The following is a 115,343-nucleotide window of genomic DNA, read 5'->3' on the forward strand; positions in this document are numbered from 1 at the left end:
TCCGTGCTTGCGATGTCGGCTGCACTGGGAACCACCGTGTTCTTTGCTGCGAACGCATCCGCACAGCAATACTCCCCCGTCTCGGTTGACAATAGCGTCCAGGTGAACTGGGACGTCGCAGACGGTTTTGGTGATCAGCCAACCGTCCCGCAATATCTTTCACCGTCCGTATCACGCGAACATATCGTTATGCCCGGTGGTGATCTGATCTTTCCGGAAACCAAACCGAAATCCGAATTTCTTGCCAGCAACCAGTTTGCCGAAACCGGCAGTGCAGGCACCTATGACAGCGACTTTGAGACAGTTGTCATTGATGGTTCGGCTGGCGGCAGCGCATTTCCGACCCAATCAGAATTTTATGGTGTCCCGGGTGTAAACCCGTCAGCGGCAATGGATGATGGTGCCAATCAGGTCATCGCCCTTGAACAGCCTGCGCCGACGTCTGCGCCGCGCAGCAAGCCTGCCGCGCCGGTCGCGGTTGCCAGCAGCACATCAAATGCAAATGCGCCCACACCACTGACCAAACCGGCATCTGCCCCGGCACCGACATCGGCACCAGCCGCACCGGTCATGGCCGAAGCACCTGCTTCGAGCCCGGCACAGGCAACACCGGCCGCAACGACGTCCACATCTGCACCTGTATCAGCACCGGCACCTGCCCCGGCGACAGAAACGGCCGAGATGGTCGAACCGCCAAAGGCCCCGCCGCTTTTGTCTGATGACAGTGGCGCATCGTCGGCACCAAGTGCACCGGTCGTCGAACCGATTGCCAAGGGCAACGAGGTTCCCCCGCCGCCGGCACCGTCACCCGACACCACACAATCTGCCGCCACCATGGCGGAAACAGCCCCGGCAGCGAAAGCAGAACCGGCACCGGCACCGAAACCGGCCGCCGAGGAAGCCTCCATTCCCCCGGCAAACCAGGCCGCACCGGCCCCGATGCCGACCGCTGGCAGTGACGAATACAGCCTTGGCTTTGCCGCAGACAGCTTTGAGCTGACCGGTCAGGCCAAAAGCGCGCTTGATCAGGTGATTTCAGCAATGAACAAGGATGACAGTCTTCGCATCCAGCTTCAGGCCTATGCCCAGGGCGATGGTGCCAATGCATCCAAGGCGCGCCGCCTGTCGCTGTCGCGTGCGCTTCAGGTTCGTTCCTATCTGATTGATCAGGGCGTGCGTTCAACGCGCATTGATGTTCGTGCCCTGGGTGCGAATGTTCCGTCCGGCCCTGCCGATCGCGTCGATATCAAAACCGTTCAACGCTAGGATTAATCCATCATGAGCAGTCAATCGGCCAATGGTGCAGGTACGCTCCTGCCCATTACCAAACCCGGAAGTTATCTGACACGTATGGCGATCTTTGTTGCCATCATCGTCGGGGTCGGCGCCCTGCTGTTCCCTGCATTGTCTGATGCCTTTATGGCCAATGCTGTTCTTAATGGCTTGATCCTTGGCGTATTTGTCGTCGGGGTGATTTACACCTTCCGCATGGCTGCCAGCCTGTCACCGGAAGTCACCTGGATCGAGGATTTCCGTCGGTCCCGCCCCGGTCTGACATCACAGGTTCCGCCGAAACTTCTGGCCCCGATGGCCAGCATGATGGCCGAACAGCGCCGCGATCGCCCGCAACTTTCGACCACTTCGACCCGTACCATCCTTGATTCCATCCGGTCGCGCCTTGATGAAAGCCGCGAATTGTCGCGCTATATCGTTGGTCTTCTGGTGTTTCTTGGTCTGCTGGGCACCTTCTGGGGCCTGCTTCAGACCGTGAACTCGGTTGCCGACGTCATTGGCAATGTCAATGTCGGCAGCGGATCGAACATGGATCTGTGGTTCTCTGATCTTAAGGAAGGCCTGTCAGAGCCGCTGAGCGGCATGGGGACGGCGTTCTCGTCCTCGCTGTTTGGTCTTGCCGGTTCGCTGGCACTTGGTCTTCTGGATATGCAGGCCGGTCAGGCCCAGAACCGGTTCTTCAATGACCTTGAAGAATGGCTTTCAAGCTTCACCCGTCTGGGTTCGGGAAGCGCGCTTTCGGATGGCGAACAGTCGGTTCCGGCCTATCTTTCGGCACTGATCGAACAGATGGCCGACAATATGGAAGGACTGCAAAATTCCATCCAGCGTTCGGAAAGCTCGCAGATCAAATCGCACAATACCCTGATTGATCTTGCTGACAAGCTCTCCACTCTGACCGATCAGATGAAGGCCGAACAGCAATTGATGGTCAAGCTGGCAGAAAACCAGATGCACCTGAAACCGGTGCTTGATCAGCTGGCGGACTCCATGAAAATGGGCAGCTTCGGGATTGACGACAACACGCGCGCCCATATCCGTTCGCTTGATAACCAGCTTGGCCGTGTTGCCGAAGAACTGACCGTCGGCCGCCAGCAGTCCACACAGGAAATCAGAAGCGAGATCAAGCTTCTGGCCCGTACCATCGCCGCCATCGCCGAGGAGGGCTGATCGCATGATCGGGCTTTCGCGCCGTCGTAACCGCGATGTGAATACCTGGCCTGGCTTCGTTGATGCGCTGGCAACGCTTTTGATGGTGATCATCTTTCTTCTGATGATCTTTGTCATTGCGCAGGTTTATCTGGGTGCCGCCCTTTCGGGACGTGACGAGGCACTGAGCGATTTGACCGCCCAGGTCAACGAGCTGACCAATCTTTTGTCGCTTGAACGTGGAAACAATCAGCGGATGGAACTGGAACTGACCCAGTTGACCACCGAGCTTTCCAATACCAGCGACCAGCGTGACGACTTGAAGTCCCGCGCAGCCGCCCTTGCGACCCAGCTTGCCGATGCCAAACTTTCGGCTGACGAGATCGAGAAGAAGCTTCTTGCTGCTTTGGCGACCCTTGAAACCAAGGAAACCGAGCTTTCGGAACTGCGCAGCAACAGCGAAGAAAAGATCGCGGATCAGGAAACCCGCATCGAAGAACTTTCTGCACTGCTCGCCTCGCGGGCGTCGGAACTTGAAACCCAGAAAAATCTGAGCGCAGAAGCACAGGCACAGGTCGCTGCCCTTAATCAGCAGATGCTTGCCCTGCGCCAGCAATTGCAAAAGATCGAAGCCGCACTTGAGGCGTCCGAGCGCGAAAATGCCGACAAGGAAGCCCAGATCGTCAATCTTGGACAGCGCCTGAATGCGGCACTTGCCACCAAGGTTGCCGAGTTGCAGCGTTATCGTTCGGAGTTCTTTGGCCGCCTGCGCGAAGTTCTTGGCGACCGTCAGGATATCCGCGTTGTTGGTGACCGCTTTGTGTTCCAGTCCGAAGTTCTGTTTGGATCGGGATCGGCCGATCTTGGCGAAGAAGGTCAGGAACAGCTGGCAAAACTGGGGCAGACCCTGACGACCATTGCATCGGAAATTCCCGACGATATCGATTGGGTCATGCGTGTTGACGGTCATACGGACAAGGTTCCGATCCGTAACCTCAAATTCGCATCGAACTGGGAATTGTCATCGGCACGTGCCATATCGGTGGTCAAATTCCTGATTGATCAGGGCGTCCCGCCCAACCGGCTGGTGGCAGCGGGATTTGGTGAATATCAGCCCCTTGATAACCGCGACGATGAAATCGCCTATCGCCGCAACCGGCGCATCGAGTTCAAGATTACCGAACGCTGATATCAACCACACAGAAATCTTTGACAAGGCCCCGCGGCATATGCTTCGGGGCCTTAATTTTTCTGGTCGGATCAAGGACTTCCCGCTAGGGTCGAAAACCGCGTCACCTTGATATCAAAACATCCATATTCCGGAGCCACCATGCTGCGCGATATTTCGCCCCAGAGTATTTTCATGGGCCTGTTGGCAGGCTTTGTCGGGTCTGCCAGTTCGTTTGCTGTTGTCCTGCAGGGGCTGAGTGCGGTTGGTGCAACACCGCAACAAGCCGCATCGGGCCTGATGGCGCTTTCGATTTCCATGGGTCTGTGTGCGATTGTGCTGTCGCTCAAGACCCGTCTTCCGATCAGCATTGCCTGGTCAACGCCCGGTGCAGCTTTGCTTGCCACATCCGGTGCGATCGAAGGCGGCTTTGCGGTTGCGGTCGGTGCGTTTATCGTCTGTGCAATCCTGATCATCATAAGCGGCGTGTGGAAACCGTTGGGCCGGGCCGTTGCCGGCATTCCTGCCCCGCTTGCCAATGCGATGCTGGCCGGGGTCTTGCTGGGGCTGTGTCTGGCCCCGGTCAAGGCGGTTGCGTTTGATCCGTTGCTTGGCCTGCCGATTGCGATTGCCTGGCTGGTGGTCGGGCGATTTAACCGTCTTCTGGCGGTGCCTGCGGCGTTGCTGGCTTTTATCGCTGTCATGATTTTCGGGGTCGATTTCCCGGAAAATGCGCTGTCGGATTTAAGCGGGTCCATCGCCCCGCCGGTCGAATTTGTGATGCCGGTTTTCACGCTTGGTGGTCTGGTCGGCATTGCGCTTCCATTGTTTATCGTCACCATGGCATCGCAAAACATTCCGGGCACGGCGGTTTTGCGTGCCAATGACTATGACACCCCGCCCGGCCCGCTTTTTACCGTGACGGGTATTTTTTCACTGCTTTCGGCCCCGTTCGGTGGTCATGCGGTCAATCTGGCGGCCATTACCGCGGCCCTGTGCGCGGGCAAGGATGCCCATCCCGATCCGGCCAAACGGTATTGGGCGGCGGTATCGGGCGGTGTTTTCTATATCGTGTTCGGATTGCTTGCCGGTCTTGTTACGGCCTTTATCAGCCTTGCACCGGGCATCCTGATCGAAGCGGTTGCCGGACTGGCCCTGATTGGCGCCTTTGCCGGATCAGCCGTTGCCGCCTTTCGCGAGGAAGACGCCCGCGAGGCCGCCGCCGTAACCTTTATCGTTACGGCCGCCGGACTGACATTCTATGGAATTTCCGGGGCATTCTGGGGATTGCTTGCCGGTGGTCTGATTTATCTTCTGACCCATCTCAGAAACCGCTAGATATTCTGAATTACGAAAAGCCCGGCAAATCGAATGCCGGGCTTTTTTTTTACGTTTTCAGCCGGTTTTGGCAGATGAATTGTCATTCGTGTCAATCGCATCAGACACCGATAATTTGCCAAGGAGCTCGCGCATGGCGTCATATTGCGACAGAAAAACCCTTCCAGTCAGATCATCAAGAAAATGGGCGCATTTCAGACGGTCCATCACCGGGCCTTTGACTTCTGACAGATGCAGGGCAATACCCATTTCATCAAGCCGGTGATTGATGGCTTCAAGCGATTCCAGTGCGCTCAGATCAATCTCGTTGATGGCCGAACACATCAGAATGACATGCCTGAGCCGGTCATCCCCGACCACACGATCAAAGATGTAATCTTCAAGAAAACGGGCATTGGCAAAATACAGGCTTTCGTCAATGCGGATCGTCAGGATCGATGGATCGGTAATCACCTTGTGACGTTTGATGTTGCGGAAATGCTGGGTGCTTGGCACCAGTCCGACTTCCGCAATATGGGGCCGTGACGTTTTATACAGGAACAACCCGATCGACAGCACAACCCCCGACGTCACCCCGACTTCAACACCGAAGCCCAGCGTCAAAAGGATCGTTGCCAGCACCGCGACGAAATCGGCCTTTGAATATTGCCAACTGGTTTTAAGAATCGAAAAATCGACCAGCGACAGCACGGCCACAATGATCGTAGCGGCAAGCGTTGCCTTGGGCAGGAAATAGACAAGCGGCGTAAGAGCAATGGCCGCGATCGCCAGACCAATTGCGGTAAAGGCACCGGCCGCCGGGGTTTGCGCACCGGCATCGAAATTGACAACCGAACGGGCAAAGCCACCGGTCACCGGATAGCCACCGGTAAAGGCCGCCCCGATATTTGCCGCACCAAGGCCGATAAGTTCCTGATCCGGGTTGATGCGCTGACGGCGCTTGGCGGCCAAGGTTTGCGCAACCGAGATCGATTCAACAAATCCGATTACAGAAATCAGAATGGCCGGCACCAGCAAATCCGACACCAGTCCGAGCGAAAAATCGGGCATGGTCAGCGGCGGCAGACTTTGGGGCACGTCGCCGACAATTTTGACGCCACCATCGGCCAGATGAAACTGCCAAACCGCAAATGTCGTCACCATGACCGCGGCAACCGGTCCGGCCTTTGTCACAACGTCGGCAAGTCGTGGCCCTATGCCGATCTTGCGCAAGGCGGGTTTAAGCCCCTTGCGCACCCAGAACAGAAACAGCGTTGCAAGCCCGCCAATCAACAAGGTCATCGGATTGGTTTGCGGAAGATGCGCAACGAGGGATGTCACCATTTCCCAAAGATTATGCCCGCCGGCATCCACGCCCAGAATGTGCCTGATCTGGCTTGTCGCAATCAGAATGCCCGATGCGGTGATAAATCCGGCAATCACCGGATGGGACAGAAAGTTGGCCAGGAAACCAAGCTTGAACACCCCCATCGCAAGCAGGATCGCCCCGGAAAGCGCCGCAAGTGTAAGGGCCGCCACCGCATAGCCCATCGTACCTGTCTCGGCCACATTGCCGATCGCAGCGGCCGTCATCAGCGAAACCACGGCCACCGGCCCAACGGCCAATGCGCGGCTTGTGCCGAAAATGGCATAAAGAATGATCGGGACAATCGATGCATAAAGCCCGGCTTCTGGCGGCAATCCCGCCAGAAGCGCATAGGCCAGCGATTGCGGGATCAGCATGATCGTCACAATGATGGCGGCAACCATATCATTGCCGAACGCAGTCCGGTCATAGCTGCGGCCCCAGTCAAGGACGGGGATATATTTCCCAAGACGCGGCAAGGTCATGTTTGGCAACTTTCGATCATATTGCACAGGTTCAAGGCGCAGCCTTACAACCCGTTCAGGGGAACCTTGAGCATCAGGCGACCGCTTTGATCCTTGGGCAGCTGGCCCGCACGCATATTGACCTGCAGCGATGGCAGGATCAGACGCGGCATATCAAGCTGTGCGTCACGTTCAGTGCGGAATTTGATGAATTCTTCGCGCGTCTTGCCCGCGCCAACATGAATGTTGAACCGGCGTTCGTCGCCAACCGTGGTTTCCCAACGAATGTCACGGCCATTGGGGCCATAGTCATGGCACATGAAAAGACGCATCTCGTCGGGCAGTGACAGCACCTTTTGAATGCTGTCATACAAAACACCGGCATCCCCGCCCGGGAAATCGGCGCGTGCCGAACCGCCATCAGGCATGAACAACGTATCCCCGACAAAGGCGGCATCCCCCATGACATGCACCATGCAGGCCGGCGTATGGCCCGGGGTAAAGATCGCAAAGCAGGTCATGGACCCAACCTGATAGGTATCGCCATCTTCAAACAGCTTGTCGAACTGGCTGCCATCACGCTGGAATTCGGTCCCTTCGTTGAAGATCTTGCCAAAGGTTTCCTGTACAACCCGGATATTGGCCCCGATGCCCAACTTTCCGCCCAGCTGTTGCTGGATATAGGGGGCCGCAGACAGGTGATCGGCATGAACGTGGGTTTCAATGATCCATTGCAGATCAAGTTCGCGTTCGCGAATATCCTTGATGATGGCGTCTGCGTGATCAAAACTGATGCGGCCCGCAGCATAGTCGATATCCATGACGGAATCGACCACGGCACAGGCGTTGCTTTCCGGGTCCTTGACCACATAGCTGATGGTGTTGGTTGCGTCGTCAAAGAATGCGCGCACGTCTGGCTTTACAGACATATTTACCGGATACGGGGACATGGTATCTCCTTCGGTCAGGCGCACAGATCCGGCGCCGTTAAACACTATTGAGATCATCCTACCCAGTCATGGTGAAGCGCGTCTGTGACCAAGTCACCAAACACATTCAAATATTATAATTTTTTGATTTTATTGATGAAACAGAAGCCTGAAAGCAGGTGCTTTTACTGTTTTGCTAACGCCTTGATCTGATCGCGGTCAAGAATATGGATGACTCCGCGCGCCTGTTCGATCCAGCCCCGACGCTGGAATTCGGCGAGTTGGCGGGAAATGACTTCGCGCGCGGTGCCAAGCTCGCCTGCAAGTTTTTGGTGGGTTGTCTGGATGGTTTGCTGTTCGGATGACAATTCGATCAGCTTTTGCGCCAGTCGGATATCAAGCCTGCGAAACGCGATTTCTTCGACCACTGCAAACAGGTCGGTCATACGGCGCGAATAGGCCATAAAGACGAACTGGCGAAATTCCGGTGAATCCGCAACCATGCGATCAAACACATCACGGGGAATGGCCACCGCCTGCAACCCGGTTTCTGCGATGCCTTCGGCGGAATAATCTTCATATGCCATCAGACAGGCTGTGGTTAACACACAGCTTTCACCGGCATGCACACGATACAGAACAATTTCACGCCCGGTTTCAGATGTTTTCTGAACCCGCACCGTGCCACTAAGCAGCAACAATAGCTGTTCGGGTGGTTTTCCCGGGCCAAAGATCACGGTATCAACCGGAATATCAATAACCCGGCTGCTATCGGTCAGATACTGGCGAAGCTCCGTCGACAAACGCGACAATCCGGGAAACTGCATGATCCAGTCTGCGTGCGACATATTTTATCCTGTCTGTTTCCCGCGCCATTAAAAACAACAAAAACCTTTTGTGTTTTGTCTTTTTGGCCCCGCAAATGCAAGCCCAAAGCACCGATCTGAAATCCGGGGAATAGTGAACTGCCCTAGAACCCGCAGCCAGTTTCCTCCTTTACGGCAACCGGATACGGGGGCGCCCGCAAAATCGGATCATTCCTTGTTGGTCGGGATGATCAGATTGCCACGATCATCGATTTCCCAGAACGGGTTAAAGGCAACCTCCCAGGCATGACCATCCGGGTCGCGGAAATATCCGGAATACCCGCCCCAGAAAACCTTTTCGGCCGGCTTCTGGATTTTGGCCCCGGCCTTCTCGGCTTCGGCCATGACCTGATCGACTTCTTCTTCGCTGCGCGCGTTAAAGGCTAGGGTCAGACCGGCAAAGCCGGCGCCCGTATCATCATCGAACTTGCCGTCTTCCTTAAGCGCATCACGCCCGAACAGGCCAAGGGCAAGACCATTGGACAGCTGGTAAAACACCACCTGCCCTTCGACCATTTCGGTCATTTTCCAGCCAAGGCCGTTTTCATAGAACCGGCGCGAACGATCGAGATCGGCAACGCCCAAGGTAATCAGCGAAACACGCTGTTCCATCTTATGCCCCCACTGATTGCTGCATTAAAATCTGTCTGACCATAACACATTGTTTTTCCCGGCCAGAAGGCAGACTCGATCATCGCTCGAATATCGCATCGCAACAGAGACGCAATTATATTGCGCGTAAATCGGTACCGGAATAAGTAAATAATAAGTTGACCCAACGTCAACCGATGCAATCGGGCGTTTTACGCATTGCGATGCGAGTTCATTTTGAAAAAAGGTCAGTATTCATTACCATTCTTGTATTCGGTGATGGTCCCGCAAACCGACCCGAATGAATGAGAGAACAGGTCATACCGAAACACTGCACCACATCCCATATAATAAAATGCAGTGCGTAAGACCCGAATGACCCGAATATCAGAGAGATCCCAAGGGAGACCGGTCATGGCACAATTGGCGGCAATCAGTCTGGACGACAAATATACCCTGGAAGAAGGTCGGGTTTACCTGACAGGTATTCAGGCCCTGGTACGCCTGCCCCTGATGCAGCGCCAGCTTGACGCGCGCGCCGGGTTGAATACGGCAGGCTGTATTTCGGGATATCGCGGATCGCCGCTGGGCGGACTGGATCAGCAGCTTTGGCGGGCCAAGAAGTTCTTGACCAAACAACAGATCGAATTTCAGGCCGGAGTAAACGAAGACCTTGCCGCAACCGTCGTCTGGGGCAGCCAGCAGGTCAATATGTACAAGGACGCTAAATATGATGGCGTCTTTGGCATGTGGTACGGCAAGGGCCCGGGTGTTGACCGGTCCGGTGACGTGTTCAAACATGCCAACCATGCCGGCACATCCAAACATGGCGGTGTTCTGGTTCTGGCCGGGGATGACCATTCGTGCAAATCATCCACCCTGCCCCATCAGACCGAATATGCGTTTATTGACGCACAGATCCCGGTGCTGAACCCGTCAGGTGTGCAGGATATTCTTGATTTCGGTATTCATGGCTGGGCCATGAGCCGCTATTCCGGGTGCTGGGTCGCGATGAAAACCATCGCCGAAACCGTTGAAAGCTCGGCCGCGGTTGATGTTGCCCCGGACCGCATCACGCCCGTTATCCCGACCGATTTTGCCATGCCCGAAGGCGGGCTTCATATCCGTTGGCCCGATACGCCAAAGGAGCAGGAACACCGCCTGATGAAGTATAAGCTGTATGCCGCACTGGCATATGCGCGCGCCAACAAGCTCAATAAAACCGTGATCGACAGCCCGAATGCGCGGCTTGGCATCATTACCACCGGCAAGGCATATCTTGATGTCATGCAGGCGTTTGACGACCTTGGCATTTCCGAGGAAGACGCCGCAAAGATCGGCATCAAGGTTCTAAAGGTCGGGATGAGCTGGCCGCTCAACCGTGACGATGTACGTGAATTCGCCATGGGTCTGGAAGAAATCATCGTTGTCGAGGAAAAGCGCGCGGTGATGGAAAACCAGGTCAAGGAACAGCTTTATAACTGGCGCGAAGATGTCCGCCCGACCGTGATCGGCAAATTCGATGAAAAAGGCGAATGGATCCTGCCATCGATGGATGAACTGACCCCGGCACGTATTGCCGTGGTTCTGGCCGAACGCATCAAGCGGTTCTATGACAGTCCGGCCATTCATGAACGCATCGACTGGCTTGCCGAAAAGGAAAAGGAAATCGCCGAACCGCGCCCGGATGTGGCCCGCATTCCGTGGTTCTGCCCGGGGTGTCCGCATAACAGTTCAACCAAGGTCCCCGAAGGAAGCCGCGCGATGGCCGGTATCGGGTGCCATTACATGGTGAACTGGATGGACCGTTCGACCGAAACCTTTACCCATATGGGCGGCGAAGGTGTGACCTGGATCGGTCAGGCACCCTTTACCAATGAAAAGCACGTATTCCAGAATTTGGGCGATGGGACCTATTACCATTCCGGGTCTTTGGCCGTGCGTGCCGCCGTCGCGTCGGGTGTGAATATTACCTATAAAATCCTGTTTAACGATGCGGTCGCCATGACAGGCGGACAGCCGGTTGACGGTCCGTTGACCGTACCGCAAATCACCCGGCAAATGTATGACGAGGGTGCAAAACGCATCATCGTCCTGTCGGACGAACCTGACAAATATCCAATGGGATCGGACTTTGCGCCGGGTGTTGATATTCGCCACCGCGATGAGCTTGATAGCACCCAAAAAGAACTCCGTGAAATCGAAGGTGTTTCGATCCTGATCTTTGATCAGACCTGTGCTGCGGAAAAACGCCGTCGTCGCAAACGCAAACTGATGGTCGATCCGCCCAAGCGCGTTTTCATCAATGATCTGGTTTGCGAAGGCTGTGGCGATTGCGGTGAAAAGTCCAACTGCCTTGCAGTTGTGCCGGTCGAAACCGAATTTGGCCGCAAACGTGCGATTGACCAGTCGGCTTGTAACAAGGATTTCTCCTGTCTGAATGGTTTCTGCCCAAGCTTTGTCACCATCGAAGGCGGCTCCTTGCGCAAACCCGAAGCCGCGGCCAAGGGCGATAAATCAGGTGATGCGGTATTTGCCAGCCTGCCACGTCCGACCCTGCCCGATATCGATGATCCGTGGTCGGTCCTGATCACCGGGGTTGGTGGTACGGGTGTTGTGACTATTGGCGCGTTGCTTGGCATGGCAGCCCATATCGAAGGCAAAGGCATTGTCGGCCTTGATATGGCAGGTCTGGCGCAAAAAGGCGGTGCGGTTGTCAGTCATATCCGCTTTGCCAATGACCAGAACAAACTGCATGCCGCCCGCATTCCGGCCGGTGAAGCCAATGTGGTTCTGGGCTGTGATCTTCTGGTTGCGGCAAGTTACGAAGGCCTTGCCAAGATGCGCCGCAACTTTACACAGGCGGTGATCAACACCCATGAAACCGTCACCGGTGCCTTTACCCGCAATCCGGACTTCCAGCTCAAGACCAACGAGCATATGAAAGTCATCAATGATGCGTGTGGGGCGGATGCGGTGCATTTTGTCGAAGGCAGTGACATTGCAACCCGCCTGATGGGCAATTCGATTGCGACCAACCTGTTCATGCTGGGTGTCGCCTGGCAGCGCGGTCTGATCCCGATCAGTGAAGAAGCCCTGATGCAGGCGATCGAGCTTAACGGTGTTGGTGTGGACATGAACAAGCAGTCCTTCCACTGGGGCCGCCTTTATGCCCACGATCCCAAACGGGTAATTGATGTGGTCGGCCCGAACGAAGCCGAAGCCCATCCGATCGCAACCGAACTTTCCGACATCGTTGCCAAACGTCGGGCCTTCCTGACCGACTATCAGAATGCTGCTTATGCGGATCGGTTTGTTGCCCTGGTTGACAAGGTTGCTGCTGCTGAAAAGCGGCTTGGTGGTGGTGATGAATTGTCACGCACGGTTGCCAAATATTACTTCAAACTGATGGCTTATAAGGACGAATACGAAGTCGCGCGTCTTTACACCGATCCAAGGTTCCTTGCCAAACTGGCGAAAAACTTTACCGGTGATTACAAGATCAACTTCCACCTTGCCCCGCCGGCCATTGCAACCCAGGACCCGGAAAGCGGTCAGCTGAAAAAATCGACATATGGCCCCTGGATGATGAGTGTTTTCCGCATACTTGCGAAATTCAAATTCCTGCGCGGATCATCGCTTGATCCGTTTGGTCGCACACATGAACGCAAGATGGAACGCCAGTTGATTGCCGATTACGAGAAGCTTGTTACAGAAGTTATCGACGGCCTGACTGCGGATAACTTCCGCATTGCCAATGCGTTGCTGGCGCTTCCGGAACAAATTCGCGGTTATGGACATGTCAAGGACGCCAATATCGCCAAGGTCAAGAAACGCGAAGCCGAACTGATCGAACAGTTCCGCAACCCGCCAGAGCACCTCAAGGCAGCGGAGTAAATCCCTGCAATCGACAAAAGGCCCCGGGTATTCTCCGGGGCCTTTTGTTTATGCCGCTCAGGTCACAAACACCGCGTCACTGCCCCCGCCCTGAAGACGGGCCGCCGCCGTTTGACCAAACGAAATCAAAAGCTTTTTACGTCGCGCCGCCGAAAGTGAGGATTCCTCACATTGTCGAATAATCGCGGCTTCAAATCGATCTGCGACAATCAACCCGACATCATCAGGGATCAGATCGCGCGGAAAATCCATCGGCACGGCAAAGAAAAAGCGGTCACAATAATCAAGATAGCTTTGCCATTTCTGGTCAGCCCGGAAATCCTCGACCGAGGATTTGACTTCGACTGCCCACAATTCCCCCTTGGCCCCCAATGCCAAAACATCCAGGCGACGACCATTCCCCAACCGAAGCTCGGTCAGACAGGACATCTGATGATGATACAAAAGCCGACAGACGCCATTGGTGACTTCGGCAGTGATTTGGGGACGGGAAATCATCGGGCACATTCAGACATCAATAAAACAGATCCGATCAACACTAAAAAATTTACCTACAAATTCAATGCCATTATGTTACCCGCAATATTAATGGGGGGAGCGAGTTTTATGATCGGCAGTCTGATTGCAACACTGAAACCTTTGGGAAGATCGCAGGTGTTCTGGTGCACGCTGGGTGCCATTGTTTGCCTAGTTTGGATGGGCACATTAAAACAGGCACAGCAACCGGACTATGCCGATGCCCGGCAATATATCGGCATTGCTGTCAATCTCGCCAAATTTGGTACTGTCAGTGAAAATATCAACGCGACCGAAGAAACGATAACGCCTGCAATCTCTCGAGAGCCAGGCTATCCGCTGTTACTATCGCAAATATTGAAAATCGATGGCAGCATTGACAGTATTACCGGAGCATGCCTACCAGCCAAAGGATGCGGGACGGAGCCATACATACTGGCAAAGTGGACAAATCGGCTTCTGATTGTTGCGGCAGGCTTTGCGATGTTCTTTGCCGTTCGTGGCATTACCGGAAACCCCTTTGCCGCAATTATGGGCGGCATGCATATCTGGCTGAACCATCAGGCGCATAAAAATCATGATTATGTGATTTCTGATCCGCTGGCTCTTTTTCTCGCCAGTTTGCTTGTTTTCGCCCTCATGTGGGCTTGGAAACAAAGAAATCCGCTTTGCTGGATATTCCCCGGGGCTACATTTGTATGGCTGGCATTTACCAAAGCCATATATGTCTATTTCATCCCTGTGGCGCTGTTAGCGGGCCTTTGCTTTGTCATTTTAAGCAAAAATGCGCGGCGCTCATCTCTTGCAAAAGTTTTGGTGTTTGCAACCGTGGTGATTACACCAATTGCATTTTGGATGGACCGCAATCACGATATTTCTGGCCGATATCAGTTTACTGATGACCGCGGTGGAATTGCATTAAGTACCCGTGTTGTATTCAACGAAATGGACCTCGTTGACTACCTGGCTGCTTTCACCTACTGGACACGGGGAGCCGGAGACGGTTGGGCTGAAAGCCTCTTTCCCGAAGAGGTTGTCAAACCGTTTGAATGGTATGCTCCTGAGGGCTATTACCTGAGAGGACAACTTGGATTTGGCAAACGGGTGCAGGAAATCATAGAGACTACAAATCTGACCGCTCGAGAAGCCTACGATCAGGCCGAAGGCGAAATGAAATCCTCCATTCTGTCCCATCCCATAAAACATATGGTGACCACGCTGCCGCTGATCTATCGCGGAATTTGGATAGACGAATTTGCAGTACTTACGTTTCCTGCGTTTATCGTACTGTTGATCTGCGCGATCAAAAACCGGAATGCTCTGTTGGTTGCCGTATTATTACCATCTCTGTTTTCGTTGGTGTTTTATGCTGCATTCAGCTTGAACCTCGCCCGATACCAAATGACCGCCCTTCCCGGATTTGCCATTGCTTTCGCATTTTTCTCGACGTGGTTGGTCGCCCGGATCAAAGAACGGCGCCAGTACAAAAATGCAACCAAAACAGAAGGAAGCTGAAATGACAGCCACTAACCCGCTGAACAGTTCATCGATATACGAACATGCACGTATCGCTGTTCTGTTGCCATGCTTTAACGAAGGAAAGGCAATCACACATGTTGTTAAGTCCTTTCGCGATGTTATTCCTTCTGCTGAAATTGTTGTCATCGACAATGCCTCCAAAGATGATACCGCTGAAAAAGCCCGTGCAGCGGGTGCGACGGTCATTTCAGAGTTCCTACCAGGAAAAGGAAACGCAGTTCGTCGTGGTTTTTCCGAAGTCGAGGCCGACATCTACGTTATGGCCGATGGAGACGGAACATATGATGCAAAGGCACTTCCCGACCTTATCAATCGTCTGGTCAGTGAGCGGTTGGATATGGTAGTGGGGACACGTGCAGAGAAAGAAGAGGCAGCCTACCGTAGTGGCCATCGTATGGGAAACCGATTATTCAACTCTGTATTTGCCCGACTTTTCGGCGCTCGCTTCACTGATATTTTTTCCGGTTATCGCGTATTTTCCCGGAGGTTTGTTAAGACATTCCCCGCCATCTCGACCGGGTTTGAGATTGAAACCGAAATCTCGGTCCACGCAATCATGCTGCGTGCACCCGTTGCAGAAATCCCGACATCATATGGTGCCCGTCACGAAGGTACCGAGAGCAAACTACGTACATATCGTGATGGCACAAGAATCCTTAGTCGAATCCTTCTATTCACTGCGACGCATAAACCGTTTGTATTCTACGGTTTGATTGCCGCTGCCCTCGCTACCTTGTCGGTGCTACTGGGGCTCCCCTTGGTATTTGAATATCTAGAAACCGGCTTTGTCAGCCGCTTGCCAACGGCAGTCCTCACGGTTGGAATTATGATCTCTGCCGTTTTGAGTTTTGTTACCGGGGCCATACTGTCCAACATCGGAATTGGCCAATGGGAAGTAAAAAGGCTTTCCTATTTACTACATACAGATCGTCTCGAAGCTTTACGTACGGCTCTTGAAAATAGCGCATCAAAATGATCAGCCGCTCGACGATCAAGAAAGGAATCAAGTTCGGTATTGTCGGATCGCTAGGCTTTTTAACCGATGCAGGATTACTCTGGGTGATGACCAACATGCTAGGTCTCGATCCATACAGCGGACGACTTGTATCATTCTCCACTGCTTTACTCACAACTTGGTTGATGAACAGCAGATTTACGTTTCAAAGCACCGAACGACGTGGAAAGCGGCAGTTCACAGGCTACATTGTCGTCCAAGTCACTTCGTTTTTCATGAACTATTTTGTGTACAGTTTTCTTGTGTGGCACAACGTTGCTACACCGATCATTTCGCTGTTGTTTGCTGCAATTATTTCAATGTTCTACAGCTTCACAGCCATGAACCTCTGGGTCTTCAGAGACCGGAGGCAATAAAAAAGGGCCCTTCTGCGGGCCCTTTTCACATTGCATCTGCTGAACTCAACTCATTCCCAGTGCGCGTTTGTAAACTTCGAGGATTTCTTCCTGTTCGGTGCGCTCGTGGTCTTCCATTTTGCGCAGACGGATGATCTGGCGCAGGATTTTCACGTCATAGCCAAGGGCCTTGGCTTCGCCATAGACTTCCTTGATGTCGGCCATCAGGTTGGCCTTTTCTTCTTCGAGACGTTCGATACGCTCAACATAGCTCGCAAGCTGATCGGCTGCGATACCACCGACTTCGGTCATCAATTCTTCTCCGATGATGGATTGCACAGCGGATATCCGGTGCGCGAAATTTTCAATGCGGCGCGACGATACTCAATGCACTGGCCGCTGACAAGTGCCATCAGGACAGATTGCCTGATCCCGGCACGGTTCGTTCGATCAGACAATCTGCCACCGCCAGCAAGGCATCATTGACACTGGCCCCGCGTTCGATGGCGGCATTATAGATCTCGCGCTGACGGCGTGCACTGGTGCCGCGATGGATGATTTCGCGGGCATGTTCGACCTCGGCAACACAGCCGAAATACTCGGCATCAGGGCGGATCAGCTCAAGGATTTCCTCGACCAGATCGGCATAGGGCACGATTTCCCCGCGCCCGAAATCAATCAGTCCCGCCTTGTCCCCGGCATCACTGCCATATCGGCAGGCCCGCCAGCGGTTCTCACGCACCAGCATGTTCGAATAAATGCGCCAGCGCTGATTATTGCGCCGCAAACGATACAGCATGCGCATCACACAACGGGTAATCGATGCCACGCAAATCGCATCTTCCAGATCGGTACAAACATCGGCAATGCGCATTTCAAGCGTCGGCCAGCGATCAGAGGGCCGCAAATCCCACCAAAGCTTGGTGCCGTCTTCGATCACGCCTGCCTCGATCAGCATATCGACATGGCGACGATATTCCGCCCAAGACCCGAAAACTTCCGGAAGCCCCGTCCGTGGCAGGTTGTCAAACACCGAAAGCCGGAACGTCTGAAGACCGGTATCCCTGCCCCGCCAGAACGGGGAACTTGTCGTCAGGGCCAAAAGATGTGGCAGGAAGTAACTTACCTGCGCCATCAGTTCGATCCGAAGATCATCATCCTCGATCCCGATATGGACATGCATCCCGCAAATCAGCAACCGATCAACCACGGTACGCAGGTCACGCGCAATCGTGTTGTATCGTTCACCGTCAGTATGTTTCTGACTGTCCCATTGCGCAAACGGATGGGTCGAGGCCGCAAGCAGCGCCATGTCATATTTCGCAGCCACCCCGGACAGGGTGGAACGCATATGGACAAGTTGCGCACGGGCCTCGGCCGCACTGTTACAGACCGTACTTCCGGTTTCGATCTGACAACGCATGAATTCGCTGGAAACCTGATCGCCAAGTTCTGCCTTGGCGTCTTTCAGGAAATCGGCGGGCGGGTCCTTGGCAAGATCGCGGCTTTGGCGATCAACAAGCCAGAATTCTTCTTCGATCCCGATGGAAAATCCCGGTTCGAGCGCACTGGACCCAACCAAATCAGTCTCTCCGAATCTTGTAAAGGTTCGGGTCGGCAAGAATATCGACAAAGGCATCGCCAAGGATCTTTGCCCATTTCTCGCAACCTTCGTCAGTATCAATCAGATCCTGACGGATTTCAATCGACACACAGGGAAGCCCGCCGGCTTCGCCATGATGGTCAATGGTGTAATCGGCCATGTGCTGCCCGGAATAGGGTTCGTTATCGCCAATGGTCAGATCCGGGTTCTGTTCACGCAACTTGGCCAGAAGCGGTACCGGAATACGATCATCCTGATCCCACAAAACACCGATTTCCCACGGACGTTCAAAGCCCTGGAACACCGGGGTGAAGCTGTGGATCGCAATCAAGGCCGGAACGATTTTATGCGCGTGGAAATTGGCAATGCGTTCTTCGATCGCACCGTGATAGGGCAGGAAAATCTCGCGGATGCGTTTCATATGTTCGGTCGGCGAGACATTCTTGTTACCCGGAACAACCGTCTGATCGGCGATTTCCGGCATGCCGGTCGGATCCCAAAGTTGACGGTTGCAATCGATCACCAAACGGGAATACCCGCCAAGAACAGCCGGGCAATCGAACCGTTCAACCAGAATTTCGGTCACTTTGCGCGCACCGATATCCCAACCGATATGACGTTTGCGTTCCTCTTCGGGCAAACCAAGGGTGCCGAGACTTTTGGGAATAGCGCGCGATGCATGGTCGCAAACAAAAAGCGAATGCCCTTTGCCATTTTCGTTGAGAACTTCGAACGGGGCCGGATCATCTTGGCCCAACAGGGCCCCTGCATGGTGAGACACGCGTATTCTCCTGAAAGTCAGTATTTTGGGTAAAGGTGGCAGGTCGGGCTGAACGGTTCCAGACAGTGTGAAAACGGTGCTGGCAATCGTTCAGGCACTTGTTGAACTATCAATTTATCGCCCAAGAGACAAGATAGCCCTGCAATATCGCATCACTTCACACATCGACGCTTTGCGTCGGCCCTCAACATCCCGTAAAGTGGTATGACCATTATGGTCAGAACCCGACTTTCACCTGCGTTGGCGCCGAAGAACACGATTGGAGTAAACCCAACATGCCGTCTGCCAAATCAAGCCCGGCATCCGATAACCAGGACGCCAAACGTCCCAAACGGATTGCCGATCAGGTTGCTGATCAAATTCTTGAAAAGATTGCCGATGGTATCTTCCTGCCCGGGGACCGCCTGCCCGGTGAACGTCAGCTTGCCGAAAGCATGAAAGTCAGCCGGGTCTCGGTACGTGCGGCCCTGCAAAAACTTAAGACCCGCGGCTATTTGCGCGCGGTTCAGGGGGGCGGCACCGAAATCCTGTCATCGACCGGGATCGATATGGATACGGCGATGACCGATCTTGTGCGCGATTCGATCAATAACCTGCGCGATTTGCAGGAAATCCGCTGCACGCTTGAAACATGGGCGGCACGGCGTGCGGCCATCAATGCCAGTGACGAGGATATCAAACTGTTGCGTTTGGCCTTCCGTCAGGCCCATGACCCACGACGTGCGGCCAAATATCGCGCCGATGATGACCATCGTCTGCATATGATGATCGGACGTGCCACCGGGTCGATCATTTATTATCACGTGATGAAGATGCTTCATGACGTGTTGCAGGCTGCCCTTACTGAAATCCGTTTCAATTCAATGAGCGGCCCGTCCTTTGACCGCATGGTTCAGGACCACCATCGCGACATCATCGAAGCAATCGCCGCCCGTGACCCGGATGCCGCCGAAAAGGCGATGTCCAATCACCTTCAGGCAGTGCTTGATTTCTTTAAAACGGCTTCGGACAAACAGGCGACCTGATCGCCCCCCCGAAACAAGGCCGAAAACATCATAAAATACATTCAGGGAACCCCGATATGACGACGTCTCGCGAGAAACTTCTGGCTTTGATGGATGCGGCCCTTAAGGCGGCTGATCCCGGTGTTCAGATCCCCCGCAACATGCCATCCCCGCCCAAAGGAAAAACCATTGTCATTGGTGCTGGCAAGGCATCGGCCAACATGGCGCGCGCCTTTGAGCAGGAATGGAAAGGCGATCTTGAAGGACTTGTTGTCACGCGTTATGGCCACGCGGTTCCCTGTGAGAAGATTGAAATCGTCGAGGCATCGCACCCTGTGCCGGATGCTGCGGGCGAAGAAGCCGCGAAACGCATTCTTGAAATCGTTCAGTCGGCGGGCCCAGATGATCTGGTGGTCTGCATGATTTCGGGCGGCGGGTCGGCCCTGCTTGCCCTGCCCGGTCCGGGATTGACCCTTGATGACAAGCAATCGATCAACAAGGCATTGCTGCGCAGTGGCGCGACCATTTCGGAAATGAATTGCGTGCGCAAACATCTTTCGGCGATCAAGGGCGGACGCCTTGCCAAGGCCGCCGCACCGGCCCGCATGATAACCTATCTGGTTTCGGATGTGCCCGGCGACGATCCGGCGATCATCGCATCGGGACCGACCGTTGCCGACCCGACATCGGGTCAAGACGCGCTTGATATCATCCGCCATTACCAGATCGACATCCCCGAGGCCGCCGAAAAACTTTTGCGCAGTGCCGATGATGAAACGGTCAAACCCGATGATCCCTGCTTTGACGGGCATGAGACCGTGATGCTGTCACGCCCGCAAGACAGCCTTGAAGCCGCCGCAGAAGTGGCCCGCAAAATGGGTCTGACCCCGGTGATCCTTGGCGATGCAATCGAAGGGGAATCGCGCGAAATCGCCATCATGCATGCCGGCATCGCCCATCAGGTCGCCAATCACGGGCAACCGGTCGCCAAACCCTGTGTCCTGCTTTCGGGCGGGGAAACAACGGTAACAGTACGAAGCAAAGGCGGACGCGGCGGACGCAACAGCGAATTTTTGCTGTCGCTTCTGATCCAGTTGCGCGATCAGCCGGGGTTCAGCGCCATCGCCATTGACACCGACGGCATTGATGGCAGTGAAGACAATGCCGGTGCGATCATGGATGGCACAAGCTGGCAAAAGGCACAGAAAGCCGGTGTTGATTTGCGGCAATATCTTGCCAACAACGATGCCTATAGCGCCTTTGCACGGATTGATGATCTGATCATTACCGGCCCGACATTAACCAATGTCAACGACTTCCGGGCCATTCTGATCGAATAGCCAGCCTGACAAGACGGGCTCAGGCACCGGGTTTTGGCATCCATGGCCGAACCCAGCCAAGCCCGTCTTCGGTTTTGCCATGCGGCTTGTATTCGCAACCGATCCAGCCGTCATAGCCAATGCGATCAAGCATATAGAACAGGAACGGATAGTTCAGTTCCCCGCTATCAGGTTCATGACGGCCCGGCGCGCCGGCAACCTGCACATGGGCAATGCGATCAAGATGCTTGTCCAGGCGGGCTGCGATATTCCCGCCGACAATTTGTGCGTGATAGATATCAAATTGCAGCTTCAGGCGCGGATGACCCAGCTGTTCAAGGATCACGGCGGCCTGTTCGACGGAATTCAAAAGATATCCCGGCATATCAACCGGATTGATCGGTTCGATCAGGATATCGACCCCGGCCTGATCGGCAAGGTCGGCGGCATAAAGCAGGTTGTCGCAATAAAGACGCGCCAGTTCGCCGGAATTTTCGTTTTCCCCCATCACACCGGCCATGCAATGAAGCATCTTGCAGCCGGTTGCCGCCGCGTAATCAAGCGCCTTGACCACGGAATCGCGAAATTCGTCTTCGCGTCCCGGACGACAGGCAAGGCCGCGGTCACCGGCTTCCCAGTTGCCGGCGGGAAGATTGAACAAGACCTGTTCAAGGCCGTTATCGGTCAGCAGTGATTTGACCGTCGATAACGGCATGTCATAGGCACCGATATATTCAACCCCGACAAACCCCGCATCGGCCGCCGCCGCAAATCGTTTTTCAAACGGAAGATCGGCAAACAGAAACGAAAGATTGGCGGCAAAACGTGGCATATCGCACCTGACGGGTGAATGGAAACGGGCACGTATGGTTTCCCAACTGCCTGATCAGGTCAATGATCAATCAGCGGATTTTCAGGATGCGGTTGGCAATTGGGCGACCTGGTTTGAAATCCAGCCGGCGAATGCATCGACCTCGGCCCGGTTGGTGCCGCGTCCGGTATGCAGGAAATGATAGGGATGACCGTCCAGATGCTGATCAAAGGGCATGGTCAGAAGACCGGCATCAAGTTCATCGCGTGCCATCGCCGGACTGGCAAGAACCACACCCTGCGCGGCAATTGCGGCCTGAATGGCGTGGGTATCATCGGAAAAACTGATGCCCCCCGATGTTTTAAGCCCCTTGATCCCGTTTGCCGCAGCCCAGCGTTCCCAAGTCGGCGTCACGTCATCGGGACTAAGCCAATCAAGATGCAGCAAGGTCGCATTGCAAAGATCATCACCGCTTTGAATGCCCAACATCGGGCTGCAAAGCGGGGCAAAGGTTTCACGAAACATCGTTTGGGCAACGAGCCCCGGATATGGACCACGCCCGTATCTGATCGCGGCATCCACCGCCCCGCTGGCAAGATCAACCGCCGCAGCCGAGGTATGAAGACGCAGATGAATATCAGGATGGCGTTTCTGAAAATCAGGCAAACGGGGCAACAGCCATTTGGCCGCAAAAGACGGAAGAACCGAAACCGTCAAACCACGCGCTGTTTTGCGGCGACGAATAGCATCCACCGTATTGGCAAAGGATACAAAGCCATCACGAAGCACGGGATAAAGTTCCTGCCCGGCCTGGGTTAACACGACCTGGCGTGGTTTGCGATCAAACAGACGCACGCCCAGCGTTTCTTCCAGAAGGCGTATCTGATGGCTGATTGCCGTTGGTGTTACGGCAATCTCGCCTGCAGCTTTTTTAAAGCTTTGATGACGCGCAGCGGCTTCGAACGCGCGCAAGGCAGCAAGGGGTGGCAGAGACATATGGATGAATTCAACTCATCTATAACATGATGAATTCGATTTTGCCCGAGGCATCAAAACAAGGCAAGTCTTGGTCATCACATGATCACAGATGAAGTGATTTCATCAAGAACGGAGATACGCCATGACCAGAATTCTTCATATCGACAGCAGCGCCCGCCCCGGCCGATCCGACCAGAAACCGCACGGTTCCCACAGCCGCCGTCTGAGCGCCAAATTCATCGAACATTGGCGTTCCGCGCGACCCACTGACGAGATCATTTATCGTGATGTCGGTGCAAATCCGCCCGCACCGGTCACAGGCGACTGGGTCCATGCAGCATTTACCAAACCCGATGATCGCGAAGACTGGATGCATGACGTTCTTCGTGAAAGTGACCTTTTGGTCGATGAACTTTTGGGTGCCGACATTATTGTCGCGGGCGTTCCGATGTATAATTTCGGCATGCCCGCCCAGATGAAGGCATGGGTCGACAACATTGTGCGTGTCGGCAAAACATTCGGCTTTGACCGGTCCCGCGACGGGGTTCCCTATTGGCCGATGGTGACGGACGGCAAATCGATTGTCGTTTTGTCATCGCGTGGCGATTACGGTTATGACGCGGGTGGTCGGGTCGCGCATCTGAACTTTGTCGAAGGCGGGATTTTTACCCCGCTTGAATATATCGGCATCACGGATCAATACGGAACCGCGATTGAATATGACGAGTTCGGTGATGACCGCACCCAAAAGTCGATAGCACTGGCCGAGGCCGAGACAATCGCAATTGCCGAAAAACTGATCCGAAAACACGCGACCAAAAATGCCGCCTGAAACCCGCGACCGGGCACGGTTGATCGCCCTTGCCCGGTCCGTTCACAAGCAGCGCTGTACCAGATCATCCGGCTTTCTGTTTGGCGAGTGGCACGACCGCACGGGCATTGTCCTTGTCCAACCCGGTAATCAGACGCGCACCCTTTTTGCGGAAAAGGTAGCTCCAGACCCACTGCACCATGACCAGTGCCGGGGCCCGAATACCGATCAGGAAGTAAATATGCGCAAGCCCCCAGAACCACCAGGCAAGCCAGCCTTTCAGCTTGAATCCGTTAAGGTCAATCACCGCACGGTGGCGTCCGATCGTCGCCAGATTACCGGCATGGCTGTATTTGAATGCCGGTGTTGATCGCCCGTCCATCAGATCGAGAATACGACGCGCAACATATTTGCCCTGTTGCTTGGCCGCCGGGGCAATTCCCGGAACTGTCAAACCATCCCGCCAGGGCACATGGGCCGCATCACCGATGACAAAAACATTCTGATGGCCCGGCACGGAAAGATCGGGTTCAACAATAATTCGCCCGCCACGATCAGCGGGTTTCTGTACCCAGTCCTTAAGATCGGGCACCTGAACCCCCGCACCCCAGATCACATTGGCTGCCGGGATAAATTCGTCACCGATCTTAACCCCCTGTTCGGTGATGTCGGAAACCGGACTGCCAAGACGGACTTCAACGCCAAGACTTTCAAGGGATTGATGGGTATATTCCGACAGGCTGCGCGGAAATGCGCCAAGAAGCCGGTCGCTGCCTTCGACCAGAATGATACGGGCATCACGCGGATCAATCCGGCGGAAATCGTCGGTCAGGGCCTTTTTCGCCAGTTCGGCGATTGCACCGGCCATTTCGACCCCGGTCGGGCCACCGCCCACGACAACGAAATTGAGAAGACGGCGTTTCTGTTCTTCATCCTCGCTGTTTTCGGCACGCTCAAAAGCCAAAAGCAGGTTTTTACGGATGTCGGTGGCCTCGGTAATGTTTTTGAGCCCCGGCGCCAAAGACGCCCAATGGTCATTGCCGAAATAGGATGTGACCGCACCGGTCGCCAGGACCAGATAATCATATTCAAGATGATGATCCCCGGACAAAACACGTTGCCCGGCCAAATCGATGCCGGTGACCTCGCCCATGAAAACCGAAACATTCGGTGCGTGGCTGAAGATGCTTCGGGTTGGCCAGGCGATTTCAGCGGGCGAAAGGTCGGCTGTGGCGACCTGATATAACAGGGGCTGAAACAGGTGATGATTGCGCTTGTCAATCAGAACGACTTCGACATTCTTGCCCGCCAGTTTTTTGGCGGCACTCATTCCGCCAAATCCGGCCCCGACAATGACCACACGTTTCTGATCGGACATGCTGGCATACTCCGTTTTGTCCATAACCGGCCGGGCATGGCCCGGTCCCAGGCGAAAGCCTGGATCAGGACCTAGTGACAATATCGGGAAAGCGCAAGAAATCCAATGTGATCAACGGCACACGCAACCCAAGACAAGCAGGCACCTTGCCGCTATAAGAACGGTCTGTTGTCATCAAGATAGAGGCCCACATGAACAACGCCTTTTCGCTTCATCCCCAACTTGCCGCCGATACAACGCTGGTTACCGACGGCCCGCTTTCGCATGTGTTGTTGATGAATGATGCGCGTTATCCCTGGTTGATCCTTGTGCCCAAGCGCCCTGATCTTGTTGATTACGATGATCTGAGCCCAGAGGACCGCATCACGCTGGGCAATGAAGCCGCCGCCGTTTCACAGGTGATCAAACGCCGGTTTGATGCGCATAAGACAAATGTCGCGATGCTGGGCAACATGGTGCCGCAGCTTCATTGCCACGTTGTCGGACGGTTCAAGGATGACCCCGCATGGCCCGGCCCGATCTGGGGCGTTGGCACGGCCGAACCCTATGACGAGGAAGCCGGGCGTGACCGGCTTGCAGCATTGCGCGCCGATCTGATTTCGGCGTTCAAGCATCTTTGATCATCGATGCTCTTTGCTTGACGCACATCAAGGCAGCGCAGATTGGAATAATGCAAAAGACGGATAGAACGAATTAATCGGGATATCCGTCATGCAGCTGGCTCTTTACGAAAAATACGATCTGCGACTGCCGCGTTACACCAGCTATCCGACAGCCCCCCATTTCCATGCCGGGATCAACGGCACCGTGTTTGAAGGCTGGCTTGGGGAACTTGATCCCGCACAGCCGCTGTCGCTGTATCTGCATGTTCCCTATTGCGAAGAAATGTGCTGGTTCTGCGGATGCAATACCAAGATCACCAAACATTACAAGCCGGTCACCAGCTATGTCGGGGCCCTGCTTGGTGAAATTGAAAGCACGCTTGGCAAGCTGCCAAAGGGTAGCCGATTTGTCGTTTCCCATATCCATTTCGGCGGCGGCAGCCCGACCATCCTAAAGGCCGACGACCTGCGCACGATCATGGCTGCGATCAGCAGTCGTCTGGATCTGTTGCCTGATGCCGAAATTGCCATTGAAATGGATCCGCGCACCGCAACGACCGACTTCATGGATGCCATGGTCGAATGCGGCTTTAACCGTGCAAGCATCGGTATTCAGGATTTTCATGACGACGTCCAACGGGCAGTCAACCGCATTCAAAGCATTGATCTGGTCCGTGATGTGATTGACGGGCTTCGGGGTCGCGGGATTACGGGCATCAATGTCGATCTGATGTATGGCCTGCCCCATCAGACGATTGATACATTGCGTGACACGGTTGATCAAACCGTTTCGCTGCGCCCTGACCGGCTGTCGGTTTTCGGATATGCCCATGTGCCATGGATGAAAAAGCACCAGCAACTGATCCCGACCGAAGTTCTGCCCGACACACAGGAACGCTGGGCGCAGTATGAAGAAATCCAGAACCGGCTATCGGCCCATGGATATATCGCCATCGGGCTTGATCATTTCGCCCATGAAGCCGACAGCATGGCTGTTGCACTTCGCAATGGTGAATTGCATCGCAATTTTCAGGGTTACACAACTGATCGGGCCGAAGCCCTGATCGGGTTTGGTCCATCGGCGATTTCGTCGCTGCCGCAAGGATATGCCCAAAACGACCCGGCACTGGCGCGCTGGCAACGCAGTGTCGAGGCCGGAATGTGTGCGATTGAAAAAGGCGTGGCATTAAGCGGCGAAGACAAGCTGCGCCGCGAAATCATCAACGAATTGATGTGCAATCTTTCGGTCGATCTCGATGATATATGCGCCCGCTTTCAGACATCAGCCGATCGGTTCCGCCCGGAACTTGATCGCATCGACGCAATGAGTGCGGACAACATCGTCAAAGTTAACGGCCATAACATTACTTTGACCGAAACCGGGCGCCCGTTGGTGCGTGCAATCTGTGCGGCCTTTGATACCTATCTTGACCCTGCGCATGGGCGCCATTCACAGGCTGTCTGACCGAACATTCGCGTAAAAAAGGGGCCATTTGGCCCCTTTTTCGTTGAATGGTGCCTTGTGATCAATCCCAGTCCGGGGCCAGCCCGTCCGGGCTTACGATCCGGCCGTTTTCATCGGCAAGGTCATGGATGGCCTGCATCTGTTCACCGGTCAGTTCGAAATCAAAGATATCGAAATTCTCAACCAGGCGCTTTTCCCCGACGGTTTTTGACAGGGCGATGACGTTGTTTTGTTCAATCACCCAGCGCAACACGATCTGGGCCACGGATTTGCCCTGGTCTGCGGCAATCGCCTTAAGGGTATCGTTTTCAAACACCTTGCCATCGGCCATCGCAAAATAGCTTGTCAAAGACATGCCAAGCTTGTTCGCGGTTTCCATGACCACTGACTGATCGATAAAGGGATGATATTCGATCTGGTTGGTGACGATCGGCGCATCGGACAAGGCCACTGCTTCGGTCATCAGGGCGGTGTTAAAGTTGCTGACACCGATATGACGTACCTTGCCGGCTTTGCGTACTTCGTTCAGTGCACCAATCTGTTCGGCAAGCGGCACGTCCTTGTTTGGCCAATGCAGCAACAACAGATCGACATAGTCGGTGCGCAGCTTTTTCAGGCTTTCATCAACCGATGCGATGAAATCATCATGGCGGTAATTCGACACCCAGACCTTGGTCGTCAGGAAAATATCCTGACGCGGGACGGATGACAGTTCGATGGCTTCGCCAACGGCTGCTTCGTTCTCATAGATCTGGGCGGTATCGATATGGCGAAAACCGGTTTCCAGTGCCTTGGGCACAATCCGTTTCACGTCATCTTCGGAAATGCGAAATGTCCCAAATCCCAGTGCCGGGATGGTGGCGCCATTTGTCGTTACATGAAACATGTTTTCAAACCTCGTTGATTATGGGTCTGTCTGCGAAACATCCCGCGGATGGTTTCGTTCCGGACCCGATGAAAATTCTTTGGGAAAGGCCGGTTATTCGGCCGGTTGCAAACGGGCAATGTCACGACGGTCAAGCGACCCGCTCAGCACGGTCAGGCCAAGGGCAAGAACCACAAGAATCGCCCCGATCCACGGCGTTGCCGCCAGTCCGAGTCCGGACGCAACAACATGCCCGCCAATCCATGCGCCCAGCGCAATGCCAAGATTGAAGGCCGCAATATTGAGCGCGGATGCAACATCAACCCCACCCGGCCGGTGTTGTTTGGCAAGTTTCACTACATAAAGCTGCAAGCCCGGAACATTGGCAAATTGCAGGAAGCCAAGCGCACCAAGGGTCACAATGGTCGCAACCGGTGAAATCGCGGTAAAGCTGAACAGCACCAGCACGGCAGCCTGAAGCACGAACAGAACGGTCAGGGCGCGCACCGGATTTCGATTGGCAAGTTTGCCCCCGGCAATATTACCGATCGCAATCGCCACACCGTAAAAGATCAGGATCAGACTGACCGAAGATTCGGTAAAACCGGTAATTTCCTGCAAGATCGCCGACAGATAGGTAAAGGCCACGAACGTGCCCCCATAGCCCAGGGCTGTCATGCCATACACAATCAGCAACCGCGAACTGCCAAGCACCCGCACCTGATCACCAAGCCCGGCCGTTTCACCGCGTTTGAGGTTGCCCGGCAACAGCAACGCAATCCCGGCAAAGGAAATCACACCAAGCAGCGCAACACCCCAGAAGGTCGCGCGCCAGCCAAACATCTGCCCGATAAAGGTGCCAAGCGGCACACCGGTCACAATGGCAACGGTCAGCCCCATGAACATCATGGCAATCGCCGATGCCCGACGGTCTTCCGGAACCAGGTCGGCCGCAATGGTCGCCCCGACCGAGAAGAATACACCATGGGCAAAGGCCGAAATCACCCGCGCAACCAGAAGCAATTCATAACTCGGGCTTAGCGCGGCAACACCGTTGCCAATGATGAACAGACCCATAAGCCCCAACATCAGGGATTTACGGTTCATGCGCCCGGTCAATGCCGTCAGGACCGGGGCACCAAAAGTCACCCCAAGGGCATAAACACTGACAATCAGCCCCGCCATCGGCAGGGTTACATCAAGATCGCTTGCAACTGTCGGCAACAGGCCGACAACCACAAACTCCGTTGTTCCGATCGCATAGGCCGCGATGGTCAACGCAAACAAGGCAAGTGGCATTCAAATTCTCCTTCCGCACTTAGCGCGGATAAACAGGTTTCATCGGGGTTTCCCCGGAATTTGGTGTGACTATGCCAATCAAAACCTTGCGCGATAATCCGGATTGCGCGACAACCATATTTGAATTCAATTCAAAGACGAGGATGTATTGGACAACCGTGCGGGCGAAATGGAGACCTTTATCAAGGTCATCGAACATGGCAGCTTTTCACAAGCCGGGCGGGATTTGCACATGTCGCCATCCGCTGTCAGCAAGCTGGTCACACGGATCGAAGACCGGCTTGGCACCAGACTTCTTGTCCGTTCGACACGGCAACTGCAACTTACCCCCGAAGGCGAGATGTATTTGCGCCGCGCCCGTACCATCCTTGATCAGATTGATGAAACCGAACGCCTGATTGGTGGCGGCGGTCAGGTAGCCCCGCGCGGCAAACTGAGCATCAATGCATCCGTGGCCTTTGCCCAAGTCTTTATCATCCCCTACCTGCCCGGTTTTTTGCGGCAATATCCCGATATCGAATTGGAACTGACCCAGACAGACGGCATTGTTGATCTGCTTGAAGAGCGGGCCGATATCGCCATTCGTTCCGGCGGGCTTCCGGATTCCAGTTTGATGGCGCGCAAGCTTCTTGAAACCAAACGCAAGATCGTCGCATCCCCGGCCTATCTCGAACAGTTCGGGGTCCCGCAAACGCCTGCCGACCTTGTCGATCACAATTGCCTGCGTTTCAATTTTATCAAGGGACGCAATTTCTGGCCATTTACCGATCCGCAAACCGGACGCCAGTTCGATCAGACGATCACAGGTGACTTTCTTGGCAATAATGGCCCATTGGTCAAATCAATGTGTTTGGCCGGTATCGGCATTGCACGCATTGGCAATTTCCACGTCCATCATGCGCTTGAAAAAGGGGATCTGGTGGAAATCCTGGCCGACTGGACCAAAGACGATATTGAAGCCGTTCATGCCGTTTGGGCCGGTCACGACCATCTGGCCACACGCATCCGGGCCTTTATCGACTTTGTTGTCGATTGTGTGCGCACAAGCCCGTCACGATGATTTGCGCAGGGTCAGGATCACAATCCCGCTGACCACGATCAACCCGCCCACCATCTGGATCGGGCTGATCATCTGATCAAGGATCACCCAGCCAAACAACAATGTGGCAATCGGTTCAACATTCATCACCGACGCATTGCGCGCCATATCCAGACGCGGCACAGTGATGAACAGAACCGAAAAGGCACTGCCATAAAGGGCCACCAGAACGGCAAGCCCGATCCAGCCTGGCCCTGCCTGTGGCAAGGCCATTCCGCCCGGCAACACATCGCCCAATCCGGCAAAGATCATGGCGACAAACACCACAAGCATGGTGAACATTGAACGCACTGAACCGTTCAGTGCCGCCAGCTTGTGATCGGTCACCCAAAACGCAACCGACAGCGCCGTTGCCGCCGTCAGTGCAAAGGCAATGCCAAGCCACCATTCATCGGTGACTGTCACCCCGCCGCCGAGAATTCCCGGAAGATCAAGCGCCAGAACAAGACCGGAAAGTATGAAAAGCATCAATGCTGCCGACTTCAAGGTCGGGCGTGCCCCGCCCAATCCCCAGGTCAAAAGAGCCAGAATGATCGGAAATGTGTTGGCCGTCAGCAACGCCAGCGCCACCGGCACGCGGGCAACCGCGGAATAAAGACACAGGCTTTGCACCGTGATCATCACCCCCAGCAACACTTGCCAACGCCCAAGCCGCTTGGGCAGACGAATGGAATGATGCTGGAAAGTCACGATCGAAATCAGGATCAGCAAGGCAACGCCGGACCGGCACAAAACCGCCAGCAAAAGCCCCGTGCCGTTTTCAAATGCCAGTCGGGCGGCAACATGATTTCCGGCAAAGCTGCATGCCACAAGCGCAAGCACCATCACCGCAATTTGGCGGGGAAAAAGTGCGGGCGCACCATTCTGGCGTGTCGGGGACGAATTGGCGTTGGCGGCGGGCATTCGTAGACATCCTGACTGTTCGGGGCACCACGAATAGACCTTATGGTCATAGAAGAATCAAGGCGTTATATCGAATCCTGATGTTCTGTTGCGCGAAGAAGTTCCAGGCATCTTTGCGCAACCAGACGGGCTGGCTGCAAGGACGGATGACGGAACGGCACAAGCTCGGTTCCGGTTTGCATCGGCCGGGCATAATCGCCGTCATAAAGTGACTGGTGCAATCGTTGATGGCGCTCGGATGCCAGTCCATCAGGGGCATAGATATACACACCACCCGGCGCGGCCGCGGCCTCGCAACACATGGAAACGGAATCCCCGGTAACAATCAGCACATCGGCAAGGGCCTGATACCCGAAATAGGGATTTTCATCCTGCGACGTCCAGTCATGGAGATGATAGCCAAGCCCCGACGCAGCGAGACGTTCGGCGATCAGTTCTTCGTTCTCCGGCCCGGTGCGCCGACTGGTCGTCACCAGCAAACTGCCATCCACCGCGCGGGCAGCCTCAATCGCACGCGAAATCAGTTCATCGGCCATATCACGGGTAAAGGTGGTTTTCTTTGTGCTGCCCCCCACGATCACGGCAAAACGCGGCGCCGGCAATCCTTTGAAATGAGGACGCCAGGTATCAGCTTCGATCAGAAGACGCGTTTCGGTAACACGGTGCGGCGCGCCCGGAATTTCAAGGATGTTTTCACGAAGCGCCATCCGGTCGTGGGCCGGAACAGCAATCAGATCAAATGCACTTTCACCACTATCGGGGCGCATGATCTGACAAATGCGGGTGTGGCCACGGCTTTGTTTTTTGATCCATCTTGCCACCGGCGCGGTTCGACGTCCGGCCGAAATCACCAGATCAGGCCAGGGTGCCACCAGACGCATGCGCGAGGGTACATCAACCCCGATCAAACTCGCCCCGCGAATGATATTGGGCAGGCGCGCCAGTTTTGTATATCCGATATCAACACGTTTGAAGGGTTGCGCCAGTGCTTCGGCCACACCGATTGCCTGATTGATGTTTCCCGCACGGTCATCGGCCAGAACCCAGATCAGATGCGTATCTTGTTCGGACATTCAGGGAGACTTTCCTGATTTGATTATTGTTATTGGATTGCGGCCCCGAAGATCATAGTCGCTAATCCTGCATGCGTCGATGGTCTGGCATGATTGGTAGCGTCAGATCACGGCTTTATCAAGCACCGACGCCGGGTTATGAAATTGGCGCTGGGCTTCGAAACAGTTTTGTAATTTAATCTGCGCCCACCCACCTATTCTTTAGGGTGGGTTTCAACCGTCAGTGAAGTGTGGACAGAATGCTTGGGACATCCGTTTCCGTCAAAAGAACATCGCGCATTGTCCTTTGCGTCTTGCTTGCCTTGTTGCCTATTACGGTCTGGATGGTCACGGAATTCTGGCGCGAGACCAAACTTGTCGACATCACCGAAGACGGCCGCAACAAACTGGAACTGTATCGGTCGAACCTTCAGGGTGCGATCAAGGAACACGAATATCTGCCGATCACGTTGGCATCTGACAAACGCATTCTTGATCTTGCTTTGTTTGCCGACCCGGCCAATGCGGAGGCGGTCAATGTCTATCTTGAAAAGCTGGCGGCCGACAGCGGCGCGTCCGACATCTATTTCATGGATCAGAACGGCACGACCATTGCCGCCAGCAACTGGAACAGTCAGGCATCCTTTATCGGGCGCAACTTTTCATTCCGTCCCTATTTCCAACAAGCCCAGGCCGGGCTGACCGGCCATTATTTCGCATTTGGCATCACATCAAACGTGCCGGGCTATTACATTTCGCATCCTGTGCGTCCGGACGGCACCACGTTTGAAGGTGCCGTGGTGGTCAAAACCCACCTTGAAACACTTGTCCAGCGCTGGGCACGCGGCAGTGAAAGCGTGCTGGTCACCGATGAAAACGGCATCGTGATCATTGCATCCCATCCCGAATGGCGTTTTCGCGATCTTGGTGGTCTGGCGGCCAAGGACCGCCCGCGAATTATCGCGTCGCGCAAATATGGGGATTACCCGCTTGCGCCGATGCCGTTGCTTTCGGGGCATTGGCCGTCCGATGATGATCTTGGCGTGTTGTCACTGGGGGGAACACCACGTAGTGCCGGGGACCGCAATACCGACCGTGGTGCCGACTGGAATGCAGACCAGAATGCCCCTGCCCCGCGTGCACGCGGGGCCGCAAACACGCCATCAGGTGAAAGCGCATCGGGAAAACCCGAACCGGCCAGGACAACCTATCTGGTGACAGGAAGCACGCTTCCTGTTCAGGGATGGCGGATGTATCTGTTGACCGACAAGTCATCGCTTGATCGTTCCGTGATCAGTGCCGGGTTGATGGGCGGGGCTGCGCATATCATTTTCACCGGTCTTGTCTTTATCATTTTGCAGCGCCGGCGCGCGATGTTGGAACAGCTTGAAATACGGGACTGGTCGCAACGCGAACTGGAACGGCAAGTTCGCCTGCGCACCGCCGACCTGATGAGCACCAATTTGCGCCTGGCCCAGGAAATTACCGAACGTTCGCGCACCGAAGATGCCCTGCGATCAGCACAGGCCGAACTGGTCCAGACCAGTAAACTTGCCGCCCTTGGCCAGATGTCGGCCGGGATCGCGCATGAAATAAACCAGCCGCTGACCGCCATTCGCAGCTATGCGGAAAACGCCCTTAAATTCATTGCACGCGGCAACGAGGAAACAGCGACCCGCAACCTGCAACGCATTTCCGAACTGACCGACCGCATGGGGCGGATTACCAACAACCTTAAAACGTTTTCCAGACGCCCGGAACAGGACAACCACCCGGTTGACGTTCCCAAACAGGTGCAGACGGCGATTGACCTGGTGCTTGAAACCGGTCGGGCCGGTGTTACCGACATTGCCCTGAGCCATGATGAAAATGTGCGCCCGGTCATCGCCGAGGCCAATCAACTGACACAGGTTTTCATCAACCTGATCAACAATGCCGCCGATGCCTGCCAGAATATCAGTGACCCGAAAATCGAAATTTCAATCACCGAGCGCGAAGACCGCGTTCTGGTAAAGGTCAATGATAATGGCCACGGCATTCTGCCCGAAAACCTGCCAAAACTGTTTGACCCGTTCTTTACCACCAAGCCGTTTGGTGACGGCCTGGGGCTGGGACTTTCGATCTGTTATGGCATCATCCGAAGCTTTGGCGGGACCATCCGTGCGGAAAACCGCCCAAATGGTGGATCTTCCTTTATCATCGAGTTGCGCCACGAAGGCATTGGCGAGGATACAGCGGAAAACAGCCTCTCGACGGCAATCGCCGGGCCTGATAGAAACTTCGGCCAAACCACGACCGTGCTTAATATGCATAGCGATCAGGCCGACCTTTGACCGGGTTTCCTGATCCCTGATCCGGGCCGAAGGATACGCCAGTGCCAACCACCGCCGATTGCGTTCTGTTTGTTGACGATGATGCCGATGTGCGTGAAGCCGCACAGCAAACGCTTGAACTTGCCGACATTCATGTCGAAGTCTTTGCCGATGCCGGATCCGCACTTGCCCGATTGCGCAAAGGCTGGCCCGGGGTGGTTGTTTCCGACATCCGCATGCCCAAGATGGATGGTCTGGAATTTCTGGGCGAAATCAAAAAGATCGATAATGACATGCCCGTCATCATGATCACCGGTCATGGCGATGTCGCGACCGCGGTCAAGGCGATGCAAAACGGCGCGTTCGATTTTATCGAAAAGCCCTATTCCCCGGATCTGTTCATCGACATTACCAAACGTGCGATGGCCCATCGCAAGCTGATCCTGGAAAACAGGACGCTGCGTATCGAATTGGCCCGCCATACCAAAAATGCATCCGACTTTATCGGGCGCAATCCGGCGATGGAAAAGCTCCGCACCCTGATCGGCAATGTCGCCAGTACCAATGCCCATGTCCTGATCAATGGTGAAACCGGATCAGGCAAGGAAGTGATTGCGCGCAATCTGCATGAAATGTCGGGGCGTCCCGGACCGTTTGTTGCGGTCAATTGCGGGGGCATGCCCGAAAACCTGATTGAATCGGAACTGTTTGGCCATGAAGCCGGGGCCTTTACCGGGGCGGACCACAAACGCATCGGCAAATTCGAATTTGCCGACAAGGGCACGATCTTCCTTGATGAAATCGAAAGCATGCCGCTTGCCCTTCAGATCAAGCTTCTGCGTGTCTTGCAGGAACGCGCCCTTGAACGGCTTGGCTCAAACCGGGTACAGCCGATTGACCTGCGCGTTGTCGCCGCAACCAAAACCGACCTCAGAGAAGCATCATCACGCGGCGAATTCCGCGAAGATCTTTATTACCGGCTTAATGTCGTGCAGCTCCATATTCCGCCACTGCGCGAACGCAAAGACGACATTCCGCTGTTGTTCGAACATTTCACCCGCGATGCCGCCAAACGGTTCGACCGTCCGGTCAAGCTGGTTACCCCGGCTGAAATGGCACAATTCACCGCCTATGACTGGCCGGGCAATGTACGTGAATTGCGCAACGCCGCAGAACGGCGCGTTCTTGGCCTTGATCCGCTGGCGACCGGCAATGACATGGCCAGCCAGAACGGCATGACCCTGCCCCAACAGGTCGAAGCCTTTGAACGAAGCCTGATTACCGAGGCCCTTCGCGAACATGGCGGCAATGTCACCGCCACCGTCAGCGCCCTTGGCGTACCGCGCAAAACCTTTTACGACAAGCTGACCAAATATGACATAACCCCCGCCGAATTCAGGCGCGCACGCAGCGCATCGGAATAATCCAAAGCCCGCCCTTCCGGCGGGCTTTTTCTTTGCCCTTTTGCCCGCAAGACCAGCGCAACTGCAATGTGTGGACATCCACACACCAGACAAGATTTCATGTGTGAAATCGACAACAAAACAGCCGATTATGCTGCAACGCAACAGCCCCGAATACCGCACAAGTATATGATTTTACGTTGTTATCCAGCATCCCTGAAAACTGGCCCGTACCTTGCTGATTACGGCACAGCGCCAAACGGCGTTTTAAAACGACGCCACAAAAGGCGCGCTTACGGGAAAACGCATAAGTTAGTAAAGGGAGACACTTTAATGCGTCCTATTACCAAGCATATCCTCGCAGCAGGCGTTGCCGCCGCAGCCCTGATGGGTGTTAATGCCGCTTCTGCACAGGAAGTCATCAAGTTCGCACACGTTGTCGCACCGAACACCCCGAAAGGTCAGGGTGCGGAATATTTCAAAAAACGTGCGGAAGAAATCCTTGGCGACAAGGTGAAAATCGAAATTTACCCGAACTCCCAGCTGTTTGATGACGACAAGGTTCTGCCGGCCATCCTGCGTGGTGATGTTCAGTTCGGCGCACCGTCGCTTGCCAAATTCGGCAAATGGACCAAGAAACTTCAGGTCTTCGATCTGCCGTTCCTGTTCAAGGACATGGATGCTGTTTCGTGCTTCCAGGATGGCGAAAAAGGCCAGGAACTGCTGAATGCCATGTCTGGCAAAGGTCTGACCGGTGTCGGTTACTGGCACAATGGCCTGAAACAGCTTTCGGCGAACAAGCCGCTGCGCGTTCCCGAAGATGCCGCTGGCCAGAAATTCCGTATCCAGTCGTCGGACGTGATCGCAGCCCAGTTCGAAGCTGTTGATGCCGTCCCGCAGAAAATGGCGTTCTCGGAAACCTATTCCGCACTTCAGACTGGCGTTGTTGATGGTCAGGAAAACACCTGGTCGAACATCTATTCGAAGAAATTCTTCGAAGTTCAGGATTACATCACTGAATCCAACCACGGTCTTCTCGACTATATGGTCGTGACCTCGACCAAATGGTGGGAAGGTCTGGATCCGGAAATTCGTGACGGCCTGACCCAGGCAATGAACGAAGCATCCGATTACGCAAACGGCCTGTCGGCTGAACTGACCGCAGAACAGCGTCAAGCAGTGATTGATTCGGGTGAAACCGAAATCCTTCAGCTGTCGGCAGACGATTTCGCAAAGTGGCAGACCGCAATGAAGCCGGTCTGGGATGAGTTCTCTGGCGATATCGGTCAGGACATCATCGACGCCGCTGCTGCGTGTAACTGATCCTTACTTTTTCCCAACATTATCGGAAAAGGGCCGTTTACGATGATCTCAACGGTCGTTAACCGGCTGGAGGAGGGCATTATTGCCCTCCTGCTTGCCTCCATGACTTCGCTGACCTTTGTTAACGTTGTCATGCGTTACGTCTTCAATTCCGGCCTGACCTGGGCCCTGGAAATTACCGAATTCCTGTTTGCCTGGCTGATCCTGTTTGGCATGTCATACGGGGTCAAGGTCGGCTCGCACATTGGTGTCGACGCGCTTGTGCGCCTGTTCCCGGACCGGGTTCAGCGCGTGATTGGCCTGATCGTTGTTGCCACGGGCATCCTGTATTCAAGCTGGTTGATCATTGGTGGCTGGGAACTGGTCAGCTTCAACCACATGCTTGAAATGGAAGCCGAAGACAGCCCGATCATGCTGTGGTTCGTCTATCTGATCATGCCGGTTGGCGCTGCTTTGCTGGCGTTCCGTCTGGCACAGGTGGGCTGGCGCATCATTACCGGCAAACAGGTCGGCTTTAACCTGGCAGACGAAGCACGCGAAGCCATTGACCAGCTTAATCATGCTGGCAATGCCGCGGATGGCGACAAAACCGCCACACCGTCAAAGCCAAACGCATAAGCCGCGCGGGGGACATTTTTCATGACTATCGCATTTCTGTTTATCCTGCTGTTCGGCTTGATGGCACTGGGCGCACCGATCGCCATTTCGCTTGGTGTTTCTTCGCTTGCGACCATTCTGATGTTTGGCGATGACAGCCTTGCCACGCTGGCCGAAAAGCTGTTTGGCGGGATGGAACATTACACCCTTCTTGCCATCCCCTACTTCATTCTGGCATCGGCATTCCTTTCGACCGGCGGGGTTGCCCGCCGTCTGATCCGGTTTGCCATTGATACCGTGGGCTGGTTCCCCGGTGGTCTGGCCATGGCATCGGTTCTGGCCTGCATGCTGTTTGCTGCTGTGTCGGGGTCAAGCCCGGCAACCGTGGTTGCCATCGGCTCGATCGTGATTGCTGGTATGGTGCGCGCAGGTTATCCGCAAAGTTTCGCCGCCGGTGTGATCTGTAACGCCGGGACGCTTGGCATCCTGATCCCGCCATCGATCGTTATGGTGGTCTATGCGGCGGCGACCGAAGTTTCGGTCGGGCGCATGTTCCTGGGCGGGGTCATTCCGGGCATCATGGTCGGCCTGATGTTGATGATTGCGATTTACATCGTTGCACGCATCAAGAAACTGCCAAGCCAGCCGCGTCCGTCACTTGCCGAATGGGGTGGTGCCCTGTTCTCGGCGTCTGGTGGGCTGTTGCTGGTGCTGCTGATCATGGGCGGCATTTATGGCGGGGTCTTCACCCCGACCGAGGCCGCGGCAGTTGCCGCCTTTTATGCCATGTTTGTCGCCGTGCTGTTTTACCGTGACATGGGCCCGATCAAGGAAATGTCCTGGGTTCCGGAAAACGGTAATAAAAGCATCGGCAGCCTGATCGCCCACAACGTTCCGCAAATGGGCAAAGCACTGGCGTTGCTGCCATTTGACAAGGATGTGCGTCACGTTCTTCTGGATGCTGGCAAAGTCACCATCATGCTGATGTTCATCATCGCCAATGCGATGTTGTTTGCCCATGTCCTGACGTCTGAACGGATCCCGCACACCATTGCCGAAACCATCATCGGATGGGGACTTCCGGCATGGGGCTTCCTGATTGTGGTGAACATTGTCCTGTTGCTGGCCGGTAACTTCATGGAACCGAGCGCCATTCTTCTGATCATGGCACCGATCCTGTTCCCGATTGCCATGCAGCTGGGCATTGATCCGATCCATCTGGGCATCATCATGGTGGTCAATATGGAAATCGGCATGATCACGCCGCCGGTGGGTCTGAACCTGTTTGTGACATCCGGGATCACGGGCATGCCGTTGCTCAAGGTTGTCAAGGCAGCCCTGCCCTGGCTGATGATCCTGCTGGGCTTCCTTATCTTGATTACCTATGTCCCGGCCATATCGACCTGGCTTCCGACAACCCTTATGGGGCCGGAACGGATCATGACCCACTAGTCATTCCCGTTTCACGGAAACCGATCTTCCAAAGGGCGTCACCGAAAACCGGTGTCGCCCTTTTTGCATGCGCATGCATGGCTGCCATTCCACGCCTGACAAACTGTCGCGCTTGGAAAAAACAGCGATCTTGTGGATAATGATCTTTCTTCAATCGTTTCAGGTTGCTGTCCCTGATGGCGTGATCGACAATCGCGCAAGCCCGGACGCAAAGTTGCGCCGTTTATTTGCCTTTTCCTGTCCTGGTTCCGACCGTGACCCGCGTTCACATTTGTGCGCGGCCTTTTGCGCCCCACGCATTGGCAAATCAATGGCGACTTGCGCCGGCAATCAGGGATATGCGCCCTAAGCGCCCCTAATGAAACGGAATGCAGACATATGGCAAAGTCCATGCCCGATACCCGGCCCGATCCCAAACGTCTGGCCCTGCTTCTTGCAGCCCTGATTGCAACCGCGCCGTTTGCAATCGACACCTATTTGCCTGCGATCCCGGCCATGGCAGCCGATTTCGGCACTGCCACCCATGCGGTTGAAGTTTCAATCAGCACCTTTTTGATCGGCTTTGCACTGGGTCAGTTGATTGGCGGGCCGCTTTCCGATCGTGTCGGACGCAGACCGGTCGCCCTTGGCGGTCTTGTGATCTATATCGTGACCAGTGCGATCATTACCGGTGTCGACAGTGCGGCAACGCTGAATGTCATGCGGTTTGTTCAGGCGATTGGGGGTGGCTTTGCACTTGTCGTGGTCGGGGCATCTGTCCGTGATCTTTACGACGGCAAGGAAGCGGCCAAGATGTTTGCCCTGATTGCAGTGATCATGATGATCGCCCCGCTTGCCGCCCCGACGGTCGGTTCGGTGCTGCTGGTCTGGTTTAACTGGCAGGCGATCTTTGTTCTGTTGATTGTATATGGCAGCCTGATGCTGGGGGTTGTCTGGTTCAGAATGCCTGAAACCACCCGGTTCCGCCCGCATTATGCCGGCCCGACCCGGCGCGTCTGGTGGACCTATCTGGAAGTCTTGCGCACCCGGCGTGCCGTAGGTTTCATGCTGACCCATACCGGGGCAAGTGCGGTGATGTTCAGCTTTCTGACCGACAGCCCGTTCATGTATATCGATTTCTTTGGCGTCAGCCCGGCCCAGTTTCCCTATCTGTTTGGTGCCAATGTTCTGGTGATCGTGGTGTGCAACCGCTTGAACACGCCGTTGCTCAAACGCCTGGGACTCCATCAGATCCTTAAGATCGCAACCGCCATTCAGCTGGCAGCCGTCATCGGACTGTTTCTGGCGATCAATGTCTTTGAGCCAAGCCTTTATAGCGTCGTGCCGATGGTGATGATTTCGGTCGGGATGATCGGCCTGACCGCGCCCAGTGCAACCGCATCCTTCATGCAGTTTTTCCCCCATATTGGCGGAACCGCGACCGCATTGATGGGCACCATCCAGTTCGCAACCGGTGCCGTGGCGGGCATGGTGATCGGCCATTTCCACGACGGAACCCTGTTGCCGGTGACCTTGTCCATGCTGGGCTTCGGGATTTTTGCCAATGTGATGGTCCATTTCATCGCAGAGGCCCGACCATCGGAAATCACGGCGAATTTACATGAAACGCGCTCGACCGAAGCAGCGGGTTAAGACCTTTCCAAGGAGCACCATCAACCATGGCAAAGATGAATTTCAACGATTACGGGCGCTGCATGGCGACCTATAACAGTTGGCAGAATGCGGTTCTGTTTGATCTGTGTGAACAGATTGGCGACGAGGAACGCCGCCGTGATCGCAACATGTTTTTCACATCAATCCACAATACGCTGAACCATATTCTTTATATCGATCTGCGTATTCTCGACATCCTCAAGACCGGTCAGGCCGGCCCGTATGATGCACGCACCATTGTTGCCGATGATTTTGACGATCTGAAAGAACAGCGCATCCGGATTGATCGTGAAATCGGCGCCTTTGTCGATGCCAATGACCATGCCTGGCAGGACGGTATTCGCGAATTGCAGGGGCTGGACGGGATCAAGCGCAAACTGCCCCGTCAGCTTTTCCTCATGCAGCTGTTTAACCATCAAACCCATCACAGATCGCAAATCACCAGTGAATTGCACAAGATGGGCATTGATTACGGCATCACGGACGTTCCGTTAACGCCCGATCTGCCGCTGTAAAGCCGGGCCTATTTGCCGGTAAAGACAGCTTTGCGCTTTTCGAGGAAGGCGGTGTAGCCTTCCTTGAAATCCGCACTGTCAAAGGCGCGATAGCCTTCGTCAAACTCGCGCGCGTCAATTGCCCCGCCCTGACGCAGGCGATTGATCATTTTTTTGTGCAGGCGCTGGGTGATTGGTGCTCCACCAGCGATGCGATGGACGGTTTTGTCGATCTCGGCATCAAAATCGGCAATCGGCACGTGACGGGCAACAAAGCCGATCTCGCGGGCGCGTTCGGCACCAAACACCTGTCCTTCAAGAAGAATTTCAAACAAGGCGGCCTCACCCAGAAGATCAAGCATGATCTCAAGCTCCGGATAGCCAAGTGTCGCGCCAAGCTTCATCGGCGGCACAGCGAATTTGGCGTTATCCGCTGCAATACGCAGATCACAGGCCGATGCCAGGACAAACGATGCCCCCATGCACGGACCATCGATTGCCGCAATGACCGGGTGGGTGCAATTCTGGATTGCTTGCAGGGCCTCGGCATGAAGCAACCCGTAATCGCGGGCTTTTTCGAAACCTGCCCTTTCGCGGACAAATTCATGAATATCGGCCCCTGCCCCGAACCCGACCCCGTCGCCGCCGCGAATAACAATACAGCGCAGATCAAGATCGTCGGAAAGTTCCTGTGTAATATTGGCAAGCGTGCCCCACATCGGCTTTGTCAGCGCATTCTTGCGTTCAGGCTGGCAAATGGTGACAGTTGCGATGCCATCTGCAATGGCAACATTCAATCCGGTCTGGTCGGTCATGACATTTCCTTTGGGGCTTGCTGTTTTGGCACAGCTTAAATCGGTATAACTATACCGAATAAACCGAAACAACCAATTTGCCAATATAAGACAACAACTTCATCGCAGTCGGGCATCAGGCGTGATGCTTGCCGGTCAGTTCGGTTTTTGCCGTGACCACGGGATCAAGCCGTTTGTTCAGCCAGGCGACCGCCTGATCAATATCGGCTTCATAATGTACCATTGGCGGCTTCATCCCGTGGACAAAAAGGTCACGCCGGATATCGTGTTTTGTCCCGCAAAAGACGATATTCCCGCCGCGCCCGCGCACCTTCTGTACCAGCCCGGCCAGCGTATTGGCCGCTGTTGAATCCAGAAATGGAACAGCGGAAAAATCGATCACAAGTGCCCGGCGCGTATCACCAATACGGTCCAGGACCGATCCGAACGCCGCCGTCGCACCAAAGAAAAACACCCCCGAAATACGAAAGACAACAATATCGGGATCGCCTGCCAAGGCGGGTCCCTCCTGGGGTACTGAAACCTGACTGTCTGCGCGGTCTTCGGCAACAAATGGTGTGTCGCTTTCGACATCGGCGATATTGGACATCCGGCGGATAAACAAAACCGATCCCAGGGCAAATCCGACCACAATCGCCTCAAGCAGGTCGCGAAACACCGTCAGCAACAATGTCGTCAGCAAAACAGCCGCATCACCACGCGAAGACCGCAACAATGTGATGATCGCATGTCTTTCAATCATGTTCCAGGCAACCACCGCCAACACACCGGCAAGACATGCAAGCGGAATGAAGCTGGCCAGGGGTGCGGCAATCAGGATGAACAGCAACAGGAAAACCCCGTGCAAAATCCCGGCAACCGGCCCATGTGCCTTGGAACGCACATTGGTTGCAGTCCGCGCAATCGTTCCGGTCACGCAGATGCCACCAAACAGACCCGACGCAACATTGGCGACACCTTGTGCCACCAGTTCACAATTCGAACGATGCCGCCGCCCTGTCATCCCGTCTGCGACCACGGCCGAAAGCAAAGATTCAATCGCGCCCAGCAGCGCAAATGCAATGGCGTTGGGCAAAACGGCCTGTATTTTGGCCACCGTGATTTCCGGAAGCGACGGCACAGGCAATGAACCGGGAATGCCCCCAAAGACACTGCCGATCGTTGAAACCGGCAAATCAAGCATGGCGGTCGCCGTTGCCGCACAGGCCACCGCAATCAGCATCCCGGGCCAATGTGGCCGCAGATGTTTGAGACCGACAATTATCAGGATTGTAAGTCCCGACAGGACCACGGTGGTCAAATCCGTTCGGGGCAAGGCATTCCAGATGACCGGCAATTTTTCAAGAAGCGGTCCGGGCTCCGCCCCCGACAACTTCAATCCCAAAAGATCCTTGATCTGGCTTGCAAAGATAATGACAGCAATACCGGCGGTAAAACCGACCGTAACCGGATATGGAATGAACTTGATATAGGTGCCCAGACGCAGAAAACCGATCAGAACCAGCATCCCGCCAGCAAGGATTGTTGCCAGCAACAATCCATCCATTCCGTGTTGCTGAACCGTTGCCGCGACAAGCACGATGAAGGCCCCCGCAGGTCCGCCAATCTGAAAACGGCTTCCACCAAGAAGTGACACCAGAATACCGCCAATGATCGCGGTATAAAGCCCCTGGGCCGGGCTTGCCCCCGATGCGATGGCAATGGCCATCGACAAGGGCAAGGCCACGATTGCCACCGTCAATCCGGCAATCGCGTCGGCGCGCAACTGCGCAAGACCATAGCCTTCCCGTAAAACCGTGATGAGTTTCGGGGTGAAAAGCTCCACAAATCCCGGGCCGGTTGCTCGGCCCTTGTTTGGTGTTGCTGTCTTCATGGTGTCTGGCAACCTCGTGACAGTGATTGCACAAAACGGTTCCCCGTTCAGAAAACCGGGCAACCGCACTATTCGTCAATGGACTTTGGCCCTGAACAAGGGCGTCTTTCTTAAACCGCGTTATTGTCGCGGGCAGGCTGTGACACGGGGTCCTTTAACCGAACGCCGCGCCCCGTGGCTGTGCTGGGTGCCTGTTCACCGATAAGTTCGATACCGGCACGATCAAGGGCCGTGACCACCTTTGACAATGTGTCGACCACACCGCGAACATTGCCCTGACTGGCTTCCATGCGCTGAATGGTCGGCACCGATACCCCCGCCATTTCGGCAAGTGTTTTTTGATCAATCCCCAAAAGGGCACGCGCAGCCCGCATTTGTCCGGCTGTAATCATATCGGCACCTTTGTCTTCGTCGTCCTTGCACACGCCCCAAAGGACCCAATGCGCATAATTCCGATACTAAACCATAATATTGATGTTTGAAATATCAATATTGCTGCTTGTGATACCAGATTACGCACGGCATGCAGAAATCAGCACCGGCATAGACACCCGATCGGCCGGTAACACCGGCAAACCTGACCAAATGGTCAGCGGCTTTTCTTTGCGCTTTTTGGCAGAAAGCGTTAAGAGGTCGGCAAATATACGATCCGAGAAGGGTAAATTCGTCATGACCAACGCCAATCCGACCGCGCATTGCACTTATGCCGCGAAAACCGTTGCCAAGATTTTGCTTGATATCGGAGCGGTGAATTTCCGCCCGGAAGAAGCCTATATCCTCACATCCGGCTGGGCCAGCCCGGTCTATATCGATTGCCGCAAACTGATTTCATTCCCGCGTGCGCGCCGCAAGGTCATCGAACTTGCTGCCCGTCAGGTTTCTGGTGCCGCCGGTTACGAGGCATTCGACGCGGTCGCCGGTGGTGAAACGGCTGGCATCCCCTATTCGGCGTGGCTGGCAGATGCCCTTGATCTTCCGATGCAGTATGTCCGCAAAAAACCCAAAGGTTTCGGGCGCAAGGCCCGCATCGAAGGGGATATTCACGAAGGTCAGCGTGTTCTTCTGGTCGAAGATCTGGCAACCGATGGCGCATCGAAAGTCAATTTCGTCAATGCGATCCGCGAAGCCGGTGCCGAGTGCAAACATGCCTTTGTCGTTTTCTTCTATGACATTTTCGAAGGCGCACTTGATGAACTGCGCAAAGACGACATCGAAATGCATTATCTGGCAACCTGGGCCGATGTTCTGGCCGTTGCCGAAGAAGGCGAATATTTCAGCAAGGAAGCCATCGAAGGTGTTCGTTCCTTCCTGAACGACCCGATCGGCTGGTCCAAGGCCAATGGCGGCAAGCACGACTAGGTCGTCCGAGCTTCCCGAATTCTTCAAAACGCCTGTCGGTTACCCGGCGGGCGTTTTGCTTTTTGCTTGATTGTCATCCCGCCTTTTCTGGACAGCGACATCAAGTCGGTTCAATATGTTCACAAGCAAAAGCAAAGTCATAGCACCAACTGTGACGGCCCCGGGACAACAGATGACGCGATGCGGGCGATCGCCCGACGGTCAAAGGAGCAACGCATGTCGACGCACAAGACGGCCAAATGCCTGACCATGATTGCAATGGGTCTTGCCTTGTCCGGGTGTTTGCTTGAGGCCAAGGAACCGGTCACTGTCACCAACGATTCCCAAACCCTTGTCACGCCATGGGGCGCACCATCCGGTGTATCCCGTGCCCCGGTGACGCCTTCGGGCATGGCGGCAAAACCGCAGGGCCAGGACAATCTGGTGATGATGGAAGACGCCAATCGCAAGGCACTTGACCAGATTCAGCAAAAACAGATCGACGAGGCACGCATAGCACTTGGCATCCTTGACCGCATGGCGCAACGCTGCGTTCAGGAAGGCGATAGTGCAGCCTGTGCCACGCTTCAGACCAATTGGGGAACACTGTCCCAGCAGTTGCATAAAACTTTGTCGATGATGTCGGGCAATACCATGCAGATGCCCTCAACCGGCCCGTCCGGATCATCTGCCATGCCTGCGATCGAGGATAGCGAACCGATGAAACCGGTTATGGACACCCCGCCCGCCAACAACACCGCCCCTTCGATGGAAACGATCATCCCTATGACCCAGCCCGGCGTTGATGGTTGAAGATCTTTTATCCTCAATGACCTGCAATTTGAGATAGAACAAAGAAAACTTCCGATTACCCCGATATCTTGGTTGGCATGACGTTATGGCCTGTCGGGCTTGGCACCGTTCTGGTCTGCGCCACGTCTTTCACCCAACGGAGATCGCCCAATGTATCGGGATATTCTTGTTCATATCGACACCTCGCCAGCGTGCAAGGAACGTCTTTCGGTCGCATTGAAAATTGCAAAGGCACAGAACGCCCACCTTACGGGTCTGTTTCTTTTGCCCTATGCCGAAATTCCGCGCTTCATGGAAGTTCAGATCACCGAGGAAATTATCTCCCAGCAGCGCGCAGCCATGGCCGAAACCGCCAATGATGCGCGCAAGGAATTCGAAAACACCTGCAAGGAAGCCGGTATTGCCTTTAGCTGGCAGCAGACAGCCTGTGCGGCATCTGAAATTGCCGATACTGCTGCCATGTATGCCCGTCACCATGATTTGACGATCATGGGTCAGCATGATCCTGAAAGTTCCGATCCGTGTTCGGCATCGGACATGCCCGACAAGGTCATTCTGACATCGGGCGCACCGGTTCTGGTCGTGCCCTATGTCGGGCGTTTCGATACGATCGGCGAACGTGTGATGGTGGCCTGGAAACCCTATCGCGAGGCCGTCCGTGCCGTGAATGACAGCATGCCCATCCTCGAAGGTGCGAAATCCGCGCTTATCCTGTGTGCCGACCCGAACAAGGGTGCACGCGATACCATGCCGGTACCCGGTGTGAATGTGACCGCGCGCCTTGAACGCCACGGCATCAAGGTGCGCCATGAAACCATGAATGCATCGGGTATCAGTGTTGGCGATCTGGTGCTGTCACGTGCGGCAGATGAAAGCATCGATCTGCTGATTTGCGGGGCCTATGGCCGCCCACGCCTGCGTGAACTGATGATGGGCGGTGTGACCCAGCATCTTCTGCGCCACATGACGGTTCCGGTTCTGATGTCGCATTGATCCTCCATCATCACGTTTGACACAGAAACCACACAAAACCGGTCAGTCGATCTGACCGGTTTTGTTGTTTTGTGACCCGAACCGAACACGAACATACCGGTCTGATCAGGAAAGAGTTGCGCCGCACACCGGTAAGCTTAAAGTGCGATGAACAGCTTTCGGGTTTCAGGGTCCCACATCAAGAATTAAGAGGTTCGAAATGACCATCGACGCCACCAACGTCAATCCGACCGTCCCGGGGAATTCGGATGCAAGCCGCGATGTCGCAAGCTATCTGCATCCCTATACCAATCTGGTCACGCATGAAAAAACCGGCCCGCATATCATTACCGGCGGCGACGGCATTTATGTCATCGATGACAGCGGCCGCAAGATCATCGAAGGCATGGCTGGCCTTTGGTGTGCGTCGCTCGGTTTTAGCGAAAAGCGCCTGGTCGAAGCCGCCACCAAGCAGCTGAACACCCTGCCCTATTATCACACCTTTGCGTCCAAAAGCACCAACCCGGCGATTGATCTGGCCGAGAAGCTTCTGGAAATCGTCCCGGTGCCGATGTCCAAGGTCTTCTTTGCCAATAGCGGCTCGGAGGCAACGGATTCTGCGGTCAAGATGGTCTGGTACTATCACAACGCCATCGGCCAGCCCGAAAAGAAAAAGATCATCTCGCGCAAGAAAGGTTACCACGGTGTCACGGTTGCCGCGGCGTCGATGACCGGTCTTCCGGGCAACCACAAGCTGTTTGATCTTCCGATTGACCGGATTCTTCACACCGAAACACCGCATTACTGGCGCGAAGCACAGCCCGGCGAAGAGGAAGAAGATTTCGCAACCCGCCTTGCCGAACAACTCGAAGACCTTATCCAGGCCGAAGGCCCCGAAACCGTTGGTGCCTTTATCGCCGAACCGATCATGGGGGCCGGTGGTGTCATCGTGCCGCCGCGCACCTATTTCGAAAAGATCCAGGACGTCCTGAAAAAATACGACATCCTGTTCATTGCCGATGAAGTGATCTGCGGCTTTGGCCGTACCGGTCGCATGTTCGCGACTGAAACCTTCAACCTCAAACCCGACATGATCACGGTCGCCAAACAGCTGTCATCGGCCTATCAGCCGATTTCGGCCCTGTTCATCAATGACAAGATTTATCAGGCGGTCAAAAAGGGTTCGAACGAGGTCGGCACATTCGGCCACGGATTTACCTATTCCGGTCATCCGGTGGCGGCAGCGGTCGCGCTTGAAACGCTCAGGATCTATGAAGAAGACGGCATCATCGAACATGTGCGCACGGTCATGTCACCGTTCCAGAAACGGCTTAAAGACCTGAACAAGTTCGAACATGTTGGTGAAACCCGTGGGCGCGGCCTGATCGGCGCGTTTGAGCTGGTTGCGGACAAATGCGCGAAAACGCCGTTCGAGCCCTATGGCGCGGCGGGCAAGGCGGTGGCCGAGGCCTGCCTTGCACAGGGTGTGATCCTGCGTGCCTTGGGCGATACCGTTGCCTTCTGCCCGCCACTGATCATCACCGAACAGCAGATCCACGAAATGTTTGACGCGGTCGAGGCCGGCCTGACTGCCTGGCACGCGACCCGTTAAGCGGACTGATCCCGCCAGAATGACATTCAAATCCCGCGCGACACGTATGGTTGCGCGGGATTTTTTGTTCCACGACTGCAAGTGACAATTTGGCATCACGGCGATAAATAGAAACCCATCAAGCACACTCGGGTAATTGATCGATTTTATCTATATCTAAAATCAATATAATTGTGCGGCCAAATACGTTCAAATCCTTGCCAAATGAAGACAATAGGCCCAAATTGGGAACTGTATTGAGACGGGGCGCGTCCGCATTTGACGATACGGGACGCCTCTTGGGCAAGATCGACAAACGAGAGACGAAACACCTTCTCTGCTCGGACGGTTCCAAACAAAACTGGAATCGCTTTAATTTTTGACAAGGGTCAATGCCCGATCGGTTGCCATGTCCGATAAGGGAACAATCAAGCCCCGGTCAAAAGACGGATCGTCCGGATCCATGATCAGGTCGGGGCGCTGACAGAGCTTTGTGACCAGCCACCTTGGTCACACAGAGACAGGCGAAAGAACCAAAGATGAATTATAACAACTTCTTCAAAGACGCGTTGTCAGGCCTGAAAGCAGAAGGCCGCTATCGCGTGTTCGCCAACCTTGAACGTATTGTCGGCAAATTCCCCAAGGCCCTGTACCATCCGGGCAATGGTGACGCCCCGCGTGAAATTACTGTTTGGTGTTCCAACGATTACCTCGGCATGGGACAGCACCCAAAGGTGCTTGCCGCCATGCAGGATGCCATCACCGGCCAGGGCGGCGGTGCGGGCGGTACCCGAAACATTTCCGGCTCCAACCATCTTCATGTCGCGCTTGAGCAGGAGCTTGCCGATTTGCATGGCAAGGAAGCCGCACTTTTGATGACGTCGGGCTATGTTGCGAACTGGACGACGCTGTCGACACTTGGCTCCAAGCTGCCTGATTGCGTGATCATTTCGGATTCGCAAAACCACAATTCGATGATCGAAGGCATGCGTCATTCCAAGGCCGAACGCCGGATCTGGGAACATAACAATGTCGAAAATCTTGAAGCGATCCTGAAGGATATCGGCCCCGAACGTGCCAAGATCGTTGCATTTGAATCGGTCTATTCGATGGATGGCGATATTGCCCCGATCGGCCAGATCCTTGATCTTTGTGAAAAATACAACGCCATTTCATATCTGGACGAAGTCCACGCGGTTGGCATGTATGGCCCGCGCGGCGGCGGTGTTGCCGAACGCGATGGCGTCATGGACCGTGTCGACATCATCCAGGGCACACTTGCCAAGGCCTTTGGCGTGATTGGGGGCTATATCGCGGCCAAACCCGAAATCGTTGATTTCGTGCGAAGCTTTGGCAACGGCTTTATCTTTACCAGTTCCCAGCCGCCAAGCATTGCGGCAGGTGCGCTTGCTTCTGTCCGTCATCTTAAGGAAAGCGATGCGGAACGCCAGGCGCAGAAAGAACGTGCAGAAACCCTGCGTCAGCGGATGCGCGCAGCAGGCCTTCCGGTCATGGACGCGCCAAGCCACATCGTGCCGCTGATGGTTGGCGATGCCGCCATGTGCAAGGAAGCCAGCGACCGCCTGTTGTTTGAACATGACATCTATGTTCAGCCGATCAATTACCCGACCGTGCCGCGCGGCACCGAACGCCTGCGCTTTACCCCCGGCCCGCTTCATGATGACGAGCTGATTGATCATTTGATCGACTCGCTTCTGACCGTCTGGGGACAGCTCGGTATTTCCAAGGCTGCCTGAGACACCAGACAGACCAGATGACAAAGGCCGGTGGCATTTGCCCCGGCCTTTTTCGTGATCCGGTCAAAATGACAGCCCGTACCGCTATGTGATTGATGTCCGACATTTGCTTTCGCACGCGTGCGTTCTATATTGAGGTCTGCATACGGGTTGCCCGTTTCGATACGGAAAATCCAACTTGCAATTAAGAACCGTTCGCGCTAACGTCGGGCCCGTTATCACACAGGGACCGCATCATGTATTCGGATAGAACCTTGCTTCCCAAAGAATGTCTGCGACTTTGCGCGCTTGGCACCCTTGCCCTTTCGGACAAACCGATCAGCTATGCCGATCTGGCCAATTCCGTGCGCCATTTCATGTCCCATATCATGGGGCCGTCGCTTGATATGATGGGAAGCTCGCTTCAGCTTCTGAAACTTGAAGGTCTGGTCAAGGAAGACACCGCGAACGGATCATTTTCCGACGTGCAGCTCAGTCTGACGACAGCGGGCCATGAAAAATTCGTCGAACTGATGCAGGGCAACCTGCGTGATACATCAGGCGAACTTTCCCGTCTGATCATGGCGCTCAAGATGCGTTTTCTGCATCTTCTGGATGACGATATCCGCGCCGAACAGATCGAGATTCTTCAGGATGTCTGCGAGCTTGATCTTGACCGTGTTCTTGCCCTTCGCGAAGAGCATTCCAACGAGGTCGGAAATTTCACCGGCTGGCTTGAAATGGAAGTAAAACGACTTGAACAAAAGCGCGACTGGCTGAAAAGCCTGTTGGCCTGAGACATTTTCCCGTTATAGTCGTGACTGAAGACCAGCAGGAAGCCGGTCAAACGTCACAGGCAGGGACGGAAAATGTTGATACGTGAAGAAACCGAAAAAGACTTCGCGGCAATTAATGCGCTTTTGGCCAGTGCTTTTGAAACGGCCCCTCATAGCCAACAAACCGAACATCTGATTGTTGATGCACTCAGAAAAAGCGGCAATCTGACACTTTCACTGATTGCCGAAGAAGACGACGAACTGGTCGGCTGCATTGCCTTTTCGCCTGTTCGCATCAACGGGGTGCATTGCGATTGGTACGGTTTGGGACCGGTGGCCGTTACCCCGGACCGGCAAGGCATGGGAATCGGCTCCGAACTTGTCCAAAGCGGCATTCGTCATCTGCGTGCCAATGATGCACGCGGCTGTGTGGTATTGGGGGAACCTAATTATTACAGCCGGTTTGGCTTTGCCCCCCTGCCCGGATTGAAGCTTGACGGGGTGCCCGACGAATATTTCATGGCCCGGCCACTGATCAAGGACGTCCCGACGGGCAATGTCGATTACGATCCGGCATTCGATATCAAACCGTCTGCCTAGACACCGACGACAAGCACCACGTCTTACCCGCGCTGTTTGACACAGCCAACGCAAATGGGTCGCACTCCGCCCCGTTCAGACATTATGACATGATCTGAATGACTTGACCGTCTTCGCGTACCGTCATGTCAGCACCTAATAAAGGTGCTGACCGCCAGTGACAAAGATTTCAGTTCCCGTGACATAACTGCTGTCATCGCCGACCAGATAATGTACTGCTGCGGCCACGTCTTCGGGGGTTCCCATGCGGTTCATCGGGATACGCGGCACCAGTGCCTCATATTCCGGGGAAATCATGTCGGTCTTGATCTCGCCCGGTGCCACCGCATTGACCCGCACGCCCAGTTCGGCAAATTCCACCGCCATTTCACGGGTCAGCCCGGACAGGGCCGCCTTTGACGTCGAATAGGCCGATCCGGCAAACGGATGCACATAATGCCCGGCGATCGAGGTGATGTTGCAAATCGCCCCCTTGCCACGGTGCAAAGCAGCGGCAAAACCGCGCGCCAGTGTCAGCGGCGTAAAGAAATTAAGTTCGAACACATCGCGCCAGGCACCGATATCCCCGTTCAGGCAGCCTAATCGTTCCTTATAGGGGGTCTTTGGTGACACCCCGGCATTATTGACCAGCGCATGCAGCGGATCATCGCCCAGAACTTCGTTAGCCTGTGCGATAAAGGATTCGACATCTTCGGGTTTGGAAAGGTCGGCACGAATGTGGATCCCCTGTGCCGGATCGCGCGGACAGCTTGGCGGCGGCGCTTCACGTGAACAGCAAATCACGCGCCAGCCACGCCGGGCAAAATATCCAACCGTGACATGACCGATGCCTCGGCTGGCACCTGTCAGGACAACTGTTTTCGGGGCGCTACTGGTCATTTATTCTGCTCACTTCGCGACTGGGGCATCTTCACCGGACCGGCCCTGATCGGGCCTGACGGGTGATTGCCTTCTTATAGCATTGCCACAGCAAACCATTGAAGCAAAAGCCCGGAAAAGATCAATTTTTTAACAGCACATCGCACATTTCGCCGCGTCACGCTGTTTGGCATGACATGCAATAGCCGTTATGATCGGGCCACGGCATCGGTGAAAAGATATGTGCAGTCGATTTGATCTTAATAGCGACATTCGGGCTTTTCAGGTTCAGCTTGGGCTGAATATGGAAGATATCCGGCGTATGGCAATGCAGGATGAAAACCGCACAGCCAATGCCAATGATGAGGTCGGAGATGACGTTTCAGATGATCTTGATGCCGCGTTTGAAGGGCTGACGGGCACACGCCGCCCGACAGACCCGATTGCCGTCATCCTGCCCGGTCAAAAAGTTGCAATACGATCCTGGGGATTGACCGTGCCCGGCCTGAACAGTCCGATGATCAATGCGCGGGCCGAAACCCTTCGGGAAAAGCCGACCTTTCGCCCGCTGCTTGAACGGCGCTGTCTGATCCCGGCAACGGGCTGGTATGAATGGCGCAAGGATGGCACGGCCAAACACAAAAACCGGATCACCCTGCCCGATCATCTGCCGTTTCTGTTCGCAGGACTCGAAAATGGACGCGAAGCCACCATCATTACCTGCGCACCGTCACCCGCCATTTCCCATATTCATAACCGAATGCCCGCTATTATCGGCCCCAATCATGTCGCACCGTGGCTGGACCCGATGATCGGTTTTGAAGATCTTGGTCACATGCTGGGCCCGTTGCCCGACCACATACTGGCCTGGCACGAAGAAACACCGGGCCCCCAACATCCGGCCCGGATTGCAATCAGATTGATTTGTTTTCGAAATAGGATCACCCGCAAAGGGGTTCGATCAACGCTTACATCCCGGCAGGACTAGTCGAGATCAACATCATTTGCCGCACAGGGCGCTGCACCGCATCCACACATATCCGAAGCCAGACCGGCCTTGCCCGCAACAACGGCGGCAAGATCGGGAAGACCGACCTTCGGGTTGTTGAGTTCATGTGCCAGATCCTCGGACATGGCTGCGAAATCAATGACATCGCGCAATGATAACATGGGAATTCCCCTGCCAGACGTTTCTCTTCCTCAATGCGAAACGCCTCGTTTATCGGGGTTTCGTCTTTGTAAGATTTCCGTAACCCTGTCGCGAATTGTTCGCGAGTGCAACAAAAAAAGGCGCATCAAGATGCGCCTTTCTTCCTTCTCGAACGCGAAACTGCCGGTTAGCGCCGCGAAATCATATGGTTAAGATGACCGTTGCGTCAGTGCATAATCCAAAGCGGCAACGTGCATTTCGCCAGCATATCCTGGGTCACACCGCCAAGGATCATCTCCTTGAAGCGCGAATGGCTGTAAGCGCCCAGAACAATCGTATCCGCACCGCATTTTTCCGCCTCGGAAATCAAGGCATTAGCCACATTTGACGTTTCGGTATTGTCAACGACCCTGGCTTCGACTCCGTGCCAGCGGAACTGCTCGGCCAATGCTTTGCCACAGGCCCGGCCATACGGGACGTCGCCGATACTGACGATTGTCACTTCCTTGGCACTGCGCAAAAGCGGCATGGCCGAAGTCACGGCACGTGCGGCTTCGACCCCGCCATTCCAGGCGATCATGACTTTTTCGCCAACCGTTGCCGGGGCTGTTTCCGGCGCGACCAAGATCGGACGCCCGGTTTCCATCAGCGCGGCATCGAAGGTCAGCGACGCCGATGCTTCCTTGGGATCCCGACCGATCACCACAAGATCAAACAGCCGCCCGCGGCGGGCAACGGTTTCATCTTCGCGACCGCTATCCTTGCGCCAGGCGCAGGTCGGCTTGGTTTCCCGGGATGGTGTATCGGATGTTTCGACACCCGATGCCTTAACAGCGGCCTCAAACGATACCTTGCCGCTGACTTCGCGTTTTTCGGTTTCGTTTTCAGCAGCACGGATCATTTCTTCGATGATCAGACCCGACATGCCTTCGCCAACGATCGGGATGGCGTCCTGCGGTTCGGCGGCAACGAACAGCGCCTCAAGATGGGCGTCAAATCGCTTGGCCATCCGAAAGGCCGTTGCCATCACCCGTTCATCAATGGCAGTCCCTGCCACCGGTGCCAGAATTGTTCGTATTGCCATAGTACACACTCCCGCCAGTCAGTTTGATAACCGAGCGACCCGAAAGCCGAGCCCGGCCTTTTTCAGGTCTGTGTCAAGTTTGCAGCTTTTGGCCGCGCATTTCTTTGTTCAAGATCAAACTTCGGTCTATGTGATTGCCATTGTTACACATATCAAACGCCCGATCCCGTTTTTCATTAAGTCTAACACATAAAATGATTGTATCATCTATGGTTGTGATTACGATGGCGGTTTCAATATCGAACCAAAAATTTCGTCCTTTAAAAATCGCAAAAGCACAACATCGGACGAACACACACACAGAACTTTGAATGGGTCATCTGGCGAATGGATTATGAAGCACTCCAGGAGAATGTCCGCGAAGCAGCGGAATTTCTCAAAACCCTTGGCAATGAGTGGCGCCTGATGATCCTGTGCTCACTCGGGGATCAGGAAAAGTCGGTCGGCACGCTGGAAAACGAACTGGGCATCAAACAATCGGCCCTGTCACAGCATCTGGCACGTTTGCGCCGCGAAGGACTGGTGAAAACCCGTCGCGAAGCCCAAACGATCTATTATTCGCTGGCCAATCCCGACATCATGAAAGTAATCGTGATTTTACAGGAAATCTTCTGCCCGCCCGAAGACAAAGCCTGACCAGACGGGACGCACAAGCTTGCCAAAGAAAAACGCACAACGTCATCTGACCTTGTGCGTTTTGTTTTATCCGTTACAGACAGCTTGGCTTATGGGAACAGCTTGTCGATGTCCCAGCCCGCATCGTTGGCATCACGGGTATAAAGTTTGCGGTCATGCAGACGGAATTTTCCTTCGGACCAGAATTCAATACGATCCGGGACAAGACGGAAACCGCCCCAGTGATCCGGGCGCGGCACTTTGCCAAGGCCGAATTTGGCGGTGAATTCCGCCACCCGTTTTTCCAGATCAAAGCGGCCACTCATCGGGCGCGACTGGATCGATGCCCAGGCGCCAAGCTGACTGCCGCGGGGGCGGGATGCGAAATATTCATCCGATTCAGCGCCATCAACCTTCGATACCTTGCCCTCGATGCGGACGCATTTTTCAAGTGTCTTCCAGTGGAAACACAGCGCGGCATAGCTGTTTTCGGCAAGCTGACTGCCCTTGCGGCTTTCATAGTTGGTATAGAAAACGAACCCGCGCGGATCAAATCCCTTAAGCAGGACAATCCGTGCTGATGGCCGCCCCTGCGCATCGGCAGTCGCCAGCGTCATGGCATCCGGATAGGCTTTTTCCGCAGATTTGGCCTCGTCAAACCATGACTGAAACTGTTCAAAGGGCGCTTCATGGGGTTCGTGCCCAAATTTTGGCGTATTTTTTTCGTCCATTGGGAAAAGAATTCCTTCGGCTGAGTGAGTTAGTTGCCTTTCTGCGCAACTTATTCGGAACATCGGTGGCAGACGCATCGTTTGATTAACATATATACGCAAAGCATATCGGTTGGGACCGTAAAGACAAGATGGGCAAAACAAACATGAAATTCCGTCATATCGTAATTCCGGTCGTCATGACCGCCTTTATCGCTGGCTGTGCCCAAGACCAGGGCCAGAAGCAGACGGCTGGCACCCTTCTTGGGGCTGTTGGCGGTGCGGTTGCCGGATCGCAGTTTGGTAAAGGCAAAGGCCAGCTGGTCGGTGTCGCACTTGGTACGCTTGCCGGTGCCTTCATCGGTAGCGAGGTCGGCCGTTCGCTTGATAACGCGGACCGGGCCATCATGGCGCAAAGCACGCAGCGGACGCTTGAAGCGACCCCGACAGGTCAGACTTCCACCTGGCAGAACCCCGATACCGGTGTTCAGGGCACGGTCACCCCGACCCGCACCTATCAGGAACCCAAGACCCAGGAATATTGCCGCGAATATCAACAGACTGTCATAATCGGCGGCCAGGAAGAAACCGCCTATGGCACCGCTTGCCGCAAACCGGATGGCAGCTGGCAGGTTGTGAACTGATCAATATCTGGCCGTCTGGCCAAAACACCGAACAAGGCGGCGCAATCAGTCTGATTGGCGTCGCCTTTTCGCATTCCGACATCTGAAAAGACATATGCAAACAGGACTTGCTGATCGCGAATAAGGTTCATATTTCACCGATCATGATCTAATAATGAACCAACGTGCTTTTTGTTTTTACAACCGGTCTGGACATGCAAGATCCCTACAAGACGCTTGGCGTTTCAAAAAACGCCAGTCAGGAAGAAATCAAGAAAGCCTATCGCAAGCTGGCGCGCGAACTCCATCCCGATGTAAATCCCGGCGACGCTAAAATCGAGGAACGCTTCAAAAAGGTATCAAGCGCTTATCACCTTTTGGGTGACGCCGAACGCCGCAAGAAGTTCGACAATGGCGAAATCGATGCCGACGGCCGCGAAACAAGCCCGTTCGCACGTGGCGGCGGACGTTCCGGCGGTTTTGGTGGCGGCAATGGTGATCCGTTCGGCTTTTCCGGTGCCAATGCCGAGGATATCTTTGACGAGATATTCGGCAAGGGACGCGGTCGCGGTGGTGGCGGTTTCGGCGGCTTTGGCGGGGAACGCAAACCCCAGAAAGTTAAAGGCCCTAATATTTCCTATGAGCTGAGCCTTGATTTTGCCGAAGCCATTCTGGGAACGACCAAACGCATCAATCTTGCCAGTGGCAAAAGTCTTGAAGTCCGCATCCCGCCGGGAAGCGAGGATGAGCAGACCTTGCGCCTCAAGGGTCAGGGCATGGCCGGCATGAATGGCGGCGAACCGGGTGATGCATTGATCAAACTGCATGTCCATCCGGACAAGACATTCCGTCGCGAAGGCAATGACATTCATTGTGATCTGGCAATCAGCCTGTCCGAAGCCATTCTTGGCGGCTCGATCGAAGTGCCGATCATTGACGGCAAGGTCAATATGAAGCTTCCCGCCAATGCCAATAGCGGCACCAAATTGCGGTTGCGCGGCAAGGGTGCACCCTATGACCGCGGCAACAAGCGCGGTGATCAATATGTGCATCTGACGGTGAAACTTCCCGATGAACGCGACGATGAACTGATCGATTTCATCCGGGAATGGTCAGAAAAGCATCCCTACAAGACACGCTGAACATCATTTCAAAAGCCGGCATTTGCCGGCTTTTTTCTTGTTCCTGACCAACCGCCGGCCCTGGACCGCAATCATCTGACTGTAAATATGGTTTCGTGTTACCATATGGAATCAAAGGATTTTGGATCCCAATTCAGTTGGCAAAAGACCAAACAGCAATCAGGGCATGATGGAACAATTCACTAATCCGGACCAATACGCAAAGTGGCTTGAACAGGCTATCAACTGGCTTTCGGCCAATGTGTTGCTGATTCCGATCCTGATACAGATTGTCGCGTGTGTCGCGGTGATCATTCCGGCATTGCTGTTGCGTTCGCGTCTGGAAAAGCTGTTGGCGCGGCTGCAAAAATGGAAACCGTTTTTGCAATATGCCGGCTTTCGGCGGTTCGCCAATGTTCTGCCCGATCTGGCCTTTCCCTTGTTGCTGGTGGTGTTTGTCTGGCTGCTTGATGCCATCGCGGTTCAGGCCGGATATCGTCACAATGTCATTCGACTGATTGCAAGTCTTCTGAATGCCTGGATCGTCATTCGACTGGCTGCTGCCATTGTCAATGATCCGGTATGGTCGCGCACCATTGCCGCGGTTGCCTGGGGGCTGGCGGCATTGAACATTGTCGGATGGCTGGATCCGACGATTGAAATCCTTGACGGGCTGGCCATGCAGGTCGGCGAATTCCGGGTATCGGTTTACGGAATTATCAAGGCTGTGCTGTCACTTGCGGTATTGCTTTGGGTTGCATCATTTGCATCACGCCTGTTTGAACAGCGCATTCAGAAAGTCCACCGCCTGACCCCGTCGGTTCAGGTCCTGATGGCAAAGCTTCTGAAACTTGTTTTGCTTTCGGTTGCGGTCTTGTTTGCGTTGTCGACCATCGGGGTCGATTTAACCGCACTTGCCGTGTTTGGCGGTGCGGTTGGTGTCGGGATCGGGCTTGGCCTGCAACGGATTGTTGCCAACCTGATCAGTGGTGTGATCCTGCTTCTGGACCGGTCGATAAAACCCGGTGATGTCATTGCGATTGGCGAAACTTTTGGCTGGATCCAGTCGCTGGGTGCCAGATACACCGCCGTTCGCACCCGTGACGGCACCGAATTCCTGATCCCGAACGAAGACCTGATCACCACCCAGGTGGAAAACTGGAGCCATTCCGACGTCAAACTGCGTCTGAAAATTCCGGTTGGCATTTCCTATAACTGCGATCCGCATTTCGCAATCAAGCTGTGCAACGAAGCCGCCGCGAAGTGCCAGCGCGTTCTGGAAAACCCGGGGCCCAACACCCTTTTGCGCGGGTTTGGCGATAATTCGGTTGATCTGGAAATCCGGTTCTGGATCGATGATCCGCAAAATGGCCGGGGCAACATCATCAGTGAAATCCTGCTGAATGTCTGGGATGCCTTCAAGGAACACGATATCGAAATCCCGTTCCCGCAACGCGACCTGCATTTGCGCAGCGGCGACGCCCCGATCAAGATCGAAATGAGTTCCCCGCAAACGCCGCCGCAAACGCCAAAACCCGACGGCGCGTCGCAGGACGCATAACCATAATCGTCACGGTTGGCTTGCCTTCAGGTTGCTGTCAGCTCGATCGGACAAAATGTGTCCGTACGCTGAACCACCCAACGCAAAAGCATCCAACGCAACCTGTGCGGAGCCACCGTGAACGATTTTGCCCATCTGTTTATTCCCTTGTCTATGACTCTGGCGCGACCGATCGGGCATCGCCATGCGGGTTGATGGTAAACGCGTCTTTCTGACCGGGGCAACTGGCGGTATTGGTCGTCCGCTTTCTGCGGTTCTGCGATCACGTGGGGCAATTGTTACGACCCATGACCATGCCGAACAGGGTGATCTGATGGAACAGATCGATACGGTTTGTAAGTCACTGCGCGAAAACACCCCGGATATTCTTGTCAATCTTGCGGCGATCAACGCGTTTGATCTTGCCGAACATCAGAATTACGACGCGTTGCTGACACTCGATCTGCTGGTGCCGATGCGCTTGTGTCAGGCGGTCTTGCCCGCCATGCGCAATCGCGGCCATGGTCAGATCGTCAATATCGGATCAATGGCCGGCCTTATCGCCCCGGCACATCAAAGCGGATATGTCGCAGCCAAGGCCGGGCTTAAGGGATTTAGTGATGCCTTGCGCCGCGAAGTTGCCGCCAATGGCATCAAGGTATGCCACATCGCACCGCGCGCTACTCACACAGGCATGAATAGTGCGAAACTCGGACTGCTTCATCGGCAAACCGCAACATCCGAAGATCGCCCGCGTGATGTCGCAATCCGGATCGCCAACGCCATTGAACGCAACCGGATCGACCTGCGCATCGGTTGGCCCGAACGGCTGTTGGCACAGATCAATGCCCTGTGCCCCGCCATCATGGATAAAATCCTGCACAACCATACCCGAACCGGTTTGGATATTCTGCGTTCCGATCAACAAAATTCCAGGATTGCGGATATCGCGGACATCCCGAATGCGGGCCCAACACCCTCAGGCACAGTTACCCGCAAAACCATTGTCTAAGGCCAACGCCCAAATCCGGGCGATCCCCAGATCAGCCGATGGTATCGGTCATGTCCTTTTGGTCGATTTCGCGGGACTTTTGTTGATGCGGGTCGGCTTCGACCGGTTCGGGAACCTTGTCTTCGGGTCGCGGAGTATCAAGCAACTCACCAACACTGATATCAAGAACAGACTGGCGTTTCTTTTCCAACTCGACCAGCCGTTCGCGCATCACCACCGGCCAGCCACCATCGGTCTGCACCAGCAACAACCGGTCATAATCAAGAAACAGCCCAAGCCGTGTCATCAATTGCATCAGGCTGATCCGCGACAAATCCCCGGATAACAGCCAGCGATGGCTTTCTGATCGGTCAATCAGCTTTTCACGTCGCAGGGCGGCCAGCGCCCAGTTAAGGTCACGCCCGCCAAGCTTCAATTCCCGCATCATGCGACGATAGGTCGGCGGTTTACCGGCTTCGTGGAAACGGTGTTGCAGATATTCCAGCACACGCAAGACCGCAATAATCCGTTCCATATGTCCCGGCACCGCCCCGCGCGGATCGGGGATCAGTCCGGCTGCGCGTGCTGCACGCCATTCCGATTGTGCGGCGGCCACCTGTGCGCCGAGCAAAATGACGATCCAGGTCAGATACATCCACAACAGGAAAATCGGCACCACCGCCACCGCCCCGTAAATCGTCTGATAGGTCGGAAAGTTGGTGACGTAAAATCCGAACCCCTTTTTAAGGGCCTCGAACAGCAAGGCGGCAACCATGCCCCCGACAGCCCCGTCGCGGATTTCCACAGAACGGTTTGGCATGCCGATAAACAGCAGTGAAAAGGCCGCTGCCGACAAAAAGAACGGCGCAATAAAGGTCAGTTGGCCGATCTGCTGGCCCAGTGCCTCGCCACCGACCAGATGGCGCATGGCAAAGATATAGGACGCCAGTGACAGGCTAAGCCCCAACAGCATCGGCCCGACCGTCAGCAAGGTCCAGAAAACCACAAGCCGCGACAGCAATTTGCGCGGGCTGGTCACGCGGAAGACGTCATTCATCGCCCCTTCGATCGCGCCCAGCAACATCACTGCCGTCAGGCCAAGCACAATGGTACCAACAGCGGTCATCTGACCGGTATTCTGAAGGAAGCTTCCCAGATACCCGCTGACCTGTTCGCCGGTTTCAGGCAGAAAGTTATTCAGAACAACGTCCATGATCTGATCTTTGAACTGATCAAAAACCGGAAATGCCGAAAGAACCGTCAGCGCCACGGCAAGAAACGGAACCATTGCCAGAAGCGTCGTGTAAGACAGGCCCGCTGCGCGCTGCACCGATTTGTCATGGACAAAACGCATGGCGGCGTAGCGCCAGAATGCGGTCCGATCCGCGATCATTTTCTGAATTTCGACCATTAAACGCTTATCCCTACGCATTTTCCGGTTATACTGCACGTGATCAACAAGATAGCGTGCCCGCACACGTTAGGACAGGCCAGATTGACCTTGAGCCAGCTTTGTGTAGGATGCGCCGAATGTCTAATGCCTCCTGTGCCGGTCGCGGCTTTGATTGAATGCCTCCACCTGCCAGAGAGAGATCGTGGGAACGAGAGGAAAAATGAGCCTGTCCACCGAAAACATTTCGGGCCTGATGGCCGGTAAGCGTGGCCTGATTATGGGCGTCGCCAACGATAAATCCATCGCTTGGGGCATTGCACGTGCCGCCGCCGCCGCCGGTGCCGAAATTGCTTTTACCTTCCAGGGTGAGGCCCTCGAAAAACGTGTTCGTCCGCTTGCTGAATCTGTCGGCAGCGACATTGTCTTGCCATGTGACGTGTCGGACGCGGCCAGCATTGACGCTGTTTTTGACACGCTCAAGGAAAAATGGGGCAAGCTGGACTTCGTCGTCCACGCCATCGGCTATTCCGACAAGAACGAATTGCGTGGTCGCTATGTCGACACCTCGCCTGAAAACTTCGCCATGTCGATGAATATCTCGGTTTATTCGTTCACTGCTGTTGCCCAGCGTGCCGAAAAACTGATGTCTGCGGGTGGGTCGCTTCTGACCCTGTCCTATTACGGGGCAGAAAAAGTCATGCCGCATTACAACGTCATGGGCGTTGCCAAGGCGGCCCTTGAAGCCAGCGTAAAATATCTTGCCAATGACCTGGGTCCGGATGGCATTCGTGTGAATGCGATTTCGGCCGGCCCGATGAAGACCCTTGCGGCTTCGGGTATTGGCGATTTCCGCTATATCCTGAAATGGAATGAATACAATTCGCCGATGCGTCGCAACGTCACCCTTGATGATGTTGGCGGGTCCGGCCTGTACTTCCTGTCTGATCTGTCGACCGGTGTTACCGGCGAAACCCACCATGTCGATTGTGGTTATCACACGGTCGGCATGAAACAGGTTGATGCGCCTGACATCTCGGTTGTTAAAGGCTGATCAGCAAAAACGCTTATTTCCGGGCCGCCCAAAATCCTTTAAAGATCGGGCGGCCCGATTTGTCTCTGACCCTTGCATTCTGGAATTCGGATATGGCTGGCAACAGTTTTGGAACTCTTTTTCGGTTCACCACCTTTGGCGAAAGCCACGGCCCGGCAATTGGCTGTGTCGTTGATGGTGTGCCCCCCCTTCTGGAACTTTCCGAAGCCGACATTCAGGAATTCCTTGAAAAACGCAAACCCGGTCAGTCGCGCTTTACCACACAGCGTCGCGAACCTGATCAGGTCAAAATCCTTTCGGGTGTGTTCGAAGGCAAAACCACCGGAACCCCGATCGGGCTTCTGATTGAGAACGTTGATCAGCGCTCCAAGGATTACGGCGAAATCAAAAACCAGTTCCGCCCGGGCCATGCCGATTACACCTATTGGGAAAAATACGGCACGCGTGATTATCGTGGCGGCGGCCGTTCTTCGGCTCGCGAAACGGCGATGCGTGTTGCTGCCGGTGCGATTGCACGCAAGGTACTTGGCGATGATATCCAGATCCGCGCTGCATTGGTCAAAATGGGTACCAAGGAAATCAATCGCGACAACTGGAACTGGAACGAAGTTGATAACAACCCGTTCTTCTGTCCCGATCCCGAAGCCGTTCCGGTATTCGAAGAATATCTTGATGGCCTGCGCAAGGACGGATCATCGGTCGGCGCGGTGATCGAAGTCGTTTGTTCCGGCGTTCCGGTCGGACTTGGTGATCCGGTTTATGACAAGCTTGATGCCGATCTGGCCAAGGCGATGATGACGATCAACGCGGTCAAGGGTGTTGAAATCGGCAACGGTTTCGAAGCTGCCGAACTGACCGGCATTGAAAATGCCGATGAAATGCGCCTTGGCAATGATGGCAAACCGGTTTTCGGCTCCAACCACGCAGGCGGAATTCTGGGCGGGATCTCATCCGGGCAGGACATCGTCGTGCGTTTTGCGGTCAAACCGACCAGTTCGATCCTGACCCCGCGCAAAAGCATCGACATCTATGGCAAGGAAGTTGATGTCGTCACCAAGGGTCGCCATGACCCGTGTGTTGGCATTCGCGGCGTTCCGGTTGGCGAAGCCATGGCGGCCATCGTACTTGCCGATCACCTTCTGCGCCACCGCGCGCAATGCGAAGGCTGGAACACCAACAAACATTTCCCCAGCTGACAATTAGGGTCTTTGCCCAAGGTTTCCTGTCACAACCGGGTTGATGCCACGTCTTGATGGCATGAACCCAGTATTGCTCAAAACCCTGATCTCACTTGCTGCATCCAACAACAAGCCCGCCAAGAGCGGATCCCTTGGTGATGATGCACAACTGCGTGGCCGCACGATCCTCTATCCGGACGAGGCATTGGACCTGCCCGAATGGGGAATTGCCGGAATGCCCGGCATGGTCCTTGGTGCGGCACCGCAGACCTGTCTGTTTGTCAGTGATCTGCACATATCAGGCGCCAGTGACGATGCCCATAGCAGCGACACGGCATCTGGCGACAATGCATCAACGACAAACGACAGCAGCGATGATCAGGACAAGGACGCCGGCGAAATCGTTTCTTTCAGCCTGACGCTCAAATGCAATCCTGCACCTGAAAGCAATCTGAAATCCTGTACCATTGTCTGGAAGCTTGCCCTTCCGGTTGCCGGATATCGCGACATCCAGACCAGCAGCAACAGCGCAAGTGTACGCGCCCCGGTCATTCACACCCGGATGAAAATTGGCGGCATCATGCGCGATGTTGAAATCGGCCTGTTGGAAATGGGCGGCCTTGAACAGCCATTGCTGATCGGACAGGACACCCTGGCTGACAAATTCCTGATCCGTCCGGACAGAACCGAAAAAGACAGGAAAGTCGCAACCCCGTCAGTCGATCTCAATCCGCAAAAACCGGTCGAAAGCCCCGCACCTGCGGCCAAGGACAGTGCCGCGCCGACCACACCGGCGACACCAGCAACGCCTGCCGTACCTGCCCCATCAAGCGACAGCACCGACAGCACGCCAACGCCTCAACCAGCCCCCGACGCCACACAGCAACCGGCAACGCCAGGCGCAACAGCGGATGCAACCCCGACCTCGACTACGGCAGCGTCCCCGACTACGGAGACGCCCACGCCCGATACTCAGCCAGCATCCGTAACGCCAACACCGGATACGGCAGCGACACCAGAAGCACAGCAGTCACCGGCAGCACAGCAGGACAGTATACCTGATGCATCCGGTGCACCCGCTACACCCGGCACCAACAAACAAAGCCAGGAACCCCGGTCGGCCGACACAGCAACCAGCGCCGACGACAACAACACACAAACCGGCACGGATACACCAGCAACACCGGACACAACGAGCACCCCGGAAGTCCCCCCGCAACCTGCAACAGATACCCCCGATACATCACAAGATGGATCCACCAATCCCGATGTATCCCCCGATACCAAAACCGCCCCAACGGCGGACAGCACGGAACAAACGCCCAACCCCGTCTGACGTTCCTGCGACATATCCCTGTATAAACTGCACCGTCCCGATTTGGACGGTGCTTTTGTTTTGGCAGCGATCTGGGAAACCCGGAAATCCGCCACCTTTTTCACCGATCAAAGGTCGATTTTCCCTTGAAATGCGGGTCTTCACCCGTTAATGTTAACTTAGTTAACATAAGAAAATCGAGATACGAGCTAATGGGGAAATACCATCACGGTGACGTCCGTAATGTTCTTTTGCAAAAAGCCGAAACCATCCTGACAGAAGAAGGCCCGACCGGGCTGTCATTGCGCCGTCTGGCCCGCATGACCGGTGTATCAGAAGCCGCACCCTATCGTCATTTTGACGGAAAGGATGGCATTTTGGCGGCAGTTGCAATTGCCGCGTTTGAACGCTTTGCCGAACAGCTTGAATCTGTGGCGGCAAGTGTTGCGCATCACGAAGAACGCATCATGAAGCTTGGTGCGGCATATGTCGGCTTTGCCGTGGAAAATCCGCAACATTTCCGACTGATCTTTGGCCGCGAACGTCCGCCACTTGATCAATATCCCGAATTGCGTGATGCCGCGGATAATGCCTTTGATGTGTTGCAACGCGCGGTGACCTCGGTCGATCGCAAGGCCGAAATGACCCTGACCGAGGCCGCAACGGCTTATAACCGTGCGCTTGCCGCTTGGAGCCGTGCGCATGGCATTGCCATGCTGGTGATTGACGGCATGATCGTGCCACCCGCCGATCAGGAACTTGGCGATTTTGTTCTTGGCCTTCTTGCAGAAGACCTGACCGCCCCGACCGATCTGTAACGCTGCCTTTTTCAACCGCCATCAAACCGGATCAACCGATGGAATATTTCACCGTTAAATTCATTCATGTTCTTGGCGTTGTGCTGTTTCTTGGCAACATCATTGTATCGGCACTGTGGAAGACACAGGCCGACAAAACCGGCAATCCTGTGATCATTGCCTTTGCCTGTCGGCTGGTGAATATGACGGATCTGGCCTTTACCGCATTGGGCGGTGCCTTGATCACCATTGGCGGGATCGGGCTTTTTCATGCGACCGGAATTGCGATTTCGGACGCGCCCCATCTAACAATCGGCATCAGCCTGTTTGGCATGGCCGCAATGCTGTGGGTGACGGGGTTGGTCCCCTTGCAAATCTACATGTCAAAGATCGCCAGCCGGACCGTACAGGCGGGCGATCAAAACATGCCACCGGCCTATGAAAAATGCCGCAAACTTTGGAATATCATCGGGCTGATTGCCGTTATCTTGCCACTGGCAACCCTGTATTTCATGATTTACCGCTAGGCAGAGCCAAGATGCTGGCATTTTAAGGGTATTGCCCATCGCATCCGTCAGAGCGGTGACGCCAGCACCATGATTGTTACCGTCATCACCGACGGCCACGCCATTTGCGCCATGCCGCGCCGTATGGCGCCACATGCCGGGCTTCATCACCCGCCCGACACGGCATTACCGCCCCGCCATCGGTTGACATCTGCCTGATGGGGCGTGACCGTGCCAATCCTGCGCGGCACGAATTGGACCTTGGCGCGATTGCGGCTTTGTTGCCTGATGACATTGCCATTGAAACGGTTCCGGGCTGATTAGCCGGGCAATCTTCCACCATGTGAAAAGACGTTTTATGTGATTGATCGGCTTTTGCACCACCACATAAGATGCGCCAGCTTATTTCAAATCCCCGGAGACGTTCCATGCTGACCATCAAACGCCTGTCAATCGAAGACGCCTATATCCTGATTGAAGGTGCACGCAACCGCGCCAACGAAATCGGCGTTCCGATGTGCATTGCCATCACCGATGAATCCGGCGTCCTTATTGCTTTTGAACGCATGGATGGCGGCAAGGTCACCAGCACCACCATCGCACAGGACAAATCATTCACAGCATCGGGCGCACGCAAAGGCACGCATGAATATGCCGCCGCCGCACAGCCGGGCAAACCGGCCTATGGCATTGACAGTGAAATTGGCGGTCGCCTGTCGATTGTTGCCGGTGGTCTTCCGGTATTTGTCGATGGTGAATGCGTTGGCGGCATCGGCGTCAGTTCCGGCACCCCGCCCCAGGATCAGGATTGCGCACAGGCCGGCATTGATTTCTTCATGAAGAAAATCGGCAAATAACGACACGGTCACAGGTTGGAAATTGGCCTGACTTCAGGCCGATTTCCGCCCGCAAATCAAAAACTCGACATTGCCTTCCGGCCCGGTGATCGGGCTTTTGGTGATGCCCAGCACTTCCCAGCCCGGCAAGTTTGCCAGCCAGTCGGAAATGGTGTCACAGACTTCCTGATGCAGTTCTGGTTCGCGGACGACGCCTTTTTTGCCGACGCGTTCCTTGCCGACTTCAAATTGCGGTTTGATCAGCGCAATCAGATGACCGCCGGGTTTCAGGCGTTCCATACTTGCCGGAAGCACGGTACGCAACCCGATGAAGCTGGCATCGCACACCACGATATCAACAAGATCGGGAATTTGTTCATCGGTAAGATGACGGGCATTGGTCTTTTCCATGACCACGACACGATCGTCATTGCGCAGTTTCCAGTCAAGCTGCCCCTGCCCGACATCGACAGCATAAACCTTTGCCGCACCGTTTTGCAGCAAGACATCGGTAAAGCCACCGGTTGATGCCCCAACATCAATGCCGATAAAACCGGTCACATCAATCCCGAATTCGTCCAAGCCTTTTTCAAGCTTGAGCCCGCCGCGTGAAACCCACGGATGAGGTTGCCCGCGCAGCGTGATCGCCATGTCTTCCTTGCACTGCATGCCCGGCTTATCAAGCCGCTGCTCGCCGCTAAAGACATTGCCTGCCATGATAAATGCCTGCGCCTTGGACCGGCTTTCCACCAATCCGCGTTCCACAAGCAACTGATCTAAACGTTTCTTTGCCATGGCTGCGTTTTAGCGCAACCGGACAAAAAGGTCACGCCCAATCACAGGCAAGTTTGCCCGCCGGACCAACAGTTTTTGAAAGTCGTGAATAAGACGTCAGCTCGCCAGCGGTTCGAGATATCCGCGCGGGACGATCGCCAGAAGATCGTTCAGGGCCTCGCCCTGAACCGCAACATGCTGTTGCATCAGCTTGCCGGCAATATCGGCCTCGCCATTTGAAATGGCGCTCAGGATATCGGCATGTTCGTTGTTGGATTTTTTAACGCGCCCCGGGCGATGAAGCTGCAAACGGCGATACGGCGCCAGCCGGTTGCGGACATTCTTGGTCTGGCGTTCAAGGAAACTGTTGCGGCACCCGGCATAAATCGCTTCGTGGAAACGCACATTGGCCTCGTAATAGGCATCAGCATCGGCATGTTCCTGAAGCGCACTGCATTCATCGGCCAGTGCGATCAGGTTATCGATATCGACACGTGGCATACGACGCGCGGCAAGGCGGGCACACATGGCTTCGAGTTCTGCCATGACTTCGAACATTTCAATCAGTTCGGCAACCGTGATCGAGGCAACAATGGTTCCGCGACGGGGCATGGTGGCAACAAGCCCGGATCCGGCCAAAGTCTGGAGCGCTTCGCGAACCGGGGTGCGTGAAACACCGAACCGTTCGCTCAGGGAACGTTCGTCAAGCTTGTCACCGGGCTTAAGAACACCGGTCACAATATCGCGTTCAAGTTTCTGCACCAGATCGGTGGCAAGCTTACCGTTTTGCGCCATAAAACGCCCTTTTCTACAATCGGCCACTGGTATACCAGAACACATAAAATGGTACTAATCAAAGCCTTTTCTGTGCTGCTGCGCAGGGTTTTCATATTGCATTGCAAAAGTTGAATGGGAAATTTCCGCGATTTTCAAGCAAACACTCACAGGCGGGTTTGTGGCACTGCAAAACGCATCTCTGGTATACAAAATTGCATAGACAGGATGCCAGAAATCTGTAACGCTTTCCTCCAATGCGAAAACCGCATCAATAAAAAGACGCGCAAAAGCCGTCACAATGCATCCAAAAACGCATGCTTCATCCGGGAGGAAAAGATGAAGATTTTTAAAAAGACCCTTTCGGCGTCTGTCGCCGCCATCACCATGTCTGTTGCCGCTTTTGGCATGTCCGCATCTGCTGATGCGGAAACCCTGAAACTGTCGCACCAGTGGTCGACCAGCGACATCCGTCACAAGGTTGCACAGATTGTTGCCGACGAAGTCAAAGCGGCCAATGTCGATCTGGAAATCCAGATCTTCCCGTCCGGCTCCCTGTTCAAGGCGAAGGAACAGTGGACCCCTATGACCCGCGGGCAGCTTGACATGATTGTTTACCCGCTGGCGTATGCCGGTGGTCGTGTTCCGGCAACCAACCTTACCCTGATGCCGGCACTGGTCAAAAACCATGACCATGCAAACCGCATCAACGAATCCCCGTTCATGGCTAAAATCGAAGAGCTCCTGAACGAGGACGGTGTTGTCACCGTTGCCAAGGGCTGGCTTGCTGGCGGCTTTGCATCGACCAAAGGCTGCATTCACAAGCCTGAAGACGTAAAAGGCCTTCAGATCCGCGCTGCCGGTAAATCGTTCGAGCAGATGCTTGAAGGTGCCGGTGCCTCGATCGCTGCAATGCCGAGCTCGGAAATCTATCCGGCCATGCAGACCGGCGTTCTTGACGCAACCAACACCAGCTCGTCGAGCTTCGTTTCCTATCGTATCTACGAACAGGTCAAATGCTACACCCCGGCTGCCGGCAATGCGCTGTGGTTCATGTATCAGCCGGTTCTGATGTCGAAGAAAAGCTATGACAAGCTGAATGACGCGCAGAAAGCAGCCCTGGCTGCTGCTGCGAAGAAAGCAGAAGAATACTACACCACCGAAGGCCGCAAGCAGGATTCGGACAGCATCCAGGTCTTCAAGGATGCCGGTGTTGAAATCGCCGAACTCAGCGATGAAGATTTCGCAGCATGGCAGAAACTGGCCATGGAAACTTCCTACAAGAAGTTCGTCGAAGAGACCCCGAATGGTCAGGAACTTCTGGATATGGCACTTGCTGTAAAGTGATCCATACCTGATGTGCTGGTGGTGCCGACAAGTTCGGCACCACCCCATTTCCCAAAGAATACAAATAAACAGAACAATACGGTTCCGTCAGAGGAGTACGCGCGTGTCCAACGCCATGTCCCCGCACCCACTTCCGATTGATCTGCCCGATGATTTCGCGCAGACCCAAAGTGCGTCGCATTCCGTTAAGTCCGATATGCCGCCCCCGCCTGATGTCGAGCCGATCGACGACCACCACGCAAAGGCAGCCCGCCACCCGATGCCGCCCAAGGGGCCGCTTGATGCCTTTGTTGCCGTGATTCACACCGCATCTCGGATCTGCGGCATCGCATCGGCAACCATGTTCGGCGTTGCCATGCTGATCATTTGCCAGCTGGTGTTCATTCGTTATGCGCTTAATGACTCCACTGTCTGGCAGACCGAGGCGGTCATTTTCCTGATGATTGGCGCAACCCTGATCGGCCTGCCTTATGTGCAGTTGCTGCGCGGGCACGTGAATGTGGATTTGCTGCCGCTCTATCTTAAAAGCGGCGCGCGCATGACGCTTGCAGTTTTGACCTTGTTGTGTGGCATGGCGATCAGTGCGCTGTTTGGCTTCTATGGCCTTGAGCTCGTGCTTGAAGCCTATGACGGCGGCTGGCTGTCTGAAACCATCTGGGCGGTTCCGCTGTGGAAACCCTATTCGGCATTGCCGATCGGTTTCGGTCTTCTGTTCCTGCAGTTCCTGGCCGACTTCCTGACCCTTATCACCCGCCGGTCGACGCCGTTCGACCTGCGTGACGACGCCCTTTAAGGAGGCCGCATCATGGATCCGTTGCTTCTTGCGGCCATCGTTGGCATCGCAACCACAGTTGTTCTTTTCTCCGGTATTCCGGTTGGTATCGGCCTGCTTCTGGTCAGTGTCGGCTTCATCATCATCTTTGATGGCACCGGTTCGCTGCCGCTTTTGCCGGAAATCCTGTTTGGCAAACTTGAAAGCTTTGAAGTTCTTGCCATCCCGATGTTCATCCTGATGGGGGCGGTTGTTGCGTCCTCACGCGCCGGGGGTGACCTTTATTCCGTTCTTGATCGCTGGTTGACGCGTGTGCCGGGGGGTTTGGTTATTTCCAACCTGGGGGCATGTGCGATTTTCTCTGCACTGTCGGGGTCTTCCCCGGCAACCTGTGCTGCGATCGGCAAAATGGGCATTCCGGCAATGCGCGAACGCGGCTTTCCTGACACGGTTGCCGCCGGATCGATTGCTGCGGGTGGTACGCTTGGCATTCTGATCCCGCCAAGTGTCACCATGATCGTGTATGGTATTTCGACCGAAACCTCGATTGGTCGTCTTTTCCTTGCCGGTCTTTTGCCGGGTCTTCTGGTCACTGCCTTGTTCATGGCTTGGTCGCTTTATTCGACCTGGCGTCAGGGCAATGCCCAGGCTGCACTTGGTGTCGTCAAATACAGCTGGAAAGAAAAGTTTGAAATCCTTCCGCGTGTTCTGCCCTTCCTTGTGATCATCGGTGCGGTTCTGTTTGCGCTGTATGGCGGTGTTGCGACCCCGTCCGAAACGGCTGGTGTCGGGGCATTGTTCTGCCTGATCACCGCGATGATCATTTACAAGATGTGGAAACCCGGCCAGCTTTGGAATGTCTTCCGCGACACCACCAAAGAATCGGTGATGATCCTTCTGATCATCGGGGCGGCGGGTCTGTTCAGCTATATGCTGTCATCCCTGTTCATTACCCAGTCGATTGCACAGTGGATTTCCGCACTTGAGGTCAACCGCTGGGTTCTGATGGGCTTCATCAACCTGTTCCTGCTGATCAGCGGTTTCTTCCTGCCGCCGGTTGCCGTGATCCTGATGAGCGCCCCGATCCTGCTGCCTGTGATCATCAATGCCGGTTTTGACCCGTACTGGTTCGCCGTCATTCTTACGATCAACATGGAAATCGGCCTGATCACCCCGCCGGTCGGACTGAACCTGTATGTCATTAACGGCATTGCACCCGACATCCGCCTGCAAAGCATTCTTAAGGGCGCCTTCCCTTATGTGATGTGCATGATCGTGGCCATTATCATTCTTTGCTTCTTCCCTGAAATCGCCACCTGGCTTCCAGAAACGATAATCGGAGGACGCTAATGTCAGGCATCTCTGTCAGAAGCTGGATTTCAAGCATCGCCGACCGTGGGCGTGAACTGCTTGATCTGCCAATTTCCACCCCGCAGGATTCCTTCTCGCAACTCGGTGCCATGTGCAAAGACCTCGTTTCGCAAAAGGGCGAAGCACGTGGCACGGCCGTTGCGCGCGAAGTGGTCCGGCTTTGGGAAAACCTGCCAGAAGAAGATCATCTGCGCTTTTTCCAGATGATGCAGAACGACTTCAGCGCAGACCGCACCAAAGTTTCAAAAGCGGCCGACGCCTTTGCCAAGGACCCGTCAGAAACCAATCTGGCAGCCCTGACCCAGGCATCGGAACCCGCACGTCAGGAACTTCTGCGCCGCATCAATATGGCACCGGGGGGCACCCGCGCCATTGTCGATATGCGTGAAACCCTGATCGGTCTTTTGAAAACCAACCGCGATCTGGAACCGCTGAATGCCGATATGCAGCACCTGCTGACCAGTTGGTTTAACCGCGGCTTCCTTGAACTGCGTCATATTGATTGGGATACATCGGCCGCCATCCTTGAAAAACTGATCCGTTACGAAGCGGTACATGAAATTCAGGGCTGGGATGATCTGCGTCGTCGTCTGGCAACCGATCGCAAATGCTTTGCTTTCTTCCATCCGGCGATCCCCGATGATCCGCTGATCTTTGTCGAGGTCGCCCTTGTCCATGGTCTGGCCGACAGTGTTCAGGCTCTTCTGGCGCCGGAAATCGATGAAAAGGCGCCCGAAACCGCCAAGACCGCGATCTTCTATTCGATCAGCAACTGTCAGGCGGGGCTCAAGGGGATTTCATTTGGCAACTTCCTGATCAAACAGGTTGTCGAAGAACTGAAACGTGAATTCCCGCAGCTCAAGCAATTTGCCACCCTGTCGCCCATTCCGGGCTTCATGGGCTGGTTGCGGACGCGCCAGAAAAGCAAGGCCGACGATGCTGATCTTGCCGGTCAGGTTCTTGAAGGCCTTAGTCAGGATGGCTGGATCGACGATCCGGAAAAGGTCGAAGCCCTTCGCAAACCGACTGTTGCGCTGTGTGCGACCTATCTTGCGACCTGCAAACGCGGTAAATCGCCACTTGATCCCACCGCACGGTTCCATCTTGGCAATGGCGCACAGCTCGAACGGCTTAACTGGTTGGGCGACACATCAATCAAGGGCCTGCGCCAGGCGGGCGGCATGATGGTCAATTATGCCTACCACCTTGACGATATTGAGAAAAATCACGAAGCGCTGATGAATGACGGAAAAATCGCAACATCGAAATCCGTCGCACAGCTTGCCGGCATTTAAGTAGGTATGACCATGTCCGATAATCTTTTTCAAACCTTTCTCGACCGTTTCCCGGCAGACAAATCGCGTACGTTCCTGATCGAACGCGATGGCACCGAACGCAGTTTCGCCTGGCTGCTGGACCGCACCGGTCGTTATGCCGCCGTGCTGGCATCCCACGGCGTGGTCAAGGGTGACCGCGTTGCCGCACAGGTCGACAAATCATCAGACGTGATCGCGCTTTATCTTGCTTGTCTGCAACTTGGTGCCATTCACCTGCCGCTCAATACCGCCTATACCGGTGACGAGATCGCCTATTTCCTTGGCGATGCCGCACCGCGCGTCTTTGTCTGCCGCCCGGCACATATTGATGCGGCCCAGACCCTTGGTGCGCAAAACAATGTCGGCGCGGTTCTGTCGCTTGGTGCCAACGGTGACGGCAGCCTGAATGACGAGGCAGCAACAGCCACCCCGATCACCGATATTGTCCGTGCCGACAAGGATGATGTTGCAGCAATCCTTTATACCTCGGGCACGACCGGCCGGTCCAAGGGCGCGATGCTGACGCACAACAATCTGGGATCGAATGCCAAAACCCTGCACGCGGCATGGGGCTTCAAGCCCGGTGATACGCTGCTGCATGCTTTGCCGCTGTTCCATACCCATGGTCTGTTCGTTGCCATCAACATCATGCTGATGAATGGTGGCAAGGTGATCCTGCTTCCGAAATTCGATGCCGATGATGTGATCGAACGTTTGCCGCAATCAACCGTTCTGATGGGGGTTCCGACCTTCTATACCCGTCTTCTGTCACATCCGCAGTTTGACAAGGATGTTACCGCTAACATGCGGTTGTTTGTGTCGGGTTCCGCACCGCTTCTGGCCGAAACCCATGACGCGTTCTTTGAACGTACCGGGCACAAAATCCTTGAACGTTACGGCATGACCGAAACCTGCATGAACACGTCGAACCCGCTGGATGGCGAACGTCGTCCGGGGGCGGTTGGCCCGACCCTGCCGGGGATCGAAGCCCGTGTGTGCGACAAGGATGGCAATGTCCTTGGCGCCGGTGAAATCGGCGTTCTTGAAGTACGTGGTCCGAATGTGTTCAAGGGCTACTGGCAGATGCCGGAAAAAACCGCATCCGAATTCCGCACCGATGGCTTCTTTATCACCGGTGACCTCGCCACCATTGGCGAAGATGGCTATGTCACCATTGTTGGTCGCGACAAGGACCTGATCATTTCGGGCGGCTTCAACGTCTATCCGAAGGAAGTCGAAGAAGTCATCGCCGAATATGACGAAGTCGAGGAAGTCGCAATCTTCGGCCTGCCCCATCCCGACTTTGGCGAAGCCGTTGCCGGTGTCATCGTGGCGGCAAATGGCAGTCAGGCCGACACCGACGAAATCATCAAACGCACCCAGGACAAGCTTGCAAAATTCAAGGTTCCCAAGCGCATCTGGGTGATCAAGGAACTGCCGCGCAACACCATGGGCAAAATCCAGAAAGCCCAGCTGCGCAAGCAATATGCCGATACCTTTACCTCCCCAGCTGCATGATGCGATGTAGTCTGTATCTCCCGCTGTCCTGACGGGCAGCACCCAAAGGGTCTTTGACCCAACCTTCCTTCCGGTCAGAGCCGATCTGGCCGGAATTTTTTTGCCTGAATGCAATTAGCCCCACCCCGCCTGGGCCCGCTCGGGCCCCTATCCATGGTTGATCGTTTCCTTTTGTTATCAGCTTGTTAGGAATTGGACCGCAAAGATGCTAAATTAGACAAACAAACAACAACCAAAATGCTGGCACGTTTTCATGTGCCAATCAGGAAGTCGCTGGGATCAATGGCAGAACTTGATGAGGCCATAGACACAATAGCAGACAGCATCGCCCAGACCGGCGCGCTGACATTTGAAGCATCGCGCCGCTATGACGAGATGTTCCAGACATTTCGTCGCGTGCTTGAAGATGCCCTTGATGCGCAGCCAACCATGACGGATGCCGCGCGCGTTGCAATGTCGATGGTTGACACCGCATCACGTGCCATCCAGTCAAACTTCCCCAATCCCCAACATCGCGATTGCTGCGATCAATGCAGCGCCTGCTGCAACCTGTTTGTCAGCGTCCCGCCCGGCGTCACCAGCCTGATTGCCGACCATATCCGCAAAACATTCACCCCCGAACAACAGGCTGATCTTTTGCAACGGCTGGCAATCGCTGCCGCAACCATTGAACAATCAACCACAACGGCCGAAGTACGGGTGCGTTGCCCGCTTCTGGGGGATGACAATCGCTGCACGATTTATGAAATCCGCCCGCTTTCATGTCGGGCCTTTACATCCTCGGATGCGCGCAAATGCCACAGGATGGTGTTCGGAACACCTGAAGAACGCACCACCACCATTGATCAGGACCCGGGCCATTACCGTTTGCATATCGAAGCAACCGACGCCCTGCAACAGGCAGCGGCCCGGCGCAACCTGAACCCGCGCCAGAAGGGCTTTGTCCATGCCCTGCTTGATCAGCTGTCCCCGGCCGCAACGTAAATAGCACGCTGATCAATCGATCAATCGATCAATCGATCAGTCCGGCGGGCATGGCATTGCAATTGACGAAAAATATGCCCATTTTCCGCGTTCCGGTCCATCCGGCCACCTGAATTCATCCAACAGATACGGGGCAAATATGAACAACGCGTCTGATCAACCGGTTGCTTTTGTAACCGGTGCCGCACAGGGTTTGGGTCTTGGCATTTCAAAACACCTTCTTGATGCGGGTTGGCGGGTCACCTTGTTTGATCAGGACGCCGACGCCGGGCAGGAAGCATTCGATGGCCTTTCCCCCGCCCATCAGGATCGCGCGCTATTTATTGCCGGTGACGTCGCCAATGAAGCCGACGTCAAACTTGCCATTCAGCAAACCGTTGACCGGTTTGGCCGGATTGATGGTCTGGTCAATAATGCCGGCATTGCCGATCCCCATTCGGGCAGTATCGAAGACCTTGAATGGGTTCGCTGGCAGCGGGTGATCAATGTCAATCTTGGCGGTGCTTTCCTTGCGGCCAAACACGCGGTTCAGCATCTGCGCCCGGTCAAAGGTGCGATTGTCAATATCGCCTCGACCCGCGCGTTTCAATCAGAAGCCAACACAGAATCCTATGCCGCGTCAAAGGGGGGCATTGTTGCACTTACCCATGCGCTTGCGGTCAGTCTTGGCGGTGATGTGCGGGTCAATGCAATTGCCCCGGGCTGGATCGAAGTCGGTGACTGGCAGAAATCGGACAAGCGCACCACACCATCCCATAGTGACATCGACAAATCGCAACATCCGGTCGGGCGTGTCGGCACACCAGAAGACATCGCACAGGCGGTAAGCTTCCTTCTGGACCGCACCAAATCCGGCTTCATGACCGGGGAAACCATTCGCATTGACGGCGGGATGACCCACAAGATGATTTATGCCGACTGACACCGACTGACCGACAACTGACAATGCAAAACGCCGCCCCGGGGGGCGGCGTTTTGTTTTAATACTGCGGGCTGGTATTTCGGCCAAATCCGATCAGGCGCGCGCCTTGCTTTCGCTAAGGCCAAGGGCACCAAGGGCCGTCTTGACGATGCTTTGCGCATCAAGACCGGCTTTCTGATACTGGATTTCCGGCTTGTCATGGTCAATCAGTGCATCGGGCAATGCCATGGTGCGGATCTTGAGCCCGTTATCGAGCAATCCCTGCCCGGCCATATGCTGAAGAACCATGGCGCCAAAGCCATTGATCGACCCTTCTTCGATGGTGATCAGCACTTCGTGATTGCGCGCAAGGTCGGCAATCAACTGATGATCAAGCGGCTTGGCAAAGCGGGCATCGGCAACCGTTGCCGGAAGGCCGCGTGCGGCAAGGTCTTCTGCGGCCAAAAGCGCCTCGGCCAAACGGGTGCCATAAGACAGAATGGCGATCTTGCTTCCTTCGCGCAGGATACGGCCCTTGCCGATTTCAAGAACCTGTCCTTCGGTCGGCATTTCAACACCAACGCCCTCGCCCCGCGGATAGCGGAATGCGCTGGGCCGGTCATCAATCGCCCAGGCCGTCGTGGTCATATGGACCAGCTCCGCCTCATCGGCAGCCGCCATCAGGACAAAGTTCGGAAGGCAGCCAAGATAGGCAATATCATAGGCCCCGGCATGGGTTGCCCCGTCCGCGCCCACCAGACCAGCACGGTCCATGGCGAAACGCACCGGAAGGTTCTGGATCGCCACATCATGAACAACCTGGTCATAACCACGCTGAAGGAAGGTCGAATAAAGCGTGCAAAACGGTTTGTAGCCTTCGCACGCCATACCGGCGGCAAAGGTCACCGCATGCTGTTCGGCAATACCGACGTCAAACGCACGGTCCGGGAAACGATCGGCAAAGATGTTTACCCCCGTGCCCGATGGCATGGCAGCCGTAATCGCCGTGACCTTTTCGTCCTTCTCGGCAATCTTGACCAGCGTTTCGCCATACACCTTGGTATAACTCGGCGCATTCGGGGTCGGCTTGGCCTGTTTGCCGGTCACAACGTCAAACTTCGCAACGCCGTGATATTTGTCAGCGGCATTTTCCGCCGGGCCATAACCCTTGCCCTTTTGGGTCACTGCATGGATCAGGATCGGTCCATCGACATCGGCATCGCGGACATTTTTGAGAACCGGCAACAGATGATCCATGTTGTGGCCATCAATCGGCCCGACATAGAAAAAGCCCATTTCTTCAAACAGGGTGCCGCCCGTGACCATGCCACGGGTATATTCTTCAAGCTTGCGGGCCGCTTCTTCGATCTGGCGCGGCAGATGTTTGGTCAGCCCTTTGGCCGCATTGCGCAGGCCCTGATACCCTTTGCCCGAAATCAGACGTGACAGATACCCCGACATAGAGCCCACCGGCGGGGCGATCGACATGTCATTATCATTCAGAATCACAATCAAACGCTGATCGGTGGCCGCGGCATTGTTCATGGCTTCATAGGCCATGCCCGCACTCATCGAACCGTCGCCAATGACCGCAATCACGTTCTTGCGCTTGTCATTGGAAAGCTGGTTGGCAACCGCCATCCCAAGCCCGGCCGAGATCGAGGTCGAACTGTGCCCGGCCCCGAACGGGTCATATTCGGATTCAGACCGTTTGGTGAACCCCGAAAGCCCGCCGCCCTGACGGAGCGTGCGGATACGATCCCGACGCCCGGTCAGGATTTTATGAGGATAGCACTGATGCCCGACATCCCAGATCACCCGGTCATAAGGCGTATCAAACAGGTAATGGATCGCAACGGTCAGTTCGACCACACCAAGACCGGCACCAAGATGCCCGCCTGTGACAGATACCGCATCAATCACCTCGGCGCGCAATTCATCTGCGACCTGCTTCATCTGGGCAGGCTGCAATTTGCGCAGCTCGTCTGGGGTGTTAATCGTATCCAATAGCGGTGTCTTGGAGGTCGTGCTCATACCGATCTCGATTTTCAATTTTTTATATGGCGTAGATTACAACAGAGTGACGTTTCCGGGTCGATGTTGCAAGCTGCGTAAAATAGCGGGGTTCAACCGATTTAGCGACCCTGAATTTCACCGCTTTGCACCTTCTCGAAGAAACGGTGAACAACCTGTTCGACAGTGCGGTGAATGGTGTCGCGATCCTGACCGAAATCACGGCACAAATAGCTAAAGTTTTCAGCAATATAGGGCGTACATTTCGGCAGAAATGAATAATGTCCCGCCCCTTTGACCTTGATGAATTTCGCCCGGCCGCGCAACAGATTACGAAAGTGGGCGGCATTAACATGGTCATGCAGAATTTCGTCTGTATCGGCCTCGACAAACAACATCGGCACCTTCACATCGGCAAGCCCGTCATCGGTTGCCGCCACCCCAAAGGCCGGGGTTACCGCAACAATGGCCGATATCCGGGGATCGTATTCCGAAACCACCGGCCCGCCATAAGTTTGATGCAGACGATCAATATGATCATCTGTCGGGGCATGCTGGCAAATGACCTTGTCGGTTTCGCCATTCACGGTGCAGTAACTTTGCCAGGCCCGGGCATCAAAATCCCACCCTGCCAGTTTAAGCACCGTGGCACCGCCCGCCGAATGGCCAAGCGCATAGATCCTGTCATGATCAATCTGCTCGGCGATGTCATCGTGATCAAGCAACAGATCAAGCGCCAGCCGCATTTCACGCGGACGACGTTCAATGATCGTGATCTGGCGGGCATCGGATGCATCAAGGTAGTTGTCACCTTCATGCTGCGGGGCTGCAACAATATAGCCCCGCCGTGCCAGATATTCCGCCAGCCAGAACTGATTGAAACGATGGCCTTCCGAACCGTGCGAAAACATCACGATCGGAAACGGGCCATCCGTGGCAAAGGCCGCATTGCGCGCGGCACTTGATGCCACGCCCATATGACGCACCGAACTTTCCGGCGCGGATGCGGGATACCAGATCGCCAGCGGAAACGGATCCTTGTCAAACAGCCGGTCACGAAAACCGGCTGTGTATTTGGGCTGTTCAGTCATTGTGGGGCGCTTTGACGATATCGGGCTTAACGGCCGCGTTCGACAACGAAACGCGCCACCGCGCGCAGCGGTTCGGCCTCGCCGTCAAAGCAGCTCAGATGGTTGATTGCCTGATCACACAGCATGGCGGCCTGATCACGGGCCTGATCAAGGCCCAGCAATTTGACAAAGGTCGACTTGTCCTGATCAAGGTCCTTGCCCGCTGTCTTGCCAAGCTCCTCGGAACTTGCTTCGACATCAAGCAGATCATCCTTGATCTGGAACGCCAGTCCCATGTCATGGGCATAGGACCGCAGCGCCATGCGAATGCTTTTGGGCGCCTTGCCAAGGATCGCCCCAGCTTCGCAGGCAAAGGCAAACATGCGTCCGGTTTTAAGCAAATGAAGATGCGTGACCTGTGCCTGATCAAAGGACTGGCCTTCGCCCGCCAGATCAATCATCTGCCCGCCAACCATGCCATGCGGACCAGCCGCACGGGCCAGCGCCCGGACAAGATCGGTGCAAACGCGCGGATCGGGATGGGTATCTTCGTCGGCCAGAACTTCAAACGCCTGGGTCAAAAGCGCATCGCCGGCAAGGATCGCGGTTGCCTCGTCAAACTGCTTGTGGCAGCTCGGCTTGCCGCGACGTAGATCATCGTCATCCATCGCGGGCAAATCATCATGGATCAGCGAATAGCTGTGGACCATCTCGACCGCCGCCGCAACCCGAAGGGCGGACTGGCGCGATACCTTGAACAATGACGCAGAACTCAACACCAGAAACGGCCGCAGACGTTTGCCTTCGCCCAAGGTGGAATAACGCATCGCCTGAAACAGGCGTTGCTCGATCTGGCCATTGGCACGCGGCAAAATATTATCCAGCGTCTCGCCAAGATCAGCAGACGCAGCACTCAGTCCGGCAAGCAGGTCGTAACTCACCATGGCCTCCGATTACTCGATTTCAGTCGGGGTTGCCGACGGGCGGCCATCCGCATTCAGGGTAATTTTTTCGATGCGTTCTTCGGCGGCACGCAATTTGTCCGCACAATGCCGTTTCAGGGCCGCACCACGCTCATAGGATGCGATTGCGTCATCAAGCCCGACCTGTCCCTGTTCGAGCTGACGAACAAGAGTCTCAAGCTGGCCCAGCGCCTCTTCGAAGCTGAGTTTTGCGATATCCTCGGGAATGGCGGAAGATGAAGTAGCCTCGGACATGTAAGCTCCATTTCTTTGATTGGCGCGGAGTTTACGCGCAAGTCCGGATCAGGGCAACCAGACAGAATGGAATTTCGTCACGCCGAAATATTCCTGTGCAACACAGATCGCCCTATCCGGTCATCAGGGTCCGGACATGTTGCAAAACACTATCGGCAAGGGACGGCAAATCATATCCGCCCTCCAGCAACGAGACCAGCCGTCCCTGACATTGCGCATCGGCAAGCGCCATCAATTGCCGCGTCATCCAGACAAAATCGTCCGTCTCGAAACACAGCCCGGCAAGCGGATCATTCTTGTGGGCATCGAACCCCGCCGAGATGATCAGAAGTTCCGGCTTGAAGGCGGAAATTCCGGGCAAGACGGTCTGGTTAAAAGCAGCCTGCATTTCCGCAGTACCCGCCCCGGCGGTCAATCCGACATTCAGGATATTATTGGCACAGCCCCGTTCGGTCTCTGCCCCGGTTCCGGGATAAAGCGGCCACTGATGGGTCGAACAGTAAAACAGGTCCGGATCATTATAAAAAAGATCCTGGGTGCCGTTGCCGTGATGCACATCGAAATCCATCACCGCGATGCGTTTAAGCCCATAGCGTTTCCGCGCGTGATGGGCGGCAACCGCCGCATTATTGAACAAACAGAATCCCATTGCCCGGTCATATTCCGCATGATGCCCGGGGGGACGGGTTGCGACAAAGGCGTTGCTTTCATGCCCGTCAACCACCGCATCAACCGCAACGCATGCGCCGCCTGCAGCGCGCAAGGCTGCCTTGCCCGACTTCGCCGAAACATAGGTATCCCCGTCAAGCGACCTGATCCCGGTTTCGGGAATCGTTGCCATTACCTTGTCGACATAGGCCGGATCGTGCACCGCCTTGATCAGATCGATATCGGCAAGCGGGGCTTCCTCGCGGTGCAAGAACATGAATTCCTCGGCCTCGAATACGCGCTGGATCACGCGCAGCCGATCCGCGGACTCTGGATGTCCGGGGCCGGTATCATGTTCAATGCAATCGTGATGGGTAACGAACAAAGTCGCCATCTGTCTGGGTCGCCTTCCTGATTGGATCAGTTGTCTGATCGGTCTTGCGGGTTCATGGCCGACATGTCCCGCTTTTATGCATGATTTTGATATTATAATCGCGATACGTGACGTCCCGCTTTGTTCTAAATCAGCATATCGGGCATGGGCGCTGCAAGTCCTTTGGTCCCGGATTCCGGACTCTTTGGTTATATAACAGTGCCAAACCTGTAAAAGCGTTCACAGTTTTGCCCTTTTTTTAGTGTTATATTCTTGAAATCGGATCCATTGTTGTGCACAGAATAACAATCGAGGTTCGATGACAAATTGCCCGTAAATCGGCGCAATTTTGCCTTTAAACCCTGCGACAAGTCAGGGTAATTTGAACATGAGCTTATCGGATAAATTTCTGATATTTGGGCGAAAATCCGGAGTGACACGAAGTTTTCCAACCGATTCACATCCCGCAGAGGCACTGTTGAGAACAAACACCATCTTGACAGAAACTGCATATACTTGAGAATAAGAACGAACCAAACATTAGTGTTTGGCTGGTTCAAGAGCAACAGCCTCAAAGGTTGTAAAAGGAATGGAAAATCCGGTCACATGATCCCGTCAAAATTGTCGGAATCAAATGACAAAAAAATACGGATTTTCATTGGGACAATGGCCGCTTGCGGTCAGGCTTATAAGGAAGCCAAATGGAACTAAACCATCTAGAACAAAAGGCCCAGCAGGCGAGCACCCTGTTGAAGGCCATGAGCAATCAGAGCAGACTGCTAATCCTTTGCCAACTTAACGAAGGCGAAAAGTCCGTTGGCGAACTCGAACGTATCGTCGGGCTCAGCCAGTCCGCCCTGTCGCAGCATCTTGCACGCCTGCGTCGTGACAAACTTGTAAAAACGCGTCGCGAAGCACAGACCATCTTCTATTCGTTGCATGGTGATGAAGCACTGCGTGTTATCAAAACACTCTATGGGCTTTACTGCGATACCAGTAGCAATGCCGCTGCTGCGTGAAGATGACCAGGGTACTCCCCCACAAAAAAAGCCTGCCAATGTGGCAGGCTTTTTTTGTGGGTTGATGCACGCATCACCCGACACATTCACAGACCTCATCCGCAATCGGGTTGCGGCAACTTCGATACCTTGTCCAAAGTGCCGAACACTTCGAACTCGCCATAATCAAACCGCATGGCATGGGCCACACCATTTTCCCCGAAATCAACCGCCATCTCGGTCGAAGGTCCGTTTTCCGCCTCGCCCAGCGGATAGAATGCCAGGCTCATGCGGTGAAACGGCGTATCGGCGATCCCGTCGGGATCATCGGCCTTGTGTTCCGGTTTCTTTTCACCGGAAATCACCACCGCAATCCGGTTGGTCGGGGTTTCACCGCTGCCATCAAAGACCAGATCATTGCCAAATTTCTCGCCGGCAGCCGCCCGCTTTAACAGTTCCACCGAATGCTGGGTCGGGAACATGGTATCAGCCGGAAGTTCTTCGGTAACTTCGACCGGGATTTCATAGGTGACCGTCACACCGTCGCTTTCACGCACGGCCTTGCCAACGATTTCGTCGACCTTGGTGCCATCCAGATAATCCCGCATTCTGAACCGGTATTGTGTCCCGGCGAAGTTTTCCCACTGGGTCATCGAATAGGCGGAATTGATTGACGCCCCCTCGGCCCCTTGCAGGATCATGATCTGCTGCATTTCTGTGACCCAGCCATCGCACATTTTTTCAAAGCGATAGCCCAGAACACCGGACGCATCGACCACCGAACTGCCCTGCTCGGACCGGGTCATCTTGAAATGATATTCTGCAACATGGGGCACCATCGTGCTTTCCATGGCGGAAATATTCCCCGCCTGTGCGGCACATCCGGCAAGGCCCGAACACAAGATCAGCGTTCCTGCAAAGGAACGCCGATTGACTTCAAACTTCGAAAACAAAACCGACAAAATCACTCTCCGGTGGCGCCAATCCCGACAATCCAGGGATCTTTAACACCCTTTTTGGCAGCAAGAAGGCGTAAATCATTTGCATGTTCTGCCGAAAGCGGCCCGACAGCGACCCGCATATAGGTGCGGCCACTGACAAGTGCATTCAAAAGTCGCGGCTGATATTCGTGATAAATCTCAAGCGCCTTCTGCGCACGCAGCTTGTCGGTAAAACTTGCCAGAATGACATAATCACCGGGCAGCGGCGCTGCAAGTACATCACCGGCCAATCCCTGGCCGTCTTTGGTCACATCAATCGGCGCGGAAACCGTTGTGCCATCATCGGTCATAACGGTGGTATCGATCAGGGCCGCCGTCACGGTTCCGCTCAGGGCCGGCTCGGCCGGTTTTGCATCGGGGACATATCCGGCAATTGCCGCATCGGCTTCGGCCTGGGGATCAAGCACATTCCCCTCGCGGCCATATGAATTCACATCACCAAGATCGAGGTGCTCGCTCGCAGATGCGACTTCAACCGGCTGTGCATCGCCAAGCCCGTCATTGGTTGCCACTTCATCGACCGGTGCGACAGGTGCATCAAGTGCGACTTCTGTCACGCTTGCGCGCGGCGGAAGATCGGTTTTGATCATCGGGGTGGCCGTCATGTCGGCCGGGCGCGACCAGTTTTCAGCCGGTGCATTGACCGCATAGATTTCCGGGCGGGCGGCGCGAATTTCACGTTTGATTTCGGGCTCGCCCATCACTGCAAGGGCGGCGGCCTCTTCCTCAAGGATGGTGTCCTCATCCTTGCAAACATCCTGATCAAACAGCGGACGGTGCAAGGCGCAATCCTGCGCGGCGACGATTGAAACGGCGTGATCGGTGGTGCTTTTGCCGGTTGTGACATAACTGATCAGGTCACCTGCCAGTTTGGCGACGGTAAGTTCGATCGGCCCGCCACATGCGCCCAGCGCCAAAGGTGCCGCCACAACAAGTATCTTTTTCACAGCCCGTCCCCCGCAGGATCAAATTTGTTCTCTTGCGGGCACTTTGACGCATTGGCGGTTAATATTAGGTAACCAAAACCTGCCCGCATCATCCGGTTGGGCACAAGTTCAACGAAAAACGGCCCGGAAAACCGGGCCGCTCTTTACGTTTGAAATCCGGGGCGGATGACCGGTCTTTCAATCAGTCTTTTTTCGCTTTCGGCGGCATCTGGACACGCAGATGCAATTCCTTGAGCTGCTTGTCTTCGACATGCGACGGCGCATTCATCATAAGGTCCTGCGCCTGCTGGTTCAGCGGGAAGGCAATGACTTCACGAATGTTCGGCTCGTCTGCCAGCAGCATAACGATACGGTCAACACCCGGTGCGGAACCACCGTGCGGCGGGGCGCCGAATTTGAATGCGTTAAGCATGCCACCGAACTGTTCTTCGACAACATCCTTGCCGTAACCGGCGATTTCGAACGCACGATACATGATGTCCGGGCGATGGTTACGAATGGCACCCGACGACAGTTCGATACCGTTACAGACGATGTCATACTGCCACGCCTTGATATCGAGCGGGTTCATGGTCTCAAGTGCTTCAAGACCACCCTGCGGCATCGAGAACGGGTTGTGGCTGAATTCGATCTTGCCGTCGTCGTCTTCCTCATACATCGGGAAATCAACGATCCAGCAGAATTTGAACATGCCTTCTTCACGCAGCTCAAGTTCGTCACAGACCTTGTCACGGACCTTGCCGGCGAATTTCGCGGCTGCCAGTGCCTTGTCACAAACAAAGAAGACCGCGTCGCCATTGGCAACACCGGTGATTTCCTTGATCTGGGCGATACGATCGGCATCAAGGTTCTTGGCAATCGGGCCTTTTGCTTCGCCGTCTTCGCCATAAACGATGTAGCCAAGACCAGCCGCACCTTCATCACGCGCCCAGGAATTGAGCTTGTCAAAGAAGCTGCGCGGACGTGCTGCGGCACCGGTTGCCGGAATGGCACGAACGACCGAACCTTTTTCAATGTTCGACGCAAAGATGCCAAAGCTCGAACCACGGAACGGCTCGGTCACATCGGAAATGATCAGCGGGTTGCGCAGGTCCGGCTTGTCCGAACCGTATTTCGCCATCGATTCATCAAACGGAATACGCGGGAACGGGAACGGGGTCACATCGCGACCACCGCCGAACTCGACAAAGATTTCGTACAGAACCGGCTCAATCGCGGCAAACACGTCTTCCTGGGTGGCAAAGGCCATCTCGAAGTCGAGCTGATAAAACTCGCCCGGCGAACGGTCGGCACGGGCGTCTTCATCACGGAAGCAAGGTGCGATCTGGAAGTAACGGTCAAAGCCCGAAACCATCAGAAGCTGTTTGAACTGCTGCGGGGCCTGCGGCAGGGCATAGAACTTGCCCGGATGCATGCGCGACGGCACCAGGAAGTCACGCGCGCCTTCCGGCGAACTTGCCGTCAGGATCGGGGTCTGGATTTCCAGGAAGCCCTGTGCGGTCATTTTCTGGCGCATCGCCGAAATGACTTTGGAACGCAGAACGATGTTGGAATGCACGCTTTCACGACGCAGGTCGAGATAACGGTGACGCAGGCGGATTTCCTCGCCATATTCGACATCGCCAAAGACCGGCATCGGCAACACTTCGGCCGAAGACTGAACTTCGACATTCGATGCGTAAACTTCGATCTCGCCGGTCGGCAGATTCGGGTTGATGGTTTCTGCGGTACGTTTGACAACCTTGCCATCCACCGTGATCACGCTTTCGGCGCGCGCTTTATCAAGCGTTTCAAACAGCGGGCTGGAAATGTCGATCACGACCTGGGTGATGCCGTAATGGTCGCGCAGGTCAACAAACAGAAGGTTGCCGTGGTCACGCTTACGGTGAATCCAGCCAGACAGACGAACTTCCGCATCTGCGTCAGTCGCGCGCAGCGCATTACAATTGTGTGAGCGATAAGGATGCATTGTCATTCCAGGTTGCTTTATATTTTGGGCCGCAAATTTGGCCGCAAAGGTGCATGCCAGACCCGCGCTGTCAAACAAAAAACGCACCACAACGTGCCCGGCCCGAACAATTCGGGACGTTTTGCTGTGATGTGTCGGTTGCCGTTCAGACGCGGCGTCAAAATTTCAGCGGTATAAAACGCTCTCGGGGGCTGCGCGTCAAGTGCTGTCACCAGAGACAGTCAAATCACTCCGATCCGATTTTGACAGCCTGCAATTCCTTGACCTTGGTAAAGCCGATCAGCCTGCCGGTGCCAAATGCAATATCGGTCCAGTTTTCAACATCAAATTCAAAATGCGCCAACGCACATGTCGGGAATTTTCGCGCCATCGCGTCGCGCGCGACCTCGTCCCCGCCGCCAAACAGCGCCTGGGCGAATTGTTCCATCCCCGGATTATGGCCGATGAACATCACGGAATTTGCGTCCTCATGGGTGTGATGCAAACTTTCAAGCAGCACCCTTTCCCCCGCCATATAAAGATCTTCGCTATAGATAACGTCGGCATTGCTGGCAAAATCACGCCCAAGAAGGCCAAGCGTCTGAACCGCGCGGGCGGCTGTCGAACACCACACCAGATCAGGGATCAGGGCCTGCTCGCGCAAATAACGCCCCATAAAGGGGGCTGCCTTCTCGCCACGGCGGTTCAATTCCCGATCATGGTCGGCCCGACCGGGATCGGCCCAGCTTGATTTGGCATGTCTGAGCAACAGCAACGTTTTCATGTCTTTGGTCTTTACGGCCATGAAGGATGATCAAACGGTGTTCTTCCATGCCATATCAACGCCCGTGATGCCATCAGAAAAACTGACACATAAATTTAAGAAAATTGCACGGGCGCAAACAGTTATCCTATACTCCATTTGCAACCGGGACCTGTCGCATAAATTCAAAGACATTCCCTCAATCCGCAGGAGGCATAGCGTGACTCACGCCGCTGCAGTTCAATCAAGCGCGATCACCATTGATTCGGAAAGCCGCTTTATCAATCGCGAACTTTCGTGGCTGGCTTTCAACAATCGTGTTCTTGAAGAAGCCCAGAACAGCGGGCACCCGCTGCTTGAACGTTTGCGCTTTCTGTCGATCTCGGCCAGCAACCTTGATGAATTCTACATGGTGCGCGTCGCCGGCCTTGTCGGGCAACTTCGTGCCGGCATGACCAAAGTCAGCCAGGATGGCATGAGCCCGTCTGAACAGCTGCGCGCCATTACCTTTGATGCCAACCAGTTGATGCAGGATCAGCAGCGCATCTGGCGTCAGCTCAGCCGTGAAATGGAACAACAGGGCATCTCGGTCATTGATCAGTCCGATCTGACCCAGACCGATCGCAAATGGCTTGATGGCTATTTCATGCGGGAAATCTTCCCGACCCTGACCCCGCTTGCGATTGACCCGTCACACCCGTTCCCATTCATTCCCAACCTTGGCTTTGCCATTGTGATGCAGCTGTTTGACCCGGCGGATGGTCACAATATGCGCGGTCTGATCCCGGTCCCGCAAAAGATCGGCCGGTTCCTGCGCCTGCCCGGCCGGACCGAACGCTATCTTCCGGTCGAACAGGCGATCTTGCTGTATCTCGGCAAGCTGTTCCCGGGCTTCGATATGATCGAACATGGTTTCTTCCGCGTCATCCGTGACTCGGATGTCGAGATCGAAGAAGAAGCAGAAGACCTCGTGCGCGTTTTCAAAACCGCGCTTAAACGCCGCCGTCGTGGCAGCATCATCCGCCTTAAGGTCAATGCCGGCATGCCCGAAGACCTTCTGGACTTTGTGATCGACGAACTTGATGTCGCACTCGAAGAAGTCGTCAAGGTTGATGGTCTTTTGGGTGTTGTCGATGTCAAGCAGCTGATCGATTCCGATCTGCATCATGATTTGCTGTTTGCGCCCTATGCCGCGCGATATCCGGAACGGGTACGCGACTTTGGTGGCGATTGCTTTGCCGCGATCAGCAAAAAGGACCTTGTGGTTCACCACCCGTTCGAAGATTTCGACGTGGTGGTGCAGTTCCTGCTTCAGGCGGCACGCGATCCCGATGTCGTCACCATCAAACAGACGCTTTACCGTACATCGGAAAACAGCCCGATCGTCAAAGCCCTGATCGCCGCGGCCGAGGCCGGAAAATCCGTTACCGCCATGGTCGAACTCAAAGCCCGCTTTGACGAAGAAGCCAACCTGCGCTGGGCGGCCGACCTTGAACGTGCGGGTTGTCAGGTGGTCTATGGCTTCCTTGACTGGAAAACCCACGCCAAGGTGTCGCTGGTTGTGCGCCGTGAAACCCACGGCCTTAAAACCTATGTCCATTTCGGGACCGGCAACTATCATCCGATCACGGCCAAATTCTATACCGATATTTCCTTCTTCTCGTGCGATCCGGCACTGGGGCGTGATGCGGCAAGCATCTTTAATTTCATGACCGGCTATGCCACGCCGCGTTCTTTGGAAAAAATCGCGATTGCCCCGCATACCCTGCGCCCGACCCTTCTGACCCACATCGATCAGGAAATCGAAAACTGCAAGGCCGGCAAGCCGTCCGGCATCTGGGCCAAGATGAACAGTCTTGTCGATCCGGTGGTAATCGATGCACTTTATCGAGCAAGCCAGGCGGGCGTTCATGTCGAACTGGTGGTGCGCGGGATTTGCTGTTTGCGCCCGGGTGTGCCGGGGCTTTCGGAAAACATTCGCGTCAAATCGATTGTCGGCCGGTTCCTTGAACATTCGCGCATTGTGGTCTTTGCCAACGGGGCCAAACTTCCGTCGCGCAAGGCCAAGGCATTCATATCCTCTGCCGACTGGATGCCACGCAATTTGAACCGCCGTGTTGAAACCCTTGTTCCGGTTGAAAACCCGACCTGTCAGCGCCAGATTGTTGAACAGATCATGATTGCCAATCTCAAGGACACTGCACAGGCCTGGTATCTTCAGCCAGATGGCTCTTACGAACGTTGTGAAGCTGATCAAAAGGCATTTTCATCTCATCAGTATTTCATGACCAACCCGTCCCTGTCAGGTCGCGGCAGCGCCCTGAATGAAGAGGACCCGAATGTCCCCGTTCTGCAACTTGATGACTGATGCCGTCAAAATGCAGACACACGACCAACAGGTGCCACCAACAGTATGCTAACTGACCAACGGGCTTCCAACCGCATCGCGATCATTGATGTTGGCTCCAACTCTGTGCGCCTTGTGATTTTCGACGGCATGACGCGTGCCCCGATCCCGATTTTCAACGAGAAAGTCATGTGCGGACTGGGGCGTGATCCGGAAGATACCGGCAAGCTCAATCCCGAAGGGGTCGAGCTTGCCGTGGTCGCCATGCACCGGTTTGCAACGCTTCTGCGGGCGATGAAAGTTACCCATGTCGATGTGCTTGCGACCGCGGCGGTCCGTGCGGCCAGTGACGGTCAGCTGTTTTGCGATCGCATCGCCAACGAAACCGGATTGACCGTCAAGGTGATTGACGGCCTTGAAGAAGCAAGGCTTTCGGCACTTGGCATTATTTCCGGCGATCCGGTTGCGACCGGCATCATGGGCGATATTGGTGGCGGGTCGCTCGAACTGGTTCTTCTTGATCAGGGCGAAATCAAAAAACGTGTCAGCCTGCCATTGGGGGCAATGCGCCTTCATGCGGTATTCGGGTCCGATCGCGCCCGCCTGACCAGTGAAATCACCCGCCATCTCGACAGTGTCGACTGGCTGGCAGAGGCCGCCGGGCAGCAACTTTTTGCGGTTGGCGGGTCATGGCGCTCGATCGCAAAACTGTTCATTGCGCAGGAAAACTATCCGATTTCGGTTGTCCATAACCTGGCAATGCCGCGTTCGGAAATGGATGAACTGACCCATATCATTTCCCAGCAAAGTCGCATCTCGCTTGAAAAGGTTGGCGGTGTTTCAAAACGCCGTATCGACAGCCTGCCCCATGCCGCCCTTGTCATGAATATGTTGATGGCCCGCATGCGCCCAAGCGAAGTGGTCTTTTCCGGACACGGATTGCGCGAAGGCTGGATGTATGAAGTCCTGCCCGAAGACTTGCGTCAGCGCGATCCGGTACTTGATGCCTGTCTGAGCTTCGCCGAAGACGGCGAACGCTTCCACCAGCATGGCGAAGAACTTGCCCACTGGTGCGCCCCGATCTTTACCGCACTTCCGGTCAATATCGAACGGCTGCGTCTGGCGGCCTGCATTATCGGCGATATCGGATGGAACGAGCACCCCGACTACCGGGCCATCCAAAGCTATAACCGGATTTTGCGCCACCCCTATCTTGATCTCAATCACCATGACCGGGTGTTTCTCGCCTATACCATCGGGTCGCGCTATACCGGCAACTTCAAGGGTGATGAGTCAAGCGAACGCATCCTTGACGAGGATGACCGCCTGACCGGTCGACTGTTTGGTCATGCCATCCGTCTTGGCCACACGCTTTCAGGCGGGGTTGAGGGGATATTGCCCAAAACCCGTCTCGTCCTCGAAGCCGATAAATTGATCCTCGAATTCGACAAGCAGGTCGCCGCACTTTACGGCGAAGTGGTCGAACAAAGGCTTTCCAAACTGGCCAAGCTCATGAACCGCGAAAGTGAAGTCCGTCTGGTGTAAATCAGGAACGGTTTGCTTTCGCACCGAAAGCCGCTATGTTGGGGATGCTTCCAAGCACCCCGTCCGCGGAAAGGGCTGCGCCCGGTTTAACACATATGAAACACACGGTTTCCTTGCCTGTCTGGCGGACACAGGCGTTATGATCAGGGGAATCGTATGTCTGCATCACGCACAACGAAATCCGACAAAGCCAAATCTTCGCGCCCAAACCGTATCTTCTTTGACGGGCGCCTGAACCTTGAACAGCAACGAAAACGCGCCAAGGATCTTTTGCGCGCCCTGCGTGCCGGGAACCAAACCGCGCAACAACGCTTTGTCGATGCAAATCATCCGATCGGGGCTGCGGGATTTGCCGATATCCGGCTTGCTGACGCCCAGTTGGTGATTGCACGGGAAAACGGCTTTGCCAGTTGGCCCAAACTGAAAAACCATATCGACCGCATCACCGAACAGAACCGTCAGATTTCCAGCGGAAATCCACCCGTGCTTGATACCAAACGCACCCTGCATCTGCGTTGCGGATCAGACATCCGGAACGGACTTGGCATTGCCGGCTTTGTCGGTGATTTTCTGGAATTTGCCGATCCGTTCTGTCAGGGGCCGGTGCCGGATCTGCCGCTTGATGAATTCATTTCTGTTCGCGCCAATTTCATCGCAAGCGGTTATCACATCACCCCAAAGGATGCATTGGCCAGAAGCAAACGCGAATATGCTGCGCTGAACCGCCTGGATCAATATGATCATGTGGTTTTATGGTTCGAACATGACGGCTACGACCAGCTTATTCTGGCCTTCCTGATGGACTTCATCGCCACCGCACGACCCGCGACAAGGATCGAATTGATATCGGTCGGTGCAATCCCCGGTGTGGAGCGTTTTATCGGTCTTGGGCAATTGTCCCCGGAACTGCTGATCTGGTGCTGGGAAAATCATCGGGTAGCGGTGACTGACGCCATGCTTGAAACCGGTCGCACGGCATGGAAGGCCATTCGCTCCGCAACGCCCGACGCACTGGAAAAATTCATCCAAACCGGAACCAGCGCCCTGCCCCATCTGATCCCGGCCCTTGAACGCCATATCGCCGAATTGCCGGACCCGCAATCTGGGCTTGGCCTGACCCAGAAACTTGTCCTTCAGATCGCACGCGATCACGGCCCGCTTCCGGTTGGCAAAATCTATGCCCATCTCATGCGAAGCTACGATCCGCTCCCCTATCTGGCTGACCTGATGTTCTGGTCAGAAATCCAGACCATGATGCACTGCAAATCGCCGCTATTTACCCTGTCTGACAATCCGGACCAGCACTGGCCAACCCGCATCCTGACCATAACCGCTACTGGCTCAGACACATTGGCAGGCAACCAAAACTTCCTCGACAATTTCACCACCACCCGCTGGGTCGGCGGGATCGAAGTGAGGCCCTATAGACTATTCGGACCATGATTATAGTGCCTTCGTTACTTACTTGGTCTCAGTACTAGTAAATCGCATCAAAATCCCATAAATTCTCTGACGTTTCTCACAAAATCCAAGTTAGAATCTTTAATGCAACCAAGAACGACAATCGTCACAGTCACCTATAACAGCGGCTTGGTTTTTCGGAATTTTCTCAGCACAATTCCCAAAGAACTCCCACTGATTATTATCGATAATGCCTCGACGGATAACACTCTCGAGTTAGCAAGTGAACTCCGTCCTGATGCACAAATCATCTACAACGAAATCGGCCTTGGTTACGGCAATGCGGCGAGCCGTGGCCTTAAAAAAGTTGCGACAGAATTTGCTCTGATTGCAAACCCGGACTCACTTGTAAGCAAGGAAGCAATATCTGCTCTTGAACAGGCAGCAGACACCTACCCGGATGCTGGCATGTTTGGGCCGATCCACCTTGACGACAACCAAAAGATTGAGCTTAGCTATAACGTAGATATCTGGCACCGCAACAACACGAAAAGACCAAAATTCACACAGATCGCCGAAGGTCCGATTTGTGTCGAGTTTCTTTCCGGTGCCGTCAATCTAATTCGCAAAACGGCGGCACGAAAAATCGGCTATTTCGATCCAAACATCTATTTGTATTTCGAAGACGACGACCTTTGTCTGCGTCTGCGTGCAGCTGGCTATAATGTGGTTCTGGTACCAACTTCGGTGGTTACCCATCTTAACGGCGGCTCGGTGCGTCCAAACCGTGCTTATTATTGGCGTAAATTTTGGCACTTTGCTTGGTCACGTGTCTATTTCGAACGCAAATACAAAGGTCAATTAGCTGCACTTTGTATCGGGTCAAAACTTGGAGCCAAATTCGGCCTACGAGCTATTGCATATATTTTGATCGGAAACCGAAAGAAAAGCTGGCGGGACCTCGCCCGGTTCTGCGGAACGGTAAGTTCGATATTTGGTTGCCGTGCAACAAAAATTACTCACGAACAATTTGATTAGAACCTGCTGCAAGGTCATTCAAGTTAACAGCTTTGCAATCCTGAAAATCTCGCTGCGCAGCCATTTATGGGCTGCGTTTGCGGCGTTCCGGACGTGCCAGTATTGGGCGAAACCATATTCGGGAAATTCCAGCGGAAAGTCACAGGTCGCAAAGCCTCCCATCACGTTTTCCGCCAATCGCGACGGCAAGGTCGCGATGACCTTGGTGCCGCGGATCAGGTTTGGAATGCTGGCAAAGGTTGAAACTTGCAACGCTGTACGGCGGGTGCGGCCAACTGCACGCAGCAAATCGTCAATCGCCGACACATCATTCGCCCCGATGATCACACGCGCATGATCGGCCGCACAGTACCGATCAAGGGTATCGGGTGCTGCGTCATGAAATGCCGGATCGTAAAAGCAGCGCATCTGTTCACGAAACAGCGCCTGCATTGCGATATCGGCATGCTTGCCCGCCGACTGGATGCTGATGGCATGGTCAATCTTGCCACTGCGCAGCAAGCCGACAAAATGATCCTCGCCGCTGATCGACAAGACCTTGAGGCGAATATCTGCCTTGCAGGACTGCAATCGTTGCATCAATGCCGGCAAGACGACGCTGACTTCATAGTCATTACACCCAATCGTAAAATGCGCGCCGTGAGACGGGTCATCCGGGTCAAACGTCACAACCCTGGTCAGATCCCGCATCCCTTGTAGCAAAGCCCGGATCTGCGGCGCGATTTCATCGGCATGCGCGGTTGGCGCAACCGAACGCCCCGACCGTACAAAAAGCGGATCGCCGATAATCTGGCGCAACCGGTCAAGCCCGTGACTGACGGTGGGCTGGCCAACACCAAGGCGATGTGCCGCAGCCGTCACCGATCCTTCGTCATAGATGGTCAGGAACAAACGCAACAACCGATAATCAAGATCAAATTCATCGACATTCATGCATACTTATTATCATACCCATCGAATTGACCCTATAGGTTTTAAAGATCACATTCTCCGTCATGAACAGGCGATGCCTGCCCCAAACTGGAGAATTGAAATGAAAACACTGATTACCGGCGCAACCGGCCAGCTCGGCACCCTCGTTGTGAAACACCTGCTTGATCGCCTTCCGGCCAGCGAAATTGCGGTAAGTGTCCGCACCCCGGCCAAGGCCGAAAATCTTGCATCACTTGGCGTTGATGTTCGGCATGGTGATTTTGATGACCTTGCCCTGATGACCACTGCCTTCAAGGACATCGAAACCGCCCTGATCATTTCAGCAGAAGCCGACAATGCAACCCGCATTGCCCAGCACCGCACAGCGGTTGATGCCGCCAAGGCCGCGGGCGTCAGACATCTGGTTTACACCAGTATCATTGACCCGCGCGCTGATGCCGATTTCACCTATTCCGCCATTCACCTTGATACCGAAAATTACATCAAGGAAAGCGGCCTGAATTACACCTTCCTGCGCAACAGTTTCTATGCCGACCTTCTGCTTGCCGGTGTTCCCCATGCACTTGAAACCGGGGCTTATGGCGCACCGGCGGGCGATGCCAAAATCACCTATATCCCGCGCAATGATTTGGCCGAGGTCGCCGCAGTGGTTCTTGCCAATCCCAAAAACCACATCAATGCGACCTATGATCTGACCGGTGCGAAAGCCGTGACCCATACCGAAATTGCCAGCTACATTGCCAAGGCGACTGGCAAGGACATTACCTTTGCCGACCTGCCGGGTGACGTCCACGTCGGGATCCTTAACAGCATCGGCCTTCCGGGCCATCTGGTCGAAGCCCTTGCAGGTCTTTATGTCGGCGCGAAAAAGGGCGATTACGAAACCGTCAGTGATGATTTCGAAACGCTGGTTGACCGCAAGCCGCAATCTGTCGAAGGTTTCATTCGCAAGGCGCTTGCGGCCTGAAGCCCCCGCCCTGCCCCGAACAAAAAACAGCCGCCCCGCATTCCGGGCGGCTGTTCTTATTTCCAACATGCACAACAGATCAGCGCCAAAAAAAAACGGACCCCAAACGGGGCCCGGCAAGTTTCAGGGAGGCATCGGAACAAGGGGCAATTCCGGTGATCTCGTCTTCCTGCTTTACGGTGCAAAACTCAGCAACGTCGAAACGAAAAGCACGGCGGTCGATGTGATCGAAAAGACAACATATTTGACAATCATGTTCAGGGTCCTTTGCTGGCGGGGGTGACAGACAAGACAGCACCGGGGACGTGCCATCTTGCCTGCCGGGAGACGAATGTTTTCCGCCGGAATTTCCTGTCCGCGTCGCGATACGGAACATGGCGGTCAGGCGTCAAAGCCCAAGATCGGACAATCCGGGATGATCATCGGGACGGCGTCCTTGCGGCCAATGGAACAATCGTTCCTGTTCCGTGATCGGTTTGTCATTGATCGATGCAACGCGATGACGCATCAGGCCATCTTCATCAAATTCCCAATTCTCGTTGCCATAGGCACGGAACCAGTTGCCGCTGTCATCGCGATATTCATAGGCAAAGCGCACGGCGATCCGGTTTTCATGAAACGCCCACAGCTCCTTGATCAGGCGGTATTCCATCTCCCTGGCCCATTTACGGGTCAGAAAAGCGACAATGTTTTCGCGACCGGCAAACATTTCCGAACGGTTTCGCCACTGGCTGTCTGGCGTGTAGGCCGGGGAAACCTTTTGCGGATCACGGCTGTTCCAGCCGTCTTCCGCCAGGCGGACTTTCTGTTTGGCGGTCTCGATATTAAAGGGAGGAAGCGGCGGCCGTGACATCGATCTTGTCCTTTGGTGCTGGTTTGAAAAAGGAACCCCGGTCGGTTCGGAGCGATATGCGGAGGGGGGACCACCGACCGGGGCTTTGCCGGAAGCAGGCCTGCCCTTAGGCGGCAGATGCCGTCACGACCGGGAAATCAATCGGCGTATCGAACGCCTCGTTCAGGTAATTGGTCAGGGTATTCAGCGCGACATGTGCCACGATCTCGACCAGTTCGGCCTCGCTAAACCCGGCTTCCTTGACAGCCGAAACATCAGCAGCGGAAACCTGGCCACGGTTATGAACCAGTGCCACGGCAAAGCGCACGGCGGCATTGGCCTTCGGGTCGGTCGACGCCCCGTTGCGATTGGCGGCAATTTCCGCATCGTCAAGTTTCGCAAGGTTCTTGCCAAGATAGGTATGCGCCGACAGGCAATAGTCACAGCCATTAAGCTGGGCAACCGCAAGGGCGATGCGTTCACGGGTCTGGGGATCAAGCGCGCCTTTGGCCAAGGCACCGTTGAGGCCAAGATAGCCTTCAAGGGCTGCCGGGCTGTTGGCCGTCAAACGAAACAGGTTCGGCACCGATCCGAGCAGTTTTTTCACGCCTTCAAGAAGCGGTTGGGCATTTTCCGGTGCGGCATCAATGGATGCAGGAAGCGTAATTCGCGTCATGGACTTTCTCCTTAAAAGATTTTGCGTCATCAGCTGATGAACGATATATACAGACAGGTCTGTCTACCTGTCAAATATTTTTTGGACCGGTCGTTCTGAAACGTGCAATGCTTGCATTTCTGCGCCCTTCGCGCCACAAGAAGACAGACCGGTCTGACTATTGGAGAAAAAAATTGAGATCAAAACGCGACGATCTGATCGATACGGCGCTGCGCCTGTTCTACACACAGGGCTTCAACGCCACCGGCATTGACAAAATTCTTGCCGAGTCCGGCGTCGCCAAAATGACGATGTACAAACATTTCAAATCAAAGGACGAACTGATTGTTGCCGCCCTTGAACGTCGCGATGAACAGTTCAGGGACTGGCTGACCGGTGAAATGGAAAAGGCATCGTCCGAACCGCGCGCCAAATTGCTTGCCATGTATGATGCGCTTGAAATCTGGTTTACCGGGCGCGCATTCAAGGGACTCGGTTTTGCCGGCTGTGCGTTTATCAATGCATCGGGCGAATTTTCAAAACTCGACCACCCTGCCCACCGCATTGCCGCCGATCACAAGAAAAAGATCCTCGACTATCTTGTCGAACTTTGCAGCGCGGCGGGTGCAACTGATCCGGTCGGACTTGCCGAACAGCTTGCCCTGCTTAAGGAAGGGGCGATTGTAACCGCTCAGGTGCGCGGCCTGTCTGATGCGGCCCAGATTGCCAAATCAATTGCCACCGACCTTCTGGATGCGACCATACCGGCATAAGGCAGCCTGTTGCCTTGATCCGTGCGGCCAACAAAAAACGGAGCCATCCGGCTCCGTCTTTTTGATCGGCAATGCGTAAGTCGTCAGGCGTCAAGATCGACCAGAACGACTTCACCGTTTTTCAGCTTGAGTCCAAGCTGACCGTGTTTGAGACGCAAGGCATACTGCCCGAACAATTCGCGACGCCAACCATGCATGGCCGGAACATCGGCATTGTCGTCTGCGGCAATATTTTGCAAATCATCGCCGGATGCCACCAATCGCTGGGCCACGCCCTTTTCCTCGGCGCATAGCTTGAGCAACACCTTGAGAAGCTCGACCGTCGGGCCGATGCCGGCTGGCAATTCAATGCGCTGCTTTGGTTTGGGCCACTGATCCTGTGGCAAGGCCAAAGCTGCCTTGATTGCTTCGATGATTGCCTGACCGGGCTTGGAGCTTCCGAAATTGCGGCCAACACCGCGGGTCTTGTCCAGATCGGCTTCGGTCATTGGCTGACGCGCGGCGATATCAAGCAGCGTGTCATCACGCAAAATGCGATTGCGCGGCAGGTTCTTGCGCTGGGCCTCTGTCTCGCGCCATTCGCCAAGCGCGCGGGCAACGGCCAGAAACTTCGGGCTGTTTGACCGGGTCTTGAGACGCAACCAGGCATCCGCCGGATCAATCGAATAGATCGACGGATCGGTCAGACGTTCCATTTCTTCGAAAAGCCAGACCGCCCGGCCATTGGCCTCAAGCCGTTCGTGGAAATCTTCATAGATCACGCGCAGATGCGTCACATCCGAAAGCGCATAATTGATCTGTTTCGAAGATAACGGACGACGTGACCAGTCGGTGAACCGCATGGATTTGTCGATGCTTTTGCGCGCGACCTTGTTGACCAGTGTCTCGTATCCGACCTGGTCACCATAGCCAAGCACCATGGCCGCCACCTGGGTATCAAACACCGGATGGGGCACCTTGCCCGACAAATGTACGAAAATTTCGATATCCTGACGGGCCGCGTGAAACACCTTGATCACGCTTTCATCCTGCATCAGCTCAAACAGCGGCGACAGGTCAATGCCTTCGGCAAGCGGGTCAACCGCCGCACCGTTGTCCGAATGTTCCGGACTCGCAAGCTGCACAAGACACAGTTGCGGCCAATATGTCGAGTCCCGCATGAATTCGGTATCGACTGTAACGTAATCGAACTTGCGCAAGCTATCGCACAAGCTTCGCAGTTCTTCTGTAGTTGTAATAGGTTCCATGTCGATTGCTATAACATTGCCCGGAACAATTCGCCAGTGGCTTAGACGCAGGTCAGACCACCGCATTGACGGAATGGCTGATCGCCAAAAGCCCCGCCCTAGATGATTTCATCTTCATCAAGCAGCGGATCGGATTGCAGGTGGGTTTCGATGGCGTCCATGCGTTCCTGGACTTCTGCCGGACGTTTGATTGATGCGACATGAAACAGCGCATCGCCCTGATTGACGATCGGCAAATTGGTCCTCCCGATAATCAGGCCATCCTCGCGCGCCAGAACTTCTTCGTCGGTTTGCCCGAACGGATCGGCCACCGCGGCGACAACATCACCGGCATGCACGAATTCACCTGCCAGCTTGAAGGTCCGCAAAATCCCGCCAACCGGCGCACGCAGCCAGTGACTGTTGGACGATTTGAACGATGGCACGCGCGGTGTTCGCACGGTGCGTTCCGATGTCATGCCAAGTTTGCGCATCACACGCAGCACACCTGACACACCAGCCCGGATCGACATTTCATCAAAACGAAGTCCCTCGCCTGCTTCATAAAGCAGGATCGGCACCCCGATTTCGCGCGCGGCCTGGCGCAGTGATCCTTCACGCAGCGGACTGGTCAGAATGATCGGCGCGCCAAAGGCCTCGGCATATTCCATGATCTCCGGGTCGTCTTCATTGACCCTGATCTGGGGCAAGTTAACGCGGTTAACCGCGGCCGAATGCAAATCAATCCCGAAATCGGACCGTTCGACAATTTCGTGCAGAAAAAGATGCGCCAGCTGCGCGGCAAGCGATCCGCGCGCATGGCCCGGGAAACTACGGTTAAGATCGCGACGGTCGGGCAGATAACGGGTGTGGTTCAAAAAGCCGAACGCATTGACCAGCGGCACGGCAAGCAACGTGCCGCGCATCCCCTTCAATGCCGGGGATTTCAAGACACGGCGGATCACTTCGACCCCGACAATCTCGTCACCATGCACAGCCCCGCTGACAAACAGAACCGGCCCCGGCCGTTTGCCATGCACGACATTGACGGTCAGATTGACCGGCGTGTGGTTGGACAGAAGCGAGATCGGAATATCGACAATCTTGCGCGTCCCCGGAGCAACCTTTTTCCCGCCAATTTCAAAATCAGGTGTTTTGGGGGCCTTGGGAGTTTTTTCTTTTCCCTTGGTCGATCCGGTTTCGCTCATGCCGTTATCCTTTGCCTTTGGTCCGGACTTTTCCCGGACGGTAATCTTTTTCAAGGAATTCGATAATCATCCCGGCGATATCCTTGCCGGTTGCGCCTTCGATGCCTTCAAGCCCCGGCGATGAATTGACTTCCATCACAACCGGCCCGTGGTTGGAGCGCAAAATATCGACACCACAAACATTTAGCCCCATTGCCTTGGCGGCTTCAACTGCCGTTGCACGTTCCTGGGGGGTAATACGGACCGAACGGGCCGATCCACCGCGATGGATGTTTGACCGGAAATCGCCTTCGGCACCTTTGCGTTCCATGCTGGCGATGACCTTGCCGCCGATCACGAAACAGCGGATGTCGGTATTGCCGGCTTCCTTGATGAATTCCTGAACCATGATATCAACGCTGGCGCCACGGAATGCCTCGATGACCGATTTGGCGGATTTCTCGGTCTCACCCAGAACCACACCAATGCCCTGGGTTCCTTCCAGAAGCTTGATCACCACGGGCGCGCCACCCACGATCTGCAAAACCTCGTCGGTTTTCTTCGGATCATGGGCAAAGGCCGTCACCGGAAGGCCGACACCGCGACGCGACAGAATCTGAAGCGACCGCAACTTGTCGCGCGAACGACCGATCGCAACCGACTCATTAAGTGGATAAACCCCCATCATTTCGAACTGGCGCAATACCGCCAGACCGAATGACGTCACCGACACACCGATACGCGGAATGACCGCGTCATAGCCCAGAAGTTTCTTGCCGCCGTAATAGATTTCCGGCTTGAGCGAGGTAATGTTCATCGTCACCCGCAAGGTGTTGATGATTTCAATCTCGTGCCCACGCGCTTCGGCAGCCTCGACCAACCGTTTGTGGGAGTAAAGATTTGGGTTACGCGCAAGCATCGCGATTTTCATAAAATGAACTCCCGTGGTCGGTCACAATGGCCGTGCAGACGATCAGATGTCGCATGCCCGGTCTTGGAATATTGTCAGAAAGAAAAAACGATCCTGTCGGGAATTTGTTCCGCCACATGATCGTTCTTCTGCGCATCTAACTCTGTTCGGGCTTCCCTGCAAGATAAGATTTCGATGGTTGCACCAAAAATCTTCCTGCCTTCATCGCTGTACGCCCCAAAAGCATGGGAAACCCCATGATTGACCGGTTGGCGAGCGACACTTCAACTTTCAATCTGTGATGCCCGACAACGATATGGGTCGATACAATGAACCGTTCTTCGGCATTTCCGTTCGAAGAACGAATCTCGCGAAGCTCGACCAGCGGGGCCAGGCATTGAATGCGTCCATGCCCGTCTCCGCGATAATGGGGCAACACGAACTGGACGTAATCCTGTCCGTCCCGGGTTACCTGTTTGGGATTAAGTGCATGAAGCGACGATGTCCGCGCCCCTGTATCAACCTTGGCCTTGATCAGCGGAACGTCAAGATCAGGAAGTCCGATCCATTCACGCCAGCCAAGAACATGCCCCCCCGCCACCAGGGCATCGGTATGGGATTTGAATGACGGTTTTGCTTTAAGTCGTTGTGGGCTCACATGCACAATCCGGTAATTGAAAGTGCCTTGAATATAGCCTGCAAAAGGCTGATCGGCCTATGATTTTAACAGTGCGGGCGAAATTAGTCGGCGCGATCGGTTCCCGATGCCACCTGCATTTCTTCCATCACACTGCGTACAAGCGGCAAGGTCACCGCCCGCTTTTCGGCAAGGGCACGGCGATCAATCGCGGCGACCAGATCGGTCAGTGCCACAAAGGACCGCTCGATCCGGGGCAAAATATAGCTCACGGTTTGCGGCCCGGCCTGAATTTGCCGATCGGCAAACAGTTTAAGAAGAAGACCGACCATCAAATCGTCATCGGGCGGGGAAATTTCGCAGACCAAGGCCGCACCAAGACGGGATTTGAGATCGGGCAGCCCGACATTCCAGCGCGCCGGCGGCTGTGTCGCAGTAAGCAACAAATGCCCGTCCCGTTCCTTGAGCATGTTATAAAGATGGAAACAGGCGGTTTCATCAATGCCGCCATCGGCATCTTCGATCACAAGCCCCCTGGCATCGCCCAGCAGCGCGTCGGGATCACAACCGGCAAGATCGATTGCGGCAACACTCAGTGCAGCAGACCGGGCGCGCCAGACCTCTGCCAGATGGCTTTTGCCACAGCCCCTGGGCCCATAAAGACACAATGCCGGCACCGGCCATTTCGGCCACAGATCAATCCAGGCCACCGCATCGCGGTTGCATTGCGCGACCATGAAATCATCGCGCCCCAAAGCCGGACGCAATTCAAGTGCAAGGGGCAATTGCTGCGGGCCGACATCGGGCGCGACACTGTCGCGCTCGGCCGTAAGCTCTGCCTCGGGCACCGGTTTGTCCGTGTGATGGGCCGGATTGTGTTTCGCCGGGGTCACTGTGGTCTCAATTCTCGCCGTCTTCGATCGCATCACCACGCGGGTGATCCGGTCCATGATCATATAAACGACTACTGAGATACTGCCTTAAACCGTAACGCACAAGTACGCCGATCACCGCAGCCACCGGAACGGCCAGCATCACGCCAAGCAACCCGAACACCGCACCACCGGCCAGCAAGGCAAACATCACCCAGACCGCATGCAGCCCGACCTTGTCACCGACAAGCTTCGGTGTCAGGAAATTGCCTTCAAGAATCTGGCCGATCCCGAACACCAGCGCCACCAGACCAAGATCAAGACCGAACCCGAACTGGGCAATCGCCACCCCCATGCCAACCGCAAACCCGGCGAACATCCCGAAATAGGGCACAAAGGAAACAAGACCGGTCATCAACCCGATGACAAAGCCGAATTCAAGCCCGACCAGCGTCAGGCCAAGCCCGTAAAACAGTCCCAGCAATACACAAACCGATGCCTGCCCGCGCACAAAGCCCGCCAGCGTGTCATCAATTTCACGCGCGCACTGGCGGATATCGGTGGCGGAATGCCGGGGCAGATAACTGTCGACCTTGGCAACAATCTTGTCCCAGTCCCGCAGCAAATAGAACGACACAACCGGTGTGATGAACAGCAAACTGATAAAGTTCAAAAGCGCCAGCCCGCCCGACAGCACATTGGTCAGCACATTGCCGATCCATTTCAGCGCATTGGCACTTTGTCCCTTGACCGCATCAGACACACTTTGCAGGGTCTCGGGGGCCACCCGGTCCAGCACATGCTGAAGGTAGGGCGCAACATTGGTGCGCAACGCATCGACATAGCCCGGCAACCGTTCAAGGAACCCGGCAAGCTGGCTTCCGATCATCGGAACAATCAGCAACAGCACCAGAATGAAAACCAGGAAAAACAGCACCGTGATGATGCTGGTCGCGACCGTGCGGCTGGCACCGCGCGCCTCAAGCTTGTCTGCCAGCGGATCCAGGAAATAGGCAATCGCCATCCCGGCAACAAACGGCAAAAGGATGCTTGAAAACAGCCACACCAGAAAGAAGAATCCGACAATGAAAATAAGCCAGAAACGTGCCTGTTGCCGTAATGTCATGTCCGGGTTCCCCTTTGTTGCCAGACTCCCGAAGGACGCCGATAAGACGCCCGAACCGGCCACTGACGATCAATATCGCGGACCGCCAATTCGCAGACAGTCATTATCGCGGACTGGCCGGTGTCACGGGTTTATGACCTAGCCGCCGATCGACAAGCCCTGCAAGCGGTCCGATCCGGTCGGCTGGATGAACCACAATTCACCCATCCGCGTCAGGTTCAGGTTCTGCTGGTTAAGTGCTGTCTGAAGCTGACTGGTTGACCCGACAAAGTCGAGTGACAGTTGCACTTCACGGCGCGACATCGCGACAACGCGCGAATTGCGCACCACCGGAAGACCGATCAGTTTGTCTTCGATCTTGGCCCAGTCCTGAAGCCCGGTAATCGGAATAAACACCATCAGACTGCCGCCCGTGCTGTAATTGATCAGGTTGGCCCGTTTCCAGCCATCGGCAAGCTGATCCTGAACCGCCTTGGCCGCACGGACCAGCGTTTCATTAAGCGTCTCGTCAGGCAGCGTGTTTTCCTGAACACCAAATACCTGCGGGCCGCTATTGGGATCATAGCGGGTAACCGTCACATCAACGGTTTCCGCCCCCGTCGCCCCACTGACATCGGCACTGGCGACAACGGCAACATCCGCACCATAACGTTTGGCCAATGCCGCCAGACGTTCCATTGATCCGTTTTCGGCCTGTTCGGCGGAAACGGTCCCGATATCGGTCAGATCACCAATCGGTGCCTTGATCGGCACCAGACCGGATGTGGCAACATTGCGTGCCCAGACATCGCGCCACGGGTTGGGATCATCCCACAAGGTGACATAGCCCGATGTCCGGTAAACCGGCACAATCATCACCGGCTTGGATTGCAGTTCGGCAAAGGAAATGTCGCGGAACCGCAAAAAGCGCCGCAACTCGTCATCCTTGAACCGCACGGTCATGTCCGCGATATAGCGAACCGATGACGTCTTTTCATTCGACACCCCGAAATCGCGCACCATATTGGTAATTTCCGAGCCCGCCGGCATCTGCAATCCGGCGCGATCTTCCGGCAGGGTCAAACGCGCAATCACTTCTTCGAATGCCTTGCGCTGGCCGATCTCGAGTGCCTTTTCACGGGCGGCGGCGGCTGTTTCCGCACTTTCATCAACGTGAACACCGGTCACGGTGAAAATGTCCTGCGCAAAAGCCGGAAAAGCCATCAGCGCAGAAACCGTAACAGCGCCAGCCAACATCTTGATGTTTTTCAATGAAGTAAGCACGTATGCCTCGTTGCCCTAATCGTGTCTTGTCGAATTATTTTGCAATCGCCCTTGTGGCATGTTGCACGCATTCTGGAAAGAAAACTCTGTCATGCGCAGGTGATCATTGCATATTGTCCGCGTTTGAGTATTTTCGCCCCAGCGGAAATTATCAAGCCCGCGTTTTTTATCAGTAGGACTGGCGGACATTCCTGCAACTGATTAAAGGCGTCAGTAAGGCGGATTGGTCAAACAGCAGCATATTTGCTGCGGCCCGGCCCGCAAATGCCCAGTGAACGTCGCTTGGAAGTCGGTACGTATTGATGAAAAACGCGGGTTGCCCCGCTGTTTTTTCATGCATGCGCGAAGCCAAGGATCACCAAAATGACCGCCTCCAAAGGCCTTACCTATAAGGACTCCGGTGTCGATATTGATGCCGGAAATGCCCTTGTCGATCGAATCAAACCGCTTGCAAAAGCAACCTCGCGGTCCGGTGTTTCCGGCGGGCTTGGCGGTTTTGGTGCCCTTTTTGACCTCAAAGCGGCCGGCTACAACGATCCGGTTCTGGTTTCCTGCACCGATGGTGTCGGCACCAAGCTTAAGGTCGCCTTCCTCGCCGACAAACATGACACGGTTGGCATCGATCTGGTCGCCATGAGCGTCAATGACCTGGTCGTTCAGGGTGCCGAGCCGCTTCTGTTCCTCGATTACTTTGCAACCGGCAAACTGTCGGTCGACAATGCCGCCGATGTGGTTGCCGGCATTGCCGAGGGCTGCAAACAGGCTGGCTGTGCGCTGATTGGCGGGGAAACCGCCGAAATGCCGGGCATGTATTCGGATGGCGAATATGACCTTGCCGGTTTTGCCGTCGGGGCTGCCGAACGTGGCGAACTTCTTGATGGCAGCAACGTTGCCGAAGGCGACGTGATCCTTGGTCTGGCATCAAGCGGTGTTCATTCCAACGGTTATTCGCTGGTCCGCAAGGTTGTCGACAAGGCAGGCCTTGGCTATTCCGACGAAGCCCCGTTCGCACCGGGCAAAACCGTTGGCGAGGCCCTGCTTGAACCGACCAAAATTTATGTCAAAAGCTGCCTGGCAGCGCACAAGGCCGGGATGGTCAAGGCCCTTGCCCACATTACCGGTGGCGGCCTGACCGAAAACGTTCCGCGTGTTCTTCCCGAAAACCTGACCGCTGTCTTTGATGCCAGCACCTGGGAATTCCTGCCGATCTTCAAATGGCTCGCAGCCGAGGGCGGCATTCCCGCCGTCGAAATGGCGCGGACCTTTAACTGTGGCATTGGCATGTGCGTCGTGGTTCCGGCTGACAAGGCGGATGCGGCCGAAGCATTGCTGCGTGAACATGGTGAAACCGTCAGTCAGATCGGTGTTATCGGCCCGCGCGCCGGTGATGGCCCGCAGGTCGTCATCAAGAACATGGGCCCTGCATGGGAAAAGTAAGCAAATTGAAACTCGCCGTTCTGGTCTCAGGCGGCGGGTCCAACCTGCAAGCCATCATTGATGCCTGCAATACGCCCGACTACCCGGCCGAAATCGTTCTGGTTTTCTCAAACCAGCTTGATGCAGGCGGGCTGGAACGCGGGCGCAAGGCCGATATCCGGTCCGAGGCCATCTCGCACAAAGGCTATCCGGGCGGACGCGAAGCCTATGACACCGCCGTCAGTGCCCTGATCGAAGAAAGCGGTGCGGATCTTGTGGTTCTGGCAGGCTACCTGCGACTGGTCAGTGAAAGCTTTGTCACCCGCTGGAAAGACAGGCTGATCAATATTCACCCGTCGCTTCTGCCAAGCTTCAAGGGCCTGCATGTGCATCAGGCTGCCCTGGATGCCGGGGTCAAATTTGCCGGTTGCACCGTGCATTATGTCGTCCCCGAAGTCGATAGCGGCCCGATCATTGCCCAGGCCGTTGTCCCGGTCCTTCCGGGGGATGATGCAGGTAAGCTGGCCCAGCGTATCCTCAAACAGGAACACCGCATCTATCCGCAGGTCATCCGCTGGATCGCCGAAGGCCGCGTTTCGGTTGATGACAAGGGCATCGTAACGGTTGCCGATGCCAAACCTGCCGAGTTTGCGGAAATCAATCCGGCGATTGAACCGGCTTGAAAGAACCTTTGGCGCAGATTACGCAGGCTGATTTAAGGGCGGTTTGATCCGCCCTTTTTTCATGGTGGCATCTTGCGCCCGACCGGTTTCAGACCAGATTACGCAAACGGTTTTCCATCCGTTTCCCCTGGTCCAAAGGCCCATCATGAACAAAACCATCCGCAACATCGTCCTTGGCGTCATGCTTGCAACCTTTATCGCGCCAATCGGTCTGGCGATCACTGAAAGCCACGCCCAGAACGCAAACTGGCGTGCAACCAAATGCGCACTTTATCAAACCCATCGGGATGATATCCGGGCACAAATGCCCGCAAACGCCACCAGCACTGCCTTTGACGATCAGGAAGACGAATTTGTCGCATCGGGCTGCACGGCACGCGCCTATGTCTGCCCGCAAAACCGGGCCGAACTGGAATATGCCAATCTGATGTCTGTCGTGATGATGAACGAAGGGGCCACCGGGTCGTTTCTGCCCTTTGCCTGCAAGGAAACCGGCAGATAGGACGCAGACAGGACAATGTGATCCTGTCCACACCCTTGGCCAAAGGGATGATATCCCCGGTTAATCTTACCCTTGCCCGCGCTCTACCTTGCGGATATACATTTGAAAAATCCCAAAACCCAGGAGGTAGATTTGCAGGGTAACGATTACGAACTGACCGAAACCCATGTTGCCATCTATGAAGGCTTCACCAGCTTTGTCAAATGGTCGACCATTTCGGTTATTGCCATTCTGATCCTGATGGCGATCTTCCTGCTGTGATCTGCCAAATGGCAGAACCGGAAATGTAAAAAGCTGCCGTTGACCGGCAGCTTTTTTGTTTGTTAAGGCGCTTAAATAGTATCGGTGTTATAGGTGATGACGTCAAATCCCTCTGCCGCAATTGGTGGCTGAAACGCCGCACAGATTTGATGGAACTGAGCATCACTGGCAGCAAATTGATGTTCGCCCGCCTGATTGCGGGCATGCAGGCGCTGTTTGCAGATGTCTTCTTCCAGATCAAGGAAGTGCAATTTGTGCCCTGCCCCGACCTCTTCATAAATGCCGCGCATCCAGCCACGTAACGCGCGCGTGTTGGCCGGGAAATCCAGCACGACCGAAAGACCTGACATCAGCAACATGCTGACATGCGGCCCCATGACGTCACGCAGTTTTCGCGACGCACGAACATAATCCGATACTGTGTGCATCTGATCGCCAAAAAGAACGGATAACCATTCATCTTCGGCAATCAGAACCGTTCCCGGTTTGCGCGCCAGTTCGGCGGCAAGCGTCGATTTCCCCGATGCAATTTTCCCGCATAACATATGCAGCACCGGTTGCCCTACCAATCCATGGGCCAATGCATGGGCCAATGCATGGGCCAAGGCATGGTCCGGTGACATTCGATCTTGATCTGATGTGGATAATGACATTGCGATCTCCCTGTTGGAAATGCCGGGAGACAGACACAAAAAACCCGCCTCACGCGGCGGGTGGTTTCATTTGGTCAAAATGTCACAACCCCGCCATCCTGTGAATGGCGGTAAAAATTCGTGCAGAACTGGTTACGACGTTTTCCATGGCCTGATCATGGCATGGTCACCCAATGCTGTCCAGCACGCTGCGTCGCACAAAAAGACATTAATACAAAACTTATTCACCCATAGGTTAAATATCGGTAAGATCAATCTGTTGTCCTGATACGGATCCGGACCGCACCGGATGCAAAGGGCGATTCAAACGCCCACAGCACCACAACCCTGAAATCCGAAACAATCGGACCCGCAATTGGGGAGGAAACAATGCAAGGAAGCGACTACGACGTCGAACTGGTCAAAATCCACGAAGCAGGCTGGCACCATTGGACCAAGTTCGTTTTGTGGAGCATTATCTCCATCTCTGTTTTGCTGCTGTTAATGGCAGCTTTCCTGATCGATTAACCGCGCCGTTCTGTCACACAGACACAAAAAAACGCCCCGCAATCTGCGGGGCGTTTTGATGCCGGATGAACCGGAATTCTGTATTCTAAGCTTAGCCGACGATTTCGGTCTGAGCGAAGAAGTAAGCAATTTCGATTGCAGCGTTTTCGAGCGAGTCCGAACCATGGACCGAGTTCGCTTCGATGGATTCTGCAAACTGCTTACGGATGGTGCCTTCCTCGGCGTTTGCCGGGTTGGTTGCACCCATAACTTCGCGGTAGGTCGCGACAGCGTTTTCGCCTTCCAGAACCTGGACGACGACCGGGCCGGAGACCATGAAGTCTACCAGTTCACCGAAGAACGAACGTTCTTTGTGAACTGCATAGAAACCTTCAGCCTGAGCGCGGGTCAGAGCGACGCGCTTCTGTGCGACAATGCGCAGGCCAGCTTCTTCGATGACGGCGTTGATTTTGCCGGTCAGGTTGCGGCGCGTTGCGTCCGGCTTGATGATCGAAAGAGTGCGTTCGACAGCCATTGGTTTCACCTAGCTACTTTAAAAATTTCGTTACCCCCCAAGAGGGCCTCCAAAAGGGCCTGCGGAACATAAAGGAGCCATACATAAGCACTCCCTTATCATCCACAGACCCAAAGGTTGGCGCTATATAAACGGGGTTGAAGCGCAACGCAACAGATAGTTCTACCCGCGCAATACAGACTTGCAGTAGCTGCATTGACCTCAAAACCATCACGAAAATGCGCAAAAACGCATAAAACTGCGATTTTCCCGACGGTTACTTTGTCCCCCCCCGGCCGCCAATTTCCGCCGGTTACAGTTTCAAGAAACCTTGCTTCAAATCGTACTCTGCCCTATTGAAAGCACAGAAATCCTTGCGATTCCCCCGGATCATGGCGGGAAAGACCGGGAAACCCGATACCCACGATCAAGAGAACGACCGATAAAATGCTGCAAATTACCGATCTCACCTATCGTATTGGTGGCCGTGTCATTCTTGACCAGGTTTCCCTAACCATTCCCGATGGCCACAAGGTCGGCCTGATTGGCCGCAACGGGGCGGGTAAATCCACCCTTTTGAAACTGATTTCCGGTGAACTGGCCACCGATGGCGGCGACATTCGCCTGTCCAAGCGGGCGCGCATGGGGGTTGTCTCCCAGGAAGCCCCGGCAGGCAGCCGTTCGCTGATTGAAACTGTTCTGGCTGCGGATACCGAACGCGCCAGCCTGCTTGAAGAAGCCGAAACAACCACCGATCCCCATCGCATTGCCGAAGTCCACACCCGCCTTGCCGATATTGATGCCCACACCGCCGAGGCACGGGCAGCATCGATCCTTTCGGGGCTGGGCTTTGATGCCGATGCCCAGCAACGCCCGTGCGATGATTTTTCCGGCGGCTGGCGGATGCGTGTCGCACTTGCCGCGACCCTGTTCCTGCGCCCGGATCTGCTGCTGCTGGATGAACCGACCAACCACCTTGATCTCGAAGCCACCATCTGGCTTGAAAACTATCTGATCAACTATCCCGGCACGATCATCCTGATCAGCCATGATCGTGATCTTTTGAACCGCGCGGTCAAATCGATTGCCCATCTGCATGACGGCACCGTCACGCTGTATGGCGGCAACTATGACAAGTTTGCCAAGACCCGGCGCGAACAGATGGAACTGGCTTCCAAACAATATGAAAAGCAGATCGCCCAGCAAAAACATCTGCAATCCTTCATCGACCGCTTCCGCGCGAAGGCCAGCAAGGCCAAACAGGCGCAAAGCCGTGTCAAGATGCTTGAAAAAATGGGGCCTGCGATCCCGGTCGTCGAAGACCGCAGCATTACCTTTGACTTCCCAAGCCCCAAGGAACTGCCACCGCCCCTGATCAATATCCACAATGGCGAAGTCGGCTATGAACCGGGCAAACCGGTATTGCGCAATATCAGCCTGCGCATTGATATGGACGACCGCATTGCCCTGCTTGGTGCCAACGGCAACGGTAAATCGACCCTGGCGAAATTGCTCTCGGACCGGCTTGAACTGATGGCCGGTGAAAAGACCGCCTCAAGCAAACTGCGCATCGGCTATTTTGCCCAGCATCAGACCGACGAACTGATCGGTGAACAGACCCCCTATCAGCATATGGCGGCCCTGATGCCCGATGCGATCGAAAGCAAGGTGCGCGCACAACTTGGCCGCTTTGCCTTCGAAGGGGACAAGGGCGACACCAAGGTCAAAGACCTTTCGGGTGGCGAAAAGGCACGTTTGCTGTTTGCGCTGATGACCCTTGATGCACCGCATATGCTGATCCTCGATGAACCGACCAACCATCTTGATATCGACAGCCGCGATGCGCTGAACCATGCGCTTAACGCCTATGAAGGTGCCGTGATCATCATCAGCCACGATCCCTATCTGATCGAAGCCTGTGCCGATCGTCTGGTTCTGGTGGCCGATGGTACGGTAACCGCCTTTGACGGCGACGTATCGGAATATCGCCAGTATCTTCTCGATCGTGCGCGTGCCGAACGCCGGGCCAACAAGGCCGGCGAAGACGATGCCAATGGCAAGGACGCCAAACGCGACCGCAAAGCCGAACGCCAGCAGGCCGCCGAAAAACGCAAGGCCGCCGCCCCGGTCAAACGCGCGATCGAAAAGCTCGAATCCCAGATGGAAAAATTGTCCGCGCGCAAGGCCGCAATCGAAACCGAAATGGCCGACCCCAAACTTTATGAGGCCGCCAATGGCCAGAAGCTCGGCGACCTTCAAATGGAACTGGGCAAGATCGAAAGCCAGCTTGGCGACATCGAAATGCAGTGGATGGAAAAGCAGGAAGAATACGAAACGCTTGTGGCGTAACCTTTGCACGTCACCCTCACATCCCATGCCAAACCAAAAAGACAGGCTCTATCAGCCTGTCTTTTTGTTTAATCCCGGCATTGTCTGCTGATGGCTTAATGCAGTGCTCTTGCCGCGTCACTGCCCTTTGCCTTGCGCACGCGCTTTTGCTGATACATTTTTTCATCGGCAAACCCGATCAGCGCGATCGTTTCATTGCAATCCCCGGGATAGACAGCAATCCCGATGCTGGCCCCGACCGTGATGCTAAGGGCATCAATCTCAATCGGGCGCTGGATCGATGCCGCGATTTTCTGGGCCACCCATTCGGCTTCATCGCGTCCGTTCACCGCATCGGCAATCACCGCAAATTCATCCCCGCCCAGTCGGGCAACCGTATCGCCCTGACGCACGGTATTCTTGATGCGTTCACCGACCTTGCGCAGGACCTGATCGCCGATTTCGTGACCATAACGGTCATTGACCGGTTTGAAACCATCCAGATCAATATAAAGAAGCCCGATCGAATGGCCTTCGTTTTCCGCATGACCACAAGCAACTTCAAGCCGGTCTTCAAACAGCAACCGGTTGGGCAACCCGGTCAGGGCATCATGATTGGCCTGACGCCACAATTCCTGTGCGTTTTCCATGTGGCGTGAAATGTCAAAACCCATCTCGACGAAATTGACATCCGATGTTGTCGGATCGGTAATCGCGCTGACCACGACATTGGAATAAAAGAAATCCCCGCTTTTGCGGCGGTTGCGCACTTCGCCTTCCCAGGTGCCATTGGCACGCGCCGCCATCAGTATCTCGTCGAGTGCCTCGGCATTTTCGCGCTGGGCACGCAGGAATGATAACGGCTTTCCGATTGCTTCGTTTGGCAAATATCCGGTCATCGCGGTAAAGCCCGGATTGACCTTAAGGATCGTGCCCGTGTCATCGGCGACAACCACACTGTTTTTTGATGCCCGCAAAACCTGTTCAGATAAGCGCGCGTCAAAGCTTGCAACGATCTGGTTCTGACGGGTCCAGGCATAGGCCGCACTGCCGATCGCAATCAGGAAAATGAACGCGGTCGAAACAATCGTCAACGTGTCACGTTCGGGCGACAGCAACTGTTCAAGCACATCATTGGGCAACCGCGCCCCGACATACAGGTTCAACCGGCTGCTTTTTTCCTGATCACTGCCAAAGATCACCGAGAGGGACCGATTGGAATTGCGCGCCAGAAGAAGATCGGAAACATCAAGCCGCTGGACCGAATAGAAACCGCTATCAACCCTGAAACTTTGCAATCCCAGTTGCATGCTTTCCCAGGCTTTCGGGTAACGGTCACCGATCACCGCGGGCATACCGGTCAGTTCCTCGGACCAATTTTCGCCCGGCTTGCCGCCCAGCATCCAGCCGCCATCGCCATCCAGAACAAACGGCTCTGCCCCGTCAAGTTTCAGCGACTTGACCACTTCTTCTAGTGTCGATGCCGCCCGAAGGTTCAAGACCACAACGCCATGGCGTTCCCCGAACCGGTCAAAGACCGGCGCCGACAGCCGGATAACCGGCTTGATCGGCTTTTCGATCTGGCCAAACTCCTCGTTCAGATCGACACCCGATATATAGATCGTCCCGCGCGGCGCATTGCGGGCCAGCTGGAAATAGGGTCGCTCGCTTTTGTTCTGAAGTTCGCGTCTGGGCACGGAAAACGGAATGCCGCTGCCGTAATTGACGCGCACGATTTCCATGCCATCATTGTCAAGCAGCCTGATCTGGTCATAAATCCCCCGCCGCAGCGAAAAGACCGCAAACTCGTCAGCCACCTGATCAAGACTGGCCGTTCCGGCGATCACCGCATCGATCTGCTGGCTTTCGGACAGGATCAAAAGATCGGAAACCACAATATCGATGCGTTCGCGCAATACCGATATCGATTTTTCCAGTGCATAACGCTGGTCATCGGAAATGACCTTTTCGCGCACGGCACTGCCTTCCCATGACAGCAACCCGACCACAGCCAGGAACACGGCACTCAGCGGTGCGAAACACACCAGAAATGACTTCACATGACCGAATCTGATCATCGCTTTCCCGCTGTTTGATGAACCATGTTCCAAGCCGTTTCTGG

Annotated in this window: 107 protein-coding genes (1 of these 107 only partly in view); 60 read left to right on the forward strand and 47 right to left on the reverse strand. The window is 55.0% G+C overall.

Annotated features, from left to right (window positions below):
- The 4 genes from AUQ42_RS05705 to AUQ42_RS05720 all read left to right on the forward strand — a co-directional run.
- Window positions 1-1,266, forward strand: the 3' portion of a protein-coding gene (locus AUQ42_RS05705; RefSeq protein ID WP_068518134.1) for an OmpA family protein. 21 nt of this gene lie to the left of the window's left edge; 1,266 of the gene's 1,287 nt are visible here — the last part of the coding sequence; its start codon lies off the left edge, out of view; it ends in the stop codon at window positions 1,264-1,266.
- A 12-nt stretch (window positions 1,267-1,278) separates the two neighbouring features.
- A complete protein-coding gene (locus AUQ42_RS05710) occupies window positions 1,279-2,463 on the forward strand; it encodes a flagellar motor protein MotA (RefSeq protein WP_068518135.1) in 1,185 nt (394 codons plus the stop codon).
- Window positions 2,464-2,467: 4 nt separating this feature from the next.
- Window positions 2,468-3,631, forward strand: coding sequence for a peptidoglycan -binding protein (locus tag AUQ42_RS05715; protein WP_068518136.1), 1,164 nt, complete (start codon window positions 2,468-2,470; stop codon window positions 3,629-3,631).
- 141 nt (window positions 3,632-3,772) lie between these two features.
- Window positions 3,773-4,948, forward strand: coding sequence for a benzoate/H(+) symporter BenE family transporter (locus tag AUQ42_RS05720; protein WP_068518137.1), 1,176 nt, complete (start codon window positions 3,773-3,775; stop codon window positions 4,946-4,948).
- Between the two features lie 57 nt (window positions 4,949-5,005).
- Here AUQ42_RS05720 and AUQ42_RS05725 read toward each other — a convergent pair whose 3' ends face one another.
- From AUQ42_RS05725 to AUQ42_RS05740, 4 genes are all read right to left on the reverse strand, one after another.
- A complete protein-coding gene (locus tag AUQ42_RS05725) occupies window positions 5,006-6,778 on the reverse strand; it encodes a SulP family inorganic anion transporter (protein ID WP_068518138.1) in 1,773 nt (590 codons plus the stop codon).
- A 44-nt stretch (window positions 6,779-6,822) separates the two neighbouring features.
- Window positions 6,823-7,707, reverse strand: a complete 885-nt coding sequence (locus AUQ42_RS05730; RefSeq protein WP_082817751.1) for an MBL fold metallo-hydrolase — start codon at window positions 7,705-7,707, stop codon at window positions 6,823-6,825.
- A gap of 164 nt (window positions 7,708-7,871) precedes the next feature.
- Window positions 7,872-8,534 (reverse strand): Crp/Fnr family transcriptional regulator, encoded by a 663-nt coding sequence (locus AUQ42_RS05735; RefSeq protein ID WP_068518139.1) that lies wholly within the window; start codon window positions 8,532-8,534, stop codon window positions 7,872-7,874.
- A gap of 186 nt (window positions 8,535-8,720) precedes the next feature.
- Window positions 8,721-9,164: a VOC family protein gene (locus tag AUQ42_RS05740; protein ID WP_068518140.1), complete on the reverse strand. Its 444-nt coding sequence runs from the start codon at window positions 9,162-9,164 to the stop codon at window positions 8,721-8,723.
- Between the two features lie 393 nt (window positions 9,165-9,557).
- On the opposite strand from AUQ42_RS05740, the gene AUQ42_RS05745 reads away from it, so the two are divergent.
- Window positions 9,558-13,040: an indolepyruvate ferredoxin oxidoreductase family protein gene (locus AUQ42_RS05745; protein WP_068518141.1), complete on the forward strand. Its 3,483-nt coding sequence runs from the start codon at window positions 9,558-9,560 to the stop codon at window positions 13,038-13,040.
- Between the two features lie 57 nt (window positions 13,041-13,097).
- Here AUQ42_RS05745 and AUQ42_RS05750 read toward each other — a convergent pair whose 3' ends face one another.
- A complete protein-coding gene (locus AUQ42_RS05750; RefSeq protein WP_231856692.1) occupies window positions 13,098-13,469 on the reverse strand; it encodes an MmcB family DNA repair protein in 372 nt (123 codons plus the stop codon).
- Between the two features lie 3 nt (window positions 13,470-13,472).
- Between AUQ42_RS05750 and AUQ42_RS05755 the strand changes: the two genes are divergently transcribed.
- Genes AUQ42_RS05755 through AUQ42_RS05765 form a run of 3 tightly spaced genes read left to right on the forward strand, consistent with a single transcriptional unit; the run spans window position 13,473 to window position 16,466 of the window.
- Window positions 13,473-15,071: a hypothetical protein gene (locus AUQ42_RS05755; RefSeq protein ID WP_197460797.1), complete on the forward strand. Its 1,599-nt coding sequence runs from the start codon at window positions 13,473-13,475 to the stop codon at window positions 15,069-15,071.
- 1 nt (window position 15,072) lies between these two features.
- The gene (locus AUQ42_RS05760; RefSeq protein ID WP_068518286.1) at window positions 15,073-16,071 is read left to right on the forward strand and encodes a glycosyltransferase; all 999 of its coding nucleotides are present in this window, start codon (window positions 15,073-15,075) and stop codon (window positions 16,069-16,071) included.
- Window positions 16,068-16,466 (forward strand): GtrA family protein, encoded by a 399-nt coding sequence (locus AUQ42_RS05765; protein ID WP_068518144.1) that lies wholly within the window; start codon window positions 16,068-16,070, stop codon window positions 16,464-16,466. The genes AUQ42_RS05760 and AUQ42_RS05765 overlap by 4 nt, the downstream gene beginning before the upstream one ends.
- A gap of 45 nt (window positions 16,467-16,511) precedes the next feature.
- Here AUQ42_RS05765 and AUQ42_RS05770 read toward each other — a convergent pair whose 3' ends face one another.
- The 3 genes from AUQ42_RS05770 to AUQ42_RS05780 all read right to left on the reverse strand — a co-directional run bounded on the left by AUQ42_RS05770 (window position 16,512) and on the right by AUQ42_RS05780 (window position 18,829).
- Window positions 16,512-16,757: a DUF2312 domain-containing protein gene (locus tag AUQ42_RS05770; RefSeq protein ID WP_007090950.1), complete on the reverse strand. Its 246-nt coding sequence runs from the start codon at window positions 16,755-16,757 to the stop codon at window positions 16,512-16,514.
- 100 nt (window positions 16,758-16,857) lie between these two features.
- A complete protein-coding gene (locus tag AUQ42_RS05775) occupies window positions 16,858-18,027 on the reverse strand; it encodes a carboxylate-amine ligase (protein WP_068518145.1) in 1,170 nt (389 codons plus the stop codon).
- 1 nt (window position 18,028) lies between these two features.
- Window positions 18,029-18,829, reverse strand: coding sequence for an N-formylglutamate amidohydrolase (locus AUQ42_RS05780; protein ID WP_068518146.1), 801 nt, complete (start codon window positions 18,827-18,829; stop codon window positions 18,029-18,031).
- 275 nt (window positions 18,830-19,104) lie between these two features.
- On the opposite strand from AUQ42_RS05780, the gene AUQ42_RS05785 reads away from it, so the two are divergent.
- Both AUQ42_RS05785 and AUQ42_RS05790 read left to right on the forward strand, forming a co-directional pair.
- Window positions 19,105-19,854, forward strand: a complete 750-nt coding sequence (locus tag AUQ42_RS05785) for a FadR/GntR family transcriptional regulator (RefSeq protein WP_068518147.1) — start codon at window positions 19,105-19,107, stop codon at window positions 19,852-19,854.
- 56 nt (window positions 19,855-19,910) lie between these two features.
- The gene (locus AUQ42_RS05790; RefSeq protein ID WP_082817754.1) at window positions 19,911-21,173 is read left to right on the forward strand and encodes a glycerate kinase; all 1,263 of its coding nucleotides are present in this window, start codon (window positions 19,911-19,913) and stop codon (window positions 21,171-21,173) included.
- A 19-nt stretch (window positions 21,174-21,192) separates the two neighbouring features.
- Here AUQ42_RS05790 and otnI read toward each other — a convergent pair whose 3' ends face one another.
- Both otnI and gcvA read right to left on the reverse strand, forming a co-directional pair.
- The gene (gene otnI / locus AUQ42_RS05795) at window positions 21,193-21,984 is read right to left on the reverse strand and encodes a 2-oxo-tetronate isomerase (RefSeq protein ID WP_068518149.1); all 792 of its coding nucleotides are present in this window, start codon (window positions 21,982-21,984) and stop codon (window positions 21,193-21,195) included.
- Window positions 21,985-22,065: 81 nt separating this feature from the next.
- Window positions 22,066-22,959, reverse strand: a complete 894-nt coding sequence (gene gcvA / locus AUQ42_RS05800) for a transcriptional regulator GcvA (protein WP_068518150.1) — start codon at window positions 22,957-22,959, stop codon at window positions 22,066-22,068.
- A gap of 124 nt (window positions 22,960-23,083) precedes the next feature.
- Between gcvA and AUQ42_RS05805 the strand changes: the two genes are divergently transcribed.
- Window positions 23,084-23,773: an FMN-dependent NADH-azoreductase gene (locus AUQ42_RS05805; RefSeq protein ID WP_068518151.1), complete on the forward strand. Its 690-nt coding sequence runs from the start codon at window positions 23,084-23,086 to the stop codon at window positions 23,771-23,773.
- 64 nt (window positions 23,774-23,837) lie between these two features.
- Here AUQ42_RS05805 and AUQ42_RS05810 read toward each other — a convergent pair whose 3' ends face one another.
- Complete coding sequence (locus AUQ42_RS05810; RefSeq protein ID WP_068518287.1) at window positions 23,838-25,130, reverse strand: NAD(P)/FAD-dependent oxidoreductase; 1,293 nt, start codon at window positions 25,128-25,130, stop codon at window positions 23,838-23,840.
- A gap of 191 nt (window positions 25,131-25,321) precedes the next feature.
- Between AUQ42_RS05810 and AUQ42_RS05815 the strand changes: the two genes are divergently transcribed.
- Together AUQ42_RS05815 and hemN are read left to right on the forward strand one after the other, a co-directional pair.
- Window positions 25,322-25,750 (forward strand): HIT family protein, encoded by a 429-nt coding sequence (locus AUQ42_RS05815; protein ID WP_068518152.1) that lies wholly within the window; start codon window positions 25,322-25,324, stop codon window positions 25,748-25,750.
- 91 nt (window positions 25,751-25,841) lie between these two features.
- Entirely contained in the window at window positions 25,842-27,197 is a 1,356-nt protein-coding gene (gene hemN / locus AUQ42_RS05820; protein ID WP_068518153.1) for an oxygen-independent coproporphyrinogen III oxidase, read from the forward strand.
- Window positions 27,198-27,258: 61 nt separating this feature from the next.
- Here hemN and AUQ42_RS05825 read toward each other — a convergent pair whose 3' ends face one another.
- Both AUQ42_RS05825 and AUQ42_RS05830 read right to left on the reverse strand, forming a co-directional pair.
- On the reverse strand, window positions 27,259-28,083 hold the full coding sequence (locus tag AUQ42_RS05825; protein WP_068518154.1) for an aldo/keto reductase: 825 nt from the start codon (window positions 28,081-28,083) through the stop codon (window positions 27,259-27,261).
- A 93-nt stretch (window positions 28,084-28,176) separates the two neighbouring features.
- Window positions 28,177-29,361, reverse strand: coding sequence for an MFS transporter (locus tag AUQ42_RS05830; protein WP_068518155.1), 1,185 nt, complete (start codon window positions 29,359-29,361; stop codon window positions 28,177-28,179).
- A gap of 148 nt (window positions 29,362-29,509) precedes the next feature.
- Between AUQ42_RS05830 and AUQ42_RS05835 the strand changes: the two genes are divergently transcribed.
- Window positions 29,510-30,421 (forward strand): LysR family transcriptional regulator, encoded by a 912-nt coding sequence (locus AUQ42_RS05835; protein WP_068518156.1) that lies wholly within the window; start codon window positions 29,510-29,512, stop codon window positions 30,419-30,421.
- Here AUQ42_RS05835 and AUQ42_RS05840 read toward each other — a convergent pair.
- Together AUQ42_RS05840 and AUQ42_RS05845 are read right to left on the reverse strand one after the other, a co-directional pair.
- Window positions 30,413-31,363, reverse strand: a complete 951-nt coding sequence (locus AUQ42_RS05840) for an EamA family transporter (protein WP_068518157.1) — start codon at window positions 31,361-31,363, stop codon at window positions 30,413-30,415. The genes AUQ42_RS05835 and AUQ42_RS05840 overlap by 9 nt on opposite strands.
- A 65-nt stretch (window positions 31,364-31,428) precedes the next feature.
- The gene (locus AUQ42_RS05845) at window positions 31,429-32,436 is read right to left on the reverse strand and encodes a mitochondrial fission ELM1 family protein (protein ID WP_068518158.1); all 1,008 of its coding nucleotides are present in this window, start codon (window positions 32,434-32,436) and stop codon (window positions 31,429-31,431) included.
- 239 nt (window positions 32,437-32,675) lie between these two features.
- Between AUQ42_RS05845 and AUQ42_RS05850 the strand changes: the two genes are divergently transcribed.
- The 7 genes from AUQ42_RS05850 to AUQ42_RS05885 all read left to right on the forward strand — a co-directional run bounded on the left by AUQ42_RS05850 (window position 32,676) and on the right by AUQ42_RS05885 (window position 41,670).
- On the forward strand, window positions 32,676-34,748 hold the full coding sequence (locus AUQ42_RS05850) for an ATP-binding protein (RefSeq protein WP_068518159.1): 2,073 nt from the start codon (window positions 32,676-32,678) through the stop codon (window positions 34,746-34,748).
- 41 nt (window positions 34,749-34,789) lie between these two features.
- The gene (locus AUQ42_RS05855) at window positions 34,790-36,151 is read left to right on the forward strand and encodes a sigma-54 dependent transcriptional regulator (RefSeq protein ID WP_068518160.1); all 1,362 of its coding nucleotides are present in this window, start codon (window positions 34,790-34,792) and stop codon (window positions 36,149-36,151) included.
- A 312-nt stretch (window positions 36,152-36,463) separates the two neighbouring features.
- Window positions 36,464-37,453, forward strand: a complete 990-nt coding sequence (locus tag AUQ42_RS05860; RefSeq protein ID WP_068518161.1) for a TRAP transporter substrate-binding protein — start codon at window positions 36,464-36,466, stop codon at window positions 37,451-37,453.
- 42 nt (window positions 37,454-37,495) lie between these two features.
- Window positions 37,496-38,071, forward strand: coding sequence for a TRAP transporter small permease (locus AUQ42_RS05865; protein ID WP_068518162.1), 576 nt, complete (start codon window positions 37,496-37,498; stop codon window positions 38,069-38,071).
- A 21-nt stretch (window positions 38,072-38,092) separates the two neighbouring features.
- On the forward strand, window positions 38,093-39,502 hold the full coding sequence (locus AUQ42_RS05870; RefSeq protein ID WP_068518163.1) for a TRAP transporter large permease: 1,410 nt from the start codon (window positions 38,093-38,095) through the stop codon (window positions 39,500-39,502).
- A 378-nt stretch (window positions 39,503-39,880) separates the two neighbouring features.
- Entirely contained in the window at window positions 39,881-41,134 is a 1,254-nt protein-coding gene (locus tag AUQ42_RS05880) for a multidrug effflux MFS transporter (protein WP_068518165.1), read from the forward strand.
- Window positions 41,135-41,160: 26 nt separating this feature from the next.
- Window positions 41,161-41,670 carry a DinB family protein gene (locus tag AUQ42_RS05885; RefSeq protein WP_068518166.1) on the forward strand — a complete coding sequence of 170 codons (510 nt, stop codon included), beginning with the start codon at window positions 41,161-41,163 and terminating at the stop codon, window positions 41,668-41,670.
- 8 nt (window positions 41,671-41,678) lie between these two features.
- Here AUQ42_RS05885 and AUQ42_RS05890 read toward each other — a convergent pair whose 3' ends face one another.
- From AUQ42_RS05890 to AUQ42_RS05900, 3 genes are all read right to left on the reverse strand, one after another.
- Window positions 41,679-42,464 carry an enoyl-CoA hydratase/isomerase family protein gene (locus tag AUQ42_RS05890; RefSeq protein WP_068518167.1) on the reverse strand — a complete coding sequence of 262 codons (786 nt, stop codon included), beginning with the start codon at window positions 42,462-42,464 and terminating at the stop codon, window positions 41,679-41,681.
- Between the two features lie 115 nt (window positions 42,465-42,579).
- Complete coding sequence (locus AUQ42_RS05895) at window positions 42,580-44,337, reverse strand: SulP family inorganic anion transporter (RefSeq protein WP_068518168.1); 1,758 nt, start codon at window positions 44,335-44,337, stop codon at window positions 42,580-42,582.
- A 110-nt stretch (window positions 44,338-44,447) separates the two neighbouring features.
- Window positions 44,448-44,762, reverse strand: coding sequence for a helix-turn-helix domain-containing protein (locus tag AUQ42_RS05900; RefSeq protein WP_231856693.1), 315 nt, complete (start codon window positions 44,760-44,762; stop codon window positions 44,448-44,450).
- 244 nt (window positions 44,763-45,006) lie between these two features.
- Between AUQ42_RS05900 and AUQ42_RS05905 the strand changes: the two genes are divergently transcribed.
- From AUQ42_RS05905 to AUQ42_RS05935, 7 genes are all read left to right on the forward strand, one after another.
- Window positions 45,007-45,696 carry an orotate phosphoribosyltransferase gene (locus AUQ42_RS05905; RefSeq protein WP_068518169.1) on the forward strand — a complete coding sequence of 230 codons (690 nt, stop codon included), beginning with the start codon at window positions 45,007-45,009 and terminating at the stop codon, window positions 45,694-45,696.
- Between the two features lie 216 nt (window positions 45,697-45,912).
- Complete coding sequence (locus AUQ42_RS05910) at window positions 45,913-46,488, forward strand: hypothetical protein (RefSeq protein WP_068518170.1); 576 nt, start codon at window positions 45,913-45,915, stop codon at window positions 46,486-46,488.
- Window positions 46,489-46,638: 150 nt separating this feature from the next.
- Complete coding sequence (locus AUQ42_RS05915; RefSeq protein WP_068518171.1) at window positions 46,639-47,481, forward strand: universal stress protein; 843 nt, start codon at window positions 46,639-46,641, stop codon at window positions 47,479-47,481.
- 199 nt (window positions 47,482-47,680) lie between these two features.
- Window positions 47,681-49,072 (forward strand): aspartate aminotransferase family protein, encoded by a 1,392-nt coding sequence (locus AUQ42_RS05920; protein WP_068518172.1) that lies wholly within the window; start codon window positions 47,681-47,683, stop codon window positions 49,070-49,072.
- Window positions 49,073-49,590: 518 nt separating this feature from the next.
- Complete coding sequence (hemA, locus tag AUQ42_RS05925) at window positions 49,591-50,808, forward strand: 5-aminolevulinate synthase (RefSeq protein ID WP_068518173.1); 1,218 nt, start codon at window positions 49,591-49,593, stop codon at window positions 50,806-50,808.
- Between the two features lie 236 nt (window positions 50,809-51,044).
- Window positions 51,045-51,584: a hypothetical protein gene (locus tag AUQ42_RS05930; RefSeq protein WP_068518174.1), complete on the forward strand. Its 540-nt coding sequence runs from the start codon at window positions 51,045-51,047 to the stop codon at window positions 51,582-51,584.
- 72 nt (window positions 51,585-51,656) lie between these two features.
- Entirely contained in the window at window positions 51,657-52,163 is a 507-nt protein-coding gene (locus tag AUQ42_RS05935) for a GNAT family N-acetyltransferase (RefSeq protein WP_068518175.1), read from the forward strand.
- Between the two features lie 135 nt (window positions 52,164-52,298).
- Here AUQ42_RS05935 and AUQ42_RS05940 read toward each other — a convergent pair whose 3' ends face one another.
- Complete coding sequence (locus AUQ42_RS05940; protein ID WP_068518176.1) at window positions 52,299-53,042, reverse strand: SDR family NAD(P)-dependent oxidoreductase; 744 nt, start codon at window positions 53,040-53,042, stop codon at window positions 52,299-52,301.
- Window positions 53,043-53,262: 220 nt separating this feature from the next.
- Here AUQ42_RS05940 and AUQ42_RS05945 point away from each other — a divergent pair, with 220 nt between their 5' ends.
- Window positions 53,263-54,009: an SOS response-associated peptidase gene (locus tag AUQ42_RS05945; RefSeq protein WP_082817755.1), complete on the forward strand. Its 747-nt coding sequence runs from the start codon at window positions 53,263-53,265 to the stop codon at window positions 54,007-54,009.
- Here AUQ42_RS05945 and AUQ42_RS05950 read toward each other — a convergent pair.
- Window positions 54,006-54,191, reverse strand: coding sequence for a hypothetical protein (locus AUQ42_RS05950; RefSeq protein WP_068518177.1), 186 nt, complete (start codon window positions 54,189-54,191; stop codon window positions 54,006-54,008). The two genes, AUQ42_RS05945 and AUQ42_RS05950, sit on opposite strands and share 4 nt — an antisense overlap.
- A 206-nt stretch (window positions 54,192-54,397) precedes the next feature.
- Entirely contained in the window at window positions 54,398-55,255 is an 858-nt protein-coding gene (locus AUQ42_RS05955) for a universal stress protein (protein ID WP_068518178.1), read from the reverse strand.
- 327 nt (window positions 55,256-55,582) lie between these two features.
- On the opposite strand from AUQ42_RS05955, the gene AUQ42_RS05960 reads away from it, so the two are divergent.
- Complete coding sequence (locus AUQ42_RS05960; RefSeq protein WP_068518179.1) at window positions 55,583-55,891, forward strand: helix-turn-helix transcriptional regulator; 309 nt, start codon at window positions 55,583-55,585, stop codon at window positions 55,889-55,891.
- 89 nt (window positions 55,892-55,980) lie between these two features.
- Here the strand turns inward: AUQ42_RS05960 and pdxH are convergent, their stop codons facing one another.
- A complete protein-coding gene (gene pdxH / locus AUQ42_RS05965; RefSeq protein ID WP_068518180.1) occupies window positions 55,981-56,601 on the reverse strand; it encodes a pyridoxamine 5'-phosphate oxidase in 621 nt (206 codons plus the stop codon).
- A 146-nt stretch (window positions 56,602-56,747) separates the two neighbouring features.
- On the opposite strand from pdxH, the gene AUQ42_RS05970 reads away from it, so the two are divergent.
- The 4 genes from AUQ42_RS05970 to AUQ42_RS05985 all read left to right on the forward strand — a co-directional run bounded on the left by AUQ42_RS05970 (window position 56,748) and on the right by AUQ42_RS05985 (window position 60,876).
- A complete protein-coding gene (locus tag AUQ42_RS05970) occupies window positions 56,748-57,224 on the forward strand; it encodes an RT0821/Lpp0805 family surface protein (RefSeq protein ID WP_068518289.1) in 477 nt (158 codons plus the stop codon).
- Window positions 57,225-57,418: 194 nt separating this feature from the next.
- Window positions 57,419-58,345 carry a DnaJ C-terminal domain-containing protein gene (locus AUQ42_RS05975; RefSeq protein WP_068518290.1) on the forward strand — a complete coding sequence of 309 codons (927 nt, stop codon included), beginning with the start codon at window positions 57,419-57,421 and terminating at the stop codon, window positions 58,343-58,345.
- Window positions 58,346-58,511: 166 nt separating this feature from the next.
- Complete coding sequence (locus AUQ42_RS05980) at window positions 58,512-59,885, forward strand: mechanosensitive ion channel family protein (protein ID WP_231856694.1); 1,374 nt, start codon at window positions 58,512-58,514, stop codon at window positions 59,883-59,885.
- A gap of 184 nt (window positions 59,886-60,069) precedes the next feature.
- A complete protein-coding gene (locus AUQ42_RS05985) occupies window positions 60,070-60,876 on the forward strand; it encodes an SDR family NAD(P)-dependent oxidoreductase (RefSeq protein ID WP_068518181.1) in 807 nt (268 codons plus the stop codon).
- 31 nt (window positions 60,877-60,907) lie between these two features.
- On the opposite strand, the gene AUQ42_RS05990 is transcribed toward AUQ42_RS05985, so the two are convergent.
- Window positions 60,908-62,266: a YihY family inner membrane protein gene (locus AUQ42_RS05990; protein ID WP_068518182.1), complete on the reverse strand. Its 1,359-nt coding sequence runs from the start codon at window positions 62,264-62,266 to the stop codon at window positions 60,908-60,910.
- A 202-nt stretch (window positions 62,267-62,468) separates the two neighbouring features.
- Between AUQ42_RS05990 and fabI the strand changes: the two genes are divergently transcribed.
- From fabI to AUQ42_RS06020, 6 genes are all read left to right on the forward strand, one after another.
- Window positions 62,469-63,299 carry an enoyl-ACP reductase FabI gene (fabI, locus tag AUQ42_RS05995; RefSeq protein WP_068518183.1) on the forward strand — a complete coding sequence of 277 codons (831 nt, stop codon included), beginning with the start codon at window positions 62,469-62,471 and terminating at the stop codon, window positions 63,297-63,299.
- A gap of 92 nt (window positions 63,300-63,391) precedes the next feature.
- Window positions 63,392-64,495, forward strand: a complete 1,104-nt coding sequence (gene aroC / locus AUQ42_RS06000) for a chorismate synthase (RefSeq protein WP_068518184.1) — start codon at window positions 63,392-63,394, stop codon at window positions 64,493-64,495.
- 43 nt (window positions 64,496-64,538) lie between these two features.
- Window positions 64,539-65,813: a hypothetical protein gene (locus AUQ42_RS06005; RefSeq protein WP_068518185.1), complete on the forward strand. Its 1,275-nt coding sequence runs from the start codon at window positions 64,539-64,541 to the stop codon at window positions 65,811-65,813.
- Between the two features lie 191 nt (window positions 65,814-66,004).
- Window positions 66,005-66,610 (forward strand): TetR/AcrR family transcriptional regulator, encoded by a 606-nt coding sequence (locus tag AUQ42_RS06010; protein ID WP_068518186.1) that lies wholly within the window; start codon window positions 66,005-66,007, stop codon window positions 66,608-66,610.
- Window positions 66,611-66,648: 38 nt separating this feature from the next.
- A complete protein-coding gene (locus AUQ42_RS06015) occupies window positions 66,649-67,116 on the forward strand; it encodes a DUF2269 family protein (RefSeq protein WP_068518187.1) in 468 nt (155 codons plus the stop codon).
- Window positions 67,117-67,523: 407 nt separating this feature from the next.
- Window positions 67,524-67,952, forward strand: a complete 429-nt coding sequence (locus tag AUQ42_RS06020) for a heme-binding protein (protein ID WP_008891292.1) — start codon at window positions 67,524-67,526, stop codon at window positions 67,950-67,952.
- A gap of 33 nt (window positions 67,953-67,985) precedes the next feature.
- Here AUQ42_RS06020 and AUQ42_RS06025 read toward each other — a convergent pair whose 3' ends face one another.
- Together AUQ42_RS06025 and AUQ42_RS06030 are read right to left on the reverse strand one after the other, a co-directional pair.
- The gene (locus AUQ42_RS06025) at window positions 67,986-68,726 is read right to left on the reverse strand and encodes a TlyA family RNA methyltransferase (RefSeq protein ID WP_068518188.1); all 741 of its coding nucleotides are present in this window, start codon (window positions 68,724-68,726) and stop codon (window positions 67,986-67,988) included.
- 96 nt (window positions 68,727-68,822) lie between these two features.
- On the reverse strand, window positions 68,823-69,500 hold the full coding sequence (locus AUQ42_RS06030; protein WP_068518189.1) for a GntR family transcriptional regulator: 678 nt from the start codon (window positions 69,498-69,500) through the stop codon (window positions 68,823-68,825).
- Window positions 69,501-69,818: 318 nt separating this feature from the next.
- On the opposite strand from AUQ42_RS06030, the gene dctP reads away from it, so the two are divergent.
- From dctP to AUQ42_RS06065, 7 genes are all read left to right on the forward strand, one after another.
- Complete coding sequence (gene dctP / locus AUQ42_RS06035; RefSeq protein ID WP_068518292.1) at window positions 69,819-70,826, forward strand: TRAP transporter substrate-binding protein DctP; 1,008 nt, start codon at window positions 69,819-69,821, stop codon at window positions 70,824-70,826.
- Between the two features lie 103 nt (window positions 70,827-70,929).
- Window positions 70,930-71,619 carry a TRAP transporter small permease gene (locus AUQ42_RS06040; protein WP_101248011.1) on the forward strand — a complete coding sequence of 230 codons (690 nt, stop codon included), beginning with the start codon at window positions 70,930-70,932 and terminating at the stop codon, window positions 71,617-71,619.
- Between the two features lie 12 nt (window positions 71,620-71,631).
- Window positions 71,632-72,948 (forward strand): TRAP transporter large permease, encoded by a 1,317-nt coding sequence (locus AUQ42_RS06045; protein ID WP_068518190.1) that lies wholly within the window; start codon window positions 71,632-71,634, stop codon window positions 72,946-72,948.
- Window positions 72,948-74,264, forward strand: a complete 1,317-nt coding sequence (locus AUQ42_RS06050; RefSeq protein ID WP_068518191.1) for a malonyl-CoA decarboxylase — start codon at window positions 72,948-72,950, stop codon at window positions 74,262-74,264. The genes AUQ42_RS06045 and AUQ42_RS06050 overlap by 1 nt, the downstream gene beginning before the upstream one ends.
- 12 nt (window positions 74,265-74,276) lie before the next feature.
- Complete coding sequence (locus tag AUQ42_RS06055) at window positions 74,277-75,803, forward strand: malonyl-CoA synthase (protein WP_068518294.1); 1,527 nt, start codon at window positions 74,277-74,279, stop codon at window positions 75,801-75,803.
- Window positions 75,804-76,085: 282 nt separating this feature from the next.
- Window positions 76,086-76,787: a YkgJ family cysteine cluster protein gene (locus AUQ42_RS06060; RefSeq protein WP_068518295.1), complete on the forward strand. Its 702-nt coding sequence runs from the start codon at window positions 76,086-76,088 to the stop codon at window positions 76,785-76,787.
- Window positions 76,788-76,926: 139 nt separating this feature from the next.
- Window positions 76,927-77,709, forward strand: a complete 783-nt coding sequence (locus tag AUQ42_RS06065) for an SDR family oxidoreductase (protein WP_068518192.1) — start codon at window positions 76,927-76,929, stop codon at window positions 77,707-77,709.
- 93 nt (window positions 77,710-77,802) lie between these two features.
- On the opposite strand, the gene dxs is transcribed toward AUQ42_RS06065, so the two are convergent.
- The 5 genes from dxs to AUQ42_RS06090 all read right to left on the reverse strand — a co-directional run bounded on the left by dxs (window position 77,803) and on the right by AUQ42_RS06090 (window position 83,030).
- Complete coding sequence (gene dxs, locus AUQ42_RS06070; RefSeq protein WP_068518193.1) at window positions 77,803-79,722, reverse strand: 1-deoxy-D-xylulose-5-phosphate synthase; 1,920 nt, start codon at window positions 79,720-79,722, stop codon at window positions 77,803-77,805.
- A 101-nt stretch (window positions 79,723-79,823) separates the two neighbouring features.
- A complete protein-coding gene (locus AUQ42_RS06075) occupies window positions 79,824-80,792 on the reverse strand; it encodes an alpha/beta fold hydrolase (protein WP_068518194.1) in 969 nt (322 codons plus the stop codon).
- Between the two features lie 26 nt (window positions 80,793-80,818).
- A complete protein-coding gene (locus tag AUQ42_RS06080) occupies window positions 80,819-81,715 on the reverse strand; it encodes a polyprenyl synthetase family protein (protein WP_068518195.1) in 897 nt (298 codons plus the stop codon).
- A 9-nt stretch (window positions 81,716-81,724) separates the two neighbouring features.
- The gene (locus AUQ42_RS06085) at window positions 81,725-81,988 is read right to left on the reverse strand and encodes an exodeoxyribonuclease VII small subunit (RefSeq protein WP_068518196.1); all 264 of its coding nucleotides are present in this window, start codon (window positions 81,986-81,988) and stop codon (window positions 81,725-81,727) included.
- A gap of 112 nt (window positions 81,989-82,100) precedes the next feature.
- Entirely contained in the window at window positions 82,101-83,030 is a 930-nt protein-coding gene (locus AUQ42_RS06090) for a histone deacetylase family protein (RefSeq protein WP_068518197.1), read from the reverse strand.
- A 680-nt stretch (window positions 83,031-83,710) separates the two neighbouring features.
- On the opposite strand from AUQ42_RS06090, the gene AUQ42_RS06095 reads away from it, so the two are divergent.
- A complete protein-coding gene (locus tag AUQ42_RS06095; protein WP_068518198.1) occupies window positions 83,711-84,028 on the forward strand; it encodes a helix-turn-helix transcriptional regulator in 318 nt (105 codons plus the stop codon).
- A gap of 95 nt (window positions 84,029-84,123) precedes the next feature.
- On the opposite strand, the gene AUQ42_RS06100 is transcribed toward AUQ42_RS06095, so the two are convergent.
- The 4 genes from AUQ42_RS06100 to AUQ42_RS06115 form a co-directional block, all read right to left on the reverse strand.
- Entirely contained in the window at window positions 84,124-84,975 is an 852-nt protein-coding gene (locus tag AUQ42_RS06100; RefSeq protein ID WP_231856695.1) for an EipB family protein, read from the reverse strand.
- A complete protein-coding gene (locus tag AUQ42_RS06105) occupies window positions 84,972-85,955 on the reverse strand; it encodes an SPOR domain-containing protein (RefSeq protein ID WP_068518199.1) in 984 nt (327 codons plus the stop codon). The genes AUQ42_RS06100 and AUQ42_RS06105 overlap by 4 nt, the downstream gene beginning before the upstream one ends.
- A gap of 181 nt (window positions 85,956-86,136) precedes the next feature.
- The gene (gene aspS, locus AUQ42_RS06110) at window positions 86,137-87,924 is read right to left on the reverse strand and encodes an aspartate--tRNA ligase (RefSeq protein WP_068518297.1); all 1,788 of its coding nucleotides are present in this window, start codon (window positions 87,922-87,924) and stop codon (window positions 86,137-86,139) included.
- 226 nt (window positions 87,925-88,150) lie between these two features.
- Complete coding sequence (locus tag AUQ42_RS06115; RefSeq protein ID WP_231856696.1) at window positions 88,151-88,708, reverse strand: histidine phosphatase family protein; 558 nt, start codon at window positions 88,706-88,708, stop codon at window positions 88,151-88,153.
- Between the two features lie 178 nt (window positions 88,709-88,886).
- Here AUQ42_RS06115 and AUQ42_RS06120 point away from each other — a divergent pair, with 178 nt between their 5' ends.
- From AUQ42_RS06120 to AUQ42_RS06135, 4 genes are all read left to right on the forward strand, one after another.
- On the forward strand, window positions 88,887-91,034 hold the full coding sequence (locus AUQ42_RS06120) for an RNA degradosome polyphosphate kinase (protein ID WP_068518200.1): 2,148 nt from the start codon (window positions 88,887-88,889) through the stop codon (window positions 91,032-91,034).
- A gap of 45 nt (window positions 91,035-91,079) precedes the next feature.
- Entirely contained in the window at window positions 91,080-92,558 is a 1,479-nt protein-coding gene (locus AUQ42_RS06125; protein ID WP_068518201.1) for a Ppx/GppA family phosphatase, read from the forward strand.
- Window positions 92,559-92,714: 156 nt separating this feature from the next.
- Window positions 92,715-94,001 (forward strand): DUF1835 domain-containing protein, encoded by a 1,287-nt coding sequence (locus AUQ42_RS06130; protein ID WP_068518202.1) that lies wholly within the window; start codon window positions 92,715-92,717, stop codon window positions 93,999-94,001.
- Between the two features lie 102 nt (window positions 94,002-94,103).
- The gene (locus tag AUQ42_RS06135; RefSeq protein WP_068518203.1) at window positions 94,104-94,997 is read left to right on the forward strand and encodes a glycosyltransferase family 2 protein; all 894 of its coding nucleotides are present in this window, start codon (window positions 94,104-94,106) and stop codon (window positions 94,995-94,997) included.
- A gap of 18 nt (window positions 94,998-95,015) precedes the next feature.
- Here AUQ42_RS06135 and AUQ42_RS06140 read toward each other — a convergent pair whose 3' ends face one another.
- Window positions 95,016-95,930: a LysR family transcriptional regulator gene (locus tag AUQ42_RS06140; protein ID WP_068518204.1), complete on the reverse strand. Its 915-nt coding sequence runs from the start codon at window positions 95,928-95,930 to the stop codon at window positions 95,016-95,018.
- 100 nt (window positions 95,931-96,030) lie between these two features.
- Here AUQ42_RS06140 and AUQ42_RS06145 point away from each other — a divergent pair, with 100 nt between their 5' ends.
- Window positions 96,031-96,897, forward strand: a complete 867-nt coding sequence (locus AUQ42_RS06145; protein WP_068518205.1) for an SDR family oxidoreductase — start codon at window positions 96,031-96,033, stop codon at window positions 96,895-96,897.
- A 388-nt stretch (window positions 96,898-97,285) separates the two neighbouring features.
- Here the strand turns inward: AUQ42_RS06145 and AUQ42_RS06150 are convergent, their stop codons facing one another.
- Window positions 97,286-97,750 carry a nuclear transport factor 2 family protein gene (locus tag AUQ42_RS06150; RefSeq protein ID WP_068518206.1) on the reverse strand — a complete coding sequence of 155 codons (465 nt, stop codon included), beginning with the start codon at window positions 97,748-97,750 and terminating at the stop codon, window positions 97,286-97,288.
- A 106-nt stretch (window positions 97,751-97,856) separates the two neighbouring features.
- Window positions 97,857-98,405 carry a carboxymuconolactone decarboxylase family protein gene (locus AUQ42_RS06155; protein ID WP_068518207.1) on the reverse strand — a complete coding sequence of 183 codons (549 nt, stop codon included), beginning with the start codon at window positions 98,403-98,405 and terminating at the stop codon, window positions 97,857-97,859.
- A gap of 173 nt (window positions 98,406-98,578) precedes the next feature.
- On the opposite strand from AUQ42_RS06155, the gene AUQ42_RS06160 reads away from it, so the two are divergent.
- Window positions 98,579-99,157, forward strand: coding sequence for a TetR/AcrR family transcriptional regulator (locus AUQ42_RS06160; protein WP_068518299.1), 579 nt, complete (start codon window positions 98,579-98,581; stop codon window positions 99,155-99,157).
- Between the two features lie 83 nt (window positions 99,158-99,240).
- On the opposite strand, the gene rnd is transcribed toward AUQ42_RS06160, so the two are convergent.
- From rnd to AUQ42_RS06195, 7 genes are all read right to left on the reverse strand, one after another.
- On the reverse strand, window positions 99,241-100,404 hold the full coding sequence (rnd, locus tag AUQ42_RS06165) for a ribonuclease D (protein ID WP_068518208.1): 1,164 nt from the start codon (window positions 100,402-100,404) through the stop codon (window positions 99,241-99,243).
- Between the two features lie 98 nt (window positions 100,405-100,502).
- Window positions 100,503-101,591, reverse strand: coding sequence for a succinylglutamate desuccinylase/aspartoacylase family protein (locus AUQ42_RS06170; protein ID WP_082817758.1), 1,089 nt, complete (start codon window positions 101,589-101,591; stop codon window positions 100,503-100,505).
- A 4-nt stretch (window positions 101,592-101,595) separates the two neighbouring features.
- Window positions 101,596-102,501 (reverse strand): 30S ribosomal protein S6--L-glutamate ligase, encoded by a 906-nt coding sequence (rimK, locus tag AUQ42_RS06175; RefSeq protein WP_068518209.1) that lies wholly within the window; start codon window positions 102,499-102,501, stop codon window positions 101,596-101,598.
- 136 nt (window positions 102,502-102,637) lie between these two features.
- Entirely contained in the window at window positions 102,638-103,138 is a 501-nt protein-coding gene (locus AUQ42_RS06180) for a RimK/LysX family protein (protein WP_068518210.1), read from the reverse strand.
- A gap of 83 nt (window positions 103,139-103,221) precedes the next feature.
- On the reverse strand, window positions 103,222-104,010 hold the full coding sequence (locus tag AUQ42_RS06185; protein WP_348656550.1) for a DnaA ATPase domain-containing protein: 789 nt from the start codon (window positions 104,008-104,010) through the stop codon (window positions 103,222-103,224).
- A gap of 7 nt (window positions 104,011-104,017) precedes the next feature.
- Window positions 104,018-105,115 carry an AI-2E family transporter gene (locus tag AUQ42_RS06190; protein ID WP_068518211.1) on the reverse strand — a complete coding sequence of 366 codons (1,098 nt, stop codon included), beginning with the start codon at window positions 105,113-105,115 and terminating at the stop codon, window positions 104,018-104,020.
- 138 nt (window positions 105,116-105,253) lie between these two features.
- Window positions 105,254-106,378 (reverse strand): DUF2066 domain-containing protein, encoded by a 1,125-nt coding sequence (locus AUQ42_RS06195; RefSeq protein ID WP_228195827.1) that lies wholly within the window; start codon window positions 106,376-106,378, stop codon window positions 105,254-105,256.
- Between the two features lie 363 nt (window positions 106,379-106,741).
- On the opposite strand from AUQ42_RS06195, the gene purM reads away from it, so the two are divergent.
- From purM to AUQ42_RS15620, 4 genes are all read left to right on the forward strand, one after another.
- On the forward strand, window positions 106,742-107,815 hold the full coding sequence (purM, locus tag AUQ42_RS06200) for a phosphoribosylformylglycinamidine cyclo-ligase (protein WP_068518213.1): 1,074 nt from the start codon (window positions 106,742-106,744) through the stop codon (window positions 107,813-107,815).
- Window positions 107,803-108,477, forward strand: coding sequence for a phosphoribosylglycinamide formyltransferase (purN, locus tag AUQ42_RS06205; protein ID WP_068518214.1), 675 nt, complete (start codon window positions 107,803-107,805; stop codon window positions 108,475-108,477). Before purM ends, purN begins: the two co-directional genes overlap by 13 nt.
- Window positions 108,478-108,622: 145 nt before the next feature.
- The gene (locus AUQ42_RS06210) at window positions 108,623-108,979 is read left to right on the forward strand and encodes a hypothetical protein (protein ID WP_068518215.1); all 357 of its coding nucleotides are present in this window, start codon (window positions 108,623-108,625) and stop codon (window positions 108,977-108,979) included.
- A gap of 102 nt (window positions 108,980-109,081) precedes the next feature.
- Window positions 109,082-109,240, forward strand: coding sequence for an aa3-type cytochrome c oxidase subunit IV (locus AUQ42_RS15620; protein ID WP_197460792.1), 159 nt, complete (start codon window positions 109,082-109,084; stop codon window positions 109,238-109,240).
- 71 nt (window positions 109,241-109,311) lie between these two features.
- Here AUQ42_RS15620 and AUQ42_RS06215 read toward each other — a convergent pair whose 3' ends face one another.
- Window positions 109,312-109,863 carry an ATP-binding protein gene (locus tag AUQ42_RS06215; RefSeq protein WP_156480845.1) on the reverse strand — a complete coding sequence of 184 codons (552 nt, stop codon included), beginning with the start codon at window positions 109,861-109,863 and terminating at the stop codon, window positions 109,312-109,314.
- A gap of 399 nt (window positions 109,864-110,262) precedes the next feature.
- Between AUQ42_RS06215 and AUQ42_RS15780 the strand changes: the two genes are divergently transcribed.
- The gene (locus AUQ42_RS15780) at window positions 110,263-110,400 is read left to right on the forward strand and encodes a hypothetical protein (RefSeq protein WP_156480846.1); all 138 of its coding nucleotides are present in this window, start codon (window positions 110,263-110,265) and stop codon (window positions 110,398-110,400) included.
- A gap of 91 nt (window positions 110,401-110,491) precedes the next feature.
- On the opposite strand, the gene ndk is transcribed toward AUQ42_RS15780, so the two are convergent.
- Window positions 110,492-110,914, reverse strand: coding sequence for a nucleoside-diphosphate kinase (gene ndk / locus AUQ42_RS06220; protein ID WP_068518216.1), 423 nt, complete (start codon window positions 110,912-110,914; stop codon window positions 110,492-110,494).
- Between the two features lie 426 nt (window positions 110,915-111,340).
- Between ndk and AUQ42_RS06225 the strand changes: the two genes are divergently transcribed.
- The gene (locus AUQ42_RS06225; RefSeq protein ID WP_068518217.1) at window positions 111,341-113,242 is read left to right on the forward strand and encodes an ABC-F family ATP-binding cassette domain-containing protein; all 1,902 of its coding nucleotides are present in this window, start codon (window positions 111,341-111,343) and stop codon (window positions 113,240-113,242) included.
- 95 nt (window positions 113,243-113,337) lie between these two features.
- Here the strand turns inward: AUQ42_RS06225 and AUQ42_RS06230 are convergent, their stop codons facing one another.
- Entirely contained in the window at window positions 113,338-115,299 is a 1,962-nt protein-coding gene (locus tag AUQ42_RS06230) for a diguanylate cyclase domain-containing protein (RefSeq protein WP_068518218.1), read from the reverse strand.
- Between the last annotated feature and the right edge of the window lie 44 nt (window positions 115,300-115,343).

The sequence above is a fragment of the Thalassospira sp. MCCC 1A02491 genome, assembly GCF_001613785.1.
Classification (GTDB): Bacteria; Pseudomonadota; Alphaproteobacteria; order Rhodospirillales; family Thalassospiraceae; genus Thalassospira; species Thalassospira povalilytica.

What these genes read in the sequence shown, in the direction of transcription:
- dctP (WP_068518292.1), top strand. Translation starts at nt 69,819, where the DNA reads ATGAAGATTTTTAAAAAGACCCTTTCGGCGTCTGTCGCCGCCATCACC.
- AUQ42_RS05725 (WP_068518138.1), bottom strand. Translation starts at nt 6,778, where the DNA reads ATGACCTTGCCGCGTCTTGGGAAATATATCCCCGTCCTTGACTGGGGC.
- AUQ42_RS05895 (WP_068518168.1), bottom strand. Translation starts at nt 44,337, where the DNA reads ATGAAGACAGCAACACCAAACAAGGGCCGAGCAACCGGCCCGGGATTT.
- AUQ42_RS05735 (WP_068518139.1), bottom strand. Translation starts at nt 8,534, where the DNA reads ATGTCGCACGCAGACTGGATCATGCAGTTTCCCGGATTGTCGCGTTTG.
- AUQ42_RS05975 (WP_068518290.1), top strand. Translation starts at nt 57,419, where the DNA reads ATGCAAGATCCCTACAAGACGCTTGGCGTTTCAAAAAACGCCAGTCAG.
- AUQ42_RS06060 (WP_068518295.1), top strand. Translation starts at nt 76,086, where the DNA reads ATGGCAGAACTTGATGAGGCCATAGACACAATAGCAGACAGCATCGCC.
- AUQ42_RS06135 (WP_068518203.1), top strand. Translation starts at nt 94,104, where the DNA reads ATGCAACCAAGAACGACAATCGTCACAGTCACCTATAACAGCGGCTTG.
- AUQ42_RS06215 (WP_156480845.1), bottom strand. Translation starts at nt 109,863, where the DNA reads ATGTCACCGGACCATGCCTTGGCCCATGCATTGGCCCATGCATTGGCC.
- AUQ42_RS05785 (WP_068518147.1), top strand. Translation starts at nt 19,105, where the DNA reads ATGCCGTCTGCCAAATCAAGCCCGGCATCCGATAACCAGGACGCCAAA.
- AUQ42_RS05715 (WP_068518136.1), top strand. Translation starts at nt 2,468, where the DNA reads ATGATCGGGCTTTCGCGCCGTCGTAACCGCGATGTGAATACCTGGCCT.
- AUQ42_RS05885 (WP_068518166.1), top strand. Translation starts at nt 41,161, where the DNA reads ATGGCAAAGATGAATTTCAACGATTACGGGCGCTGCATGGCGACCTAT.
- AUQ42_RS05970 (WP_068518289.1), top strand. Translation starts at nt 56,748, where the DNA reads ATGAAATTCCGTCATATCGTAATTCCGGTCGTCATGACCGCCTTTATC.
- AUQ42_RS05755 (WP_197460797.1), top strand. Translation starts at nt 13,473, where the DNA reads ATGATGATACAAAAGCCGACAGACGCCATTGGTGACTTCGGCAGTGAT.
- AUQ42_RS05830 (WP_068518155.1), bottom strand. Translation starts at nt 29,361, where the DNA reads ATGCCACTTGCCTTGTTTGCGTTGACCATCGCGGCCTATGCGATCGGA.
- AUQ42_RS05905 (WP_068518169.1), top strand. Translation starts at nt 45,007, where the DNA reads ATGACCAACGCCAATCCGACCGCGCATTGCACTTATGCCGCGAAAACC.
- AUQ42_RS06080 (WP_068518195.1), bottom strand. Translation starts at nt 81,715, where the DNA reads ATGGTGAGTTACGACCTGCTTGCCGGACTGAGTGCTGCGTCTGCTGAT.
- AUQ42_RS06130 (WP_068518202.1), top strand. Translation starts at nt 92,715, where the DNA reads ATGTCTGCATCACGCACAACGAAATCCGACAAAGCCAAATCTTCGCGC.
- AUQ42_RS06025 (WP_068518188.1), bottom strand. Translation starts at nt 68,726, where the DNA reads ATGGCAAAGAAACGTTTAGATCAGTTGCTTGTGGAACGCGGATTGGTG.
- AUQ42_RS06170 (WP_082817758.1), bottom strand. Translation starts at nt 101,591, where the DNA reads ATGAGCGAAACCGGATCGACCAAGGGAAAAGAAAAAACTCCCAAGGCC.
- AUQ42_RS06190 (WP_068518211.1), bottom strand. Translation starts at nt 105,115, where the DNA reads ATGACATTACGGCAACAGGCACGTTTCTGGCTTATTTTCATTGTCGGA.
- AUQ42_RS06045 (WP_068518190.1), top strand. Translation starts at nt 71,632, where the DNA reads ATGGATCCGTTGCTTCTTGCGGCCATCGTTGGCATCGCAACCACAGTT.
- AUQ42_RS05880 (WP_068518165.1), top strand. Translation starts at nt 39,881, where the DNA reads ATGGCAAAGTCCATGCCCGATACCCGGCCCGATCCCAAACGTCTGGCC.
- AUQ42_RS06115 (WP_231856696.1), bottom strand. Translation starts at nt 88,708, where the DNA reads ATGGCCGTAAAGACCAAAGACATGAAAACGTTGCTGTTGCTCAGACAT.
- AUQ42_RS05865 (WP_068518162.1), top strand. Translation starts at nt 37,496, where the DNA reads ATGATCTCAACGGTCGTTAACCGGCTGGAGGAGGGCATTATTGCCCTC.
- AUQ42_RS05840 (WP_068518157.1), bottom strand. Translation starts at nt 31,363, where the DNA reads ATGCCCGCCGCCAACGCCAATTCGTCCCCGACACGCCAGAATGGTGCG.
- AUQ42_RS06095 (WP_068518198.1), top strand. Translation starts at nt 83,711, where the DNA reads ATGGAACTAAACCATCTAGAACAAAAGGCCCAGCAGGCGAGCACCCTG.
- AUQ42_RS06075 (WP_068518194.1), bottom strand. Translation starts at nt 80,792, where the DNA reads ATGACTGAACAGCCCAAATACACAGCCGGTTTTCGTGACCGGCTGTTT.
- AUQ42_RS05940 (WP_068518176.1), bottom strand. Translation starts at nt 53,042, where the DNA reads ATGACCAGTAGCGCCCCGAAAACAGTTGTCCTGACAGGTGCCAGCCGA.
- AUQ42_RS05920 (WP_068518172.1), top strand. Translation starts at nt 47,681, where the DNA reads ATGACCATCGACGCCACCAACGTCAATCCGACCGTCCCGGGGAATTCG.
- AUQ42_RS06030 (WP_068518189.1), bottom strand. Translation starts at nt 69,500, where the DNA reads ATGGCGCAAAACGGTAAGCTTGCCACCGATCTGGTGCAGAAACTTGAA.
- AUQ42_RS05930 (WP_068518174.1), top strand. Translation starts at nt 51,045, where the DNA reads ATGTATTCGGATAGAACCTTGCTTCCCAAAGAATGTCTGCGACTTTGC.
- AUQ42_RS05950 (WP_068518177.1), bottom strand. Translation starts at nt 54,191, where the DNA reads ATGTTATCATTGCGCGATGTCATTGATTTCGCAGCCATGTCCGAGGAT.
- gcvA (WP_068518150.1), bottom strand. Translation starts at nt 22,959, where the DNA reads ATGTCTCTGCCACCCCTTGCTGCCTTGCGCGCGTTCGAAGCCGCTGCG.
- hemA (WP_068518173.1), top strand. Translation starts at nt 49,591, where the DNA reads ATGAATTATAACAACTTCTTCAAAGACGCGTTGTCAGGCCTGAAAGCA.
- AUQ42_RS05960 (WP_068518179.1), top strand. Translation starts at nt 55,583, where the DNA reads ATGGATTATGAAGCACTCCAGGAGAATGTCCGCGAAGCAGCGGAATTT.
- AUQ42_RS06125 (WP_068518201.1), top strand. Translation starts at nt 91,080, where the DNA reads ATGCTAACTGACCAACGGGCTTCCAACCGCATCGCGATCATTGATGTT.
- rnd (WP_068518208.1), bottom strand. Translation starts at nt 100,404, where the DNA reads ATGGAACCTATTACAACTACAGAAGAACTGCGAAGCTTGTGCGATAGC.
- purN (WP_068518214.1), top strand. Translation starts at nt 107,803, where the DNA reads ATGGGAAAAGTAAGCAAATTGAAACTCGCCGTTCTGGTCTCAGGCGGC.
- AUQ42_RS05720 (WP_068518137.1), top strand. Translation starts at nt 3,773, where the DNA reads ATGCTGCGCGATATTTCGCCCCAGAGTATTTTCATGGGCCTGTTGGCA.
- AUQ42_RS06150 (WP_068518206.1), bottom strand. Translation starts at nt 97,750, where the DNA reads ATGTCACGGCCGCCGCTTCCTCCCTTTAATATCGAGACCGCCAAACAG.
- AUQ42_RS06210 (WP_068518215.1), top strand. Translation starts at nt 108,623, where the DNA reads ATGAACAAAACCATCCGCAACATCGTCCTTGGCGTCATGCTTGCAACC.
- AUQ42_RS06145 (WP_068518205.1), top strand. Translation starts at nt 96,031, where the DNA reads ATGAAAACACTGATTACCGGCGCAACCGGCCAGCTCGGCACCCTCGTT.
- AUQ42_RS05890 (WP_068518167.1), bottom strand. Translation starts at nt 42,464, where the DNA reads ATGACCGACCAGACCGGATTGAATGTTGCCATTGCAGATGGCATCGCA.
- AUQ42_RS06155 (WP_068518207.1), bottom strand. Translation starts at nt 98,405, where the DNA reads ATGACGCGAATTACGCTTCCTGCATCCATTGATGCCGCACCGGAAAAT.
- AUQ42_RS05740 (WP_068518140.1), bottom strand. Translation starts at nt 9,164, where the DNA reads ATGGAACAGCGTGTTTCGCTGATTACCTTGGGCGTTGCCGATCTCGAT.
- AUQ42_RS05760 (WP_068518286.1), top strand. Translation starts at nt 15,073, where the DNA reads ATGACAGCCACTAACCCGCTGAACAGTTCATCGATATACGAACATGCA.
- AUQ42_RS15780 (WP_156480846.1), top strand. Translation starts at nt 110,263, where the DNA reads ATGCAAGGAAGCGACTACGACGTCGAACTGGTCAAAATCCACGAAGCA.
- AUQ42_RS06090 (WP_068518197.1), bottom strand. Translation starts at nt 83,030, where the DNA reads ATGGCGACTTTGTTCGTTACCCATCACGATTGCATTGAACATGATACC.
- AUQ42_RS06230 (WP_068518218.1), bottom strand. Translation starts at nt 115,299, where the DNA reads ATGATCAGATTCGGTCATGTGAAGTCATTTCTGGTGTGTTTCGCACCG.
- AUQ42_RS05985 (WP_068518181.1), top strand. Translation starts at nt 60,070, where the DNA reads ATGCGGGTTGATGGTAAACGCGTCTTTCTGACCGGGGCAACTGGCGGT.
- AUQ42_RS05750 (WP_231856692.1), bottom strand. Translation starts at nt 13,469, where the DNA reads ATGTCCTGTCTGACCGAGCTTCGGTTGGGGAATGGTCGTCGCCTGGAT.
- AUQ42_RS05815 (WP_068518152.1), top strand. Translation starts at nt 25,322, where the DNA reads ATGAACAACGCCTTTTCGCTTCATCCCCAACTTGCCGCCGATACAACG.
- AUQ42_RS05845 (WP_068518158.1), bottom strand. Translation starts at nt 32,436, where the DNA reads ATGTCCGAACAAGATACGCATCTGATCTGGGTTCTGGCCGATGACCGT.
- hemN (WP_068518153.1), top strand. Translation starts at nt 25,842, where the DNA reads ATGCAGCTGGCTCTTTACGAAAAATACGATCTGCGACTGCCGCGTTAC.
- pdxH (WP_068518180.1), bottom strand. Translation starts at nt 56,601, where the DNA reads ATGGACGAAAAAAATACGCCAAAATTTGGGCACGAACCCCATGAAGCG.
- rimK (WP_068518209.1), bottom strand. Translation starts at nt 102,501, where the DNA reads ATGAAAATCGCGATGCTTGCGCGTAACCCAAATCTTTACTCCCACAAA.
- AUQ42_RS05810 (WP_068518287.1), bottom strand. Translation starts at nt 25,130, where the DNA reads ATGTCCGATCAGAAACGTGTGGTCATTGTCGGGGCCGGATTTGGCGGA.
- AUQ42_RS05825 (WP_068518154.1), bottom strand. Translation starts at nt 28,083, where the DNA reads ATGTTTCATGTAACGACAAATGGCGCCACCATCCCGGCACTGGGATTT.
- AUQ42_RS05710 (WP_068518135.1), top strand. Translation starts at nt 1,279, where the DNA reads ATGAGCAGTCAATCGGCCAATGGTGCAGGTACGCTCCTGCCCATTACC.
- dxs (WP_068518193.1), bottom strand. Translation starts at nt 79,722, where the DNA reads ATGAGCACGACCTCCAAGACACCGCTATTGGATACGATTAACACCCCA.
- AUQ42_RS05805 (WP_068518151.1), top strand. Translation starts at nt 23,084, where the DNA reads ATGACCAGAATTCTTCATATCGACAGCAGCGCCCGCCCCGGCCGATCC.
- aspS (WP_068518297.1), bottom strand. Translation starts at nt 87,924, where the DNA reads ATGCATCCTTATCGCTCACACAATTGTAATGCGCTGCGCGCGACTGAC.
- AUQ42_RS05955 (WP_068518178.1), bottom strand. Translation starts at nt 55,255, where the DNA reads ATGGCAATACGAACAATTCTGGCACCGGTGGCAGGGACTGCCATTGAT.
- AUQ42_RS05870 (WP_068518163.1), top strand. Translation starts at nt 38,093, where the DNA reads ATGACTATCGCATTTCTGTTTATCCTGCTGTTCGGCTTGATGGCACTG.
- AUQ42_RS06015 (WP_068518187.1), top strand. Translation starts at nt 66,649, where the DNA reads ATGGAATATTTCACCGTTAAATTCATTCATGTTCTTGGCGTTGTGCTG.
- AUQ42_RS05990 (WP_068518182.1), bottom strand. Translation starts at nt 62,266, where the DNA reads ATGGTCGAAATTCAGAAAATGATCGCGGATCGGACCGCATTCTGGCGC.
- otnI (WP_068518149.1), bottom strand. Translation starts at nt 21,984, where the DNA reads ATGCCACGTTTTGCCGCCAATCTTTCGTTTCTGTTTGCCGATCTTCCG.
- AUQ42_RS05745 (WP_068518141.1), top strand. Translation starts at nt 9,558, where the DNA reads ATGGCACAATTGGCGGCAATCAGTCTGGACGACAAATATACCCTGGAA.
- AUQ42_RS06005 (WP_068518185.1), top strand. Translation starts at nt 64,539, where the DNA reads ATGCCACGTCTTGATGGCATGAACCCAGTATTGCTCAAAACCCTGATC.
- AUQ42_RS06225 (WP_068518217.1), top strand. Translation starts at nt 111,341, where the DNA reads ATGCTGCAAATTACCGATCTCACCTATCGTATTGGTGGCCGTGTCATT.
- AUQ42_RS06065 (WP_068518192.1), top strand. Translation starts at nt 76,927, where the DNA reads ATGAACAACGCGTCTGATCAACCGGTTGCTTTTGTAACCGGTGCCGCA.
- AUQ42_RS05765 (WP_068518144.1), top strand. Translation starts at nt 16,068, where the DNA reads ATGATCAGCCGCTCGACGATCAAGAAAGGAATCAAGTTCGGTATTGTC.
- AUQ42_RS06020 (WP_008891292.1), top strand. Translation starts at nt 67,524, where the DNA reads ATGCTGACCATCAAACGCCTGTCAATCGAAGACGCCTATATCCTGATT.
- AUQ42_RS05850 (WP_068518159.1), top strand. Translation starts at nt 32,676, where the DNA reads ATGCTTGGGACATCCGTTTCCGTCAAAAGAACATCGCGCATTGTCCTT.
- AUQ42_RS06050 (WP_068518191.1), top strand. Translation starts at nt 72,948, where the DNA reads ATGTCAGGCATCTCTGTCAGAAGCTGGATTTCAAGCATCGCCGACCGT.
- fabI (WP_068518183.1), top strand. Translation starts at nt 62,469, where the DNA reads ATGAGCCTGTCCACCGAAAACATTTCGGGCCTGATGGCCGGTAAGCGT.
- AUQ42_RS05980 (WP_231856694.1), top strand. Translation starts at nt 58,512, where the DNA reads ATGATGGAACAATTCACTAATCCGGACCAATACGCAAAGTGGCTTGAA.
- AUQ42_RS05945 (WP_082817755.1), top strand. Translation starts at nt 53,263, where the DNA reads ATGTGCAGTCGATTTGATCTTAATAGCGACATTCGGGCTTTTCAGGTT.
- AUQ42_RS06085 (WP_068518196.1), bottom strand. Translation starts at nt 81,988, where the DNA reads ATGTCCGAGGCTACTTCATCTTCCGCCATTCCCGAGGATATCGCAAAA.
- AUQ42_RS05910 (WP_068518170.1), top strand. Translation starts at nt 45,913, where the DNA reads ATGTCGACGCACAAGACGGCCAAATGCCTGACCATGATTGCAATGGGT.
- AUQ42_RS05770 (WP_007090950.1), bottom strand. Translation starts at nt 16,757, where the DNA reads ATGACCGAAGTCGGTGGTATCGCAGCCGATCAGCTTGCGAGCTATGTT.
- AUQ42_RS05860 (WP_068518161.1), top strand. Translation starts at nt 36,464, where the DNA reads ATGCGTCCTATTACCAAGCATATCCTCGCAGCAGGCGTTGCCGCCGCA.
- purM (WP_068518213.1), top strand. Translation starts at nt 106,742, where the DNA reads ATGACCGCCTCCAAAGGCCTTACCTATAAGGACTCCGGTGTCGATATT.
- AUQ42_RS06010 (WP_068518186.1), top strand. Translation starts at nt 66,005, where the DNA reads ATGGGGAAATACCATCACGGTGACGTCCGTAATGTTCTTTTGCAAAAA.
- AUQ42_RS05790 (WP_082817754.1), top strand. Translation starts at nt 19,911, where the DNA reads ATGACGACGTCTCGCGAGAAACTTCTGGCTTTGATGGATGCGGCCCTT.
- AUQ42_RS05730 (WP_082817751.1), bottom strand. Translation starts at nt 7,707, where the DNA reads ATGTCCCCGTATCCGGTAAATATGTCTGTAAAGCCAGACGTGCGCGCA.
- AUQ42_RS05935 (WP_068518175.1), top strand. Translation starts at nt 51,657, where the DNA reads ATGTTGATACGTGAAGAAACCGAAAAAGACTTCGCGGCAATTAATGCG.
- ndk (WP_068518216.1), bottom strand. Translation starts at nt 110,914, where the DNA reads ATGGCTGTCGAACGCACTCTTTCGATCATCAAGCCGGACGCAACGCGC.
- AUQ42_RS06055 (WP_068518294.1), top strand. Translation starts at nt 74,277, where the DNA reads ATGTCCGATAATCTTTTTCAAACCTTTCTCGACCGTTTCCCGGCAGAC.
- AUQ42_RS06140 (WP_068518204.1), bottom strand. Translation starts at nt 95,930, where the DNA reads ATGAATGTCGATGAATTTGATCTTGATTATCGGTTGTTGCGTTTGTTC.
- AUQ42_RS05915 (WP_068518171.1), top strand. Translation starts at nt 46,639, where the DNA reads ATGTATCGGGATATTCTTGTTCATATCGACACCTCGCCAGCGTGCAAG.
- aroC (WP_068518184.1), top strand. Translation starts at nt 63,392, where the DNA reads ATGGCTGGCAACAGTTTTGGAACTCTTTTTCGGTTCACCACCTTTGGC.